109 protein-coding genes (1 of these 109 only partly in view) are annotated in these 112,497 nt (G+C 60.3%); 35 read left to right on the plus strand and 74 right to left on the minus strand.

The genetic code is table 11. The features are described 5' to 3' along the window. From HGHM_RS07870 to HGHM_RS22245, 3 genes are all read left to right on the plus strand, one after another. Window positions 1-369 carry the 3' portion of a hypothetical protein gene (locus HGHM_RS07870; RefSeq protein WP_019140970.1) on the plus strand. The gene continues 135 nt to the left of window position 1, outside the view, so 369 of the gene's 504 nt are visible here — the last part of the coding sequence; the start codon falls outside the window, past its left edge; its stop codon occupies window positions 367-369. A 166-nt stretch (window positions 370-535) separates the two neighbouring features. Next, the gene (locus HGHM_RS07875; protein ID WP_020693833.1) at window positions 536-754 is read left to right on the plus strand and encodes a YegP family protein; all 219 of its coding nucleotides are present in this window, start codon (window positions 536-538) and stop codon (window positions 752-754) included. 199 nt (window positions 755-953) lie between these two features. Further along, window positions 954-1,850, plus strand: coding sequence for an SGNH/GDSL hydrolase family protein (locus tag HGHM_RS22245; protein WP_245549186.1), 897 nt, complete (start codon window positions 954-956; stop codon window positions 1,848-1,850). A 245-nt stretch (window positions 1,851-2,095) separates the two neighbouring features. Here HGHM_RS22245 and HGHM_RS07885 read toward each other — a convergent pair whose 3' ends face one another. Together HGHM_RS07885 and HGHM_RS07890 are read right to left on the minus strand one after the other, a co-directional pair. Then, window positions 2,096-4,201, minus strand: a complete 2,106-nt coding sequence (locus tag HGHM_RS07885; protein WP_407635408.1) for a TonB-dependent receptor family protein — start codon at window positions 4,199-4,201, stop codon at window positions 2,096-2,098. Window positions 4,202-4,278: 77 nt separating this feature from the next. Continuing rightward, entirely contained in the window at window positions 4,279-5,619 is a 1,341-nt protein-coding gene (locus HGHM_RS07890; RefSeq protein WP_019140974.1) for a PQQ-dependent sugar dehydrogenase, read from the minus strand. A 150-nt stretch (window positions 5,620-5,769) separates the two neighbouring features. On the opposite strand from HGHM_RS07890, the gene HGHM_RS07895 reads away from it, so the two are divergent. The 3 genes from HGHM_RS07895 (at window position 5,770) to dnaK (ending at window position 10,295) form a co-directional block, all read left to right on the plus strand. Further along, on the plus strand, window positions 5,770-7,197 hold the full coding sequence (locus HGHM_RS07895; RefSeq protein ID WP_019140975.1) for an NfeD family protein: 1,428 nt from the start codon (window positions 5,770-5,772) through the stop codon (window positions 7,195-7,197). Continuing rightward, window positions 7,194-7,964: a slipin family protein gene (locus HGHM_RS07900; RefSeq protein WP_019140976.1), complete on the plus strand. Its 771-nt coding sequence runs from the start codon at window positions 7,194-7,196 to the stop codon at window positions 7,962-7,964. Before HGHM_RS07895 ends, HGHM_RS07900 begins: the two co-directional genes overlap by 4 nt. A gap of 399 nt (window positions 7,965-8,363) precedes the next feature. Then, window positions 8,364-10,295, plus strand: coding sequence for a molecular chaperone DnaK (gene dnaK, locus HGHM_RS07910; protein ID WP_019140978.1), 1,932 nt, complete (start codon window positions 8,364-8,366; stop codon window positions 10,293-10,295). Window positions 10,296-10,361: 66 nt separating this feature from the next. Here the strand turns inward: dnaK and HGHM_RS07915 are convergent, their stop codons facing one another. The 4 genes from HGHM_RS07915 to HGHM_RS07930 form a co-directional block, all read right to left on the minus strand. After that, window positions 10,362-10,967, minus strand: a complete 606-nt coding sequence (locus tag HGHM_RS07915) for an HdeD family acid-resistance protein (protein ID WP_019140979.1) — start codon at window positions 10,965-10,967, stop codon at window positions 10,362-10,364. A gap of 100 nt (window positions 10,968-11,067) precedes the next feature. Beyond that, the gene (locus HGHM_RS22250; RefSeq protein WP_019140980.1) at window positions 11,068-11,397 is read right to left on the minus strand and encodes a chaperone modulator CbpM; all 330 of its coding nucleotides are present in this window, start codon (window positions 11,395-11,397) and stop codon (window positions 11,068-11,070) included. Further along, window positions 11,394-12,338, minus strand: a complete 945-nt coding sequence (locus HGHM_RS07925; RefSeq protein WP_019140981.1) for a DnaJ C-terminal domain-containing protein — start codon at window positions 12,336-12,338, stop codon at window positions 11,394-11,396. Before HGHM_RS07925 ends, HGHM_RS22250 begins: the two co-directional genes overlap by 4 nt. Before the next feature lie 257 nt (window positions 12,339-12,595). Continuing rightward, on the minus strand, window positions 12,596-13,528 hold the full coding sequence (locus HGHM_RS07930; RefSeq protein ID WP_019140982.1) for a D-alanyl-D-alanine carboxypeptidase family protein: 933 nt from the start codon (window positions 13,526-13,528) through the stop codon (window positions 12,596-12,598). Window positions 13,529-13,805: 277 nt separating this feature from the next. On the opposite strand from HGHM_RS07930, the gene HGHM_RS07935 reads away from it, so the two are divergent. Continuing rightward, window positions 13,806-14,771, plus strand: coding sequence for a ketopantoate reductase family protein (locus HGHM_RS07935; protein ID WP_019140983.1), 966 nt, complete (start codon window positions 13,806-13,808; stop codon window positions 14,769-14,771). 72 nt (window positions 14,772-14,843) lie between these two features. Beyond that, on the plus strand, window positions 14,844-15,269 hold the full coding sequence (locus HGHM_RS07940) for a DoxX family protein (RefSeq protein ID WP_019140984.1): 426 nt from the start codon (window positions 14,844-14,846) through the stop codon (window positions 15,267-15,269). Between the two features lie 12 nt (window positions 15,270-15,281). On the opposite strand, the gene HGHM_RS07945 is transcribed toward HGHM_RS07940, so the two are convergent. The 6 genes from HGHM_RS07945 to HGHM_RS23150 all read right to left on the minus strand — a co-directional run bounded on the left by HGHM_RS07945 (window position 15,282) and on the right by HGHM_RS23150 (window position 22,958). After that, the gene (locus HGHM_RS07945) at window positions 15,282-16,244 is read right to left on the minus strand and encodes an alpha/beta fold hydrolase (RefSeq protein ID WP_019140985.1); all 963 of its coding nucleotides are present in this window, start codon (window positions 16,242-16,244) and stop codon (window positions 15,282-15,284) included. Window positions 16,245-16,405: 161 nt separating this feature from the next. Continuing rightward, the gene (locus HGHM_RS20995) at window positions 16,406-17,413 is read right to left on the minus strand and encodes an ROK family protein (protein ID WP_019140986.1); all 1,008 of its coding nucleotides are present in this window, start codon (window positions 17,411-17,413) and stop codon (window positions 16,406-16,408) included. Window positions 17,414-17,449: 36 nt separating this feature from the next. After that, window positions 17,450-19,252 (minus strand): glycoside hydrolase family 15 protein, encoded by a 1,803-nt coding sequence (locus HGHM_RS07955; RefSeq protein ID WP_322785776.1) that lies wholly within the window; start codon window positions 19,250-19,252, stop codon window positions 17,450-17,452. A 30-nt stretch (window positions 19,253-19,282) separates the two neighbouring features. Then, the gene (gene otsB / locus HGHM_RS21000; RefSeq protein WP_075111697.1) at window positions 19,283-20,080 is read right to left on the minus strand and encodes a trehalose-phosphatase; all 798 of its coding nucleotides are present in this window, start codon (window positions 20,078-20,080) and stop codon (window positions 19,283-19,285) included. Between the two features lie 22 nt (window positions 20,081-20,102). Then, entirely contained in the window at window positions 20,103-22,352 is a 2,250-nt protein-coding gene (locus tag HGHM_RS07965; RefSeq protein ID WP_019140989.1) for an alpha,alpha-trehalose-phosphate synthase (UDP-forming), read from the minus strand. A gap of 387 nt (window positions 22,353-22,739) precedes the next feature. Beyond that, the gene (locus HGHM_RS23150; protein ID WP_148415441.1) at window positions 22,740-22,958 is read right to left on the minus strand and encodes a hypothetical protein; all 219 of its coding nucleotides are present in this window, start codon (window positions 22,956-22,958) and stop codon (window positions 22,740-22,742) included. A gap of 721 nt (window positions 22,959-23,679) precedes the next feature. On the opposite strand from HGHM_RS23150, the gene HGHM_RS21005 reads away from it, so the two are divergent. From HGHM_RS21005 to ppnN, 4 genes are all read left to right on the plus strand, one after another. After that, window positions 23,680-24,177, plus strand: coding sequence for a hypothetical protein (locus HGHM_RS21005; RefSeq protein ID WP_148415443.1), 498 nt, complete (start codon window positions 23,680-23,682; stop codon window positions 24,175-24,177). 542 nt (window positions 24,178-24,719) lie between these two features. After that, window positions 24,720-26,162 carry an APC family permease gene (locus HGHM_RS07990; RefSeq protein ID WP_019140995.1) on the plus strand — a complete coding sequence of 481 codons (1,443 nt, stop codon included), beginning with the start codon at window positions 24,720-24,722 and terminating at the stop codon, window positions 26,160-26,162. Beyond that, on the plus strand, window positions 26,159-26,761 hold the full coding sequence (locus tag HGHM_RS07995) for a class I SAM-dependent methyltransferase (RefSeq protein ID WP_019140996.1): 603 nt from the start codon (window positions 26,159-26,161) through the stop codon (window positions 26,759-26,761). The genes HGHM_RS07990 and HGHM_RS07995 overlap by 4 nt, the downstream gene beginning before the upstream one ends. Window positions 26,762-27,003: 242 nt before the next feature. Next, entirely contained in the window at window positions 27,004-28,380 is a 1,377-nt protein-coding gene (gene ppnN / locus HGHM_RS08000) for a nucleotide 5'-monophosphate nucleosidase PpnN (RefSeq protein WP_019140997.1), read from the plus strand. 51 nt (window positions 28,381-28,431) lie between these two features. Here ppnN and HGHM_RS08005 read toward each other — a convergent pair whose 3' ends face one another. The 3 genes from HGHM_RS08005 to HGHM_RS08015 are packed head-to-tail and all read right to left on the minus strand — an operon-like array spanning window position 28,432 to window position 30,160. Then, window positions 28,432-29,241, minus strand: coding sequence for an anti-sigma factor family protein (locus HGHM_RS08005; RefSeq protein ID WP_019140998.1), 810 nt, complete (start codon window positions 29,239-29,241; stop codon window positions 28,432-28,434). Further along, a complete protein-coding gene (locus HGHM_RS08010) occupies window positions 29,238-29,741 on the minus strand; it encodes an RNA polymerase sigma factor (protein ID WP_019140999.1) in 504 nt (167 codons plus the stop codon). The genes HGHM_RS08005 and HGHM_RS08010 overlap by 4 nt, the downstream gene beginning before the upstream one ends. A gap of 38 nt (window positions 29,742-29,779) precedes the next feature. Next, window positions 29,780-30,160: a COG4315 family predicted lipoprotein gene (locus tag HGHM_RS08015; protein ID WP_407635402.1), complete on the minus strand. Its 381-nt coding sequence runs from the start codon at window positions 30,158-30,160 to the stop codon at window positions 29,780-29,782. A gap of 310 nt (window positions 30,161-30,470) precedes the next feature. On the opposite strand from HGHM_RS08015, the gene HGHM_RS08025 reads away from it, so the two are divergent. Continuing rightward, complete coding sequence (locus HGHM_RS08025; protein WP_034348895.1) at window positions 30,471-32,891, plus strand: heavy metal translocating P-type ATPase; 2,421 nt, start codon at window positions 30,471-30,473, stop codon at window positions 32,889-32,891. Between the two features lie 40 nt (window positions 32,892-32,931). Next, complete coding sequence (cueR, locus tag HGHM_RS08030) at window positions 32,932-33,354, plus strand: Cu(I)-responsive transcriptional regulator (RefSeq protein WP_019141003.1); 423 nt, start codon at window positions 32,932-32,934, stop codon at window positions 33,352-33,354. 29 nt (window positions 33,355-33,383) lie between these two features. Here the strand turns inward: cueR and HGHM_RS08035 are convergent, their stop codons facing one another. Both HGHM_RS08035 and HGHM_RS08040 read right to left on the minus strand, forming a co-directional pair. Continuing rightward, complete coding sequence (locus HGHM_RS08035) at window positions 33,384-33,590, minus strand: heavy-metal-associated domain-containing protein (RefSeq protein ID WP_019141004.1); 207 nt, start codon at window positions 33,588-33,590, stop codon at window positions 33,384-33,386. Window positions 33,591-33,989: 399 nt separating this feature from the next. Then, entirely contained in the window at window positions 33,990-34,187 is a 198-nt protein-coding gene (locus HGHM_RS08040) for a hypothetical protein (protein ID WP_019141005.1), read from the minus strand. A 53-nt stretch (window positions 34,188-34,240) separates the two neighbouring features. Here HGHM_RS08040 and HGHM_RS23155 point away from each other — a divergent pair, with 53 nt between their 5' ends. Continuing rightward, the gene (locus HGHM_RS23155) at window positions 34,241-34,462 is read left to right on the plus strand and encodes a hypothetical protein (RefSeq protein WP_148415445.1); all 222 of its coding nucleotides are present in this window, start codon (window positions 34,241-34,243) and stop codon (window positions 34,460-34,462) included. Between the two features lie 87 nt (window positions 34,463-34,549). Here HGHM_RS23155 and HGHM_RS08050 read toward each other — a convergent pair whose 3' ends face one another. Beyond that, on the minus strand, window positions 34,550-35,275 hold the full coding sequence (locus tag HGHM_RS08050) for a pseudouridine synthase (RefSeq protein ID WP_019141007.1): 726 nt from the start codon (window positions 35,273-35,275) through the stop codon (window positions 34,550-34,552). 184 nt (window positions 35,276-35,459) lie between these two features. Between HGHM_RS08050 and HGHM_RS08055 the strand changes: the two genes are divergently transcribed. Further along, window positions 35,460-36,785 carry an NAD(P)/FAD-dependent oxidoreductase gene (locus HGHM_RS08055; protein ID WP_019141008.1) on the plus strand — a complete coding sequence of 442 codons (1,326 nt, stop codon included), beginning with the start codon at window positions 35,460-35,462 and terminating at the stop codon, window positions 36,783-36,785. Window positions 36,786-36,839: 54 nt separating this feature from the next. Here HGHM_RS08055 and HGHM_RS21010 read toward each other — a convergent pair whose 3' ends face one another. Next, window positions 36,840-37,310 carry a Spy/CpxP family protein refolding chaperone gene (locus HGHM_RS21010; protein WP_075111698.1) on the minus strand — a complete coding sequence of 157 codons (471 nt, stop codon included), beginning with the start codon at window positions 37,308-37,310 and terminating at the stop codon, window positions 36,840-36,842. Window positions 37,311-37,532: 222 nt separating this feature from the next. On the opposite strand from HGHM_RS21010, the gene HGHM_RS08065 reads away from it, so the two are divergent. Together HGHM_RS08065 and HGHM_RS08070 are read left to right on the plus strand one after the other, a co-directional pair. Beyond that, a complete protein-coding gene (locus tag HGHM_RS08065; RefSeq protein ID WP_019141010.1) occupies window positions 37,533-38,258 on the plus strand; it encodes a response regulator in 726 nt (241 codons plus the stop codon). Next, the gene (locus HGHM_RS08070) at window positions 38,255-39,619 is read left to right on the plus strand and encodes an ATP-binding protein (RefSeq protein WP_026075814.1); all 1,365 of its coding nucleotides are present in this window, start codon (window positions 38,255-38,257) and stop codon (window positions 39,617-39,619) included. Before HGHM_RS08065 ends, HGHM_RS08070 begins: the two co-directional genes overlap by 4 nt. Window positions 39,620-39,665: 46 nt before the next feature. On the opposite strand, the gene HGHM_RS22255 is transcribed toward HGHM_RS08070, so the two are convergent. The 8 genes from HGHM_RS22255 to mltG form a co-directional block, all read right to left on the minus strand. Further along, the gene (locus tag HGHM_RS22255) at window positions 39,666-41,306 is read right to left on the minus strand and encodes a CHASE domain-containing protein (RefSeq protein ID WP_019141012.1); all 1,641 of its coding nucleotides are present in this window, start codon (window positions 41,304-41,306) and stop codon (window positions 39,666-39,668) included. A gap of 192 nt (window positions 41,307-41,498) precedes the next feature. Further along, the gene (locus HGHM_RS08080) at window positions 41,499-42,206 is read right to left on the minus strand and encodes an ankyrin repeat domain-containing protein (RefSeq protein WP_019141013.1); all 708 of its coding nucleotides are present in this window, start codon (window positions 42,204-42,206) and stop codon (window positions 41,499-41,501) included. A 4-nt stretch (window positions 42,207-42,210) separates the two neighbouring features. Beyond that, complete coding sequence (locus HGHM_RS08085) at window positions 42,211-42,990, minus strand: TatD family hydrolase (protein ID WP_019141014.1); 780 nt, start codon at window positions 42,988-42,990, stop codon at window positions 42,211-42,213. 32 nt (window positions 42,991-43,022) lie between these two features. Then, window positions 43,023-43,526, minus strand: a complete 504-nt coding sequence (locus HGHM_RS08090) for a GNAT family N-acetyltransferase (protein ID WP_019141015.1) — start codon at window positions 43,524-43,526, stop codon at window positions 43,023-43,025. Window positions 43,527-43,540: 14 nt separating this feature from the next. Continuing rightward, complete coding sequence (locus HGHM_RS08095) at window positions 43,541-43,930, minus strand: PilZ domain-containing protein (RefSeq protein ID WP_026075815.1); 390 nt, start codon at window positions 43,928-43,930, stop codon at window positions 43,541-43,543. A 24-nt stretch (window positions 43,931-43,954) separates the two neighbouring features. After that, a complete protein-coding gene (locus tag HGHM_RS08100) occupies window positions 43,955-44,995 on the minus strand; it encodes a DNA polymerase III subunit delta' (RefSeq protein ID WP_019141017.1) in 1,041 nt (346 codons plus the stop codon). 73 nt (window positions 44,996-45,068) lie between these two features. Further along, window positions 45,069-45,680 (minus strand): dTMP kinase, encoded by a 612-nt coding sequence (gene tmk / locus HGHM_RS08105; protein ID WP_019141018.1) that lies wholly within the window; start codon window positions 45,678-45,680, stop codon window positions 45,069-45,071. Window positions 45,681-45,708: 28 nt separating this feature from the next. Next, on the minus strand, window positions 45,709-46,698 hold the full coding sequence (mltG, locus tag HGHM_RS08110; protein ID WP_019141019.1) for an endolytic transglycosylase MltG: 990 nt from the start codon (window positions 46,696-46,698) through the stop codon (window positions 45,709-45,711). 108 nt (window positions 46,699-46,806) lie between these two features. On the opposite strand from mltG, the gene ygfZ reads away from it, so the two are divergent. The 3 genes from ygfZ to HGHM_RS08125 are packed head-to-tail and all read left to right on the plus strand — an operon-like array spanning window position 46,807 to window position 48,955. Continuing rightward, window positions 46,807-47,856: a CAF17-like 4Fe-4S cluster assembly/insertion protein YgfZ gene (gene ygfZ, locus HGHM_RS08115; RefSeq protein ID WP_019141020.1), complete on the plus strand. Its 1,050-nt coding sequence runs from the start codon at window positions 46,807-46,809 to the stop codon at window positions 47,854-47,856. A gap of 38 nt (window positions 47,857-47,894) precedes the next feature. Beyond that, window positions 47,895-48,188: a DUF4936 family protein gene (locus HGHM_RS08120; RefSeq protein WP_034348898.1), complete on the plus strand. Its 294-nt coding sequence runs from the start codon at window positions 47,895-47,897 to the stop codon at window positions 48,186-48,188. Further along, window positions 48,179-48,955: an NRDE family protein gene (locus HGHM_RS08125; RefSeq protein WP_019141022.1), complete on the plus strand. Its 777-nt coding sequence runs from the start codon at window positions 48,179-48,181 to the stop codon at window positions 48,953-48,955. Before HGHM_RS08120 ends, HGHM_RS08125 begins: the two co-directional genes overlap by 10 nt. On the opposite strand, the gene HGHM_RS08130 is transcribed toward HGHM_RS08125, so the two are convergent. From HGHM_RS08130 to HGHM_RS08175, 10 genes are all read right to left on the minus strand, one after another. Continuing rightward, the gene (locus HGHM_RS08130; RefSeq protein WP_019141023.1) at window positions 48,931-49,356 is read right to left on the minus strand and encodes a GNAT family N-acetyltransferase; all 426 of its coding nucleotides are present in this window, start codon (window positions 49,354-49,356) and stop codon (window positions 48,931-48,933) included. The two genes, HGHM_RS08125 and HGHM_RS08130, sit on opposite strands and share 25 nt — an antisense overlap. Then, complete coding sequence (locus tag HGHM_RS08135; RefSeq protein ID WP_019141024.1) at window positions 49,353-49,790, minus strand: acyl-CoA thioesterase; 438 nt, start codon at window positions 49,788-49,790, stop codon at window positions 49,353-49,355. Before HGHM_RS08135 ends, HGHM_RS08130 begins: the two co-directional genes overlap by 4 nt. A gap of 51 nt (window positions 49,791-49,841) precedes the next feature. Continuing rightward, window positions 49,842-50,738, minus strand: a complete 897-nt coding sequence (locus HGHM_RS08140) for an alpha/beta fold hydrolase (RefSeq protein WP_019141025.1) — start codon at window positions 50,736-50,738, stop codon at window positions 49,842-49,844. Window positions 50,739-50,773: 35 nt separating this feature from the next. Next, the gene (locus HGHM_RS08145; RefSeq protein ID WP_019141026.1) at window positions 50,774-51,679 is read right to left on the minus strand and encodes an SDR family oxidoreductase; all 906 of its coding nucleotides are present in this window, start codon (window positions 51,677-51,679) and stop codon (window positions 50,774-50,776) included. 49 nt (window positions 51,680-51,728) lie between these two features. Next, the gene (locus HGHM_RS08150) at window positions 51,729-52,724 is read right to left on the minus strand and encodes an NADP-dependent oxidoreductase (protein WP_026075817.1); all 996 of its coding nucleotides are present in this window, start codon (window positions 52,722-52,724) and stop codon (window positions 51,729-51,731) included. A gap of 107 nt (window positions 52,725-52,831) precedes the next feature. Next, window positions 52,832-53,275, minus strand: a complete 444-nt coding sequence (locus tag HGHM_RS08155; protein WP_019141028.1) for a PaaI family thioesterase — start codon at window positions 53,273-53,275, stop codon at window positions 52,832-52,834. Continuing rightward, a complete protein-coding gene (locus HGHM_RS08160) occupies window positions 53,275-54,060 on the minus strand; it encodes an SDR family oxidoreductase (RefSeq protein WP_019141029.1) in 786 nt (261 codons plus the stop codon). The genes HGHM_RS08155 and HGHM_RS08160 overlap by 1 nt, the downstream gene beginning before the upstream one ends. Window positions 54,061-54,094: 34 nt before the next feature. Then, the gene (locus HGHM_RS08165) at window positions 54,095-54,397 is read right to left on the minus strand and encodes a Dabb family protein (RefSeq protein WP_019141030.1); all 303 of its coding nucleotides are present in this window, start codon (window positions 54,395-54,397) and stop codon (window positions 54,095-54,097) included. Window positions 54,398-54,414: 17 nt separating this feature from the next. Further along, window positions 54,415-56,229, minus strand: a complete 1,815-nt coding sequence (locus HGHM_RS08170) for an acyl-CoA dehydrogenase (RefSeq protein WP_019141031.1) — start codon at window positions 56,227-56,229, stop codon at window positions 54,415-54,417. 87 nt (window positions 56,230-56,316) lie between these two features. Continuing rightward, on the minus strand, window positions 56,317-57,495 hold the full coding sequence (locus tag HGHM_RS08175) for an acetyl-CoA C-acyltransferase (RefSeq protein ID WP_019141032.1): 1,179 nt from the start codon (window positions 57,493-57,495) through the stop codon (window positions 56,317-56,319). 309 nt (window positions 57,496-57,804) lie between these two features. Between HGHM_RS08175 and HGHM_RS08180 the strand changes: the two genes are divergently transcribed. Both HGHM_RS08180 and purT read left to right on the plus strand, forming a co-directional pair. Further along, window positions 57,805-59,478, plus strand: coding sequence for an MFS transporter (locus HGHM_RS08180; protein WP_026075818.1), 1,674 nt, complete (start codon window positions 57,805-57,807; stop codon window positions 59,476-59,478). Window positions 59,479-59,749: 271 nt separating this feature from the next. Continuing rightward, window positions 59,750-60,958 carry a formate-dependent phosphoribosylglycinamide formyltransferase gene (gene purT / locus HGHM_RS08185; RefSeq protein ID WP_026075819.1) on the plus strand — a complete coding sequence of 403 codons (1,209 nt, stop codon included), beginning with the start codon at window positions 59,750-59,752 and terminating at the stop codon, window positions 60,956-60,958. Between the two features lie 63 nt (window positions 60,959-61,021). On the opposite strand, the gene HGHM_RS08190 is transcribed toward purT, so the two are convergent. Beyond that, window positions 61,022-63,463 carry a penicillin acylase family protein gene (locus HGHM_RS08190; RefSeq protein ID WP_019141035.1) on the minus strand — a complete coding sequence of 814 codons (2,442 nt, stop codon included), beginning with the start codon at window positions 63,461-63,463 and terminating at the stop codon, window positions 61,022-61,024. Window positions 63,464-63,596: 133 nt separating this feature from the next. On the opposite strand from HGHM_RS08190, the gene nadB reads away from it, so the two are divergent. Continuing rightward, window positions 63,597-65,204, plus strand: a complete 1,608-nt coding sequence (gene nadB, locus HGHM_RS08195) for an L-aspartate oxidase (protein WP_019141036.1) — start codon at window positions 63,597-63,599, stop codon at window positions 65,202-65,204. 77 nt (window positions 65,205-65,281) lie between these two features. On the opposite strand, the gene nadC is transcribed toward nadB, so the two are convergent. After that, on the minus strand, window positions 65,282-66,148 hold the full coding sequence (gene nadC, locus HGHM_RS08200) for a carboxylating nicotinate-nucleotide diphosphorylase (protein ID WP_019141037.1): 867 nt from the start codon (window positions 66,146-66,148) through the stop codon (window positions 65,282-65,284). After that, window positions 66,145-67,284: a quinolinate synthase NadA gene (nadA, locus tag HGHM_RS08205; protein ID WP_019141038.1), complete on the minus strand. Its 1,140-nt coding sequence runs from the start codon at window positions 67,282-67,284 to the stop codon at window positions 66,145-66,147. Before nadA ends, nadC begins: the two co-directional genes overlap by 4 nt. Before the next feature lie 264 nt (window positions 67,285-67,548). Between nadA and HGHM_RS08210 the strand changes: the two genes are divergently transcribed. Continuing rightward, entirely contained in the window at window positions 67,549-68,127 is a 579-nt protein-coding gene (locus HGHM_RS08210; protein WP_019141039.1) for a hypothetical protein, read from the plus strand. 53 nt (window positions 68,128-68,180) lie between these two features. Here HGHM_RS08210 and HGHM_RS08215 read toward each other — a convergent pair whose 3' ends face one another. From HGHM_RS08215 to HGHM_RS08230, 4 genes are all read right to left on the minus strand, one after another. Continuing rightward, the gene (locus HGHM_RS08215; RefSeq protein WP_019141040.1) at window positions 68,181-69,779 is read right to left on the minus strand and encodes an ABC-F family ATPase; all 1,599 of its coding nucleotides are present in this window, start codon (window positions 69,777-69,779) and stop codon (window positions 68,181-68,183) included. Between the two features lie 89 nt (window positions 69,780-69,868). Continuing rightward, on the minus strand, window positions 69,869-70,498 hold the full coding sequence (locus HGHM_RS08220; RefSeq protein WP_019141041.1) for a 2-dehydro-3-deoxy-6-phosphogalactonate aldolase: 630 nt from the start codon (window positions 70,496-70,498) through the stop codon (window positions 69,869-69,871). Between the two features lie 7 nt (window positions 70,499-70,505). After that, window positions 70,506-71,411, minus strand: a complete 906-nt coding sequence (locus tag HGHM_RS08225) for a 2-dehydro-3-deoxygalactonokinase (RefSeq protein WP_019141042.1) — start codon at window positions 71,409-71,411, stop codon at window positions 70,506-70,508. An 18-nt stretch (window positions 71,412-71,429) separates the two neighbouring features. Further along, the gene (locus tag HGHM_RS08230) at window positions 71,430-72,206 is read right to left on the minus strand and encodes an SDR family NAD(P)-dependent oxidoreductase (protein WP_019141043.1); all 777 of its coding nucleotides are present in this window, start codon (window positions 72,204-72,206) and stop codon (window positions 71,430-71,432) included. An 86-nt stretch (window positions 72,207-72,292) separates the two neighbouring features. On the opposite strand from HGHM_RS08230, the gene HGHM_RS08235 reads away from it, so the two are divergent. From HGHM_RS08235 to HGHM_RS08245, 3 genes are read left to right on the plus strand one after another with little or no spacing between them, the layout of a single operon-like run. Then, entirely contained in the window at window positions 72,293-74,014 is a 1,722-nt protein-coding gene (locus HGHM_RS08235; protein ID WP_019141044.1) for an IlvD/Edd family dehydratase, read from the plus strand. 11 nt (window positions 74,015-74,025) lie between these two features. Beyond that, entirely contained in the window at window positions 74,026-74,913 is an 888-nt protein-coding gene (locus HGHM_RS08240) for an SMP-30/gluconolactonase/LRE family protein (RefSeq protein WP_081583552.1), read from the plus strand. Continuing rightward, window positions 74,910-75,815, plus strand: a complete 906-nt coding sequence (locus HGHM_RS08245) for an aldose 1-epimerase (protein WP_019141046.1) — start codon at window positions 74,910-74,912, stop codon at window positions 75,813-75,815. Before HGHM_RS08240 ends, HGHM_RS08245 begins: the two co-directional genes overlap by 4 nt. Here HGHM_RS08245 and ldcA read toward each other — a convergent pair. From ldcA to guaB, 7 genes are all read right to left on the minus strand, one after another. Further along, a complete protein-coding gene (gene ldcA, locus HGHM_RS08250) occupies window positions 75,787-76,731 on the minus strand; it encodes a muramoyltetrapeptide carboxypeptidase (RefSeq protein WP_019141047.1) in 945 nt (314 codons plus the stop codon). The genes HGHM_RS08245 and ldcA overlap by 29 nt on opposite strands. A 42-nt stretch (window positions 76,732-76,773) precedes the next feature. Beyond that, on the minus strand, window positions 76,774-77,685 hold the full coding sequence (locus HGHM_RS08255) for an alpha/beta hydrolase (RefSeq protein ID WP_019141048.1): 912 nt from the start codon (window positions 77,683-77,685) through the stop codon (window positions 76,774-76,776). Between the two features lie 25 nt (window positions 77,686-77,710). Next, a complete protein-coding gene (gene tadA, locus HGHM_RS08260; protein WP_019141049.1) occupies window positions 77,711-78,205 on the minus strand; it encodes a tRNA adenosine(34) deaminase TadA in 495 nt (164 codons plus the stop codon). Continuing rightward, the gene (queD, locus tag HGHM_RS08265) at window positions 78,198-78,659 is read right to left on the minus strand and encodes a 6-carboxytetrahydropterin synthase QueD (protein WP_019141050.1); all 462 of its coding nucleotides are present in this window, start codon (window positions 78,657-78,659) and stop codon (window positions 78,198-78,200) included. Before queD ends, tadA begins: the two co-directional genes overlap by 8 nt. A gap of 5 nt (window positions 78,660-78,664) precedes the next feature. Then, on the minus strand, window positions 78,665-79,300 hold the full coding sequence (gene queE, locus HGHM_RS08270; RefSeq protein ID WP_019141051.1) for a 7-carboxy-7-deazaguanine synthase: 636 nt from the start codon (window positions 79,298-79,300) through the stop codon (window positions 78,665-78,667). An 87-nt stretch (window positions 79,301-79,387) separates the two neighbouring features. Then, entirely contained in the window at window positions 79,388-80,968 is a 1,581-nt protein-coding gene (guaA, locus tag HGHM_RS08275) for a glutamine-hydrolyzing GMP synthase (protein WP_019141052.1), read from the minus strand. 170 nt (window positions 80,969-81,138) lie between these two features. Beyond that, on the minus strand, window positions 81,139-82,599 hold the full coding sequence (guaB, locus tag HGHM_RS08280; RefSeq protein WP_019141053.1) for an IMP dehydrogenase: 1,461 nt from the start codon (window positions 82,597-82,599) through the stop codon (window positions 81,139-81,141). A gap of 164 nt (window positions 82,600-82,763) precedes the next feature. On the opposite strand from guaB, the gene HGHM_RS08285 reads away from it, so the two are divergent. After that, window positions 82,764-83,270, plus strand: a complete 507-nt coding sequence (locus HGHM_RS08285; protein WP_019141054.1) for a DUF4124 domain-containing protein — start codon at window positions 82,764-82,766, stop codon at window positions 83,268-83,270. 30 nt (window positions 83,271-83,300) lie between these two features. Here the strand turns inward: HGHM_RS08285 and HGHM_RS08290 are convergent, their stop codons facing one another. Together HGHM_RS08290 and HGHM_RS08295 are read right to left on the minus strand one after the other, a co-directional pair. Next, window positions 83,301-83,609, minus strand: coding sequence for an RnfH family protein (locus HGHM_RS08290; RefSeq protein ID WP_026075822.1), 309 nt, complete (start codon window positions 83,607-83,609; stop codon window positions 83,301-83,303). Next, entirely contained in the window at window positions 83,602-84,033 is a 432-nt protein-coding gene (locus HGHM_RS08295; protein WP_019141056.1) for a type II toxin-antitoxin system RatA family toxin, read from the minus strand. The genes HGHM_RS08290 and HGHM_RS08295 overlap by 8 nt, the downstream gene beginning before the upstream one ends. Before the next feature lie 66 nt (window positions 84,034-84,099). Here HGHM_RS08295 and smpB point away from each other — a divergent pair, with 66 nt between their 5' ends. Beyond that, window positions 84,100-84,549, plus strand: coding sequence for an SsrA-binding protein SmpB (gene smpB, locus HGHM_RS08300; protein WP_019141057.1), 450 nt, complete (start codon window positions 84,100-84,102; stop codon window positions 84,547-84,549). A gap of 75 nt (window positions 84,550-84,624) precedes the next feature. Here the strand turns inward: smpB and HGHM_RS08305 are convergent, their stop codons facing one another. The 3 genes from HGHM_RS08305 to ppsA form a co-directional block, all read right to left on the minus strand. Continuing rightward, window positions 84,625-85,551 (minus strand): SPFH domain-containing protein, encoded by a 927-nt coding sequence (locus HGHM_RS08305; RefSeq protein WP_019141058.1) that lies wholly within the window; start codon window positions 85,549-85,551, stop codon window positions 84,625-84,627. A gap of 14 nt (window positions 85,552-85,565) precedes the next feature. Then, complete coding sequence (locus HGHM_RS08310; RefSeq protein ID WP_019141059.1) at window positions 85,566-86,015, minus strand: NfeD family protein; 450 nt, start codon at window positions 86,013-86,015, stop codon at window positions 85,566-85,568. A gap of 254 nt (window positions 86,016-86,269) precedes the next feature. Further along, entirely contained in the window at window positions 86,270-88,696 is a 2,427-nt protein-coding gene (ppsA, locus tag HGHM_RS08315) for a phosphoenolpyruvate synthase (RefSeq protein WP_075111699.1), read from the minus strand. 175 nt (window positions 88,697-88,871) lie between these two features. On the opposite strand from ppsA, the gene ppsR reads away from it, so the two are divergent. Then, complete coding sequence (ppsR, locus tag HGHM_RS08320) at window positions 88,872-89,717, plus strand: posphoenolpyruvate synthetase regulatory kinase/phosphorylase PpsR (RefSeq protein ID WP_019141061.1); 846 nt, start codon at window positions 88,872-88,874, stop codon at window positions 89,715-89,717. A gap of 148 nt (window positions 89,718-89,865) precedes the next feature. Continuing rightward, complete coding sequence (locus tag HGHM_RS08325; protein ID WP_148415447.1) at window positions 89,866-90,231, plus strand: hypothetical protein; 366 nt, start codon at window positions 89,866-89,868, stop codon at window positions 90,229-90,231. An 18-nt stretch (window positions 90,232-90,249) separates the two neighbouring features. Here the strand turns inward: HGHM_RS08325 and HGHM_RS08330 are convergent, their stop codons facing one another. From HGHM_RS08330 to rpsB, 16 genes are all read right to left on the minus strand, one after another. Further along, entirely contained in the window at window positions 90,250-91,044 is a 795-nt protein-coding gene (locus HGHM_RS08330; protein WP_019141063.1) for a TrmH family RNA methyltransferase, read from the minus strand. 4 nt (window positions 91,045-91,048) lie between these two features. Further along, a complete protein-coding gene (gene rnhB / locus HGHM_RS08335) occupies window positions 91,049-91,645 on the minus strand; it encodes a ribonuclease HII (protein ID WP_051155323.1) in 597 nt (198 codons plus the stop codon). Window positions 91,646-91,689: 44 nt separating this feature from the next. Next, entirely contained in the window at window positions 91,690-92,829 is a 1,140-nt protein-coding gene (lpxB, locus tag HGHM_RS08340) for a lipid-A-disaccharide synthase (RefSeq protein WP_019141065.1), read from the minus strand. A gap of 13 nt (window positions 92,830-92,842) precedes the next feature. Further along, on the minus strand, window positions 92,843-93,634 hold the full coding sequence (lpxA, locus tag HGHM_RS08345) for an acyl-ACP--UDP-N-acetylglucosamine O-acyltransferase (RefSeq protein WP_019141066.1): 792 nt from the start codon (window positions 93,632-93,634) through the stop codon (window positions 92,843-92,845). Then, window positions 93,634-94,104 (minus strand): 3-hydroxyacyl-ACP dehydratase FabZ, encoded by a 471-nt coding sequence (gene fabZ / locus HGHM_RS08350; RefSeq protein ID WP_019141067.1) that lies wholly within the window; start codon window positions 94,102-94,104, stop codon window positions 93,634-93,636. The genes lpxA and fabZ overlap by 1 nt, the downstream gene beginning before the upstream one ends. After that, window positions 94,097-95,152, minus strand: coding sequence for a UDP-3-O-(3-hydroxymyristoyl)glucosamine N-acyltransferase (gene lpxD / locus HGHM_RS08355; protein ID WP_019141068.1), 1,056 nt, complete (start codon window positions 95,150-95,152; stop codon window positions 94,097-94,099). The genes fabZ and lpxD overlap by 8 nt, the downstream gene beginning before the upstream one ends. A 17-nt stretch (window positions 95,153-95,169) precedes the next feature. Then, the gene (locus HGHM_RS08360) at window positions 95,170-95,628 is read right to left on the minus strand and encodes an OmpH family outer membrane protein (protein ID WP_245549256.1); all 459 of its coding nucleotides are present in this window, start codon (window positions 95,626-95,628) and stop codon (window positions 95,170-95,172) included. Between the two features lie 103 nt (window positions 95,629-95,731). Beyond that, the gene (gene bamA, locus HGHM_RS08365; RefSeq protein WP_019141070.1) at window positions 95,732-98,095 is read right to left on the minus strand and encodes an outer membrane protein assembly factor BamA; all 2,364 of its coding nucleotides are present in this window, start codon (window positions 98,093-98,095) and stop codon (window positions 95,732-95,734) included. 61 nt (window positions 98,096-98,156) lie between these two features. Then, a complete protein-coding gene (rseP, locus tag HGHM_RS08370) occupies window positions 98,157-99,524 on the minus strand; it encodes an RIP metalloprotease RseP (protein WP_019141071.1) in 1,368 nt (455 codons plus the stop codon). Window positions 99,525-99,532: 8 nt separating this feature from the next. After that, the gene (ispC, locus tag HGHM_RS08375; protein ID WP_019141072.1) at window positions 99,533-100,702 is read right to left on the minus strand and encodes a 1-deoxy-D-xylulose-5-phosphate reductoisomerase; all 1,170 of its coding nucleotides are present in this window, start codon (window positions 100,700-100,702) and stop codon (window positions 99,533-99,535) included. A 12-nt stretch (window positions 100,703-100,714) separates the two neighbouring features. Further along, entirely contained in the window at window positions 100,715-101,533 is an 819-nt protein-coding gene (locus HGHM_RS08380; protein WP_019141073.1) for a phosphatidate cytidylyltransferase, read from the minus strand. Then, the gene (gene uppS / locus HGHM_RS08385) at window positions 101,527-102,291 is read right to left on the minus strand and encodes a polyprenyl diphosphate synthase (protein ID WP_019141074.1); all 765 of its coding nucleotides are present in this window, start codon (window positions 102,289-102,291) and stop codon (window positions 101,527-101,529) included. The genes HGHM_RS08380 and uppS overlap by 7 nt, the downstream gene beginning before the upstream one ends. A 44-nt stretch (window positions 102,292-102,335) precedes the next feature. Next, entirely contained in the window at window positions 102,336-102,896 is a 561-nt protein-coding gene (frr, locus tag HGHM_RS08390) for a ribosome recycling factor (RefSeq protein WP_019141075.1), read from the minus strand. Window positions 102,897-102,925: 29 nt separating this feature from the next. Next, window positions 102,926-103,642: a UMP kinase gene (gene pyrH, locus HGHM_RS08395; protein WP_026075824.1), complete on the minus strand. Its 717-nt coding sequence runs from the start codon at window positions 103,640-103,642 to the stop codon at window positions 102,926-102,928. Between the two features lie 241 nt (window positions 103,643-103,883). Continuing rightward, window positions 103,884-104,765 carry a translation elongation factor Ts gene (gene tsf / locus HGHM_RS08400; protein WP_019141077.1) on the minus strand — a complete coding sequence of 294 codons (882 nt, stop codon included), beginning with the start codon at window positions 104,763-104,765 and terminating at the stop codon, window positions 103,884-103,886. A 127-nt stretch (window positions 104,766-104,892) separates the two neighbouring features. Continuing rightward, entirely contained in the window at window positions 104,893-105,642 is a 750-nt protein-coding gene (rpsB, locus tag HGHM_RS08405; RefSeq protein WP_019141078.1) for a 30S ribosomal protein S2, read from the minus strand. Window positions 105,643-105,887: 245 nt separating this feature from the next. On the opposite strand from rpsB, the gene map reads away from it, so the two are divergent. Genes map through HGHM_RS08420 form a run of 3 tightly spaced genes read left to right on the plus strand, consistent with a single transcriptional unit; the run spans window position 105,888 to window position 110,065 of the window. After that, window positions 105,888-106,736: a type I methionyl aminopeptidase gene (gene map / locus HGHM_RS08410; protein WP_281004502.1), complete on the plus strand. Its 849-nt coding sequence runs from the start codon at window positions 105,888-105,890 to the stop codon at window positions 106,734-106,736. A 5-nt stretch (window positions 106,737-106,741) separates the two neighbouring features. Then, a complete protein-coding gene (locus tag HGHM_RS08415; RefSeq protein ID WP_019141080.1) occupies window positions 106,742-109,294 on the plus strand; it encodes a [protein-PII] uridylyltransferase in 2,553 nt (850 codons plus the stop codon). Window positions 109,295-109,318: 24 nt separating this feature from the next. Further along, a complete protein-coding gene (locus HGHM_RS08420) occupies window positions 109,319-110,065 on the plus strand; it encodes a pseudouridine synthase (RefSeq protein ID WP_019141081.1) in 747 nt (248 codons plus the stop codon). Between the two features lie 5 nt (window positions 110,066-110,070). On the opposite strand, the gene kefC is transcribed toward HGHM_RS08420, so the two are convergent. Both kefC and kefF read right to left on the minus strand, forming a co-directional pair. After that, window positions 110,071-111,876: a glutathione-regulated potassium-efflux system protein KefC gene (gene kefC, locus HGHM_RS08425; RefSeq protein WP_034348905.1), complete on the minus strand. Its 1,806-nt coding sequence runs from the start codon at window positions 111,874-111,876 to the stop codon at window positions 110,071-110,073. 33 nt (window positions 111,877-111,909) lie between these two features. After that, a complete protein-coding gene (kefF, locus tag HGHM_RS08430; protein ID WP_034348906.1) occupies window positions 111,910-112,461 on the minus strand; it encodes a glutathione-regulated potassium-efflux system oxidoreductase KefF in 552 nt (183 codons plus the stop codon). Between the last annotated feature and the right edge of the window lie 36 nt (window positions 112,462-112,497).

A 112,497-nucleotide genomic window follows, 5' to 3' on the forward strand; every position in this document is an offset into this window, starting at 1 on the left:
GCGGCGCAAGGCGTGATCGAGGCAATCGGCCTGTTGTCCGTGGCAGTGGTGGCCCTGCAGATCGCGCAGACCATAGGCGAGGAAGAAGTCGTTCGCGAGGCGCATGTCAGCGCGCCCACGCGCGTGCGCCGCTTCCTGTCGCGCTTCATGGTCGTGGTAGTGGTGGCAATCGCCATCGAAGGGCTGGTCGCGACCTTCAAGGCCTTGCATGAAAATCCGGCGCAGCTTCCGCACGCTGCAACCATCCTGTTCTCGGTCGGCGTCGTGCTCGCCGGATGGGGCGCGTTCATCTGGTTCAACCGCAGCGCCGAGGAGCTCGAACCGGAAGCGATGCAGCAGGCGAAGAACGAGGACAAGAAGCTCAGGTAAGAGCTTCGATCGCAAAACACTCTCAGGGCCGATCCCCGCTGCCGGCGCGGCTGTCAGCAATTTGCCGCGGATTCCGGATTGCGTTCTTGCATCCTTTTCCGCAGCACACTAGCATGCATGTTCAGGCTTGAAATCCAGGGACATCTGCAGGAAAAGGAAGGAACAAGTGCATTACGAGATTTACAAGGATCTCCAGCAGCAGTGGCGCTGGAGGATTATCGATTCGCGCAGTCGGGTCGCAGCGACGAGCAGTGACGCTTACGAGAAACGGGAAGATGCGCTGCGCAGCCTCATGCAGATTCGACAGCATGCGGCCAGTGCCCAGATCTATGACCATTCGCTCAACAAATGGCTGGGGACGATGGAAACCAGCAACGAGGAATAGCGAAATGATCTTCCATTAAGAATGCCGCCACCTCAGGCGGCATGTTTGTTTTCATATCGGCAATTTGCCTAAAAGTTGATGGACATCCGCAACTCCGGCAGCATCATTTTATTCCCCAAAGGAACTATTTCTTGAAGGCAAGCTCCTAACGGTCTCTTGTACGCAAGTACCCGAAGTCACCGTTTCCGAGGAGCCTGCCTTGTTCATCCTGCATAAATCATCTTTTTACAAGACCACCCACGTCTGCCTTGCTACTGTACTCATGCTCGCCGCCTGCGGCGGAGGTGGCGGAGGCGGCAGCAATTCCACTGCCTCCGATGTCGCTGCCGGCTCCTCCAGCCTGCATTCCGGAGAGGCCGAGCCGGCATCGTCCACGCCGGATACCGCATCGCCCGGCACGGCCGCTCCGCAAGTTCCGACACCCGCACCCTCGACCTCCGACCCGACCCCTCCACCTGCACCTGCCCCGGCCACACCTCCGGCTTCCACTACGCCCGCGCCGGTATCCAGGCTGATCGAGTATTACGGCGATTCGACTGTGTACGGCTATGAGACCGGAAAAGGCGGACAGGTCGCCGAACCCGCGCCTGCAGCCTTTGCCAAGGCCCTGCCCGCTTCCGCCAATTACCAGGTGCGCAATGAGGGCGTGAGCGCCACCACTGCCTGCCAGCTCCTCAATGGCACCGACGGTGTGCATCCGGCATGGAGCAAGCAGATGGCATCTTCAAAAGCGTCCTACGTCATCATCAATCATGCGATCAACGACGAATGGCGCGAAGACCTGGCGACCTACAAATCCTGCATGCGCCAGCTGGCCCAGACCGCGAAGCAGTACGGCAAGCAGGCGATCTTCGAAACGCCGAACCCGACCCAGGATACCGGCGGCTCGCTCGATCCCTACACCCAGGGCATGAAGGATGTGGCAGCACAGGAAAACCTGCCGGTCATCGACCAGCACGCTTACCTGATGAACTACCTGAACGGCAAGGATCCGCACACCATCTGCCCGGACGGCCTGCATCCGACCCAGCAGGTTTACATCATGAAGGGACAGTATGCGGCGAGTGCGTTCGTGAAGCTTTTTCCGGGGAATTGAATGGGGGGATGAAAGGGATCCTGCTTGCGCACGGGTACCTTTCAAGGGTGGCTAAATGATGATCACGCACTGCCCCATCTCAACCGAAGAGGCAAAGAATGTAGGGTGCACCGTGCGCACCGGAATAGCATGGTGCGCATGGCGCACCCTACTTCCTCTAACCGGGCAGCCAGGAATCCTGCCGGTGCGGGATTTCATGCCGAGCATTGCGGACGGGAGCGCGAAGCCTGCACCTTCGTTCCGTACTACCAGCCATAACTTGCAGTCACGCCCACCGTGTAATTCCTCCCGGGCGCCGGCTCGAAGAAGCGCCGGTTGCCTTCGTTGACGATCACCGAGCCGATGTACTGGCGGTCGGCGAGGTTGTCGATGCGCGCGAATTCCCGCAACTGCCAGCGGCCGGCCTGCTGTTCCAAACCGAAGCGCAGATTGGCGGTGAAGTAGGCCGACGCCGCATCGCTGTTGACGTCGTCGACATACACCTTGCCGACATATTTGCCTTCCAGCGCAGTGCTGAATCCGGACGCGGGATGGCGCCAGGACAGTTCGCCATACGCCGTCTGGCGTGGTACGCCGGGAATGCGATTGCCCGAGGGGACTTGCGTGGATGCCGAACAGGGCCCCGAGCAGAAGGGATCCGCGTAGACCGCGCGAAGCAGCGAATAGGACAGCAGCGTGCCGATGCCGTTGTTCCAGTTGCCGTCCACCAGAAGCTCGATGCCATCCCTCCTCGTCTTGCCGGCATTCTGGAACACCGCGCGGCCGCCGGTGTTCGACAACACCACCAGCTCGTCTTCCGTATCGATGTGGAACACCGCAAGGCTGGCGCGCACGCGGCTGGCGATCCTGGCCTTGACGCCGACCTCGACGTTTTCGCTGCGCGCAGGTTTCAGGCCGAAGTTGAATCCGGCTGCTGCCGGTGCGCCGGGACGGTAGGACAATTCATTCAGCGTCGGCGTCTCGAATCCCTTGCCATAGGAAGCATAGAGGTTCACTTCCCTGTTCAACCTGTAGGTTGCGCCGAGCACGGGATTGAGCGCGTGATAGCCGGCCGAGCCGCTGTCGTCGCCATTGCCCGGCGCGATATAGTGGTCATCGGAGCTGATATGCACGCTGCTGTTGCGCACGCCGGCCAGCAGCAGCCAGCGCGCAGCCGGTTCCCACTGCGCCTGCAGATACTGGTCGAAGTTCCAGGCGCGATTGTCTTCATTGCGCCGCAACCGCCCTTTCACGCCGAGCTGCCCGTCGACGAAATTTTCAAAGCCGCGTCGATCCTCATTCAGGTCGTCATAGCTGATGCCGGCGGTCCATTGCAGCGGCCGGCCCGCCCATGTGCCCTGGTAGGTCCAGCGCAGGTCCAGTCCGCCATACTGGCGCGCAAGATCGATCACGCCGCCGGCACTGGTGGGCGCCGTCTGCGCCGCGACCGGTATCGCCTGGTACTGGAGCGTGGAGCGCTCCCCGCCGTACAGCACGGCGGTGACGCTGTTGGCGGCATCCAGGATGCGCTCGTAATTCAGGCCGAACTGGTGCTGACGTACCGACTTGCGGGTATTGAACGCGAGCGCGTTCGGATCGGCGGCGCGCGGATCGGCTTCGAACTGGGCGCGGCTCAGGCCGAGCGGGTCCTGCACGTCGACCATCCGTACCGCATTGGCGACCATGGTGAGGGAAGAATCGGCATCCGGCGTGATGCGCAGCTTCACGTTCGCCCGGTCGCGCCGCACCGCGCTGTGTTCCCGGTAGCCGTCGCTGTCGAAGCGCGCCACATCCTCGACGTGGTTGATATTGCCCTGCTGGCCGGACACCTTGAAGCCGTAATGCCGGGTGCCGTAGCTGCCGAACTGGACGTATGGCGACAGCGCGAGGCCGGGTTTGCCATTTTCGGTGAACACGGATATCACGCCGCCGGAGGAATTGCCGTACAGGGCGGAAAACGGCCCGCGCAGCACTTCGATGCGCTCCGCCGAACTCAGGTCGAAATGCGAGGTCTGGCCTTGCCCGTCCGGCATGGTGGCGGGAATGCCGTCGGCATACAGGCGCACACCGCGCACGCCGAAGGTGGAGCGGGCGCCGAAGCCGCGCGAGGAAACCTGCAGGTCCTGCGCGTAGTTCTGGCGATTCTGTACCACCACGCCCGGCACGCGCACCAGCGGCTCGGACAGGTTGACCATGGGATTGTTCTGCTGGATCGTTTCCGCGCCAATGACGTCAATCGACAGCGGCAGATCGAAGCCGGGCTGGCCGATGCGCGTCGCGGTGACGACGACCGGTTCGAGGGTTCTTGCGTCAGCGCCCTCGTTCGTGTTCGCCGGAGCCGTTTGCGCATGGCAGACGGAGCCTGCGATCATGACCGGCAGCAAAAGCAGCCGCGCCATGCGGCCCGGCGCTACCGGGATTGCAGTGTTCTGCTTCTTCATGCCGCCTCTCATCGCCGGACTGGCGTCACGCGCCAGATCGTATTGCCCACGTCATCGGCCACCAGCAGTGCGCCGGTGCGGTCGACCGCCACACCCACCGGCCTGCCCCGGGCATCGCCTTCGGGGCTCAGGAATCCGGTCAGGATGTCTTCCGCGCCGCCGCTCGGCATGCCGTTGGTGAATGGGACGAAGATCACCTTGTAGCCGCTGCGCGGCTTGCGGTTCCAGGAACCGTGCTGGCCGATGAAGGCGCCACCCTCGTAGCGCTTGGGGAACAGGCTGCCCTGATAGAAGGTCAGGCCGAGCGATGCGGTATGCGCGCCGAGCGCGTAGTCCGGCACGATGGCTTTCTCCACCAGGTCCGGGCGCTGCGGCTTGACCCGGTCATCCACATGCCGGCCGTAGTAGCTGTAGGGCCAGCCGTAGAATCCGCCCTCCTTCACCGAGGTCATGTAATCCGGCACGAGGTCGTTGCCGAGTTCATCGCGCTCGTTGACGGCCACCCAGAGCGCGCCGCTTTGCGGCTGCCAGGACAAACCGTTCGGGTTGCGCAAGCCGGAGGCGAACAGGCGTGTGCTGCCCGTCGCCGGATCGATTTCGAGGATGGCGGCGCGATTGGTCTCGTTTTCAATCCCGTTTTCCGCGGCATTGCTGTTGGAGCCGACCGTCGCGTACAGGCGGCGGCCGTCACGGCTGGCGATCAGGTCCTTGGTCCAGTGGTGATTGATCGGGCCGGCCGGCAGATCGGCTACCTTCACTCCGGGCTGAGTGATCTGCGTTGCGCCCGGCGTATAGGGGAAGCGCACGACGGCATCGGAATTCGCGACATAGAAGTCATTGCCGACCAGCGCCATCCCGAAGGGAGAATTCAAGCCTTGCAAGAAGACGGTGCGCGTCTCGGGGACGCCATCGCCATTGGCATCACGCAGCAGGGTGATGCGATTGGCGCTCGGCACGCCCGCGCCTGCGCGTTTCATCACCTGCTTGGTGATCCATCCCTTGATGCCCTTTCCATCCTCGGGCTTGGGCGGGGCATTCGTTTCCGCCACGAGCACATCGCCGTTGGGAAGCACATGCAGCCAGCGCGGATGCTCCAGGCCGGTTGCAAAGGCCTGCACGGAAAAGCCGGCGGCCGCCTGCGGCTTTCCTCCCTCGGGCCAGCCTTTTGCCGGGGCAATGTTCACCGTCGGAATCATGGATTTGTCGGGTGGCGGCAGGGTTGGCTTGGGCCCGATTCCCGCCTCCACCGGCAGCGTCCGCATTTCACTGCAGCCGACGAGGATGGCGGCGGTCAGGAAAACCGCCTTCATCCATGCACTCCCGCGGCTGGACTCGGTGGTGTTGTTCATCAGGATTCTCCAGTAATGACATAGGCGAGCTTGCGCGTCTTGCGCTAGAACATAAGCAGGCAGTGGGCAACGCGTAGGATGTTCGAATCGGGCACATGTGCAAAAGGGCCTGCCACGCATTGGAATCCGTTATTGTTCAGCCGGGGACTGATGATGGAGTTGACGACGATCAATTCACGATCCTTCCGCCCCACACTGCGCGGAATCATCCGGCTGGCCTGCGGATGGTTTCTGGCTTGGCTGTCCATTGCAGCCTGGGCCGCGCCGGCGCCGGTGCTGGCTCTGACGATCGACGGGGCCATCAGTCCCGCCACCGCCGATTACGCGGTGCGCGGCATCGGCCGCGCCGAACGCGACGGCGCACAGCTGGTCGTGCTCAGCATCGACACGCCGGGCGGCCTCGACACCTCGATGCGTTCCATTATCAAGGCCATCCTGTCGTCGCCGGTCCCGGTTGCCACCTATGTCGCACCGGGTGGCGCGCGTGCCGCCAGTGCCGGCACCTATATCCTGTATGCCAGCCATGTCGCGGCAATGGCTTCCGGTACCAACCTCGGCGCGGCCACCCCGGTGCAGATCGGCGGCCCCTCGTCGCCCGCGGAACCGGGAGGTCCGACCCGCGACAAGAATGAAGGAAAGAACAACGGGGACAAGAAAACGTCGGAGGATGCCACGACTTCGCCCATGACCCGCAAGCAGGTCAATGATGCCGCTGCCTATATCCGCGGACTGGCGCAGCTGCGCGGCAGAAATGCCGAATGGGCGGAAAAGGCGGTGCGCGAAGCGGTCAGCCTGCCGGCGCAGGAAGCCCTGAAGCTGCATGTGATCGACACCATCGCCGACGATCTCCCGGACCTGCTGAAGCAACTCGACGGGCGCAAGCTCAGCGTGCAGGGTCAAGCCCGGCAACTGCATACCGCGGGCGCCGCGATTCTCCATTACGAACCCGACTGGCGCGTGCGCCTGCTGGCGGTGATCACCGATCCCGGCATTGCCCTGCTTTTGCTGGCAATCGGCATTTATGGCCTGGTATTCGAATTCATGGCGCCGGGCATGGTGCTTCCCGGCGTGCTGGGCGGCATCTGCCTGCTGCTCGCCCTGTATGCGCTGCAGCTTCTGCCGGTCAACTATGCCGGCCTCGCGCTGATCGTGCTCGGCATCGCCTTCATGATTTCGGAAACCTTCCTGCCAAGCGGGGTGCTGGGGCTGGGCGGCGTTGCCGCCTTCGTCATCGGTGCCGTGATCCTGATCGATACCGAGCTGCCGGGCTTCGGCGTGCCGCCGGCGATGATCGCCACCATCGCCCTGCTCGGCGTCCTGCTGGTACTGGGAGCTGCCGGCATCGCCATGCGTACGCGCCGGCGCAAGGTCGTGATCGGCGAAGGCGAGATGGTGGGACTGGTCGCGGAAGTAGTGGCCGCCACTTCCGACGGCGGATGGGCCCACGTCCACGGCGAGAACTGGCGGGTGACGAGCAAGACGCCCCTGCAGCCGACGCAAAAGGTGCGGGTGCTGGCGAGACACGGACTGGTGCTGAACGTGGCGCCCATCGAACATCACACAGGAGACCAGGCATGATTTTCCAGATCGGTTCCATCGTCATTGTCCTGCTGATTCTCGCGGTGCTTGGATCGGCGATCCGCATCCTGCGCGAGTACGAGCGCGGCGTCGTGTTCCAGCTCGGCCGGTTCTGGAAGGTGAAAGGACCCGGACTGGTGCTCCTGATCCCCTACATCCAGCAGATGGTGCGGGTGGACTTGCGGACCGTCGTGCTGGATGTGCCGACCCAGGACGTGATCTCGCGCGACAATGTATCCGTGAAGGTGAATGCAGTCGTCTATTTCCGCGTGGTCGATCCGCAGAGGGCCATCATCCAGGTTGCGAATTTCCACGAAGCGACCAGCCAGCTTGCCCAGACTACCCTGCGCGCGGTACTGGGCAAGCATGAGCTCGACGACATGCTGGCCGAGCGCGAGCGCCTGAACCTGGACATCCAGCAGGTGCTCGATGCGCAGACCGATGTCTGGGGCATCAAGGTAACGAACGTGGAAATCAAGCATGTCGACCTGAACGAATCCATGGTGCGTGCCATCGCCCGCCAGGCAGAGGCGGAGCGCGAGCGCCGCGCCAAGGTGATCCATGCAGAGGGCGAACTGCAGGCGTCGGAAAAGCTGATGCAGGCGGCCCATGTACTGGCCCAGCAGCCGGGTGCCATGCAGCTGCGCTACATGCAGACCCTCAGCACCATTGCCGGGGATCGCTCGTCGACCATCGTGTTTCCGCTGCCGATCGAAATGCTGGGCGGCATGGCGGAGTTTCTGAAGAAGGGCGAGCCCAAGGCATGACCGCGCTGCAAGTGCGCGTCAGCCGGGTCAATGCGAGTCGCGAAATTTTTACAAAACTGCGTACAACTTGCTTCATCGCTGCCTGAGACTTTCGCGCCCTCGATTCCGGGAAAAACAAGATCGCGGTCCATTCCCCGGCATGTATTTCCCGTCCGCACGACATCTTTTCCTGATCGAAATGCATTTGCTGGAATGGGAAGACACGGCGAGGCAGGCATGCTTCTTTCTTGAGTTCGTCTCTTTCGAAACCGGATGATGCTCCGCCCCATAAGCCGGAGCGCCTCAGTCTTGAGCCGCTCTTCAACTCCCCTGCTCTGCGGCTACACTGAAATCGGATGAGGATCGCATTCCTCTGCAGCTCCCATTGCCCATCAAGTTTTTTTCGAAGGAGAAACGATTATGGCCAAAACCATAGGCATTGACCTCGGCACCACCAATTCCTGCGTGGCTGTCATGGAAGGCGGCCAGCCGAAAGTCATCGAAAATTCTGAAGGCTCGCGCGTCACGCCATCGATCGTGGCGTACCAGGAAGATGGCGAGATACTGGTGGGCGCGCCTGCCAAGCGCCAGGCCGTCACCAATCCGAAAAACACCTTGTTCGCAGTCAAGCGCCTGATCGGACGCAAGTTCGACGAAGCGGAAGTGCAGAAGGATATCGGCTTGATGCCCTACAAGATCATCCGGGCTGACAACGGCGATGCCTGGATCGAAGTACGCGGCAAGAAACTGGCGCCTCCCCAGGTATCAGCCGAAGTCTTGCGCAAGATGAAGAAAACCGCCGAGGATTATCTCGGCGAAAGCGTCACCGATGCCGTCATCACCGTGCCGGCCTACTTCAACGATTCCCAGCGCCAGGCCACCAAGGATGCAGGCCGCATTGCCGGCCTGAACGTGCAGCGCATCATCAACGAACCGACCGCGGCGGCACTCGCCTTCGGCCTCGACAAGACCCTGACAGGCGATCGCAAGATCGCAGTGTATGACCTCGGTGGCGGCACCTTCGATATTTCGATCATCGAAATCGCTGATGTCGGCGGCGAAAAGCAGTTCGAAGTGCTGTCGACCAATGGCGACACCTTCCTCGGCGGCGAGGACTTCGACCAGCGCGTGATCAACCATGTGATCGACGAGTTCAAGAAGATCAACGGCCTCGACCTCGGCAAGGACCCGATCGCCTTGCAACGGATCAAGGCCGCGGCGGAGCGCGCGAAGATCGAACTGTCGTCCTCCCAGCAGACCGAGATCAATGAGCCGTATATCGCCATGGCCAACGGCGCACCTTTGCACCTGAACATGAAGATCACGCGGGCCAAGCTGGAATCGCTGGTGGAAGACCTGATCGAAAGGACGATTGAGCCTTGCCGCACGGCGGTCAAGGATGCGGGGGTGAAGATCTCCGACATCCAGGATGTGATCCTGGTGGGCGGCATGACCCGCATGCCCAAGGTGCAGGAAAAAGTGCGCGAGTATTTTGGAAAGGAACCGCGCAAGGACGTGAACCCGGACGAAGCAGTGGCAGTCGGTGCAGCCATACAGGGTTCGGTGCTGTCCGGCGAGCGCAAGGATGTGCTGCTGCTCGATGTAACGCCGCTGTCGCTCGGCATCGAGACCATGGGTGGCGTGATGACCAAGATGATCCAGAAGAACACTACGATTCCGACCAAGTTCTCGCAGGTATTTTCCACGGCCGAAGACAACCAGCCCGCCGTGACGGTCAAGGTCTACCAGGGCGAGCGCGAGATGGCCGCCGGGAACAAGCTGCTCGGCGAGTTCAATCTGGAAGGCATCGCGCCGGCGCCGCGCGGCATGCCGCAGATCGATGTCACGTTTGATATCGACGCCAACGGCATCCTGCATGTCAGCGCGAAGGACAAGGCGACCGGCAAGGAAAACAAGATCACCATCAAGGCCAACTCCGGCTTGACCGAGGATGAAATCCGCCGGATGGAACAGGATGCGGCCTCGCACGCGGAAGAAGACAAGCGCCAGAAGGAACTGGCGGAGTCGCGCAACCAGGGCGATGCAATGGTGCATTCCGTGCGCAAGGTGCTGGAAGAACACGGCGACAAGCTGGATGCAGGCGAACGTCAGAATGTCGAGAGCGCGATCCAGAGTCTGGAAGAGGCGCTCAAGGCGAATGACAAGTCAGCCATCGACAGCCGGATATCCGCCCTGTCGACCGCGGCCCAGAAGCTCGGTGAAAAGATGTACGGCAATGCCCAGGCCCAGCAAGCGGCGGATGCCGCAGCCCAGGGCGCCGCGGGCGCAGGCTCGCAACAGCCGCAGGATGATGTGGTGGATGCCGACTTTGAGGAGGTCAAGCACAAGTAACACACATGGCCCATGCCGGGCCGGATACTCCGGTCCGGCATGTCTTCCGCAGTGGAGCCATGCTGCTTACACCGGTCGCGGCTGCGCGGACGAAGACCGCCGGTCCGGCGTGACCCGCCTTTCTACCGGCGGGCGGCGTGCTGCCATTCCCCGGATGCGAAACGCCGCCGCCAGCAGGAGCGCGCCGGTCAGAACCGCGTAGAAGCTGATCAGCCAGATCAGCGCGAGCGCGCCTGCGCCCGGGAACAGGAACGCCAGCACGCCGAATATCACGGATGCCGCTCCGTTCAGCGCCAGCATCCATTCATGGCGGATGGCCTTGCGCAGCCGGATGGCTGCGACGATGTCCAGCATGCCCGAAACCAGCGCATTGGCGCCGATCAGCAGCACCAGCACGATTGCCGTCAGGGCTGGATGCACGGCGGCGATCACGCCGGCACCGAGGGCCGCGAGGCCCAGCATCAGGAGCAGTCCCCAGTCTTCGTGGCGCTTGCGGTTGCGCAGCGCGCCGATCACCGACACCGCTCCGCCCAGCAAGGCATAGGCGGCAAACAGCGCGATCAGCCCGAGCAGCGTCAGGCCGGGCCAGATCAGCGCAAGCACGCCGAACAGGATGGCGATGACGCCGCGCAGCGCGAGTATCCACCAGGAAGCCGAAAGTATCTGATCCATGTTGTCTTCCTCCTTGGACACCCGGATCTCGCAATCCGCATGCCAGCAGCGGTGTCTGCGATTGCTTCATCCCCGGAAACCGGCAGCGACGATCGCGACCTCAGCTGGTGTGCACCCTGCCGCGCACCGCGACCGTCGCCTGCAATTCGGTTTCTAGTTCATGGATGCGCTGCAACAGCATGAGCGCGACCGCGGTGCCATGCCGGTCCAGTTCGAAGTCTTCGCGCAAGCGCCGTGCCGTGCGCGCCACCACCACGTAATTCAGATGAAAGGAAGGCGCGGGAGCCTGGACGTCGACCGGCGTGATCACGCCCCACTCCATCAGCTCGCGCAGTTCATCCAGGGACAATCCGGACATTTCCGCAAGATGTTCGATCGAGCAGGCATCCGTCTCGTTGAGCCAGATCGGATCGGTCACCTCTATCCTCATTGTTTCGCTCCTTGCGCCGGATGCTGGCGCGGATTGAAATGCGAAGCGGCGGCGAGCTGCTCGAACAGTTCCCGCTCGCGCGCACTCAGGACTTTCGGCACGTCGATATGAACGACGGCATACAGGTCGCCCGCGCTGCCATCGGCTGCCGGCAGGCCGCGCCTGGACAGCCGCAGCTGCTTGCCCGCGCCGGTACCCGGCTGGACTTTCAGTTCGACCGGGCCGCCCAGCGTCGGCAGCTCGACCTTCGCGCCCAGGACTGCTTCCCACGGCGCCAGCAGGAGGTCGACATACAAGTCGCGTCCGCTGACCCGGTACAAGGGGTGCGGCGCGAATTCGACGACGACATACAGATCGCCGGGCTTGCCGCCGTTCATTCCGGGGCCGCCCTTTCCGGGCAGCCGCAGCCGCTGCCCGTCCGTCACGCCTTTCGGCAGGTTGATGCGGAAGTTGCGCGGCACGCGATGGGTCAGGCCGTGCTGGTCCTGCTCCGGCAGATCCACCGTGACATCGATGCCGCCGCCGCGGTAGACCTGCTCGAGCGTGACGGTCGCCCTCACTTCATAGTCCTGGCCGGGTATCGGAAAGCTGGCACGTGCGCCGCCATGGCGGCGCGCACCGGCAAAGGCGGAAAGAATATCCGCCAGATCGACATCGTCGTAGAAGGATTCTTCCCCGCCGAAATGCTGTCTCCAGTCAGGCGGCGGCGTGAACTCCTCGCCAGCCTGGCGCCTGCCGAGGCTGTCGTATTCCCTGCGCTTCTCCGGATCCTTCAGCGTGGCATAGGCTTCCGCGACTTCCTTGAATTTCTCTTCCGCCTTGGGATCCTTGGAGACGTCCGGATGATATTGGTGGGCAAGCTTGCGATAGGCTTTCTTGATGTCGGCCTCGCTCGCCGTCCGTTCAACGCCGAGAATCTGGTAGTAATCCTTGAACTTCATGGAAAGTCCTGGAAACGCGGAAGATTGGGAGTGCCAGCGGGCCGCCGCTGTTTTCTCCTTTAGTCCGCGCAAGCTTGTTCGAGTTCATGAAGCCCGGACGGCGAACGCCATCGGGGGCCGCCTGTTCGCAAGGCAGGCCTGAAAGGTGCGGGCTGTCAGGCCCGGAGGGAGACGCTTGAAAGCCTTCCGCTTCGTCGTCTGCAGGGGCGAAGCGGAAGGATGGTTCGGGAGGGATCGGTGTTGCCGGAATCCGGAATTCAGACGGTGCTGCTGTTCCGGGACGACTTGCTGCGTGTCTTGGACTTGATGGCCAGTGCGGAAGCCTTGCGGTGCTTGGCAGGGCGCGATGCATAGCGCGAGGCCCTTCTGGGTTTGGCCGCAGGCGTCCTTGCCGCAAAGAGCGGCTCTCCGGAAACATAGCGGCGCACGTTTTCCGCATCCAGGATGCGTGCCGCACTTTCCTTCGCGTTGAGCAAGACCAGCGTGACGCGCTTGCCGGCAGCTTGCATGCGCATGATCAGGCAGCGGCCTGCTTCACGGGTGAAGCCGGTCTTGGACAGGAGGATGTCCCAGCCGTCACGGCCGACCAGGCGGTTGGTGTTGTGATACTGCACCGGCTGGCCCTTGATGGCGATCTGGTCGCTGGCTTCGGTGGTGATGCTGGCGATTTCCGGGTACTGCGCTGCCGCCGTTGCCATTTTGAGCAGATCGGCTGCAGTCGAACGGTTGTTCGGCGAGAGGCCGGTCGGCTCCTCGATGACGGTGTCCTTCATGCCGAGCACAGTCAGCTTTTCCCGCACGGCGGCGACAAAGGCCGGTTTGCCGCCGGGATAAGTACGCGCCAGAGCAGAAGCCGCGCGATTGTCCGACGACATCAGGGCGAGTTCCAGGATTTCCTTGCGCGGCAGGGTCGTTCCGACCGGCACGCGGGAAGAACTGAATTTGATGGTGTCGACGTCGGATTCCTCGATGCTGATCAGCTCGTTCATGTCCAGCTTCGCATCCAGCACCACCATCGCAGTCATGAGCTTGGTGAGGGAAGCGATCGGCACCACTGCGTGGGCATTTTTTTCAACCAGGATCTGGCCGGATTCCTCGTCGAATACGATCGCATGCTGCGAGCTGAAGGGGAGCGCAAACGCGACGGCACTCTGGCTTAGCAATAAGGCGATGATTGTTTTTTTCAACATACGCAGGCGGAAGATTGGTGGGTTGTTTCGCAAGAGCAATCATAACTTGTTAATGCGACGCAACGTTGCACAATCTCATGCCGGCGTGAAATTTTTTTCGCTTTGTTGTGAAGAAGCCTTGAGGATTTTCTAATTCCAAATCCGGCCTTGTGGTACGCCTGTCTGAGGAAGAAGGCGATGACGCTTCGGCTTTCCCATTACAATCGGGCATCCTCCGGTTCCGCACCGCGGCCGGCCCCCTTCCCGATCAATCAAGACAGACAGGAGTGCATTTCCCGTGAGCGTTTCCCAAGCATCCTCCAGCCGCATCCTCGTAGTCGGTGCCGGTGCCATCGGCAGCTTCTATGGCGCGGCGCTCCAGGCGGCGGGCGCAGAAGTTTCCGTTGTTTGCCGCTCGGAACATGACGCTGTTCGCGAGCACGGATTTTTCATAGAAAGCAAGTCGCTCGGGGACCGGCATTTCCGCCCGGTGCAGACATTGCGCTCGGTGCAGGACTACCAGGGCGGCGCGCCCGATTACCTGGTACTGAGCGTCAAGGTGGTGGAAGGCACCGATCGCGCTGCCTTGATCCGCGATGCCGTCGGCCCGGACACCGTGATCGTGCTGATCGAAAACGGGGTGGAGATCGAAGCGGAAATTGCCGAAGCCTTTCCGCGCAACGAGCTCATCAGTGCCTTGGCATTCGTGCAAGTCAGCCGTACCGGGCCCGGCCGCGTGAAGCACTTCGCCTTCGGCGACCTCGCCTTCGGCAATTTTCCGAGCGGACTGTCGGAGCGCGCGAAGCGGTTGGCAGCCATGCTGGAAGCGGGTGGCATCAAGGCCAACACCACCGAGGACGTGGTGTCCGCGCGCTGGCAGAAATGCCTGTGGAATGCGGCGTTCAACCCGATTTCGGTACTGGGTGCCGTGCTCGACACCGACGACATGCTGGGCCCGCCCGACGGCGAAGCACTGGTGCGGGCCGTCATGCAGGAAATCTGCGCGGTCGCCGCGGCAACCGGCCATCCGCTACCAGCCGCCCTGCCCGAGCAATACATTTCCGCAACCCGCAAGGCACCGGCCTACAAGACCAGCATGGCGCTGGATTTCGAAAACGGCCGCCCGATGGAGACTGAAGTAATTCTTGGAAATGCAGTCAGAGCAGGTCGCCGCGAAGGCGTGCCGATCCCGCGTCTGGAGATGCTGTATTCCCTGATGAAGATGGTCGAGCGCAAGACGGGAAAGACGCCGGCGAAACAATGAGAGCGTGCCGATCCGGGCCCTTTGCGCTAACCTGAAGACGTTGGACGACTTTCATCAATAAAGGAGAACAAGATGAATCGAGGAGACACTGCAGGCGGACACACGGCCGATCTGGGCAAGCTGGTCCTGCGCCTTTTGCTAGGCGGAATTATTCTTTTCCACGGCATTTCCAAGGTGATCAGCGGCCCGGCCATGATCACGGGACTGGTGGCCAAGGCTGGATTGCCGCAGGAATTCGGCTACCTCGTGTATGTGGGAGAAGTGCTCGCGCCCCTGATGCTGATCTTCGGCGTATGGACCCGGCTGGCCGCGCTGATCATCATGGTCAACATGATCGTGGCGGTTTGGCTGGTCCACATGGGACAAATCTTCACGCTCAACGAGACCGGCGGCTGGGCACTCGAGCTGCAGGGAATGTTCTTCGGCACGGCACTGGCCATTCTCCTGCTCGGTGCCGGACGTTACAGCCTGACCGGCAGTTCCGGCAGGCTGAACTGACGGCGGGATGCTTCAGCGCGCGGCCGATTGCATGCCTGCCAATTCTCCCCGGAAGCGCAGGTAATCTTCCGCGCTCTGCTGCGGCCGCTCCACCATCGGCACATGGCCGATGCCCGGCATCACGATCACTTCCGAACGCGGCATCAGCTTGCGCAGGATCTCGGCAGTGCCGACATGAATCACGCGGTCCTTGTCACCCCACACGATCAGGGCGGGCGTTTGCAGTCCGCCGATGCGCCCTTCGATGGGATCGCGGATGAGATCCTGGAAGATGCGCTCTTCCAGACCCGCATTCCGGATCCGCTCCTGGGCCAGGATGTTCATGACGGGACGCGGGATGAACGGCGGATCGTTCATGACCAGGTCGATCAGCTTCGCATAGTCTTCTTCATCCCGGACCAGCAGCGGGTTGCGCCCGCCCTTCGCCAGCGTCTGCCCGACGTCGCTCAGTGGGGCGTTCCAGATGCCACCCGAATCGAGCAGCCAGAGGCTCGCCACTTCCTTTGGATAGAGCGCGGCATAGGCAAGCGCGATATGCCCGCCCATGGAATTCCCGCCCAGATGCGGGCTCCGGATTCCCAGCGCATGGGCCAGCATGCGGATCCGTTCCGCCTGCGCGGTGGGCCGGTAGTCTGCCTGCAGCGGGTGCGAGGATTCGCCGAAGCCGATGTGATCCGGAACGATGACCCGGTAATGCGGGGTCAGGTAGCGCGCCGTGCGCACGAAGTTGTCCTTGTTGCCGCCAAAACCGTGCAGCAGCATCAGTGCTTCGCCCTGCCCGCCTTCCAGATAGACATAGCGCAGCCCGTTTTCCAGCACGATCTCCTTGCGTTCCAGCCCGGCCCGCTGCCGGTCTGACTTGATTGCGTAGTCGGTGAGGCGCTGGAAGGTGGATGCGCAGCCGGACAGGATGAACAAGGCGCACAGGAGGGAAAGCGCTGTCGCCAGGCGCGGGACGCGGAGCAAGCGGTGCATGCAGGGTCTTCCTCGAAAAGTGATTGCGGTTGTAGGCAAGGGGTCACGCGTCGCGCAAGCGCGAAGCCATGCCATTTTTGCATCGAATCAGAAGACGATGTTGAGCCGGCGCGAAAAAACACTTGGCCGCACAGGCCAAGCTGTGGCGCCGTTTGCGAGGATTACCGGGAAAGCTGTGCCGGTGCCGAGGCGGCGAGCGTGCGCCAGGGCTCGGACGCGCTCCAGGATTCTATCCACTCGGGTGGAATGACCAGGCTGAGCGCGCCGACATCGGCCACGAAACTGCCGAGTGCCGCCGGAACGACGGATACGCCTTCCGTCAGCGCCGGCATGCGCTTCTCGAGTTCCTCCATCACTGCCGGTTTGAGCCATTCGCCGTGATGTGTCCAGATGCTGCCGCCGACAGCGAAGACGCGGGTGTCGAGTGTGGCAACAAGATTGTAGAGCGCGCGCCCGAACCAGCGCGCCGCGCTGATCGCCGCTTCTTCTGCCTGGCGGTTGCCTGCGCGCGCCTGCGCGAACAATTCCTCGGCAGACAGGTTCAGCGACTGGCCGATGTTCCGGCCCGAGATCACGGCTTCCAGGTCGCCCCGGTTGCCGCAGCCGCACAATGCCTGCGACTGCTCGCTCATCAGCATATGGCCCGCATGACCGGCATTGCCATGCTTGCCGCGCAGAATACGCCCGTCGACGCACAAGCCGAATCCGATGCCCGTGCTCCAGGTGGCATAGACGCAGTCCGGTTCATTGCGCACGGCCCCGAAGGTGCGCTCGGCCACCAGCGCCGCCACGCAGTCATTCTCGATCACGACCTTGTCGAACCGTTCCCGCAGCACCTGCTCCAGGGGAATGATTTCCCAGTCGTTCTGCAAATCCGGGCGCCGCAGCCTCCCGCCGCAGATGTTCGGCGTCGTCAGGCACACCATGCCATCGACGCGCAGAAAGGGACCGCAGGAACTCACGCCCACCGAGTTCAGCAGGCCAGGCTCCACGCCAGCCTGTTCGCAAGCCCGCTCCAGCAGGGAGAGCACCTGGTCTCCCAGCGCGCGCGCCGGTCCGCTTTTCACGGTGCGCTCGCTTACCTTGGCAAGCGGGCCTTTCGCATCCGCGATGGTCGCGGCGATCTTCGTGCCGCCGATGTCGAGTGCGCCGATATAAATGGTGTCCATTGCCGTCCCCTCTTTTCTTCGTCCGGCGCCAGCCGTTCAGTACGCCTTGTCCCATGTAATGCTCAGCCGGGCCGCGCACTGGATCAGTCCGACCATGCTGTAGGTTTGCGGGAAGTTGCCCCACAATTCGCCGGTGTCGGGGGCGACATCCTCGGCCAGCAGGCCGAGGTGGTTGCATTTGGAAAGCACGTTCTCGAACAGCTCGCGCGCCCTTTCCTTCTCGCCCAGCTGCGCGAGCGCGAGGATCCACCACAGGGTGCACACCAGAAATGCCGTCTCGGGCCGTCCGAAATCGTCCTCTTCGTCATAGCGCAGCAGGAATTGGCCGCGCCGCAGATGCTGCTCGATCGTGCGCACCGTAGCCGCGAAGCGCGGGTCGGAGGGCTCCAGGAACTGGACTTCCGCCATCAGCAGCAGGCTGGCATCGACCCGGTCGCCGTGGAAGGTCGACACGAAGCTGTTCAGATCCCGGTTCCACGCGGCTTCGCAAATCTCCGCGTGCATGCTTTCCGCATGCTGCTTCCAGTACTGCGCCCGTTCAGAAAGGCCAAGCCGCTCGGCGATGCTCCCGAGCCGGTCGCAGGCCGCCCAGCACATGATGCTCGACGACGTATGCACGCGCTGCGATCCGCGCAGTTCCCATATCCCCGCGTCCGGCACCTTGTAGCTGCGCACTGCCTGCTCCCCAAGGCGCTCCAGGTCGGCAAACATGAGCCGACCGGGCGGGCGTTCCAGTCGCGAGTCGAAGAAGGCGTGGGTGCTTGCGAGTATTGCGGACCCGAATACATCGTTCTGCACCTGGCGGTAGGCCAGATTGCCCATCCGGACCGGGCCCATGCCGCGGTATCCGGCCAGCGCAGCGGCGATGCTTTCATCGAGCTGAGTTTCGCGGCGAATGCCGTACACGGGCTGCAGCGGCGCATCGCGGGTATCGGCAATGATGTTGAGGATATATTCCAGGTAATGCTCCATGGTGTCGGTCGCGCCCAGGCTGTTGAGCGCATTCACCACGAAATAGGCATCACGGAGCCAGCAGTAGCGGTAATCCCAGTTGCGGCCGCTGTGCGGCGCTTCCGGGATCGAAGTGGTGACGGCGGCCACGATCGCCCCGGTGTCGTCGAAGGCATTCATCTTCAGGGTGATGGCGGCCCGGATCACGACGGCCTGCCACTCGAACGGGATGGCAAGGTTGCGCACCCAGCTTTGCCAGTAGCCGAGCGTGCTTTCATAGAAGCTGCGCCCGACTTCCCGCGGAGCGCCATCCACCGTTTCGTCCGGCCCCATCAGCAAAGTAATGCTGTCCTGAAGGAAAAACGGACGCTCATGCGTAATGGCCGAGACTGCCGCATCGGTAGTCAGCCGCATGGTCTGCAATGATCCGCCATAGGAGACATGGTGCGTACCGCAGCGAACCTCGGCCGGCATGCTGCCGTAATTGGCCGCGGGCCGCACCCGCAGCGCGATGCGCGGGCGTCCGGCGGTGCGGCGCACGATACGCACCAGCATCGAAGGCGCGAACAGCCTGCCGTGGTGGTAAAAGCGCGGGGCAAAATCGATGACCTCGATCCCGTTGCCCGCCGCATCGCGCATCCGGGTCTGCAGAACCGCCGAGTTGCGTTCGTACTGCTGCTCGATGGCGGCGACCCCGTCGAGCTCGATCCCGATCGACCCGAAAGCATCCTCCTCCGGGCCATCCTGCAGCAGCGAACAGCAGATCGGATCGCTGTCGAATTGGGGATAGCACCACCAGATGATGGAGGCGTTCCTGTCGATCAGCGCGCTGGTGCGCGAATTCCCGATCAGCCCGAGGTCGAGTGTTCTCATGCGGCATCCGATCAGCCAGGTGCGGCTGCCGTGACGGCAGTCCGCTCATCCATTGCTTGCGGGCTGTGGACGAATCCAGTTGCGCGCGCGTCCGGCACGCAGCCGGGCAGTCAGTTCATCCAGCAGCATCCCGATGTCCTGCCAGCGCTCCAGATACAGTTCCGCCGCGCTGCCGGCCGCCTCTTCCACCCGTACCGACAGCACGTCCGGCCGCTGGAGCCGGAACACGTCTTCGTCGGTTACGTCATCGCCGACATAAATCGCGCTGCCCGCGCCGCTGGAGCGCATGAGGTGCTCGAGCGCTTCGCCCTTGTTGCCGGCACCTTCGGGCAGCACGTTGAACACATACTTGCCGGCAATCACGTGCGGCAGCGGGTCCAGCTTTCTCAAGCGCTCTTCGAGCATGGCCTCGGCCTGTGCGGGATCCTTAGCCAGCCGGTAGTGCAGCGACAGGGAGTAGCGCTTGTCTTCAAGCCGGATGCCCTCGTCCTCGTCCAGCACATCCTGGAGTTGTCTGCTCCATTCCGCGCAAATCTGCCGGAAGCGCTGGGCGCGCGCCTCCCAGCCGGGCATGCCTTCGATGCCATGGTTGCCGAGCACGAAATCGGCATCCAGGCCAAGGCGGCTGTGAATATCCTCGACCGACCTGCCTGTGATGATCGCAACCGGCGCAAAATCGGACAAGGCGATCAGGCGCTTCTTGATGTCGCAAGGCAGGCGCGCATGGTCGGGATGCGCGACGATGGGCGCCAGCGTACCGTCGAAGTCGAAGGCACATAACAGACCGGGCTTGATGAGCTCATCAAGACGCCGCAATCCCTCCCGTGACAACAGTAAATTCATATGACCAAAGGGTGAGTGAGAATCAGACCACGCGACGCAGGGATTTCCGGCTGTGTGCGCGGATTTTTGTCATGATACGCTCGCGCTGGCGCAGGCGTGCGGCATCGAGCAACATGCGGCCGGCCCAGCGATAAATGTTGAAATCCTTTACCAGCGCACGCATGCTGCGCATGCGCTCGCGCTGTTCCACATCCGGCATCGTCAGTGCGCGGTAAATTGCTTCCGCGCCTTGCTCGACATGATAAGGATTGACGATCAGCGCTTCATGGAGTTCCCGCGCGGCGCCGGTGAACTGGCTGAGGATCAATACGCCGCGTTCATCCTCGCGCGCCGCAATGAATTCCTTGGCCACCAGGTTCATGCCATCGTGCAGGCTGGTCACCAGGCACACTTCCGCCGCCCGGAAATAGCGATTCACCTCATCCGGCTCATGATGCTCCGCCTTGAGGATGATCGGCAGATAGCTGCCATTGCCGAACCTGCTGTTGATCCGTTGCACCAGATTGCGCACTCGCGATTCGAAGTTCTGGTATTCATCCAGCGATGAGCGTGTCGGCGCCGCGATCTGCACCATGGTGAATTTGCCGATCATCGAAGGATGCTGTTCCAGCATGCGCTCCACCGCCTGGAAGCGTTCAATGATGCCCTTGGTGTAATCGAGCCGGTCGACACCGACGCCGAGCAGATGATCCGGCGGCAGGCCGAGTTCGGCACGAACCGCGACCCGGTCCTCCGCAACGGTCGACACCACGTTCTTGCTGTCCGGCCATGCAATCGAAATCGGATAATGCGCGACCTGGGTCAGCTTGCCGCCATAGGAAATGGTCGACGCCTCATGCTCGATGCGCGCTTCGAGGTAGCGGTCCACGGTTTCCAGGAAATTCTTGCAATGGAACTGAGTGTGGAAGCCGAGGATGGTACTGCCGAGCAAGCCTTCCAGGATTTCTTCACGCCACGGGCAAATGCCGAAGGATTCCGGGTTGGGCCAGGGAATGTGCCAGAACGTGATGATGGTGGCCTTGGGCAAGGCTTCGCGCACCATGCGCGGCAGGAGCGCGAAGTGGTAATCCTGCACCAGTACCACCGGATCATCGGTGCGCGCTTCCTTCACCACCGCATCGGCAAAGCGCTGGTTGATGGCTTCATAGTATTCCCAGTCGGAAGAGCGGAACACCGGACGCACGTGCGCAATATGACAGAGTGGCCACAGGCCTTCGTTGGCAAAGCCGTAGTAATAGCCCTGCTCTTCTTCCTTGGAGAGCCAGACCCGGCGCAGGGTATAGCTGGGATGGGAAGGCGGCACCGATACGCGGTCGTTGGCGTCGACTGATTCCCTGTCGGCATTGCCGCTGCCATGCGCAATCCAGGTGCCGGAGCAGGCACGCATCACCGGTTCCACCGCAGTCACCAGGCCGCTCGCGGGACGGCGCACTTCGACGCCCTTGCTGGTGCGGACATGCAGATAGGGTTCGCGATTCGATACCACCAGGATTTCATCGCCAGCGAACTCTTCGTGCAGCAGGGAACGCAGCTTGTCGGGCGTCCAGTAATGCGTGGAATCGTCACGGGTGCGGCGCTCGACATTGAACTCCCGCAGCAGCGCGCGCAGGTCGCCCTCGATCGGATGCGCCTCCGAGGAGACTGCCGGATGGGCGCGCGGGCCGGCACCGCGCAGGATGTTCTTCACGGATGACACCCAGTCACGCCAGCTGAGGTGGGCCACGAATACCGTGATCAGCGAAATCACCACGGCCATCAGCGCAAACAGCGAATAGATGTATTTCTTGGTGTCGGCGCTGCGGCGCTCGATGAAGCTCATGTCGTGCACCAGGATCAGCTTGCCGAGATGCGCCTCGTCGGAATCGAGCGAGCTTTCCGATACATGAAGCGGTCCATGCGGCAGGCGCACCAGGGACTGGCGCAACTGGTTCGGCGTCTGGGGCCCGCGGCAGCCCAGCTGCTCCGGATAAGTGGCTGTCTTGTACACCAGCCTGCCATTGGAGTCGCAGAATGCGAGGGCGTAAAGCCGTTCATCCTGCATGGCGCGGTCAAACAGCTGATTTATCTTTTTCCCTGCCTTCGCCGGCACATATTCAAGCAAGGGGTCCTGCAGGGCATTCGCCAGCGATTGCGAGCGTGTATCGAGGTCGCGCACGAACCAGCGCAGGGTAAGGTCATCGACCAGCGGTACGACAGCGTAGGCGAACAGGCCAATCACCACTGCCAGAGGCAGGACGAAACGCAGTGACAGACGAAGTAAACGGGATTGCATGGCTTTTCAGAATTCAGAAAGAAAAATGTCTGAGCCGCTCGCTGGCAGCGATCCGGACGCAAGGCGCGCGGAGCCCTGCCGGGCAGCAGGCAGACGGATGCCGCAGAGCGGCGAAGGCTTCATTGCACTCGGGCATTCGGCACCGGAATGGAACGTGCCGGGCAGATAGCGCAGGCGAATCAATGCCTTTGCAAAAGACATGCCACGCCCCGCCCTCCGTATACGGAAAGCGAGCTCCGTGGCGGCTGGCGCTGTTGAAGTCATCTGCGTATGCCAGCGAATACCGGGCTGAACCCATTTCGACCAGATGCCGGTGCGCCGGCCGCACCTAACAGCCTGCCATCGCTCATACCAGTGACGGCTTCATATGGCATGCCGGCTTGCGCCTCACGTACCATAGCGCTCCTGCAACAGGCGGTGAACGAGGTTTTCCGTTTCCTTGACGGTATCCGTACCGCCGGCATGGTCGAAAACGACAGTGTGACGGGAGGCGCTTTTCGGACAGCCATTGCTGACCGAAATGACTGCCATCAGCCTTCCTTCTTCCATTTCTTCTATCCTGGCATCTGCGTGCCAGTCTCCCAATGTATAGCTTGTGGTTTGCATTCAATATCTCCGCGATTCTTGAAAGGGGTTATGGCTGCGCATCGCCTACGCTCCGGTTTCCTGCGCCGGAGCAAAGCGGCCATGCACAGTCTCCCTTCTTTTCTAAGGTTGATACCGCATTCTGTCAGGCAAAACCCCGATCGGAAGGACTATGTTGGTTTGGAAGCGGCCAGTCTTTTCCGATCTTGCCCGTGTTCAACGAACGTCACGCCATTGCCATTGCAAGGCTGCTGTCGGCTTCTTCGGATTTCAATGACGATCCGCAGTGCAAGGCTCTCAAGGCGATTCTATTGAGAAGGCAGCACCAGGTATTGAGGAATTCGGCCTTGACAGGCTGCACCAAAACCGAAGCAAGCGCATCGTAGGGCACGCGCGGCTTTGTTGGTACAACGCAATGTGAGATGGCGCAAATACTAAGACTGCATTTCTGGAAACTGGTTCAGAAATGTAGATTGCGCTGCCGAAACCTGTCGGCGGGGAAATGACATGCAGCAGAACTGATGCATAAAGAGCTCAACATTCGCAACATGCATGCCGTTAGTGGAAATGATGGCGTTCCACGTGTGCCGATAATTGCAGGGGCATTCCTTGCCGCATCATGAATTGCGGCTTGCATCCGAAAAAGCTGGCCTGGCGCCGGCGGAACGGCAGACGACGCCAAGCCCTGCCGTGTTGCCGCTGTTAACGGCTGCCCGAACCGCTCGAGGTCCCGGAACCTGAAGTGCCGGTGCTGCCCGAGCCGGAGCTGCCGCTGCCGCTCATGCCACTCGAACCGGTGGTGCCGCTTGAGCCGGAAGTGCCGCTTGTGCTGGAAGGCGATGTGCTGCTGGACGACGAGCCGGAAGAACCGGGCACCATACCCGGTGGGCATGGATTCGCGCCGGAAGAAGACGAGGTGCTGGCCCCGGTGGAACCTGCCGATGCGGAGCTCGGTACGCAATCCGAAGCGCCTGAAGACCCGGAAGTGCCGGAGCTGCCCGATGTTCCCGAAGAGCCGGATGTACCCATGCTGCCTGATGTACCGCTGCTGCCCATACCTGAGCCGCCAGAGGTGCCCGAGCTGCCGCTGCTGCCCGATGTACCGGAACTGCCGCTGCTGCCGGACATGTCAGAAGTGCCGGTGGGAGAAGACGACCCGCCGCTGCTCATGCCTGAGCTGCCGGAAGTGCCGGAGCTGCCCGACGATCCGCCGCTCGTGCTCGATGCTCCGGAAGGATAGCTGCTGCCAGCGGCGCCCGGGCTGCCGGAACTGCCGGTGGAGCCTGTTCCCGGAGTCACGCTCGAGCCGCTCGAGCCCGTGGATGAACCGGAACTGCCGCTACTGCCCATGCTGCCGCTGCTGCTTTGCGCAGTCGCGATTCCAGCGGCGCTCAGCAGGGAAATGAAAAACACCAATGACGATTTCTTCATATTGCCTCCAAGTACAGGATAACTAGGATGGCTCCGGCAAAATGCCGAAGGTAAGCTTTAGACTCGGCAGCGGATGCGGGTTCGCTGATTTGTTGACATTTACAATTTGTAAAAACTTTACTGAAACTTTCTGCGCGTCCTGCCGATAGAGAATCCGCTCCCATTTGCTCCGTGCCGGCGCCCGGCAAGACCTTCCTCGAAATTACCTTGCTTCCTGGCCCTGCACGAACCGCCCCGGTTTGAGCAGGCGCGAGCCCGCTCCAGATTGGCGAAACTTTTTCCCGTGCCCTCCCTCGCACGCGGATACTCGCGCACTGAAACGGGAGCCAGGCATACCCGCCACAGCCCATCATGAGCCAGTTGCCTTACCTGACGACGAAGAAGACCGGTCCGGCGGAAGCGGGCAAGACCGCCGGGCCCCAACGCATGATCGGACTGCGCGAAACCATCGCACTGATCGTAGGCGTGGTTGTCGGCGCGGGCATCTTCAAGGCACCCTCGGTCGTGGCAGGCATGACTGGCACGCCTGCGTCGATGTTCGGCGCCTGGGCGCTCGGCGGCCTGATGTCGCTGATCGGAGCGCTGTGCTACGCGGAACTGGCGACCGCGTACTCGCATGCCGGCGGGGAATATCACTTCCTTCGACGGGCCTTCGGGCCCTCGGTATCCTTCCTGTATGGCTGGGCGCGCTTTTCTGTCATTGCCACCGGATCGATCGCCCTGCTCGCCTTCGTGTTCGGCGATTACATGAGCCAGCTGCTGCCGCTTCCCGGGCTCGCCCAGCAGCATGCTTCCGCAATGTATGCCGCGCTTTCCATCGTCCTCCTGTCGTGGCTCAACCTGCGCGGCCTGAAGGCCGGCACGTTCGCCCAGACCTGGCTGACCGCGGCCGAAGTGTGCGGGCTCTTGCTGATTGTCGCGGCGGCACTGTTCCTTGGCGACAGTGAGCCGGCAGCATTACCCGCCGCTGCATCTGCGCAGCCGCCGTCGTTTGGCCTGGCAATGGTGTTTGTCCTGCTCACCTATGGCGGCTGGAATGAAGCCGCCTACATCAGTGCGGAAATCAAGAACTTCCGGCGCGACATGGTGAAGGCACTGGTGCTGTCGATCCTGGTCATTACCCTGCTCTACCTGCTCGTGATATGGGCCTGCTGGAGAGGGCTCGGCATGGCAGGCATGGCGGCATCGGACGCCATTGCCGCCGACCTGCTGGCCGCCGCCTTCGGTCCCGTGGGCAGCAGTCTCGTCTCGCTGCTGGTGGCGATCTCCGCTTTGACCTCGATCAATGCGACCATGATCGTCGGTGCGCGTACCAGCTATGCGCTCGGGAGGGACTGGCACGCATTGCGGCGGCTCAGCCTCTGGGACGAAACGCGCGGCACGCCGGCCAATGCCATGCAGGTCCAGTGCCTCGTGGCCCTTCTGCTGGTACTGGCGGGCGCGTGGACCGGCAGCGGATTCCGCGCGATGGTCGAATTCACCGCGCCCGTATTCTGGACCTTCTTCCTGCTGTCCGGCCTGTCACTCTTCGTGCTGCGCTTGCGTGAACCGGGCACCGAACGCCCGTTCAAGGTGCCGCTGTTTCCTCTGCTGCCGGCCCTGTTCTGCGTGACCTGCGGCTACATGCTGTGGGCCAGCCTCTCCTATGTATATAGCCAGTCGCTGGGCAGCCTGAACGCGGCATGGGTCGGCGTCGCGGTGCTGGCACTCGGCCTCATCATCCTCGCATGCATGCGCCTGCGGTCAAGGCATGCCTTTACCCAAACCGAAGCTACCAAAGGAGAACAATCATGAATACCAGGCTTTCCTTCCACACGAAACGCCAGTCATCCATGACCAGTACGCTGGCAATGCTCGCACTGCTGGCATGTGCGTGGATGACGACTGCGCTCGCCCAGTCTTCATCCGATCTGAAGCTGGACGTGCCTTATGTTCCGACTCCACGGCCGATCGTCGATCGAATGCTCGACATGGCAAAGGTCGGCAAGAATGATGTGCTGTACGACCTCGGCTGCGGCGACGGGCGCATCGTCATTACCGCCGCCAAGGAACGCGGCGCCCGCGGCATCGGCATCGACCTGAACCCGCAGCGCATCGAGGAAGCGAAAGCCAATGCCCAGGCGGCAGGCGTCAGCAACAAGGTAAAGTTCATGGTCGGCGATTTGTTCAAGGCGAATTTCGCCGATGCGGATGTGGTGACGCTGTATCTGCTGCCCAGCGTCAACAGAGAGTTGCGCCCGCAACTCTGGAAGCAGCTGAAGGTAGGAGCGCGCGTCGTCTCCCACGACTTTGACATGGGACCGGAATGGCCGCCGGAGAAAGTCGAAAACATAGGCGGCAAAACCCTGTATTACTGGACGATCACGCCGGCCAACAAGGCTGCCGTTTCCTGAAGCTCCTTCCAAACGCTCTTCCCCCTGACAGGCGCCGGCAAGCACATTCCGCAGCACCACGTGCTTGCCGGCGCTGCGGTTTACGCTGATTTCTTTGTGCGCGTTACATGCCGTTCCGGCAGGATCCGGCGACGGAAAAGTGCGGTTCAGAAACGTCCTGAAAAAATATCGCCGCACGTCCTCGTGCAAAGACCGGCCTTAATCGGCTACATTATTCCGTACCTCAATCAAGAAGACGATTTATGGACCAGGACCATTATGTAGTGGATGCGGTAGTTGCCCCCGAAGGGCGGCTCGAAGTTCTTTCCAAATCGGAAGTAAGCAAGTTGCGGGACGCCAGCCAGGGCGGCTTGTATAACGTCTTCCGCAACTGTGCACTGGCGGTACTGAACACCGGCAACAACATCGACGACGGCAAGGAATTGCTGGAACGCTTCAAGTCCTTCGACATCACCATCCTCCAGCGGGAACGCGGCATCAAGCTCGACATCCGGGGCGCACCAGCCCGCGCTTTTGTCGATGACAAGATGATCAAGGGCATTCACGAGCATCTGTTCTCCGTGCTGCGCGACGTCATCTTCATTTACGATGAAATTCACGGCAACCCGAAGTTCGATCTGAACTCATCCGAAGGCCTGACCGATGCGGTCTTCCACATCCTGCGCAATGCGAACGTGCTGAAGCCGATGACCAATCCGAACCTTGTGGTGTGCTGGGGCGGACACTCGATCAGCCGCGAGGAATACGACTACACCAAGCAGGTCGGATATGAGCTCGGCCTGCGCGCGCTGGATATCTGCACCGGCTGCGGCCCGGGCGCGATGAAGGGGCCGATGAAGGGGGCCACGATCGCCCATGCGAAACAGCGCATCGCCAACGGCCGCTATCTCGGTTTTTCCGAGCCCGGCATCATCGCCGCCGAGGCGCCGAATCCGATCGTCAACGACCTGGTGATCCTGCCCGACATCGAGAAGCGGCTGGAAGCCTTTGTGCGTACCGGCCACGGGATCGTGGTATTTCCGGGCGGCGCGGGGACTGCCGAAGAAATCCTGTACATCCTCGGCATCCTGCTGCATCCCGACAATGCGGACCTGCCCTACCCGCTGGTATTCACCGGGCCGGCCAGCGCGGAAGCGTATTTCCGCCAGATCGACCAGTTCATCGGCGCCACCCTGGGACAGGAAGCGCAGCGGCGCTACAAGATCATCATCGACGATCCGGTAGGCGTGGCGCAGGCCATGCAGTCAGGCATCCGGCAGGTGCGTGAATTCCGCAAGGAGCACAGCGATGCCTATTACTTCAACTGGCGCCTGAAGATCGACCACGAATTCCAGGTGCCCTTTTTCCCGACGCATGAAAACATGCGCAACCTGCGGCTGAAGAAAAACCAGGAACGGCATCTGCTCGCAGCAAACCTGCGGCGCGCCTTCTCCGGCGTGGTGGCGGGCAACGTGAAGGACCAGGGCATACGCGCAATCGAACAGTACGGGCGCTTTGAGATCCATGGCGACGCCAGCATCATGGACCCGATGGATGCGCTGCTGGCTTCCTTCGTGGCGCAGCACCGGATGAAATTGCCGGGCAAGAAATACAATCCCTGCTACACCATCGTCAAATAGGCGGGGGCGCCGCCTGGTCCGGCGAAGCGCCGCTGCCGGACCGGCGCGCCCTTACTTCTGCTCCAGCTGGTCGTACACCGCCGTCGCAATCCTGGCCAGCGTTCCACGGTCGGCGCCCGCCGACAGCGCATAACCGAACTTTCCGTCGATCCAGTAGAACACATTGACCGGTCCCTGCTGCGCGAAGCGGAAACCCGTGCTGTCGGCGTTGCCGGTGTTTTCATTGGTGACATAGAGGGTCAGGCGCTGGCCGCTGCTGTCCTGGTACATGAATTGCGCGACCGGGCCGACGGCACCCGGAAGCAGGCGTCCGCCAATCAATTCATAGCCCAGCGGGCCGAGCTTGGGCGCGCGGATCTTCGCGCCGAGGCGCTTCGACAGCCAGGTCACCAGCTGGTCTTCCTGTTCGGCGCCGATCTCGACCGGCCGCCGCAAGTCGCGGCTGTAGACCGCATGCGCGACCGCTGCCTGGTGTGCAAGGCTGGCCACCTGCACGCCTGTTCCCGGTTGTCGTGCCCAGGCGAGGATCGGCGCGTCATTCAATTGTGCATGCGCCATCCAGCCGGCGATGGCACCAAGGAAGGCGATCGCGACACCGGCAGCCAGACGCTGCAGCAGCGGATGCCGCGCTCGCCGGGAAGACGGCGCCATCGCCGCATCGAGCAGGCGGGACGGAATCTGCTCATCCGCAACGGGATTGAACAGTGCACGCAAGGCGGCATTCTGGTCGCGGTAGGCGCGGATGCGTTCGGCCTCTTCCGGCCGCCCCGTCAGATAGCGGTCGATTTCCGAACGACGCCCATCCGCCAGCAAACCGTCGGCATAGGCATGGAGATCGGCTTCGGTGATCGGCGTGTTCACTTGACCACCTTCAATGGCGAAATCAGGGGGCGCCCTTCGGTGATCGCCCGCAGCTTCTCCCGGCCGCGCGCCAGCCGTGACATCACTGTGCCGGGCGGAATGCCGAGCGTCTTCGCTACTTCGTCATAAGTCATTTCTTCGATCGCCACCAGCAAGACCACTTCGCGCTGCTCGCTGGGCAGCAGCCGCAGCGCGGCATCCAGGTCCCGCACTTCGAGGCGGTCCGACTGGCTGGCACGGGTGGAAAGGAGTTCGTCTACCGCCTCTTCGGCGCTTTCCCGGGAGCGCTTGCGCGTATGGTCGATGTACAGGTTGTGCATGATGCCGAACAGCCAGGCGCGCATGTCGCTCCCGCGCCGCCACGAACCCATCTTGCGCCAGGCACGCTCCAGCGTGTCCTGCACCAGATCGTCCGCAGCGGCACGGTCGCCCGCCAGCGCCCGTGCATAGCGGCGCAGGCGCGGAATGCAGGCGAGCAGCTGAGCGCTTTCGTCATCCAAGGCTTTTCTCCCGCTTCATGCCCCTCCCTGAGTCGTTCTCATTCCTTGGCGGCGTGCCAGACATCCCTGAAGTTGTCGCCGCTCTTCTCGCCCGGCTTCTTGTCCGCCTTGTAAGTGTAGAGCGGCTTGCCCTTGTATGCCCACTGCTTGCTGCCGTCATCGCGGGTGATCACGGTGTAGTCGCCGGTGTTCTTGGCATTCGCCCCTGCAGCGAGCGGCGGCCAGTTGCTTGCACACTGGCCGGTGCAGGCGCTCTTGCCGTCCGTATCCTTGTCAAACGTATACAGGGTCATCCCGGACTGGTTCACCAGGGTATCGCCTTTCTTTTCCACGGGGGGATTTTCTGCATGCAGGCTGGCGCAGGCAAGCAGCATGGGCGCAATCACGATGGCCGGCAGGATGGGTTTCATCAGCTTCATTTCAGCCTCCTTCATTAGGTTGTTGTCGGTCGACAATGCATCCGTCGGGCGGGAAGCGGACCGCGAGTCCATTCAAGCACAGCCGGATACACGCGGTATACGGAGCATGAAACGGGTTTATTCCACATCAGGGCAAATAAGCGTCCTGTTTCATTCCTGCGACAAGGTCGGACGGGGTCTTTGCCGGCAGTTCGCCCTTGTTTTCCCCAGGCAAGAATTTCATGGGGAATGTCCATTGATAATTTCCTTGACCTTCCCATATTGGGAAGGTGCACACTGCAGTCAAATGGAAAACCAGAAGGAATCCCGCATGCGCAACACCATTTCCGCGCCCACCCGCGCCGCACCGCTCCGGGAACTTGCCGTCGGCATCGAAGGCATGACCTGCGCATCCTGCGTCACCCGGGTGGAAAAGGCATTGCGCGCCATCCCCGGCGTCAGCAAGGCCAGCGTCAACCTCGGGACTGAATCGGCTACCGTGGTCGCGGACCGGAATGTCGGCCTCGGCAGCATCGAGCAGGCGGTCGAGAAAGCCGGCTACAGCCTCGCCCGTAAGGAATTGGATCTCGCGATCAAAGGCATGAGCTGCGCCTCCTGCGTGGCGCGCGTGGAAAAGGCCTTGCTCAAGGTGGATGGTGTCATTTCGGCCAGCGTCAACCTGGCGACCGAAAGCGCCCGCGTGCAGGTGTCGCCTGGCGTGACGCCTGCAGCCCTGATCCAGGCCGTCGAAGCCGCCGGCTACGACGCGCGCCTGGCGCGCTCCCTGCAATCGGACATGCCGGCGGCAAAATCCGGCCAACGCGAAGCTTTCACCGTTGCCCTGGCGGCGGCCCTGTCCCTGCCGCTCATGCTGCCGATGCTGCTGGAATTCTTCGGCATCCATGCGATGCTCCCAGGCTGGCTGCAATGGCTGCTGGCAACCCCGGTGCAATTCTGGCTGGGCGCCCGCTTCTACCGCTCGGGCTGGAAAGCGCTCAAGGCGCGTACCGGCAACATGGACCTGCTGGTGGCGCTCGGCACCAGCGCCGCCTATGGCTTGAGCGTCTATCAATTGCTCGCCGCCGGCGGTGACGGCATGCCCCATCTCTACTTCGAGGCGTCCGCCGTGGTGATCACGCTGGTCCTGCTCGGCAAATGGCTGGAAGGCCGCGCCAAGCGCCAGACCGCGGCCGCGATCCGTGCCCTGCAGGTATTGCGGCCGGAATCCGCCCGGGTACGGCGTGATGGTGTCGACAGCGACGTGCCGGTGGATTCGGTGCGCGTCGGCGATCTCGTGGTGATTCGTCCCGGGGAACGCATCCCCGTGGATGGCACGGTCATCGAGGGCGACAGTCAGGTCGACGAATCGCTGATCACCGGCGAAAGCCTGCCGGTGGCCAAGCATCCCGGGGACAAGCTGACCGGCGGTGCAATCAATGCGGAAGGACTGCTGATCGCCCGCACCGATGCAGTCGGCGCCGAGACCACACTGTCGCGCATCATCCGGCTGGTGGAAAGCGCCCAGGCCGCGAAAGCGCCAATCCAGCACCTGGTCGACAAGGTCGCTGCGGTATTCGTCCCTGTGGTCCTCCTGATCGCGCTGGTCACGTTCGCCGGCTGGTGGCTGTACGACGGCGACACCGGACAGGCGATCATCACTGCGGTGGCAGTGCTGGTGATTGCCTGCCCCTGCGCGCTCGGCCTGGCAACGCCGACGGCGATCATGGCCGGGACCGGCAGCGGCGCACGCTACGGCATCCTGATCAAGGATGCGGAAGCGCTCGAAGTCGCACATGCCGTCACCACCGTGGTATTCGACAAGACCGGCACGCTTACCGAGGGCAAGCCCGCCGTGATGGATATCCTGCCGCTCACTATCGAACGCGACCGCCTGTTGCAGATCGCCTATGCCATCCAGGCTGGCAGCGAGCATCCGCTTGGCCGTGCCGTAGTCGAGATGGCGAAAGGCGAAGGATTGGCGCCCCTGCCGGCGCGCGAGATCAGAGCGTTGCCAGGTCGCGGGATGGCCGCAATCGTCGACGATCTCGACATCCGGCTCGGGAGTCCGCGCCTGATGCGCGAACTCGGCATCGACCTTGCCCCGCTGGCGGAAAAGGCGCAGGCAGCCGAAACAGCCGGGCATACGGTGTCATGGGTGGCAAGTGTCGGCAATGCAGGCCAGCTGCTCGGCATGATCGTATTCGGGGACAGGATCAAGGACAGTGCGCGCGCAGCCGTCGAGCGCCTGCATGCGCAAGGCATCGCCACCGTGCTGCTGACGGGCGACAATCGCGGCAGCGCCGAGATGGTGGGCCGCGCCCTTGGCATAGACCAGGTGATCGCCGAAGTCCTGCCGGGCATCAAGGCCGGCAAGGTGGCGGAACTCAAGCGTGACGGACAGGTGGTGGCAATGGTCGGCGACGGCATCAATGACGCGCCGGCACTGGCGGCGGCCGATGTGGGAATTGCAATGGCGACCGGCACCGATGTCGCCATGCATACCGCCGGCATCACGCTCATGCGCGGCAATCCGGCTCTGGTGGCGGACGCGATCGAGATTTCGCGCCGCACTTACGGCAAGATCCGCCAAAACCTGTTCTGGGCCTTCATCTATAACCTGGTCGGCATTCCGCTCGCGGCATTCGGCATGCTCAATCCCGTGCTCGCCGGTGCGGCAATGGCATTCAGTTCGGTGAGCGTAGTCAGCAATGCCTTGCTGCTGCGCCGCTGGAAGCCAGCCGGCAATGCCTGAGCCATGCATACACGCGCATGAACACGAAAGGAAGATCGCAATGAATATCGGGGAAGCTGCCAGCGCATCCGGTGTGACCGCCAAGATGATCCGCTATTACGAAAGCATCGGATTGATCAGCCAGACCCGGCGCACCGAAGCGGGTTATCGCACTTATGGCGACAAGGATGTGCACAGGCTGCGTTTCATCAAGCGGGCACGTTCGCTCGGCTTTTCCCTGGACCAGATAAAGGATCTGCTATCCCTGTGGCAGGACCCCGAGCGTGCCAGCGCGGATGTGAAAGCCATCGCGCAATCGCATGTGGCAGACCTCGAGCGGCGCATCGCAGAGCTCACCGAGATGCGCAACACGCTGGACCATCTTGCGCGTGCCTGTGCCGGCGACAATCGCCCGGACTGTCCTATCCTGCACGGACTGGAAGACGAGTCCGATGCTGCCTGCCATCATCATGCGCGAACCTGAGGGGGCCGGTCGACCGGCCCCGGCACACATCAGGATGCGGTACTGCCGGTCACCGGATATCCGGCCTCGATCACGGCCGATTTGATGTCATCCAGATCTGCCGCCGATTCCACCCGGACGCTGTTGGTGGCAAGATCCACCTCCACCTTTGCGGTGGCGTCGATATCCTGCACCGCTCGTTGCACCCGGCTGACGCAGTGATTGCAGGTCATTCCTTCCACTTGCATGACATACATCTGGCAATTCCTTTCAAGTTAATTGCAGGAAAATTTCGTATTTGCGGTGCTGGCTTTGCGAGCAAGGACAATTCGGAAAGTACTCCCGTTTTGCCCGCTACGACAAGGTATTCAATCATTGGGACGCTGCAACGGCTGTCCAGGTTCCTGAACGACACTTCTCCGCAGAACAGTATCTGCCCGCGACTTTTCCGTTCTTTCCGTTCCCTGTGCCGCTTGCACCCGCTTTCCGCTGGCAGGCGCGCAACTAGCCCCGGTTCTGAGCCTTTTCGCTCGACCAGTATTGACGCGGTCGCCGTGGAAAAGCGCGAGCTCCGTCCTTGTTCCCGGGAGAAAAACACATGAGCGTCCCAGCTCCGATACGCACGCTGTTCCTGCCATTGCTGCTGGTTCTTGCCCTTATCCCTGCTCAACGGCTGCGCAATGCCGGGACAATTGTGATCGGACGAGCAGCAAAGTATTGCCGGCAAAACCTATGTCATCACTGGCGCATCCGGCGGTTTCGGCCGCGGCGTGGCGCTCAGGCTCGCGTCGCTGCGCGCCAATGTCATGCTTGCCGCACGCCGCACCGGACTGCTCAAAAGTGGTGGTCGCCATCGTATGGGTGTCGCTGCATCTGCGCGAAGAACTAGCCGTCGGCTGGAAAGCGAATGCGCCAACCACCTCCCATCATTTCTTCCCGGGTCTCACCGAGCGGGCTTCCACCAATGTCTCCGCACAAGTACCAGGTCGAAATCGCCCCGCCGGCACCGCCGACATCGGGGACGCTGTACGAACCGATGCAATCCGGCAGGACAGTCGAAGGTGGTGCCAGAAAGCGCATGGAGCAGGAAGATGCGGACAGGGAGCGGATGGAACGGGAGCAAAGATGAGGCGGTGCACGCCACCGCAACTCAAGTCGCTGGCGATTCTTCTTGCAACGGATTGAACATCAATCTACGCCGGCGCGTTGTGCTTCTTCAGGCATTACTCTCAGGCACAAGCAATGCAAGCTGTTCGTCATCGAGATAGCACCACTCCCCTTCCTCCAGCTCCAGCGCATCCAGGGTCAGGCCGCCGATTGCAGTGCGGCGCAAGGCCGTGCAGTGATTGCCAGCAGCTGCCAGCATGCGCTTTACTTGGTGGTATTTGCCCTGCTCGAGCACAATCTCGATCTCGTGCTCGCCCACCTGCCGGCAAGACAAGGCCGCGAGCGGCGCCGGTTCGTCATGCAGTTTAACGCCGCCCAGGAGCTGCGCCACCAGTTGCCCGGTGACCGGAGCATGGGTAGTTGCCAGGTACAGCTTGGGAATATGGCGCCGCGGCGAGGACTGGGCGTGGATGAATGCCCCGTCATCGGAAAGCAGCAGCAAGCCGGTGGTATCGTGGTCCAGCCTTCCTACCGGCTGCACGTCGCGCCAGGCGAACTGCTCCGGCAGCAGGGTCATCACGCTCGGATGGTGGCTGGGCTTGCGGGAACATTCGAAATCGGCCGGCTTGTTCAGCGCAAGGTAGACATGCTCGCGATAAAGCCAGCTGACGCCAAAGATCGTGAATTCCAGCCCTTCCGTGTCGAAGACCGTCCGGTAATCGCTTACCACATAGCCGTGGACGGCGACTTCGCCGTCCACGATCAGTTCCCGGCACCATTTGCGGGTGCCGAATCCCTGCGACTGCAGGATCTTGTCCAGACTCAGTTTGCTCATGGCGCGCACTGTAGCAGAACAATGCACCGTCCTGCCAGGGCGACGCAGTTCCCGAATGGGCGCGCCACTCGGGCACGGATCGTGCAACACCGGCAGGATGGCACCGTTTCCTCTCGCTTCCCGCCGCATGTCTCTCTTATAATTATTGTCGTTTCGTCCATTTCTACAGCCCAAGGAGATATGTTTGAGCCAAGCAGCTGAAGCGCCGCATCGGATTGCAATTGTGGGAGGAGGAGCCGGCGGACTGGAACTCGCCGCCCGCCTCGGGAAAAAGCTCGGCAAGTCGGGAAAGGCGCACATCACGCTGGTGGATGCAGCCCGCACCCATTTGTGGAAACCGCTGCTGCATCAGGTTGCCGCCGGCACCCTCGACTCCTATTCGGATGAAATGGAATACCTTGCCATCGCGCGGGAAAATCACTTCAACTTTCGCCTTGGTCGCATGGATGGTCTGGACCGCGCGCGAAAGGAAATCTTTCTCGCGCCCACTCTGGATGAAAACGGCGTGGAGCTGTTGCCGCGCCAGTCTGTGCGCTACGACACGCTGGTACTGGCGATCGGCAGCCAGACCAACGATTTCGGCACGCCCGGTGCACGCGAGAACGCCATCATGCTCGATTCGCTGGACGCGGCAGAGCACTTCCATCGACAGCTGGTGAATTCCTGCCTGCGTGCCCAGGCCAAGCGCGGGCCGAACAATGGTCAGCGCTTCACGGTGACGATCATTGGCGGCGGCGCGACCGGCGTGGAATTGTCAGCCGAGCTGCACATGACAGCCAAGATCATCACCAGCTACGGACTGGCGAATTTCGATCCGGAGAAAGACCTGAAGATCGTCGTCGTCGATGCTGCGCCGCGCCTGCTGCAGGCCTTGCCGGAGCGCCTGTCGAACGCCGTCACCCGGGAATTGCAGGCCATCGACATCGAGGTCCATACCAATGAAATGGTGGTCGAGGTCAGCAAGGATGGCGTCAAGATGGGAAGCGGCAAGTTCATTCCCAGCGATCTCGTGGTCTGGGCGGCGGGAATCAAGGCGCCCGATTTCCTGAAGAGCCTGGATGGCCTGGAAACCAACCGCATCAATCAGCTGGTCGTCAAGCGCACGCTGCAAACCACGGCCGATCCTTCCGTCTTCGCGATGGGCGATTGCGCCGCCTGTCCGCAGGGAGACGGCCTGCCGCCGGTGCCGCCACGCGCGCAGGCAGCGCACCAGGAGGCAGCCTTGCTTGCAAGGTCGCTGCTACGCATACTGGAAGGCAAGTCACCACTGAAATTCACTTACCGCGACCGTGGCTCTCTGGTTTCGCTTGGCAACTACACGACCGTGGGCAGCTTGATGGGCGCGATCGCGCGCGGCTCGGTATTCATCGAAGGCAAGATTGCCAAGCTGATGTACTGGTCACTGCACAAGCAGCATCAGGTCGCGGTGACCGGTTTTTTCCATACCATGCTCGCGATCCTTGCGGATGCAATCGATTGGGCACGCAGCCCGCGCATCAAGCTGCATTAATGGCTGGCTGTGCCGCCGCAAGCCTTGCGGCGGCATTTTTTCCACGCTTGTGCTTCAACGGGGAGCGTGACGATGTCCATGGCCATGATCACGGCCTAGACCGGGGCGGAACTGCTCGTTGAAAATTTTTTGCTGTTCCGGCGTCAGGGTCGCATAAAACTGCTTGGTTGCCGCGACCCGCTCGGTCATCCTTGCCTCGCGCTCCTTCATCAAGGCCAGCATCCTGTCCATGCGCTCGGGCACGCTCAGCTTCGCCATCTCTTCGCGGCTCGGTCGCGCCGGCCGCTCTGCCGGCTTCATCTTCTCGGCAAAGGTTTTCCATGCGCCTTCCTGCGTCGCGTTCAGCTTCAGCTTGTCGTGCAGTTCGGCCTGGCGCTTGGCCATACGCTCCTGCATCTGCTGGCTGTCGACGCGACCACGTCCCGATTGCCCGTCCGCGTTCTGATCCGCATAGGCTGCGAAGGAGCCGGCACCGAAGGCGATCGTTGCCACACCAATCATGAGGGATTTGCGAAAATTAGCCATTGTCTTTCCTTTTCCTGAAGTCATTCATTGGTTCAGTGCATATCGCACGGTTCACATCCTGCGACCTGAATGTGTCCCGCACATGTCATGAATGTGCCATCTTGTAGAAATGTGCAAACAAATGTCCTGCCTTTGTATCGCACTGTATCAAGCCTCGCCGCAGGAAACGGTGCGATACAAATTCCTTTCCGGCCCCGCGCTCAACTTGCCATAATTCCGCACATGGAAACTCCCTCACGAATCCTGATCGTCGACGACGACCACGAGATCAGCCACCTGCTGGCCGAGTATCTCGAAAAGAACGGCTATCGCACCTTCACGGCGGGCGACGGCAAGGCGATGTGGAAGATGCTGGAGCACTCGCGCATCGACCTGATCGTGCTCGACCTGAATCTTCCGGGCGAAGACGGTCTTACCCTGTGCCGCAGCCTGCGCGCGCAATCCAGCATACCCGTCATCATGCTGACCGCGCGCGGCGAGCCGCTCGACCGCATCCTCGGCCTGGAAATGGGCGCCGATGATTACCTGCCCAAGCCCTTCGAGCCGCGCGAACTGTTTGCGCGCATCCGCAGCGTTCTGAGGCGTACCCATGCCCTGCCGCCCGGACAGCAGGTGCCGGAATCCAGGCAGCTGCATTTCGCAGGCTGGACCATGGATTTCACCGCGCGGCACCTGATCGGTCCCGACGGCGTCATCGTCGCCCTGTCCGGCGCCGAATACCGGCTGCTGAAGATCTTCCTCGAGCATGCCAATCGCGTCCTGAGCCGCGACCAGTTGCTCAACATGACCCAAGGCCGTGATGCCGATCCATTCGACCGCTCCATCGACCTGCAGATAAGCCGCCTGCGACAAAAGCTGGGCGACGATGCGCGTTCGCCTCAGATCATCAAGACCGTGCGCAATGAAGGCTATGTGCTGGCGAGCCCGGTGACCAGGGACCCGGAATGAGATTGCCCTTTCAGTCGATGGCCAGCCGCGTATTCCTGGCGCTGGTGGCCGGCGTCCTGCTGGCGACCGCGATCTCCCTCGGACTGGCGATGAACGAACGGCAGCGCATGATCGGCGAGTTCCGTGAATACCATGCCATCGAGCGCGTCGCGCAGTTCATCCTCTCGCTGGAGAATGTGCCCGCGGACTTGCGTCCGGCCTACCTGATGGCCGCGTCCGGGGTCGGAATGCGCGCGGAGATGTCCGGATCGGATGAAGCCGTGCCGCAGGCGCGCTCGCGTCTCGCCGAGATGCTGGACCAGCGCCTGCCGGAAGGCTACGAGGTGCAGTCGCTGGTCGCCGATCCGGCCCAGTGTCCTGTCCCGCCCCGGCGGAATATGCGTCCGAGATCGCCGGAGTTCCGGCCGGAATGCGAAGCGCTGTCGGTCGCATTGCGCGACGGCGCCCATCTGCGCCTGTATGTGCTGGCTCAAAGACCGCCACCGATGAGGCTGCCGCCGGACCTGCTTTACTACGGCATCGTATTCCTCGTCATCATCGGCCTGCTTGCCTGGCTGGTGTCGCGCATGACCACGCAACCGCTCAAGAAACTGGCCGACGCCGCGATCCAGCTTGGCAATGACATCGACCGTCCGCCGCTGCCCGAGCGCGGCGTACGCGAGATCCGGCAGGCCGCAGCGGCATTCAATGCTATGCAGATGCGCCTGCGCCACCAGATCCAGCAGCAGACCCAGATCCTGGCCGCCATCACCCACGACCTGCAGACACCACTGACACGGCTGCGCCTGCGCCTGGAAAAGGTGGACGATGGCGAACTGCGCGAAAAGCTGCTCGCCGACATGGGGGCCATGCAGGCGATGGTCAAGGAAGGGCTGGATCTGGCGCGCAGCATGCATTCCGCGGAACAGCCGAAGCGCCTGAACCTCGATTCTCTGGTGGACAGCGTCTGCGCTGATGCTGCCGATGCCGGCCAGGCGGTGAGCCTGAGCGGCAAGGCCGGGGCGTCCCTGATGGCGCGCCCTATCGCCCTGCGGCGCTGCCTGACCAACCTGATCGACAATGCAAGCAAGTATGGCGGACATGCCGAGGTGCATGTCGGGCTGGAAGATTCCTGGGCAGTGATCCGCATCCGGGATCGCGGCCCGGGCATTCCGGAGGCCGAGATGGACAAGGTATTCGAGCCCTTCTACCGTCTGGAAAGCTCGCGCTCGCGCCAGACCGGCGGCACCGGCCTGGGATTGACGATTGCGCGCAATATCGCGGAACAGCATGGCGGAACCATCCGGCTTGCCAATCTGGCGGCAGGCGGGCTTGAGGTCAGGCTGGCCCTGCCCGTGGGGGACGAGAAGCAAGGCCGGTGACGCGCGCCGCGACGGGACAAATGATTGCAAGCTGCTGGGCAACCTTCTAGCTCGCTTGCGCCATCCCGTCCTGGAACAGGACGAAATTGTTGCGCCCGCTTCGCTTTGCATGGTACATGGCGGCGTCCGCCTTTTTTAGCAGCCCCTGCCCGTCGCCGGCCTGATCCGGATAGATCGCGATCCCGATGCTGGAGGAAATCTGGAGCCGGTGACCGGCCACCACGAATTCCTCCTCCAGGGCTTTCAGGATTTTGTCTGCGACCGCCGCCGCGCCTTCGCTGCCCTCCACTTCCGCCAGCAGCACCACGAATTCATCACCACCCAGGCGCGACACGGTATCCGAATCACGCACGCAGGCGCGCAGGCGCTTTGCCACTTCCTGCAGCAGCTGATCACCGATCGCATGGCCGAAATTGTCGTTGACCGGCTTGAACTTATCCAAGTCGACGAACATCAGCGCAACCTGCTGCTTGCGGCGCCGGGCGGCGGATAGAGCCTGCTGCAGGCGTTCCGTCACCAGCTTCCGGTTCGGCAGGCCTGTCAGCGGATCGTACAGCGCAAGCTCCAGCGCCTGCCGCGCCACCCGGATCGCCTGGGCACGGTCGTCGAGGAAGAGCCAGGCAAGCAGGGCGAGCAGGATGCTGATGCCTATGCCGCTCTTAAGTACCAGCAAGGGCTTTTCCCTGTCGATATGATCGAGCATCAGCGGAGTGGGACGCGTCGCGATGGTCCAGTCCCGGCCGGCAATGCGGATGATGTTGTAGGTCGTGAAGCGACTGGCAGGCGACTCGGCCGCAAAGCCAGGCGCGCTCGAGTACATGCGCGCCTCTGGATCGAGCCTTCTGCCATCGTAGATTGTCAGTTCGATGTTCGATTCCTGCGGGCCGGCGACACCGCTCATCAGGTCCTTCATGCGAAACGCCGCATACACCCACCCGGTCAGGCTGCTCCGTCTGTCGTCCACGGTGGCTTGCGGTGCGCCGTTGCGATATACCGGCAGGTAAAGGAGGAATCCGGCCTGCACGTCCTGGTCCAGTTCCTGGATCAGCGTGACCTTGCCGGAAGCGGCTGCATCGCCGGTATCGCGCGCGGCTTCCATCGCCGCACGGCGCACCGGTTCGGAATACATGTCATAACCGAAGGCGCGCAGGTTCGTGCCGGCAAAGGGTTCCAGGTAAACGATCGAGGTGTAAGTCGGTCTATTCCCGCCAGGCTGGATGTCGTACTCCGGAAAGCCCTGGCTGCGCACCGCGGACACGTGGGCCCGCTTGTTCGCCTCCGGCACTACCAGGGCAAAGCCTATTCCCTGGATTCCCGGGTAATTCTCCTCCAGATCCAGGGTACCGATGTACTCGCGAAAAACATCTCTGCTGACGAAGCCGCTGGCGGCATACAGACCGACTGCGCCACGCAATACCTGCTCATAGGTTTTCATCCGGGCCTCGATCCGCTGGCTGGCATCGCGCACCCGCGCAGCGAAATCGGCGCGGAAAATCTGCTCCGCGGTTTCCTGCGCATTGCGCCAGAGCCGCTCGGTAATCAAAAGCGACACGAGCAGCACCAGGAATGGCAGCACAAAGGCTGGGTCAGCCCATCTCTTGTCGTCGTTTTTTTCCAGCATATCCTGGGGTACGGTTGCGCGCTTGCGACGCCGCTTGCGGCCTTCGTTATGCCATCCGCGGCGCATTCATTCGCATGAGGAGATTCCCGTATCTTGTAGCCCAAACATGGCGTGACGTATTGCGGCAATCGATATCCGCTTTGGCGGAACAACAGATCAAGCCGGTGGAAAAATGCGGCATGTCGGGATGGGAAACAGGATCGGAATGAGCGCGCGCCGGGAGGGCACGTTTCCCCATGCGGCAATATTGCCGCAGAGTTACAGCTTGCCTTCCTTCCTGAGGCGGTAGGTCAATCCTTCCGCGATATCCCTGTGCCCGCTTTTCTGTGCGATATCGATCGCGGTCAGCCCCAATTCATTTTTCAGGGTCGCATCCGCCCCGGCGTCGAGCAGCAGCTTGACGGTCTGGATATGGCCCATGTACGCCGCCATCATGATTGGCGTGGTTTTGTTCGGCGATTCTGCATTGATGTATGCGGAATTTTTCAGCAGCAGCTGCACGATGCCGTCACTACCGCTCGCCGCTGCATAATGAAGCGCAGTCCAGCCCGGGCGATTCACCTGCGCGCCCCTGGCGAGCAAAGCCTCGGCGGCCGGCTCGTTGCCGAGATAGCTCGCGATCATGAGCGCCGTATCGCCATTGCGCGCCTGCGCGTTGACATCAATGTCCTGCGTATCGAGCAGCACCGCAAAGACCTTCATCGATTTTTCGCGCAAGGCCACTATCAGGCCGGACTCGCCACGCGAGGGTTCGGCCAGGTTCGGATCCACCCCTTGCGCGAGCAGCGAGCGCAACCCGCGCACATCGTCGAACCTGACTGCATGGAAAAAGTCATCCCGTGCGCTGGCCGATGCCATGGATGGCAGCAGGCCGCCGAGGACCAGGGCGGGAACGCAGGCAAGACAGTGCCGGCGCAGGCGCGAACTGAGCAAGGCGCTGTCCGGCTTTGCTCCCGCGCTCTTCACGGCTTCACCCGCTTATCTTGAACAGCCGGAAGAAATTCTCGGTCGTCTGGCGCGCCACTTCCTCGACCGGAACGCCGTTGAGGTCGGCGAGGAATTGCCCCACATGAGAAACCAGTCCCGGCTCGTTCATCTTGCCGCGATACGGTACCGGCGCAAGGTACGGCGAATCGGTCTCGATCAGCATGCGTTCCAGCGGCACGGCGCGCGCAACCTCCTGCAAGTCTTTCGCATTCTTGAACGTGACGATGCCGGAGAAGGAAATGTAAAAGCCCATCTCCATTGCCGCTTCCGCGACCTGCAGCGATTCGGTAAAGCAATGCATCACGCCGCCCGCGCCGCCTGCATCCGTTCCCGCGCCTTCTTCCCGCATGAGCCGGATCGTGTCTTCCGATGCGGAACGGGTATGGATGATCAGCGGCTTGCCGGTCGCCCTGGAAGCGCGGATATGGGTGCGGAAACGGTTTCTTTGCCATTCCAGATCGCCTTCCAGACGGTAATAATCCAGCCCGGTTTCTCCTATGCCGACGATCTTTGGATGCTCGGAGAGGCGCACCAGTTCATCCACGTCGGGCTCCGGCGTGTCTTCATAATCCGGATGCACGCCGACTGATGCATAGACGTTCGGATATTGCTCCGCCAGTGCGAGCACCTGCGGGAAATCCGGCATGTCGACACAGACGCAGAGCGCATGGGTGACGCGGTTTTCCGCCATCTTGCTGAAAATCTCGGGCAGACGGGCCGCGAGTTCTGGGAAATTGATGTGGCAGTGGGAATCGATAAACATGGGCGGAATTGTACGCCCTTGGCATCCGGTTTTCAGCCTTGCACGACTCTTTTGCCGACGATCACCAGATCCCGGTCGATGCCATCCAGTCTCGCGACGCGCGGCAGGTGGGCCCAGCGCTCAAAGCCGAATTGCTCGAACAGTTTCAGGCTGGGGAGGTTGTGGCCGAAAATGAAGCCAAGCAAAGTGTGAACGGCAATCTTCGGCGCCTGCGCGATAGCTTCGCCCAGAAAATATTTGCCGAGCCCCTTGCCGCGTTCGCTCTCGTGAATATAGATGGAAAGCTCGGCCGTCCCGGAATAGGCCGGGCGTCCATAGAAATTCGAAAAAGAGAGCCAGCCGATGACCGTGCCCTCCCTTTCCGCGACCCATAACGGACGCCTGCCGGGAGCATGGTCGGTGAACCATGCATGGCGGGACTCCACGCTGACGGGTTCGGTATCCGCAGTGACCTGACGCGAGGGGATCGTGCTGTTGTAGATGGCGACGACGGCCGGCAAATCCTCGAACCGGGCCAGGCGGTGTGAGTAAGCCATCGGGGAAAGGGGCTTTACAGCGTGTGGGTGGCTCGCGACGAGCGCAAGGCCGCCCCCAGTAGTTCCTCAATGCGGAGCTTGACCCGTTGGCCGCTTTCGTCAGCGGAAAAATGGACGCCGATGCCCTGCGCCCGGGTACCGTGGGCGCCCGCAGGCGTGACCCAGGCGACCTTGCCGGCGATCGGATACTTGGTCGGATCGTCGATCAGGGTGAGGATCAGATAGATCTCGTCACCAATCTTGTAGGGTTTGTTGGTCGGCACAAAAATGCCGCCATTGGTCAGGTATGGCATGTAGGCGGAATACAGCGCGGCCTTTTCCTTGATCGGCAGCGACAACACGGAAGGACGTGCCACTCCCTGACTTCCTGCAGCACCCGGCCCTCCTACGGTTGTATCAGCCATAACTGTCCTTTAAGCCTTGTATCGTTATGCGGAAAAAATTTTCGAATAATCCAGCAGCATGTCTTCCATGAAAAGCCGCGCGGAAAGAGGATGTTCTGCAATCGCGCGGCGCTCACCGGCTGCCTTCAGGCCATCCAGCAGCTTGTCCATTTCCGCCCGTGCTGCCAGGGCCGCCAGTTCTTTTTGGTACCGGGGATAATACCGGATTCTGCCGGAAAGTTTGAGAGAAAACACATCGTACAGCCAGCGTTGCAGCCATGCGACTGCTTCGGTCGCCGGTATTTTCTGCAACTGCTCCCCGGCTTTCAGCGCCCCGTCCACGGAAGGACGCGCCAGCTGGCGGAGGAATTCCTCCATCACGGTCCTGCCTTCTCCCTGCGCCGCAGTCAGCGCGGCAAGCGGCGCGCCGCCCTGCTCCGCAAGCAAGGCTTCCGCATTCGCGACCTCCTGCGCCTTCAGCCATGCCACGCCTTCCTCGGCACTCGGCATGGACAGCGCGAACTTGCGGCAGCGCGAGACGATCGTCGGGAGGAGCCGGTCGAGGCTGTTGGAGGCCAGCAGGAATACAGTCCCGGGCGGCGGCTCTTCCAGTACCTTGAGCAAGGCATTGGCCGCGGCGGTATTCAGTGCCTCCGCCGGATACAACACAATAATGCGCATCCCCTGACGGTGAGTCGAGACGTTCATGAAATCCGCCAGCGCCCGGATCTGGTCGATCTTGATTTCCTTGGACGGCGCCTTGGAAGACTTCGATGTCTTCTTGCCGTCACCGGAATCACTGCCCTCATCATCCTGCCCCTGGGCCTCGTCCATGATCTCCGGGCGCACCCGGCGGTAATCCGGATGGCTGTACTGTGCGAACCAGCCACAGGATTCGCACTGGCCGCAGGCATGGCCTTCCGGCGTCCGGTTCGGGCACAAGAGCGATTGCGCCAGCCACTCCGCCAACGTGGATTTGCCTATCCCTTCCGGCCCATGAAACAGGATGGCATGCGGCATGCGCCCGTGCAGCCGTTGAAGCCGACCCCACGCCGCCGCCTGCCAAGGATAAAGCGGATTTTCCATTGAATTCAAATATTTAAGCCAGTTTTACAAGGCAAATTCTTTAAAGTAATACTGAAGCTCGCCTCTGCGGTAATCAGATACTTGCGAGCGCTTCTTCAAGTAATTTATGAACTTCCGGAATTGGCCTGGTCGAGTCGATGACGCGGAATCGACCCGGAAATTCGGCCGCCCGGCGCAGATAGCCTTCCCGGGTGGCAGCGAAAAATTCCGCCTCTTCCCGTTCAAACTTGTCCAGAGTGCGAGTAGCGTCGAGCCGGGTCCGGGCCACTTCCAGCGGCACGTCGAACAACAGGGTCAAGTCCGGCTGCAAGTGCGGATGCACCCATTGCTCAAGGACAGACAGTTTGCCGATATCCAGCTTCCTGCCCCCGCCCTGATAGGCGAAAGTCGCATCGGTGAAGCGATCGGAAATCACCCAGTCGCCGCGCTTGAGAGCCGGCTCGATAACCTGGGCGATATGCTCACGCCGCGCCGCGAACATCAGCAGGGCCTCGGTTTCCAGATGCATTTTTTCATGCAGCAGCAATTCACGCAGCTTTTCCCCCAAAGGCGTACCGCCGGGTTCACGCGTCATCACAACAGTATGGCCGCGCGCCGCGAGCAGATCGGCGACATAGCCCAGGTGAGTGGATTTGCCCGCGCCGTCGATGCCTTCGAAGGTAATGAATTTGCCCGCTGCTGCCATGGATCCCGTTCCCTTTCCTGTGCGCGTCTTATCGCTGGTATTTGTCGACCGCCCGGTTATGGTCAGCCAGATTGCTGGAAAATGCGCTCGTGCCATCGCCGCGCGCGACGAAATACAGCGCGTCCGTTTGCGCCGGATTCAGGGCTGCCTCGAGCGAAGCGGCGCTCGGCAAGGCAATCGGCGTCGGCGGCAGGCCCACCCGGGTATAGGTGTTGTACGGCGTGTCGGTTTCCAGGTCGCGCCTGCGGATGTTGCCCTTGAACTTGTCGCCCATCCCGTAGATGACCGTCGGGTCCGTCTGCAACAGCATGCCCTTCTTCAGTCGGTTCACGAACACGCCCGCGATCATGTCGCGTTCCGATTTCTGCCCGGTCTCCTTTTCCACGATCGACGCCATGATCAGGGCTTCGTAGGGTTTCTTGTAGGGCAGCGACGGATCACGGCGTGCCCAGGCTTCATTCAAGCGCTTGAGCAAGGCTGCATGCGCCTGCTTGTAGATCTGCAGCTCGCTCGAATTCTTCGCAAAGAGATAGGTGTCCGGGAAAAACAGGCCTTCGGGCATGCTGAAGTCGGCCGTGATTTTCGCCAGCAGTTCCTTGTCCGACAGGTTCACCGTGTCGTGCTTCAGGGCGGGATGCTGGGCGATGGCTTCACGCATTTGCTTGAAGGTCCAGCCTTCGATGATGGCGAGGGCCTCCTGCGCAAATTCGCCGCGCACCAGCTGATTGATCAGTCCAAGCGGGGTGGTACCGGGCTTGAGCTCATAATTTCCGGCCTTCAGCTTCGCACTCTTGGCAGTTGCCCGGGCCAGCACCTCCAGCAAGGTCGGATTCACCGGTACACCGGCGTCGGCAATCTGCTGCGCACTGCTCTTCACGCTGCTGCCGGGCTTGATTGCAAATTCGATCGGAGAGCGACCGGATGGAATGATCGGCTGCTTCGCCCAATAGAAGAAGCCTGCCGCGAATGCAATTGCCAAAATGACGATGCAAATCAGAAAATTTCTAAATGCCTTCATGCTTGAGCGGATCCGGAGAGGTGTTCGGACGGATTTTCACCACGTCACTATAATCGAGCCGTGATGATAATCGCTAAATGAATGATTCCCGAATTTATGACTGATCATATGAACGGATGGTTGCAATTTTTGACAGGCCAGGGGGCACAGGTCAACAGTGGCGATGTACCGGAAGTCGCGGCATTTGCATGTTCCGCTGCCGGCAAGGCTGCTTCCGCTTTCGTGGCGCCCCTGACGGACCTCGGCCTGATGGCCTTCACTGGTGCGGATGCGGCGAATTTTCTGCACAACCAACTGACCAATGATGTCGAGCACCTCGGCGAGGCCGAAGCACGGCTTGCCGGATACTGCTCGCCGAAAGGACGCCTGCTTGCCACTTTCCTGATGTGGCGCACAGGCGACACCATTTACCTCCAGGTGCCGAGGGAAATCCAGACTCCAGTGCAAAAGCGCCTGCAGATGTTCGTTTTGCGCGCCAAGGTCAAAGTCGCCGATGCGACCGAAGGCAAGGCTGTTCTCGGGCTGGCCGGCGCACAGGCGGCACAGGTTCTTGCCGGCCTGTTCCCTACCGTGCCTGCTGCACCCTATCAAAAGACAGAATCCGAACACGGCACCCTGATCCGGGTCGCAGACGCATCCGGCGAACCGAGATATCAATGGATCGCCGACGCCGACGCTGTTGAAAAGGCATGGCCTGCACTTGTGCAAGCCCTGACGCCGTCAGCCACCGCAGTCTGGCGGCTATCCCAAATCCATGCGGGTGTGCCACAAATCACCAGGCCGACTCAGGAACAGTTCGTCCCGCAGATGGTGAATTTTGAATTGATCGGCGGCGTCAATTTCAAAAAGGGTTGCTATCCGGGCCAGGAGATCGTCGCGCGCAGTCAATACCTCGGCAAGCTGAAGCGCCGCATGGTGCTGGCTTCGGCCGATGCACAGGACGTCGTCGGCGCAGCGATGGAAGTCTTTTCCAGCGCCGACCCGGAGCAGCCCTGCGGCATGATCGTCAATGCGGAACGCAATGCCAGCGGAGGCTTCGACTGCCTGGTCGAGATCAAGACCGCCGCGCTGCAGGAAGGTACCGTCCATGTCGGCTCGGCTGCCGGTCCCGTCTTGGGGTTCCGAGCACTGCCTTATCCGTTGCCGGAAGGCGCATGACGCCCATGTCCTCTCAGGCCTTCGTGCCTGCAGAACCAATGCACACCGATTTGTACATTTACTATCGCGTCCCGGTTGCGCATGCGGCAGTCCTGCAGGTGAAGGTCGCCGAGATGCAACAATCGATTGCGCAGGAATATGGTATCGTCGCGAAACTCAAAAGACGGCCAGAGGCGAAGAACGACCGGCATACGTGGATGGAAGTCTATTACGATGTGCCGGCAGGCTTCGACGCGATTGCATCGAACGCTGCTTTGCAGACTGGCGTGTCCGTTTTGATCGATGGCGAACGCCACACTGAAATATTTTTGGATTGCTCTACATGTGCCTGATCGTTTTCGCCTGGCAGGTCATTCCCGGCATGCCGCTGATTGCAGCCGGAAACCGTGACGAATTCTATGACCGCCCTGCCATGCCGGCCACCTGGTGGACCGATCATCCAAACGTTTATGCAGGAAGGGATTTGCGCTGCGGCGGCACCTGGATGGGCATCACGCGCGACGGACGATTCGCCGCAGTGACCAATATCCGTGCCCCTTCCCAAAAACGTGACAATGCTCCCAGCCGCGGTATGCTCGTGTCCGATTATCTTGCCGGGCACACGAGTGCCGAAGAATACATCGCAAGCATTGCCCCCAAGGCTGGCGAATTCAATGGATTCAATCTCCTGGTTGGCGACGCCGAAAAACTGATCTGGTATTCCAACGCCGCGCCCGACGATGAGCGCAACGGACGAACCCTTGCCCCGGGCATCTACGGTCTGTCGAACGCAACACTCGACACGCCCTGGCCAAAAGTCGTCAAGACCAAGGCGCAATTCGCCAGCCTGCTATGTCAGGGCGCGCCGGACGACGCGTATTTCGAGATGCTGACCGACTGCACCCGCCCATCCGATTGCCGTCTTCCCCGTACCGGAGTCAGCATCGAATGGGAAAGAATTCTGTCGGCGGTCTGCATCGATTCACCCGACTACGGCACCCGCACGTCGACCGTCGTCAAACTCCTTGCCGGCAAGACCGCCACGCTGCATGAACGGCCAGTGCGCGGCATTCAGGACGCCGGGTACGCGGTCGATCAGCGGAATCCGTGCCGCATCTGAATGTGGGGGATGCCGGCTTCCATGAAGTCCTCGCCTTCGCGAACGAAGCCGAAACGCTCGTAAAAAGGCGCGGCATGCACTTGGGCATTCAGCACGACTGAAGCATCTCCCCGCTGCTTCGCCGCCTGCATGAGTGCCCGCAGGATCATGCCGCCGATTCCGAGTCCGCGTGCCGCCGCCCTGACGGCCATGCGGCCGATATGACCGTCAGGCAGCAGCCGCCCCGTGCCAAGCGCATTTCCATTTGAATCGCGCACGAGCGCATGCAGGCATTCTGCATCCCATTCATCCCACTCCAGTTCGACCGGAACCTTCTGCTCCGTGACGAACACCTCGTAGCGGATCGGCTGGGCATCGTTCTTGAGAGCATCCCAGTCGCCGAGCGTAAGATGGTAAGTCACGCTTCAACCGGCGCGAGCCGCTCGAATTTCGTGATGACATCACGCCACCGCTCCGGAAAGGCGACGCCCTTGCGTGCAGCCGTATCGGCATAGACATACACGAGTTCACCCGAAATCAGGTGTTCCTCGCCGCAATGGATTTCGATCACGAAGCGCACTGAAGTCCGGCCGAACCCGGCGCAGCGCACTCCGATATCCAGCATGTCGTCGAAGTGCGCCGGTGCCAGATACTCGATGGTCGCCTTGCGCGCAAACATTTCGCGCCCTTCCTCCGCCTGCTGAATCACGCTTGGCAGTCCGGTCGCGCGCCAGTACTCCGTAAAAGCGACGTCGAAATACGTGAGGTAGTGGCCATTGAAAACGATGCCCTGCATATCCACTTCCGCCCAGCGAACGCGCAGCGGATGGAAGAAACTGAAGTCCTGACGTGCCATGTTAAGTATTGTGGGGGGATGAAAGGGAAATGCCGCCGCGCGGCACTTGAATCACTCGTTCAGGAATCGGCGGATGATCGCATTCACCCGGCCAGGCTGCTCGTGGACCACCCAGTGCGATCCTTCGGCGATGCGCTCCACCTTGAGATCATCGACCAGTTTGTCAAGGCCATCCAGCAAGCCTTTGGGCAGTGCGATATCCTGCTCGCCCCAGATCACCCGTATCGGCACCTTGACCCTGAAATCGGCCGGATTCAGCTGCAGCTTGAGCGGCCCCGAATTGGACTCGGTCGGCGGATGCAGTGGCGACGCCCGGTAATAGTTGACACCGCCGGTAAGCCCGCGCGACCAGCACGCATGGTATCTGGCACGCACGTCTTCGGTGAACCAGGGCGTCGGCGACTTGCCCATGCCGCTCAGCAGGCCCTCCAGTTGGGCGAAATCATCCTTCGCGAGCTTGTCCTCCGAACCTTCCGCGCGCAGCCAGTTCATGTACTGGCTTGCCGCCTGTTGCTCGGGCTCCGAAGCCAGGGCCTGCATGAAGAGATAGGGATGGGGCGCATTGATGATGATCAGCCTGTGCAGCAACTCGGGCAGCGCGATTGCGAAATTCCACGCAATTGCCCCGCCCCAGTCATGGGCCACCATCAGGAATTTCTTGTATTCCAGCTGCGCTGCCAGCAGGCGCAGGTCGTCGACGATATGTTTCGCCTTGTAGGCGGACAAATCAGCCGGCATGTCGGAGAGGTTGAAGCCTCTCAGGTCAGGCGCGACTGCAAAATGGTCAGTGCCGAATTCGGCCAGCTGCGCTTCCCACTCGTACCAGAACTCGGGAAAGCCATGGACGAAGAGGATCAGTGGCTTGCCCCTTTCGCCTGCGCTTGCGTAATGCAAGCAGATGCCGTTTGGAAGCGCGGCGAACTGGTTTTCCTGGATGGCGGCTGGCATGTTTCGGCTCCCATGCGATCAAGTGAATTACTGCTTTATGCGACGTTCAGCTTCTCCCGCAGCAGTTGGCGGATCTGCGGTGCCGACTCGAAGGGATCGCTCGGATTGCGCTGCTGGATAATGTCTTCCATCCGGGTCTGTACATTGCCGAGCGCATTCGGATGGGAATAGATGTAAAACCGGCCTTCCCTGATCGCATCAAAAGTGCGCCCCGATACTTCCGCGGCGGACACCTTCCCGGACGACACCGCTTTTTCGGACACGGCCTGCGCGACAAGCTGGCTCAGCGTCGGGCCGGCGTCGCTCTTCACATCCTCCGGCCGGTTGCGGTGCGACTGGCTGATCCCGGTCGGCACGAAATAAGGGCACAGCACCGAAGCGCCGATCGGAGCCTTGACCAGCTGCAGGTCGTGATACAGGGTTTCCGAGAGCGATACGACGGCATGCTTGGAGACGTTGTAGATGCCCATGTTGGGCGCATTCAGCAAGCCGGCCATCGACGCGGTATTCACGATGTGGCCCTCATAGCCCGGTTCGCGCTTGGCACACTCTAACATCAGCGGTGTGAAGATGCGCACGCCATGGATCACGCCCCACAGGTTCACGCCGAGCACCCATTCCCAGTCGGCTTTCGAATTTTCCCAGATCAGTCCACCGGAACCCACGCCAGCATTGTTGAACACAAGGTGCACCGCGCCGAATGTGTTCATCGCCGCGTCGGCCAATGCATGGACTTCCTCTTCCTTGCGCACATCGCAGGGGACTGCGATAACCTGCGCCCCCTTGGCCTCAAGCTCGGCCCTGGTCTTGTCGAGCGCGTCCTGCTGCACATCGGCCAGCACCAGTTTCATGCCAAGGCCGGCAGCGGTCAGCGCGAATTCGCGGCCGAATCCGCTTGCCCCGCCGGTGATCACGGCGACCCTGTTCTCGAAATTTTTCATGTCATCCTCCAGGAATGGATTTTTTCAGTTGACGGCGCAGATGCAGAAATCAGACAAGCTTCACCAATTGTTTCCCGAAGTTCCTTCCCTTCAGCAAGCCGATGAAGGCGTCAGGCGCCGCCGCCAATCCCTGGGCTATCGATTCCCGGAATTTCAGCTTCCCGCCTGCCACCAGCGCACCGAGTTCCTTCAAGCCCTGCGGCCACAAGTCCTGGTGCTCGGAAACGATGAAGCCGCGCATCGTCAGGCGCATGGTGAGGAAGGCGCGGACATTGTTGATCGGCATGGGTTGCCCGTCATAACCAGCGATCAATCCGCAGAGCGCAATGCGGCCGAATGGATTCATGCGCGCAAGGCATTCATCGAAAATCTTCCCGCCCACGTTTTCGAACACGGCATCGATCCCGTCTGGCGTAGCCGCAGCCAGGTCTGCAGCCAGATTGCCAGCCTTGTAATCCACGCAGGCGTCGAAGCCGAGTTCGTCGACCACATAGGCACATTTCTCCGCTCCTCCGGCGATGCCAACCGCGCGGCAGCCGCGCAGCTTGGCCAGCTGGCCGACCACGCTTCCCACCGCGCCGCTGGCGGCGGAAACGACAATGGTTTCACCTGCCTTCGGCTGCATGATCTGGGTCAGGCCGTACCAGGCTGTCATGCCGGGCATGCCGACCGCGCCGAGATACGCGGACAGCGGGATATGGCTCGTATCCACCTTGCGCAGCATCGAGCCGTCCGACACGCCCATTTCTGACCAGCCGAGCATGCCGAGCACCTTGTCGCCGACGGCAAACTTGGGGTTATTGGACCCGACCACTTCTCCGACGGTGCCGCCGATCATCACCTCGTTCAAGGCTTGCGGCGCAGCATAGCTCTTCACATCCTCCATGCGCATGCGCATGTACGGGTCGAGCGAGAGGAAATGGTTGCGAACCAGGACTTCGCCCGCGCCAATCGTTGGCACCGGCACTTGTTCGAGGCGAAAGTTTTCAGGGGACACCTCTCCCATGGGACGAGAGGCGAGTACGATGCGTTGGTAGGTTGCCATGGGATGCTCGCTGTTCTATTCAATGATTGATCGTCTTCACTGCACAATGCACAAGCCGGCCATGTCGCGCGTCTGTCTCCTCCGCTCCTTATCCGCAGATCGGATGGTCAGCCGTCACCCAGTCCTTCCTGCTCCATCTTCTTACCGGTGTCCAGGCGCTTCAGGTATTTGAATGTGCCCATTGCCTTGGCAACCAGCCGGTCGCCGTTCCAGACTTCGCCTTCGCAGAAGCACATGGTGGTCGAGCGATGGAAAGCCTTGCCCTTTGCCACCACGCGCCCGCCGGGCTGGCCGCCCGGCTGCAGGAAACTGGTCTTCATTTCGACCGTCACGCCGCCGCGCGCATCCGGATCGAGCGAGCGTCCCGCCATCGACATCACCACGTCCAGCAGGGTCATCGTCACGCCGCCGTGCGTCACCTGCCAGCTGTTCATATGCCGGGGCTTGAGGTCCAGCGCAATTTGCGCCTCGCCGTTGCCCATGCCCAGGAATTCCACACCAAGATCGTGCAGGAAGGGAATCTCTACAGGGAATGACTTCGGAGTATCCATCAATGCACCGCCGATACGCCGCCGTCGACCGCCAGAACTTGGCCAGTGATATGCTTCCCGGCGTCCGAGGCGAACAGCATTGCGGCGCCCTTCAAGTCTTCATCGTCGCCGATACGCTGCAGCGGCGCGCGCTTGGACAATTCTTCCGCTCCGAATTTCTCCAGCGTTCCCTTGGTCATCTTCGACGGGAAAAATCCCGGTGCAAGCGCATTGACCGTGATGCCGTAACGCCCCCATTCGCCGGCGAGGGTGCGGGTGAAATTTACGACCGCGCCCTTGGAGGTATTGTAGGCAATGGTTTGCATCGAATTCGGACCGTTGCCGGACAAGCCGGCGATCGAGGCGACATTCACGATGCGGCCGTACTTGCGCGGAATCATCGACTGCTTCGCGACCGCCTGCGCCAGCAGGAAAATGCTGCGCACATTCAGGTTCATCACCTTGTCCCAGGCTTCGAGCGGATAGTCTTCCGCCGGTGCGCCCCAGGTGGCGCCTGCATTGTTGATCAGGATATCGATATGGCCGAGCCGCCTGATGGCCTCTGCCACCAGAGGAGCGATCGCGGCTTCCTGCGATACGTCGGCCGCGATTGCACTCGCTTCGATGCCGCGCTGCTTGAGATGGGCGACCGCTTCATCGAGGTCGGCCTGCTTGCGGGAAGTCAGCACGAGTTTCGCGCCCTGTTCTCCCAGGGCTTCCGCGATCTGCAGGCCCAGGCCGCGCGAGCCGCCGGTCACCAGTGCCGTCTTGCCCTTGAGGTCGAATAATTGCTGGATGGTGCGCATCTTGTCTCCTTGCTTCGGTTGATTTCTGGTGCCGTCAGATTTCGTAATCCATGCACTGTCGGGCTTCGCGCACAGCGCCAAAGAAGGGCTTCAGCGCGACATGCTTCGGATGCTCCTGGTAGGCATCGAGAGCCGCCTTGGATTCGAATTCCGAATACAGCACCACGTCATAAGTTGCTTCCAGGCCGAGCTGGGCGACAGCGGTTTCAAACCGCAAGATACCCGGAACGATATCTGAGCAGGCGTCCAGCATTTCCTTCATCTTTGCGGCGTTGTGCGCCTTGTCGGCACCTTCCGCATGGTCCTTCAGTTTCCACATCACGATGTGTTTCAGCATTGCTATTCTCCGGAAAATCAGAACCACGCATCCTGCATATCGAGCGCGGTGGTATCGATGCTTTCCAACAGGTCGAGCTGCGTATGCACCTTCGGCAGTTCCCATTTAAAGAAGAATGCGCAGGCCTGCAGCTTGCCCTTGTAGAAATCGGCATCGTGTCCCGCCTTGCCGACTGCCCGCAGCGCCTGCTCAAGCCAGATCCAGGCGACAACGGTGTGGCCAAACGCTTCCAGGTAAACCGAGGCATTGGCCAGGGTCTTGTTCATGTCGCCGGCCGCATACAGCTTCTCGGTGACGGCAGCGATCCGCTGAATGGCGGCCCCGAGGGATTTGGCATAGCCCGCGAGTGCGGGCACGTCGATTGCCTTTGCAATCGTCTTCTGGACTTCGCCACCGAGCGCCTTGAAGGCTGCGCCGTTCTGCATCGACACCTTCCGGCCAAGCAGGTCGAGCCCCTGGATGCCGTGCGTGCCCTCATGGATAGGATTGAGCCGGTTGTCACGGTAAAACTGCTCGACATTGTATTCACGGGTATAGCCGTATCCGCCGTGGACCTGGATGGCAAGGCTGTTAGCTTCGAGGCACCATTGGGAAGGCCAGGACTTGGCGATCGGCGTCAGGATATCCAGCAGCAGCGCAGCATGCCTGCGCTCCTGCTCGGATTCGCCAGTCCTCTCCTCGTCGACCAGACGGGCGCAATAAAGGTTCAGCGCAAGGCCACCTTCCACGTAGGATTTTTGTGCCAGCAGCATGCGCTTCACATCCGTGTGCTGGATGATCGGGATCTGCGGGTCGGCCGGATTCTTTGCCATCGGATGCCGGCCCTGCGGCCGCTCGCGCGCGTATTCCAATGCATGCAGGTAGCCGGTGTAACCCAGCGTGACTGCGCCCAGGCCGACGCCGATGCGGGCTTCGTTCATCATGTGGAACATGTAACTCAAGCCCTTGTGCGGCTCGCCGACCAGGTAGCCAATCGCACCGGCCTTGCCCTTGGGCTTGAACTTGCCTTCGCCGAAATTCAGCAGGCAGTTGGTGGTGCCACGGTAACCCATCTTGTGATTCAGGCCCGCCAGCACCACGTCATTGCGCTCGCCGATGGAACCATCCGGGTTGACGAGTTTCTTCGGCACGATGAACAGTGAAATACCTTTCACGCCGGGAATGAGTTTGCCCTCGGCATCGGGAATCTTGGCCAGGACGAGATGCACGATGTTTTCCGACAGCTCGTGCTCGCCAGCGGAAATCCACATCTTGTTTCCGCGCAGGCGGTAGGCTCCGTCTTCCTGTAGTTCGGCACGCGTGGTGATGTCGGACAGCGAAGAGCCGGCCTGCGGTTCCGACAGGCACATGGTGCCGAAGAAACGCCCCGCCATCATCGGCTTGACGAAGGTATCGATCTGCTCCGGCGTACCGTGCTTAAGCAGCGTATTGGCATTGCCAATGGTCAGGAAGGGATAGGCGGACGTGCCGATATTGGCACCCTTGAAATAGCTCAGGCCGGCCTTCTCCACCAGCACCGGCAACTGCATGCCGCCGAGTTCATAATCCTGTCCGGCTGCCATCAGGCCGGCATCGCAGAACGCTTTCAGCGCGGTCTTCACTTCGGGAATGATGTGAACCGTCTCGCCATCGAAGTGAGGTTCCTGCTGGTCATTCTTCTTGTTGTGCGGCGCGAAGAGGTCGGTTGCGATCTGTTCGCAGGTATCGAGCGCAGCGTTGAACGTTTCGCGGGAATGGTCCGCATAGCGCGTGCGCCTGGTGAGCGATTCTGCGTCCAGCCATTCGTAGAGCAGGAAATCGAGGTCGCGGCGGGAAAGGATCTTGGATTGCATGTTGAGTCTCCGGCCCTGGCGCAGGCAGGACTGCCGCGCCAGGGGCGAACAGGAATTGATTGTCGTTGGAACTGCCTGACCGGAGGATCAGACCACTTCGAACAGGCCTGCGGCTCCCTGCCCGCCGCCGATACACATGGTGACGACGACATATTTCACGCCACGGCGTTTGCCTTCGATCAAGGCATGCCCGGTCAGGCGCGCACCTGACACGCCGTAAGGATGGCCGACCGCGATCGCGCCACCGTTGACATTTAACCGGTCCGCGGGGATGCCGAGCTTGTCGCGGCAGTACAGCACTTGCACGGCAAATGCTTCATTCAATTCCCACAGGCCGATGTCTTCGACTTTCAAACCGGCTTTCTTGAGCAGCTTGGGGATCGCGAATACCGGGCCGATTCCCATTTCATCCGGTTCGCAGCCGGCAACCGCGAAGCCGCGGTAAATACCGAGCGGCTGCAGTCCTTTCGCCTCGGCGACCTTGCTGTTCATGACGACGGTCGCTGCCGCGCCGTCGGAGAACTGGCTCGCATTGCCTGCGGCGATCACGCCGCCCGGAATCGCCGGACGAATTTTCGAGACACCTTCATAAGTGGTGTCGGCACGGATGCCTTCGTCAGCGGAAATCGTAACTTCCTTCGTCATCAGCATGCCGGTTTCCTTGTCCGCCACGCCCATGATCGTCGTCATCGGCACGATCTCGTCATTGAACTTGCCGGCCGCCTGCGCCGCTGCGGCGCGGAGCTGGCTTTGCACGCCGTACTCATCCTGGCGTTCGCGGCTGATGTTGTAGCGCTTGGCGACGGTTTCAGCCGTCTGCAGCATCGGCCAGTAGATTTCGGGCTTGTTCTTCTTGAGCCAGACTTCGGCCAGCATGTGCTGGTTGGCTTCCTGCTGCACGCAGGAGATGGCCTCGACGCCGCCCGCCACATAGATATCGCCCTCGCCCGCAATGATGCGCTGGGCCGCGGTAGCGATGGTTTGCAGTCCAGAGGAGCAGAAACGGTTGATCGTCATGCCTGCGGTGGTCACTGGGCAGCCGGCGCGCAATGCAATCTGGCGCGCGATGTTGCTGCCAGTTGCACCTTCCGGCGTGGCGCAGCCCATGATCACGTCTTCCACTTCGCCCGGCTCGATCCTGGCGCGCTCGATGGCTGCCTTGACGACGTGGCCACCCATCGTGGCACCATGGGTCATGTTGAATGCACCTTTCCAGGATTTGGCAAGGCCGGTACGGGCGGTGGATACGATGACGGCGTCAGTCATTTGAGTGCTCCTTGAGTGAGATCGGTATTTGGACCGGCGTGGCCGGAATGTCCTTGTTTTGATGAGTAGTCAGGGAATGACGAGATGCAGAATATCACATTATTAGCACGATCGTTCGCAAAAAATAAGGGAGCATAAGCGGTAAAAAACGACGTTAACCTAGGTCAAGAAAACGGGCATTCGGCCTTCTCTGTAAGGTTCTGTAAGTTTCAAGCAAGCTTGCCGTAAGCTTCGAGTCGCACACTCGTCCCGTGCAACATATGCGCGATCAGACTTTGCACATTCATATTATTAATTGAGGAGACCAGCATGGCGACAGCACAGACAGTACCTGCAACTGCTGCACGCGGCATGACAGCCGAAGAGCGGAAAGTGATTTTCGCATCTTCGCTCGGCACCGTGTTCGAATGGTACGACTTTTATCTCTACGGTTCGCTCGCTTCCATCGTCGCGAAACAATTCTTCGCGGGAACCGATCCGACCACGGCATTCATCTTCGCCCTGCTCGCATTCGCGGCGGGCTTCATCGTCCGTCCCTTCGGCGCTCTGGTATTCGGCCGCCTGGGCGACATGATCGGCCGCAAGTACACCTTCCTGGTGACGATCCTGATCATGGGTCTTTCCACCTTCATCGTCGGCCTGCTGCCAAGCTATGCATCGATCGGCATCGCCGCGCCGATCATCCTGATTTCGCTGCGGATCCTGCAGGGCCTGGCACTCGGCGGAGAATACGGTGGCGCTGCCACTTACGTGGCCGAGCATGCACCGCATGGCAAGCGCGGCTCGTTCACCGCCTGGATCCAGACCACCGCCACGCTGGGCTTGTTCCTGTCCCTGCTGATCATCCTGGGCACCCGGACTGCCGTTGGCGAAACGGCATTTGCCGACTGGGGCTGGCGTATTCCCTTCCTGCTCTCCGTCTTCCTGCTGGCCATCTCGGTCTGGATTCGCCTGTCGATGAATGAATCGCCGGCATTCGCCAAGATGAAAGCGGAAGGCAAGACTTCCAAAGCGCCGCTCAAGGAATCCTTCGCCGAGTGGAAGAACCTGAAGATCGTCATTCTTGCCCTGATCGGCCTGACCGCCGGCCAGGCAGTTGTCTGGTACACGGGTCAGTTCTACTCGCTGTTCTTCCTGACCCAGACGCTGAAGATCGACGGCCCGACGGCCAACCTGCTCATCGCCGGCGCGCTCGCAATCGGCACGCCTTTCTTCATCGTGTTTGGCTCGCTTTCCGACAAGATCGGCCGCAAACCCATCATCATGGCGGGATGCCTGATCGCTGCAGTCACCTACTTCCCGATCTTCAAGGCGATCACGCACTACGGCAATCCGGCCCTGGAATCGGCGATCAACAATGCACCGGTCGTCGTTACTGCCGACCCCAGCAAATGCCAGTTCCTGTTCAACCCGACCGGCACCAAGACCTTCACTTCTTCCTGCGACATCGCCCGTACCGTGTTGGCGAACTCGTCGGTAAGCTACGACACCGTTGCCGCACCGGCCGGTACCCTCGCTTCCATCAAGATCGGTGACAAGGTCATCCCGGGTTACGATGCTACCGGCTTGTCCAAGGAAGAAGCGGCGGCAAAGGATAAGGCATTCAAGAAGGATATCGGCGATGCGATCAAGGCCGCCGGTTACCCTGCGAAAGCTGATCCGGCCCAGATGAACAAGGGCATGCTGCTCGTTCTGCTGACGATCCTGGTGATCTACGTCACCATGGTGTATGGCCCGATCGCCGCCATGCTGGTCGAGATGTTCCCGACCCGCATCCGCTACAGCTCCATGTCGCTGCCCTATCACATCGGCAACGGCTGGTTCGGTGGTCTGCTGCCGACCACCTCGTTCGCGCTGGTAGCTTACAAGGGCGACATCTATTACGGCCTCTGGTATCCGATCATCATTGCCCTGGCCACTTTCGTGATCGGCACGCTGTTCATCAAGGAAACCAAGGACCGCGACATTTACGCAGGCGACTGACCATCGCTTGCAGTGGGCTGCAATAGCCCGTTCTCCGGAAGCCGCTAGCCTGCCTGGCGGCTTTTTTATTGCGAATCCAATTTCCAGTGACGCGGCCAAGCCGTGGCGGTTCCGGAAATTTCTCGGCGCAATCCCGGGTCCCTGTCTCCGGACTGGGCAAAAGCCGCCGGATTTGATATCGTCCCGCTGCGTTTGCAAAGCATATGCAAGTTCACGTCCGGCGCGCAGCCAGCACATTCCGTTCCGCAACCTCTACCCTGCCCACACCATGATGAAAACTCCATTCCGACTAGGCACGCCGCTTTCCCCCTCCTCCGTCAAGGTCATGCTTCTCGGCTCAGGCGAGCTGGGAAAAGAAGTAATCATCGCCCTGCAGCGCCTGGGCGTGGAAGTCATCGCGGTGGATCGCTACCCGAACGCCCCCGGACATCAGGTGGCTCATCGCGCCCATGTGATCAATATGGCCGATGGCGCAGCCCTCGCAGCGCTGATCGAACAGGAAAAGCCGGATCTGGTCGTGCCGGAAATCGAGGCAATCGCAACGCCTACCCTGATGGAACTCGAAAAGGCTGGCAAGGCGACCGTCATCCCGACTGCGCGCGCTGCCTGGCTCACCATGAACCGCGAAGGCATACGACGCCTCGCCGCCGAAGAACTCGGCTTGCCGACTTCGCCCTACCGCTTTGCCGACAGCCTGGAAGAGTTGCAGGCAGCATGCAAGGAGATCGGATTCCCCTGCGTGATCAAGCCGGTGATGTCATCTTCCGGCAAGGGCCAGTCGAAAATCGATGGCCCCGATGAAATGGAGGCAGCGTGGAATTACGCGGCGGCCGGCAGCCGCGTGAACGCCGGCCGGGTCATCGTCGAGGGGTTTGTCGATTTCGACTATGAAATCACCCAGCTGACAGTGCGTGCGCTCGGGAAGGATGGCAAGGTCGAAACCCATTTCTGCGAGCCGATCGGCCATGTCCAGGTAAAAGGCGATTATGTGGAATCCTGGCAGCCGCATGCCATGCGCCCAGCGGCGCTCGCCAAGTCGCGCGAGATCGCCAAGGCGGTGACCGACAACCTCGGCGGCCTGGGCATATTCGGCGTCGAACTGTTTGTCAAGGATGACATGGTCTGGTTCTCGGAAGTCAGTCCGCGCCCGCATGACACCGGCATGGTGACGATGGCAAGCCAGGTTCAGAGCGAATTCGAACTGCATGCGAAAGCCATCCTCGGCCTGCCCGTCAATACCGCCCTGAGGGCACCCGGCGCATCGGCGGTGATCTACGGCCAGCATGAGGCCAAGGGGATCGCATTTGAGGGTGTGGCCGAAGCGCTGCGCGTGCCGGGTGCCGACATCCGCCTGTTCGGCAAACCGGAGTCCTTCGAACGCCGCCGCATGGGCGTGGCGCTGGCAACGGCCGATGATGTGGACACTGCACGTGTCCGGGCAAAGGAGGCCGCCGCCAAGGTGAAGCCGGTCAAGGCCTGAGGCAGTTTCCCTTGAAGGCGTGGCGCTTGTCAGCAAGGCCGGCAAGCGCCGCCGCTCCCGAGCTCAATGTCTTGCCGGGTTGAGCGTCAGAGTGCCCAGCGCCCCCTTCTCGATATCCTCACGCCTGGTTTTCATCGGCAGGTAAGCCACCTCTGCCCAGCGCTGCGCAAAGTTCCGGTACAGCGGCGACAGCACATTGCCAGACTGTCCGGTGGAATGGATGAAGCGCGAGTTTTCCAGGTTAGACAAGTCGTACAATGCGCGCAGGCTGGACGCATGATGATTGGTGAATGGCTCCTTTTCATCCTTCAGGTTGTAGCGGCCGACATTCACCGTGTAGGTATCGCCAGGCGATTCGACACGGATATCGAACATCTTCGCGAGCGGCTCGACCTTGCTGAAAGGACGATGCTCGGAGCGTGCCATGTGCGCCTTGCCCCATTTCCATTTACCCATGTCGGCACCGTAGCGGCGTTCCAGGTCATCCAGCGCGGTCTCCAGCGATGCGGCCAGCAACTCTCCGCAATCCTGAGCCTTCGCCCCCTGCGGCTTGCTGACGTCGGCGCACCACCTGCCCTGCCCGTTCCTGTTCAGCAGAACGTTCACCATGGGCTGATGCACGTTGCGCTGCTCCCAGTAATCCCTCATCAGCGGCTCGCCCAATTCATCCGAAAAAATCTGCCAGGATGCCGCGCGCAGCCAGTCATTGAAAATCAGCGGCTCGGCCCGGTTGGCATCCATTGCGCCATCCCATTTCGCCAATAGGGCAAGCGCGTGTTTCGCACGCTCCGAACGCGGGCTGGTCTTGAGCAGAACCGGCAGGATTTCGCGCGCAGCCAGCGAGACATCGTCTCCCTGGATTTTGGCGAAGCTGCCCATGCTGTGCTTTGCCCATGCATCCAGCAATTGATTGATGCGGTCCGCGCGATAAGGCAGGCTCCATTCGCTGGTCAGGAAGTACGGATAATCCGGCCCGACGATTTTCTGGTTGGCGGTGGCGATGCGCTGGCTGGCGGGATTGTACTGGCGCGGCAAGCGCTCAAAGGGAATGAATCCGGACCAGTCGTAGCGGGCATCCCACCCGGGTGCCGGAGCCAGCCCCTTCAAGTCATTTTCCGGCTTGCGGATGGGCACGCGTCCCGGCGCGATATAGCCGATGTTGCCATCGACATCGGCATACACCATGTTCTGCTGCGGCGATGCGAAATCCTTCGCGCCTTCGAGGAACTCCTGCCAGTTCCGTGCCCGATTCATTTTCATCCCGGCCTGCAGAGTCAGGTCGTCAGGCCGCAGCGCCGTCCACGCAAAGGCGACTGCGTATTTCCGGGCGTCGAGCGAGGCCTTGTCCAGAATGGGCAGCGCGCCGGTGATGATGGGGCCATGGCGGGTTTCCCTGACGACGAGATCGACGTCGGGCTGCCCCTTGACCTTGATGATTTCCTTGTACACGGTGAAACCCGCCCATCCGTCCGGCGTCCGGTACTGCTCCGGATTCTCCGGATTGATCTGCTCGATGTACAAGTCCTGCACATCCGGCGCCGTGTTGGTGAAGCCCCACGCGATCCTGTCATTGCGGCCAAGCACCACGCCCGGAATGCCGGGCAGCGTGGCGCCGATCGCATTCAGGCCGGGCGCCGAGACGTGCGCGAAATACCAAAGCGCCGGCGCGGTCAGGCCGAGATGCGGGTCATTCGCCAGCAGGGGTTTGCCGCTTTCCGATAGTGCTCCGCTCACAACCCAGTTATTCGAGCCCATGCCTTCCACATAGGAAGGCGGAGCAATCGATGCCACCTTGGCAAGCTGCCGGGTGGTGCCCGCCAGTTCGCGGTAGAAGCGGGTGTAATCCCGGGTCTTCAGCGGTGCGTCCCCCGGATACGGCGGCAGGAATTCATTGATCTGCTCCAGCAACAGGCGCTGCGACAGTCGCATCCTCAGCAGTTCCTGCGACCAGTTGGCACCCAGGTCCCAGGCCATCATGGTCTGCCAGCCGATGGAGTCGACCGGCTCCCAGCGCGATGGGGCGGGCGCCCCGGTGAGCAGGAATTCCGGCGGCAGGGGCCCTTTGCGGTTGGCGAGATAGGCATTGATTCCCGCAGCATACGCATCCAGTCCGGACCGCGTTTCGTTCGAGAGATTGGCCAGGATTCTTTCCGCATTGCGCCGGATGCCAAGCGTGCGCAGGAAACGGTCGGTGTCCAGCACCTTCGGGCCGAGGATTTCCGCCATTCGGCCCGACGCGATGCGGCGATTCATCTCCAGTTGCCACAAGCGATCCTGCGCATGGACAAAACCGAGCGCAAAATAGGCATCGACAATCGTCTTTGCGTAGATATGCGGTATACCTTCGGCATCGCGCACAATGTCGACCGGCTCGTTCAGCCCGGACAGGGTTTGCGTGCCACTGATCTGCGGCTGGCTTGCACTGCGGTACCAGAACAGGGCTGCAGCCAGCGCCAGCACGAGAATGGCCAATGCGATGGCAATTTTTTTCAGCAATTGGGTCATGGTGTATCCAGGCTTGCAAACGGTGGTTTATACGGCGGTTCCGCACCCGCAGCCGCAAGGAATAAAAATTTCCAAGTGGTAAGATATCGGGCTCGACATTGTAATGAAAACACAATCCGGTAATAGCTATCTTATGAAATTTGACGTCGCCATCATCGGCAGCGGTCTGGCAGGCCTGTCTGTCGCGCTGCACCTGGCACAAAGCCGCAAGGTTGCCGTGATTTCGAAGCGCAGTCTTCTGGACGGCGCCAGCAACTGGGCGCAGGGAGGCATTGCGGCGGTGCTCGATTCGCGCGACAGTGCCGAACAGCATATCTCCGACACGCTGATTGCGGGCGCAGGCTTGTGCGACGAGGGCGCCACGCGCTACATCGTCGAACACGGACGCGCCGCGATCGACTGGCTGATCCAGCAAGGCGTGCCCTTTACGCGCGATCCCACCGCCGAACTCGGCTACCACCTCACCCGGGAAGGCGGCCACAGCCAGCGCCGTATCATTCACGCGGCGGATGCGACCGGCCATGCCGTGCAGGTCACCCTCGAGCGGCAGGCACGCTCCCATCCGAATATCACCATCCTCGAGAACCACATCGCGATCGACGTCATCAAGTCGGACCGTGTCACTCCGGGCATCGGCAATCCGCGCTGCGTCGGCGTGTACGTACAGGACATCGACAGCGGCAAGGTCATCACCCTCGCGGCCGACCAAACGGTGCTGGCCACCGGCGGCGCGGGCAAGGTGTATCTCTACACCACCAATCCCGACACCGCCACCGGAGACGGCATCGCAATGGCATGGCGCGCCGGCTGCCGCGTGGCCAACATGGAATTCATCCAGTTCCATCCGACCTGCCTCTATCACCCTTATGCGAAGTCCTTCCTGATCAGCGAAGCGGTACGCGGCGAAGGCGGCGTCCTCAAGCTGCCGGCGCAGGCAGGAGCAGCTGCAGGGAAGCGCTTCATGCCGGAACACGACGAGCGCGGCGAACTGGCGCCGCGCGATGTGGTTGCGCGCGCCATCGACTTTGAAATGAAAAAGCGCGGCCTCGACTATGTCGACCTCGACATCAGCCACCAGTCGCCGGAATTCCTGAAAGAGCATTTTCCGACGATTTATGCCCGTTGCATGGAGTTCGGCATTGACATCACCAGGCAGCCGATTCCGGTCGTGCCGGCAGCCCACTATACCTGCGGCGGCGTCGTCACCGACATGCATGGCCGCACTGACCTGCCGGGCCTGTATGCCGTCGGCGAAACCGCCTACACCGGGCTGCACGGCGCCAATCGCCTCGCGAGCAATTCGCTGCTGGAATGCCTCGTGCTGGGACGGGCAGCGGCGCAGGATATCGAGCGACAACCGACACCTAAGCAGATGTCCCTGCCCGCCTGGGATGAGAGCCGGGTGACTGATGCAGATGAGGAAGTGGTCATCGCGCACAACTGGGATGAATTGCGCCGTTCGATGTGGAACTACGTCGGCATCGTCCGCACCACCAAGCGCTTGGAACGCGCACAGCACCGCCTGCGGTTGCTGAAGGAAGAGATCTACGAATACTATTCGCACTTCCGCATCACGCCCGACCTGCTGGAACTGCGCAACCTGGTCGACGTGGCTTCGCTCATCGTGGACAGCGCACTGTCTCGGCGGGAAAGCCGTGGACTGCATTTCAGCCAGGATTATCCGGATACCTTGCCGAAGGCGCTGCCGACGGTACTCACGCCGGCAGGAAAGCAGGCGTAGGAGCTATCCGCCCGAAAACGAAACAGCCCGGATGCATGGCGCCATCCGGGCTGTTTCACATGCAGCGGAGCACTGGCCTAATCGATGATCCGCAAGGAATAATCCGTCGCCCGCACATCCTTGGTCAGGCTGCCGATCGAAATGCGATCCACGCCGGTCTCCGCGATCGCGCGCACCGTTTCCATGTTAATGCCGCCGGACGCTTCCAGCAGCGCGCGGCCGTTGGTCAGCCGCACCGCCTCACTCATCGCCTCGGTTGTGAAATTGTCGAGCAGGATCGATGTTGCGCCGGCGTTGAGCGCCTCCTGCAATTCGACGAGATTCTCCACCTCGATCTGGATCGGAACGCGCGCATTCAGTGCCAGCGCATTGCGCATTGCCTGCGTGATGCCCCCAGCCGCCGCGATATGGTTTTCCTTGATCAGGATGCCGTCATATAGCGCCAGCCGCTGGTTTGCACCGCCACCCACGCGCACCGCATACTTCTGCGCCAGGCGCAGGCCCGGCAGGGTCTTGCGGGTGTCGAGAATCTTCGACCGCGTGCCTGCAATCACATCGACATAACGGCGGGTGGCCGTAGCCACTCCGGACAGCAACTGCAGGAAATTCAGCGAGGCGCGCTCGGCAGTCAACAGCGACCGCGCAGGCCCCTCAATCCCGCAGACCTCGCTGTCGGCCGCCATCATGTCGCCCTCGGCATAACGCCAGGTGATTCGGATGCGAGGATCGACCTGGGTCATCACGCCCTCGAACCAGGGCGCGCCACAGAGGACCGCAGGCTCGCGTACGATCACCCGAGCCCGGAATACGTCATGCTCCGGCACCAGCAGGCCGGTCACATCCCCGGTGCCGACGTCTTCGGCAAGCGCGCTGCGGACATTCGCTTCAAACGAAGCCGCCAGCGCTTCGTCAAACGGTGCAAACGGATTCTTCAAGCTGCTCATGCGGGACCTATCCCAGAGAAAAGGTTTTGTTCTTTCGCCAGATCGCTGCCGGGGCGCACATTCGCCTTGCGTTCTGCCGCGAACGTCAGCATGCGGTCGATGCAGACATAAGCCTTACGGCCGATTGCGGGGTCGACGTGAATTTCGTTGCGTCCGGACTCGAGCACGTCGGCCAGGTTTTGCAGTCCGTTCATTGCCATCCACGGGCAATGCGCACAGCTCTTGCAGGTTGCGCTGTTGCCGGCGGTCGGCGCATCAATAAAGACTTTGCCGGGCGCCGCCATCCGCATCTTGTGCAGGATGCCATTGTCGGTCGCCACGATGAACTCCTTCGTATCGAGCGACTGGACTGCGGCGATCAGCTGTGAAGTCGAGCCGACCACATCCGCCTGCGCCACGACCGATTCCGGCGATTCCGGATGCACAAGCACTTTCGCCAGCGGATGTTCGCGCTTCAAAATTTCCAGCTCAATGCCCTTGAACTCGTCATGCACCAGGCAGGAACCCTGCCACAGCAGCATGTCGGCGCCGGTCTTCTTCTGGATATAGCTGCCGAGGTGCTTGTCCGGCGCCCACAGGATTTTCTTGCCCTGCGTATGCAGGTGCTGCACGATTTCCAGGCCGATCGAGGATGTGACCATCCAGTCGGCGCGCGCCTTGACTGCGGCGCTGGTATTGGCATACACCACCACCGTGCGGTCGGGATGGGCGTCGCAAAAAGCGGCGAACTCGTCGGGCGGGCAACCGAGGTCGAGCGAACAGGTTGCGTCCAGGTCAGGCATCAGCACCCGCTTTTCCGGGCTCAGGATTTTCGCGGTCTCCCCCATGAACCTGACACCCGCCACCACCAGGGTCTTGGCCGGGTGGTCGCGCCCGAAGCGCGCCATTTCCAGAGAATCGGAGACGCAGCCGCCGGTTTCCTCCGCCAGGTCCTGCAAATCGGCATCGACATAATAGTGCGCCACCAGCACGGCCTGCTGCTCTTTCAGGAGACGCTTGATCCGGGCCTTGAGTTCGGCTTTTTCCGCGGGGGATGGCGCAAGCGGCACCCGTGCCCAGGCATTCGCCACGCAACTGGTGCCAGTCTCCATTTGCGGGCGTTCAAACTCGACGGTTTTGATGGAAGTTGATTGCATAAGGCTTCAGAAACGGTAATTCGGACAGGACCCGGGCGGCTGAGAACAAGTAGGCGCCATATCGAAAATTTGGACGGCGCCCGTGTTCTTCAATACGCTGGATGCAACATCGATAAGAAAACGTTATTTACCTGCGTCAAGATTGATAGCATACTAAATTCCGGAGACTCCCACCTATCCCTGTCGCTCAAGCTTTTGGACAGATTGCCTGTTATTCCTCAGGTGGGCCATCGACCTCAAATTTTTTCCAGAACAATAAACACGATGAAAAATTTTATCTACGACAAGACTGACAAAGGCCGCGAGGAGATCGCAACCCGCAAGCATCAATTGGCACCGCGCCTGCGCACCCTGCTGTTACTCGTCGATGGAAAAAGCAGTGTGGCTGCCCTGCTGCCCAAGATCGCCGGCCTTGGACTGGACGAGCAAAGCATCACCGAGTTGCTCGAACAGGGTTTCATCCGGCAAGTGGCGACTCAAGCGGCAACGGCAGAAATGTTCGGTGCCGCCGATGCGCAGCCGGCGTCTTCCGCCCCGGATGCATCTGCTACATTGCCCGACTTGTCCGACAAGGAAAACCAGTTCCTGGCCATTTACCGCTTTTACAACGAGACGATCAAGAGTGCCCTCGGCTTGCGCGGGTACGGGCTGCAACTGAAGGTCGAACGTGCCAGCTCGATCGAAGAGTTTCGCGAGCTGCGCCAGCCCTATCTCGAAGCGCTCATGAAAGCCAAGGGCAAGGAAATCGCCAAGACATACCGCGATCGGCTGGACCCGCTACTGTACATGGGAGAGACCATTCCGAACACAACCATCGGACCGAATACGATCACGGCCGGATAATCACCTGCCAGGCGCAGCAACGTGTTCCCGCGCTGCGCCTTTCAACACCTGCCTTATTCAATGCCCTGGCTGGCCAGATACTCTTCATAGCTTCCGTGGAAGTCGATGACTTCGCCATCCTTCACTTCAAGGATGCGGGTCGCCAATGAGGAAACGAATTCCCGGTCGTGGGACACGAATATCAGCGTGCCCGCATACTTGTCGAGCGCAATATTGAGCGACTCGATGGACTCCATGTCCATGTGATTGGTCGGTTCATCCATCAGCAGCACATTGTGCCGGCCGAGCATCAGCTTGCCGTACATCATGCGTCCCTTCTCCCCGCCTGACAGCACCTTGACCGACTTCTTGACATCGTCGCCGGAGAACAGGAGCCGTCCGAGAATCGAGCGCACTGCCTGGTCGTCATCGCCCTCTTTCGTCCATTGCCCTATCCAGTCGGTCAGGTTCTTGTCGGTCGCAAACTCTTCGGTCGGGTCTTGAGGCATGTAACCCGGGTTCGCGTTCTCGGCCCACTTCACGATACCGGCATCGGCCTGCATCCCGCATACCTCTGCGCCGATGCAGCGCAGAAGCGTGGTCTTACCCGCTCCGTTGGCACCGATGATCGCAATCTTTTCCCCCGCCTCTACCAGCAGGTTGAAGTTGCTGAAAATCGTGCGGTCGTAGGATTTCGCCAGGCCTTCGACTTCCACTGCCTGGCGATGCAGCTTCTTCTCGCCCTCGAAGCGGATGAAAGGATTCTGGCGGCTGGAAGGCTTGACGTCCTCCACCTTGATCTTTTCGATCTGCTTGGCGCGTGAAGTCGCCTGCCGAGCCTTCGACTTGTTCGCGGAGAAGCGGCGGACGAATTCCTGCAATTCGGCGACGCGTTCCTTGGCCTTGGCATTTGCTGCCAGCTGCTGGGCGCGGGCCTGCGAGGCGGCGAGCATGTAATCGTCGTAATTGCCGGGATAAATCTTCAGCGTGCCATAGTCCATGTCCGCCATGTGCGTGCAGACCTGGTTCAGGAAGTGGCGGTCGTGCGAAATGATGATCATGGTCGAATTGCGCTCGTTGAGCACGTTTTCGAGCCAGCGGATGGTATTGATGTCGAGGTTGTTGGTCGGTTCGTCGAGCAACAGGATGTCCGGGTTGGAAAACAGGGCCTGTGCCAGCAGCACGCGCAGCTTCCAGCCGGGCGCGACGTTGCTCATCGGCCCCTGGTGCTGTTCGATCGGCACACCTACGCCGAGCAGCAGCTCGCCGGCACGCGCCTCGGCCGTATAGCCGTCGTATTCGGCGAATTTTGCCTCCAGCTCGGCGGCGCGCATGTAATCGTCGTCGGTGGCTTCCGGATTGGCATAAATGGCATCGCGCTCGGTCATGGCGGCCCACATTTCAGTGTGACCCATCATCACCACGTCCAGCACGCGCATCTCTTCATAGGCAAACTGGTCCTGACGCAGCTTGCCCAGGCGCTCGTTCTGGTCGAGCATGACCGTACCGGAGGACGGCTCGAGGTCGCCCCCGAGGATCTTCATGAAGGTGGATTTGCCGCAACCGTTGGCACCAATCAGGCCATAACGGTTGCCTTCGCCGAATTTGACGGAAATGTTTTCGAACAGCGGCTTGGGGCCGAACTGCATCGTGATGTTGGCGGTGGAAAGCACTGAAAAAACCTTTGCAGAATGGATTCGATCAAACTCTCCATTCTACCATTCCACGTCCACCGCGACGGCAGCGCCCGCAGGGCACACGCTCACCGGGATGCCAGAATTGCATCCCGCGCAAGCATGAAGTTTTTGGCCATCTGCCTCAATGCCTCCGCATCGACCCCCGGCTTGTAGAGCTGGCTGCCGATGCCGAAGCCGGTCGCGCCGGCGGCCACGTAGGAAGACATGCTTTCCGGCTTGATGCCACCCACCGGCAGCAGCGGCACATCCGGCGGCAACACGGAACGCATGGCCTTGACCGCCACAGGCGGGATCATCTCCGCCGGAAACAGTTTCAGAGCCTGCGCGCCTGCGTCGAGCGCACGGAATGCCTCGGTTGGCGTCGCCACGCCGGGCAAGGCGATCAGGCCAAGTTCCACCGCATGTGAGATGACTTCGGGTTCGCAATTCGGCGATACCATCAGCTGGCCGCCGGCCTCCTTCACCAGGTCCACGTCTTTTTTGGTCAGCATGGTGCCGCCGCCGACCAGTGCGTTTTCGGACGCGATGCGCCGCAGCACGCGGATGGTATCCAACGCACCCTCACGGTTCAGCGGCACCTCGAGCAGGCGGAATCCCGCGGAAAACAGGATTTGTCCAACGCTCTCTGCATCCTTGACGGTAAGCCCGCGCAGTATGGCCACCAGCGGACAGGGAGGAAAATCGAATGTGGTCATGGCTTGCCTACCTTTTCATTCCAGACAGCGCGTGCAGGGCTGCGACATAAATGTCATCCGGCTGCCAAGCCCGCGCCGTGACATTCAATAACTCCAGCGCACGGCGGTATCGCGCACCGAGCGCGGGACTGCCGATGATTTCCACCGGCGGTCGCATTTCCCCGCTCGAGCGCCGCAGGATGTCGTGCAGTTCCGTCCCGATCAGGAGCCCCGACAGGTAGGAATAAGCCTGCTCCTGCGGCATCCTGTCGGTGACGACCAGTGCACGACAGGAAAATGCCAGGTGAGTGAATGCGCCATGGCCTGCCGCTTTCAGTCCCGCCTCGAAGGCAGCTGGAACATCCTCGTGCACGTTCATCAGCTTGGCCAGCGTGCCCTGCTTGGAGAGTAGCGCGAACAATTCTCCGGTCATGAAGGTAAGGAATTCTCGGATACGCCCATCTTCCACCCTGACCCACTTGCTGTGCGTGCCCGGCAGCACGAACCAGCCATCGCTTGCGCCGAGTTCGAAGGCGCCGAAGACCTGCGTTTCTTCGCCACGCATCACATCCGGCATGCCGTTCGCATCGAGGTATTCATATCCCGGCACGATACGGCAAGGCATGGGCAGGGTCGATCCTATGTCGGCCGCTGCGCTCGCAAGATCGGACAGCGGATGATCCACGGAGAGATAAGGGATTTCATGCCAGCCGTTGCGGCTGCCAACCATGCCGGACATGAGCACCTGCGGCGGATGCACGTCCAAGTCTTCCAGCAGCTCGCGCAGCGAAGCTTCGAAATCGCCTGCCACGCTGAGAATGCCGAAGCCGTCCTCATGCCGGCGCACCAGCCTGCCTTGCCCGTCCAGTAGATAGGCGCGGCGATTGCTGGTACCCCAGTCGATGCCCAGCAGTGTAGTATCCGGCTCAGCCATGTTCACTCGGAGAACAGATTATGACCAGCCGCCATCCACGATGAATTCCTGCGCGGTGCACATCGCACTGTCATCGGCGGCGAGGAACAGCACCATGCGTGCGATATGCCAAGGCTGCAATCGCCCGGGCAGGCACTGGCTGGCGTCGATCAGTTTTTCGCCATCCTCATTCAGCCAGAGCTTGATCTGGCGTTCCGTCATCACCCAGCCCGGCGTCACGGTGTTGACGCGAATCCGATGAGGCCCGAGGTCGCGAGCCAGCCCACGGGTTAGCCCGCAGACAGCTGCCTTGGCCGTGGTGTACACCGGATAACCGCCTCCGGAGATGTGCCAGCTGATCGAACCAAGATTGATAATCGAGCCGCCGCCGTTTTTTTTCATGCCCCCGATGACTTGCTGGCAGGTGAAGAACATGGGCCGCTGATTGATGGCGATCATGTTGTTCCAGGCCTCGACCGTGACTTCTTCCGGCTTGTGCCGCTGGTCGTTGCCGGCGTTGTTTACCAGGACCTGAAAGTCCCCCATCTGTTCCGCCATGCTGCGCATGACATCCTGCAGTGCCGGGACGTCGCGGATGTCACACTCGCGAAACACCGGCATTTCATGCCCGGCCGCTGCAATTCTTTCGCAGAGAGCAAGGCTGGCATCCACCTCAATGTCGACGAAACCGACCTTTGCCCCCTGCTCCGCAAAGGCCACAACGATGCTCTCGCCGATGCCCGAGCCGCCGCCCGTCACGAAGACGCGCCGCCCTTTTAAGCTCGGATAGCTCGCCAGATCGCCCGGTGCCGACATGATTTCTCCTGAACTTTCGCTGCAAGGCTTACTCAATATTGATGCTGGCCTGAAACCTTCCTCTCCCTTTCTCCATCCATACCATCATGGCGACCCAACGTCCGAAGCGCCGCAGTCAGGCATGGTTCGAAAAGCAGGACCGCGATGGCTTCGTGCATCGAAGCTGGACCGGAAAACCCGGCTATCCCCAGGACTCCTTCGATGGCCGACCGATCATCGGCATCTGTAACACCTGGTCGGAATTAACGCCCTGCAATATCCATTTCCGTGAACTGGCCGAATTCGTCAAGCGCGGTGTACTTGAGGCAGGCGGATTCCCCCTGGAGTTCCCCGTGATGTCGCTAGGGGAAACGCAGCTGCGGCCGACTGCCATGCTGTTTCGCAATCTTGCCAGCATGGACGTCGAGGAATCGATCCGCGGCAACCCGATCGATGGCGTGGTGCTGCTCATGGGATGCGACAAGACGACGCCCGCCCTTCTGATGGGCGCGGCAAGCTGCGGCTTGCCGACCATAGGCATTTCCGGCGGCCCCATGCTCAACGGGAAATTCCACGGCAAAGACCTCGGCTCCGGCACGGGCGTCTGGATGATGTCGGAGATGGTGCGCGCCGGCCAGATGAGCCAGGAAGAATTTTCGGAAGCCGAAGTCTGCATGAATCGCTCCAGCGGTCATTGCAACACCATGGGGACCGCATCGACCATGGCCAGCATGGTGGAAGCCCTCGGCATGTCCCTGCCCGGCAATGCCGCCATTCCCGCATCCGACACTCGTCGCAACCGGCTTGCGCAACTGAGCGGACGGCGGATCGTGCAGATGGTGGAAGGAGACATCGGAATGGCGAAGATCCTGACGCGCGAGGCATTTGAAAACGCCATTCGCGTCAATGCGGCAATCGGCGGATCGACCAATTCGGTTGTCCATTTGCTGGCAATCGCCGGTCGCATGGGTATCGAGCTGACTCTTGATGACTGGGACCGGATCGGCAGCGAGATGCCTTGCCTGGTGAATCTGCAGCCTTCCGGCGAATACCTGATGGAAGACTTTTACTACGCCGGCGGACTGCCAGCGGTGTTGCGCGAAATCCGCCATCTCCTGCACGGCGATACCTTGACGGCAAATGGCAGAACGCTCGCAGAAAACATTGACGATGCACCCTGCTACAACCGCGATGTCATCCGCCCCTTCAACGAGCCTTTCAAGGAAAAGGCGGGTATCGCGGTATTGAAGGGTAATCTTGCGCCGGATGGTGCGGTCATCAAGCCGTCGGCTGCATCGCCTCATCTACTGCAGCATCGCGGTCCGGCCATCGTGTTTGAATCGATCGAAGAACTGCACAGCCGGATCGACGATCCGGCAATGGACGTTGATGAAAACAGCATCATGGTGCTGAAGTATTGCGGTCCGCGCGGCTATCCCGGCATGGCCGAAGTCGGAAACATGCCGCTGCCGCGCAAGGTGCTGCAGAAAGGCTTCACCGACATGGTGCGCATTTCCGATGCCCGCATGAGCGGCACCGCGTATGGCACAGTGGTGCTGCACACGTCGCCGGAAGCGGCAATAGGCGGACCGCTTGCGCTGGTCAGGACCGGGGACATGATCGAACTTGATGTGCCCGCACGTCGCCTCCATCTCGACATTTCAGACGAGGAGTTGCAGCGTCGCAAGGCGGAATGGAAGCCGCCATCGAAACCGGAACGCGGCTATGTCAGGCTGTACGTCGATCATGTCCAGCAGGCGCATCTCGGTGCCGACCTGGATTTCCTGGTCGGCCATAGCGGCGCACCGGTTCCCCGCGAATCACATTGATGGAGAGGCCGATGAAGACTCCGGAGTGTGTCTGGGACACTCATGCCCAACTAGGCGAAGGCCCGCTCTGGTCATCCAAGGCGCAAGCCTTGTACTGGGTCGACATCCTCGGGCGACGCCTGCATCGCTATTCGCCATGGGAGGGGCAGCGCAGCTGGGCCTTCGAGGAAGAAATTTCAGCAGTAGCGGAACGCGCAGGGGGGAATGGGTTGATCGTTACCCTGCGCCGCGGCTTCGCCTTCTTCGACCCCGCTAGCGGGCAACTGGAGCATCTGATCCAGCCGGAGACGGACCTGCCGAACAATCGTTTCAATGACGGCAAATGCGATGCGCGCGGCCGGTTCTGGGCCGGCAGCATGGATTTCGAGGGCAGGCAAACAAGTGGCTCCCTGTACCGTCTTTCGGCCGACCTCGCCTGTGTGCGCATGGATGGCGGCTATGCGGTGACCAACGGCCCCGCATGGTCTGCCGACAATCGGACGATGTATTTCAACGACAGTGCGAACGGCCGTGTCTATGCCTTCGACTTCGACCTTGATGCCGGCGGCTTGTCCAACAAGCGCCTGTTCCTGCAATTCCCGGCGGAGGAAGGCGTCCCGGACGGCATGACCACCGATGCGGAAGGCGGGCTCTGGATCGCGCACTGGGGCGCGGGAAAGCTGACTCGGCATGATGCGGCTGGCAAGGTGCTGCATGCGATCGACCTTCCCTGCAGCCAGGTATCGAGCTGCGCCTTCGGCGGACCGGACATGAAAACCCTGTTCATCACCACTGCACTCACCGGACTGTCGAACGAACAACTGGCGCGCGAGCCGCTGGCTGGCGGATTGTTCGCCGTCGATCTCGATATTGCCGGCGTACCCGCCAATACTTTCCGAAGCGAGCTGACATCCGCATGAACACCGATACCGTTTCTCTGCAGACTGGGTTCCAGCGCCTCATTCTCGTGCCGCGGCTTGGTGGCGGCATCGCCGCCTGGGATTGGAAAATCGGGGATGGATGGTCGCCCATCTTCCGCACCTGGAATGGCGCATCGGAAGATCGTTACACCCTAGCCTGTTTTCCACTGGTGCCATGGTCGAACCGGATCACGCAAGGCGGCTTCGAGCACGAAGGCTTGTTCTATCCGATCCGGAACAACCGGCCCGGCGAGCCCTACCCCATCCACGGGGATGGCTGGCTGCAGCCTTGGGAGGTGCTGGACCAGACCGATAATAGCATTACGCTTGCGCTGGAATCGCATCGCTTCGACGACAATCCCTATCATTACGCCAGCACTGAAACCCTGCGCCTGCATCCGGACGGACTGGCCATCGACCTGACGGTGACCAACCGCGGAAACCGCGCCCTGCCTTACGGCCTCGGGTTGCATCCGTATTTCATGCGCAATGAGCAGACGCGGCTGCAATCCACGGCGAGCGGAGTATGGCTATCCGGCGATGACCCCATCCCCGCGGCTTATACCAGGGACTTTCCTCCGACCTGGGACTACAACAAGCCAGCGCCGCTGGAGGGCCCTCTGATCGACAACTGCTTCGACGGATGGAATGGTGCCTCGGTGATCGACTATCCGGACCGGAACATGACGGTCACCATGTCGATGGCCAATTGCAGTGGTTACAGCCTGCTGTACCGCCCGCCTGGCCTGCCCTTTTTCTGCCTGGAGCCGATCACTCATCCGATCGATGCCCTCCACATGCCGGGACAGCCGGGGCTGGTCGTGCTGAAGCCGGGCGAAAGCTTCACCTTGAAAGCGAGGTTCTTCGTTGAACTCAGGCGGCCGGCGCACGAGGTGCAATGAAGGGATAGCCGCACATGGTGACGCTGGCGTGGCTTCCGTCCGATACCAGCCGGGCCTGGCAGCCGACGGGCAGCGTCACCTTGTCGCGGATGTGCCCGAAAGGAAGGCCGGTCAGCACAGGAATGCCGCAGCGTGACCGGAAATAATCCAGCATAGCAGCGAAGTCATACCCGTTGTCGTACTCGGCCAGCTGGTAATTGGAGAAAGCCCCCAGCACCACCGCCTTCTGGCGCGACAGCACGCCGGTATGGAGCAGTTGCAGCAGCATGCGCTCGACACGGTAAGGATGCTCGTTGACGTCTTCCAGAAACAGGATGCCTCCATCCACCTCGGAAAAATAAGGTGTACCGGCCAAGTGCACCAGCATCGACAGGTTCCCGCCCCACAGCATGCCCTCCAGTTCTACGGCAGGATTCTGGCCGGGTTGGAATTCGATGGTGTGCGAGGGGCTTGTCAGGCATTGCTGAAAATGCCGAAGCGTAAAACCGCTCGGTTCTTCCCGGGAAAAATCGGAACAGACCATCGGGCCCGAAAAACTGATCGCCCCGGTCTGTGCCAGCAAGCCCATGTGGAACGCAGTGAAATCGCTGTGCCCGACAAACAGCTTGCCGCTGTTCGCCAGCATCCGGAAATCCACCGCATGAAGAAGGCGAGACATGCCGTAGCCGCCACGCAAAGCCAGCACGACCTGTGTATCCGGGTCTTGTGCTGCTGCATGGATCTGCGCGACACGAGCGGCATCGGTTGCGCCAAAGCGCTGATGCCGTGCCTCATGCTCGTAATAGCTGCGTACGCGGCAGCCCCAGGATTCCAGCAGCGCGACGGCGCGTTCATGCGCAGCCTGCTCCGGCGCATAGCCGCTCGGCGCAACGATCGCTATCCCGACTCCTGACATCGGCGTGCTGGCGGTGGTCATCCATTCACTCCCATCGATTTCATGTTCCTATGCATCAAGGCATCACGCGCGCCGCGCCCGCGGTCCGGGTTCGCCCTTGCAATGCGTTGCGATCAGTTTCGCCAGGCTGGCTTCGAGCGCCGGCGGAATATCATGCCCCATGCCTTCGACTTCGTGCAACACTGCTCCGGGTATCCAGCGTGCGGTGTCGCGCCCGCATGCGAGCGGAACGAGCGGGTCATCGGCCCCGTGAATGACGAGTGTCGGTACGCTGATCTTGCGCAAGGCCGGGCTGCGATCGCCGGAAGCCATCACCGCCATCATCTGGCGTGCCGTGCCTTGAGGGCAGACATTGCGCCGGACGCTTCTTGTTACCTGCTCACGCAGCACCTCATCCGGGACCGGATACTTGGGGCTGCCAATGGTGCGGTATGCCCTTACGAAATACTCGATCACACTCTGCATGTTGCGCGGGTTCTCGGGCCTAGAGAACAGCGCATCGCGCGCGCTCGGCATCGGACCTGGCAATCCGGGCCGTCCGCTGGTGGACATGATGGAGGTCAGCGTCGAGACCCGCTCCGGATGATCGGCAGCGAGGATCTGCGCAATCATTCCGCCCATCGAAGCGCCGACGATGTGGGCCTTGTCGATGCCAAGGCCATCGAGCAGGCCAATCGTATCCCTCGCCATGTCCTGAAGGGTATAACCGGGGAACAGGGGCAGATGGAACATCGATTTGAAAACGGCCATCGGCAGGTTGGGCTTACCGAGGTGCTCCAGCTTGGTCGACAAACCGCTGTCCCGGTTGTCGAAGCGGATCACATGGAAACCCTGATCCGCCAGTTCCCTGCAAAATGCTTCCGGCCACGAAATCAGTTGGAGGCCGAGGCCGGCGATCAGGACGAGGGCTTTGCCGTTCGAGTCGCCCTGAGTGTCATAGGTCAGCGTAATGCCGTTGGTGTCGATGGTGGGCAAGTCGTATCCTTTGTACCGCCGCGGGTTAACCGCGGTCCGTTGGCACGACCACCGCAGCCTGCCGCACCGCCTGATTGCGCCGCTCCGCAAAAAATTCCTTGAGCAGCGCGCCGCACTCATCCGCCAGCACGCCGCCGATGACGGCTGTATGGTGATTCAGTTTTTGCTGTTCAAACAGGTTCACCACCGAGCCGGAAGCGCCGGTCTTGGGATCGGGCGCACCGAATACCACCCGCGCGAGCCGCGCATGCATCATCGCTCCGGCGCACATCGCGCACGGCTCCAGCGTCACATACAGCTCGCAACCCGGCAAACGGTAATTTCCGAGGACTTCGGCAGCCGCCCGCAGTGCCATGATTTCCGCATGGGCGGTCGGATCGTGCCGGCCGATCGGCTGGTTGAACCCACTTGCAATCACCTGGCCTTCCCTGACCACGAGCGCGCCGACCGGCACTTCGCCCAGCGCCCAGGCCTTGCGTGCCTGTTCGATGGCCTGGAGCATGAATGCCGCGTCATGCATGGCGGTCGTCGGCTTCATCGATCTCGGCCCAGCAATTGGGGGTTTCGTACAAGACCAGCCTGATGAGGCGCATTTCCCGGCCGTAGCGCCGGCGATAGACATCCTTCAGGATATCGAAGGCGACACGCACGAGGTTTTCCACCGTAGGGACCCGGTTCAGCACCACGGTCTTGTGGTCCGGCAGACTTTCGAGAAATTCCCTGACCGCTGCATCCTTTTCATAGACGAGAAATGCATGGTCCCAGACGTCGACCAGATGCGCCTTGGCGAGCGCCTTAACGTCGGAAAAATCCATGATCATGCCATTGTCGGAGCGCCCGTCCTGGTCGAGCACCTGTCCGGCAAGGGTGATATGCAGTGCATAGCGATGGCCATGCAGGTTGCGACACTGGCTCTTGTGGTCGGGAATCCGGTGGCCGGCATCGAATTCGAGCTTGCGTGTAATGGTCAGCATGCGAACTACGGGATTTGCAATAATTTATGGGTCTGCAGGCTCAGCTTCCAGCGCGGGTTCGCCTTGCAAACTTCGATCGCAAGACGAGTATTCTTCTCGAGATCGGGGCCGTCCATGGGCTGCACATAGAAATGATCGAACTCAAGATGCTCATAATCCGCCAAGTTCTGGCCAGCCTGCGGAATGACGACCTTCAGCTCGCTGCCCTTCTCCACGCACAGGCGGGATCCGGCTTTCGGGCTGACGCAGACCCAGTCGACACCTGGCGGCACCGGCAAGGTGCCATTGGTTTCGATCGCGATTTCGAAGCCCCGTGCATGCATGCTCCCGATCAGCGCCCCGTTAAGTTGCAGCAGGGGTTCCCCACCGGTGAACACGACGAATTTACTGTCTGCGAAAGCAGTCGGCCATAGGGCATTGATCGTCTCGGCGAGGCGTTCGCTGTCTGCATACTTTCCGCCAAGCTCGCCATCGGTGCCGACGAAATCGGTATCGCAGAATTTGCACACCGCCGTAGCCCGATCCTGTTCCCGCCCGGACCACAGGTTGCAGCCAGAGAAGCGGCAAAAAACCGCCGGCCGGCCGGCATGCGTGCCCTCGCCTTGCAGGGTATAGAAAATTTCCTTGATGCTATAAGTCACGACAAATCCCGCAAAGCCCCAAACGCGAAAACACCGATGCCACCGTTGACGATATCAATGGTCTGCCTCGCGCAGATGAAAACGCCATCACTCCCACTCGATAGTGGCCGGCGGTTTGCCCGAGATATCGTAGACGACACGGTTAATGCCGCGCACTTCGTTGATGATTCGGTTCGAGACCCGTCCCAGCAATTCATGGGGCAAGTGCGCCCAGTGTGCGGTCATGAAATCCTGAGTCTGCACGGCGCGCAGTGCGACCACATACTCGTAGGTGCGGCCGTCGCCCATCACCCCGACCGAGCGTACCGGCAGGAATACCGCAAACGCCTGGCTGGTCTTGTCATACCAGGAACGCCCTTCCTCATCGGTCGCCGCGCGCAGTTCTTCGATGAAAATTGCATCGGCGCGGCGCAGAAGGTCTGCATATTCCTTCTTCACTTCGCCGAGGATGCGCACACCGAGGCCGGGGCCCGGGAACGGATGGCGATACACCATGGCATGCGGTAGGCCGAGCGCAACGCCGAGTTCGCGCACCTCGTCCTTGAAAAGTTCACGCAGCGGTTCGAGCAGCTTCAGGTTCAGCGTTTCGGGCAAGCCGCCCACGTTGTGGTGGCTCTTGATGGTGTGCGCCGTTTTCTTGCCCTTGCCCGCGCTCTCGATGACGTCCGGGTAAATCGTGCCCTGCGCCAGCCATCTCGCATTCTTCAGCCTGGCAGCTTCGGCCTGGAACACCTCGACGAACTCGCGGCCAATGATCTTGCGCTTCGCTTCCGGATCGTTGACGCCGGCGAGCTTGCCCATGAATTGTTCGGTTGCGTCGACATGGATCACCTTCACACCGAGGTTTTTGCCGAACATGTCCATCACCATCTTGCCTTCGTCGAGGCGCAGCAGGCCATGGTCGACAAACACGCAGGTCAGCTGCTTGCCGATTGCGCGGTGGATCAGTGCCGCCGCCACACTGCTGTCGACGCCGCCGGACAGGCCGAGGATCACTTCCTCGTCGCCAACTTGCTTGCGAATCGCCTCAACCGCTTCGGCAATGTAGTCCGGCATGTTCCAGTCGGACTTGCAGCCGCAGATCTCGTGTACGAAGCGGCTGAGCATCGCCTTGCCCTGTAGCGTATGGGTCACTTCCGGATGGAACTGCACCGCGTACAGTTTGCGTTCCTCGTCGGCCATGCCGGCAATCGGACAATTGTCGGTGGAAGCCATCAGCTTGAAGCCGGGCGGCATTTCGATGATTTTGTCGCCATGGCTCATCCAGACTTTCAGCATGCCGTGCCCTTCCGAGGTCACGAAGTCGGCGATGCCGTTCAACAGTTGCGTATGGCCGCGCGCGCGCACCTCCGCATAACCGAACTCCCGGACCTTGCCGTTTTCGACTTGGCCACCCAACTGGGCCGCCATGGTCTGCATGCCGTAGCAGATGCCCAGCACCGGCACGCCGATTTCGAACACTGCCTGCGGTGCACGCGGCGTGTCTCCCTCGGTCACCGAATTCGGGCCGCCCGACAGGATGATGCCGGCCGCGCCATAGGTCCGGACGAATTCGTCGCTGACATCGTAGGGATACACCTCGGAGAATACGCCTGCCTCGCGCACGCGGCGCGCGATCAGCTGGGTTACCTGGGAGCCGAAATCAAGGATGAGGATCTTGGAATGCATGAACGGGGTTCGTAAAAAATATCAGGGTAATTCGGTGCTTAGGACATGCCTTGCCGCACTGTGCGAAACCTGCGCGAATTCATCAGCCCGCATCGACTGTGTGCCACCCTGATTCCAGGCTGGCACACAGTCGTATCGGGCCTCTGCAAATGCCTGAACTGCAGCAGCGCTTAGTCGGCGCGATAGTTGGGCGCCTCTTTGGTGATCTGCACATCATGCACATGCGACTCGCGCATGCCGGCTGCCGTGATTTCGACGAATTCAGCCTTTTCCCGGAACTCGTCTATCGTGGCACAACCGCAATATCCCATGGATGAGCGCACGCCGCCAACGAGCTGGTAAAGAATTGCCAGGACGCTGCCCTTGTAAGGCACACGGCCCTCGATACCCTCTGGCACGAGCTTGTCGGCATTGTTGGCGGCATCCTGGAAATAACGGTCGGCAGATCCCTGCGCCATGGCGCCTAGGCTGCCCATGCCGCGGTACGACTTGTAGCTGCGCCCCTGGTACAGGATCACTTCGCCCGGCGCTTCTTCCGTGCCGGCAAACATGCTGCCCATCATTACGCTCGATGCGCCGGCCGCCAGCGCCTTCGCAACATCGCCGGAGAAGCGAATGCCTCCGTCGGCGATGCAGGGAATCCCGGTCCCCTTCAGCGCTTCCGCCACGTTCGAAATCGCCGTAATCTGAGGCACACCAACGCCAGCCACGATGCGCGTGGTGCAGATCGACCCCGGGCCGATGCCGACCTTGACCGCGTCCGCGCCATGCTCTACGAGAGCAATCGCCGCCGCTGCCGTCGCAATATTGCCGCCGATGACCTCGACCTGCGGGTAATTCTTCTTGACCCACTTCACCCGGTCCAGCACGCCTTTGGAGTGGCCATGCGCGGTATCGACCACGATCACGTCGACGCCGGCCTTGACCAGCAGGTCGATGCGCTCGTCATTGTCCGGTCCCACGCCAACCGCAGCACCGACGCGCAACTTGCCATGCTCGTCCTTGGCGGCCTCCGGATGCTCCGTCGCCTTCTGGATATCCTTCACGGTGATTAGGCCGCGCAGCTCGAATGCGTCATTGACGACGATGACGCGTTCCAGGCGGTGCTTGTTCATCAGGCGCTTCGCTTCCGCCAGATCCGCGCCTTCCTTGACGTACACCAGCTTTTCGCGCGGCGTCATCTTGTCGCGCACTTCCGCGTCGAGCTCTTCCTCGAAACGCAGGTCCCGATTGGTAATGATCCCAACTACCAGCTTGCCTTCGACGACGGGAAAACCACTGATGCCATGCTGTTCCGAGAGCGCGATCACGTCGCGGATCTTCATGGTGGGAGGAATCGTGATCGGATCGCGCACCACACCGGACTCGAAGCGTTTCACCTTGGCCACTTCACGCGCCTGCTCTTTCGGCGTGAGGTTCTTGTGGATGATGCCGATGCCCCCTTCCTGAGCCATGGCGATGGCAAGACGAGCCTCGGTCACGGTATCCATTGCCGCGGAAAGCAGCGGAATGTTCAGCGTGATGTTGCGTGTCAGGCGGGTTTTGAGGGAGGTGTCTTTGGGAAGGATGCCCGAAAATGCCGGCACAAGGAGCACGTCATCGAACGTGAGTGCTTTCTGAAGTAGACGCATAGTGATTCCTATAGGCGCAAAAGCGAATTATACAGAAATCCGCCAAATACGTCGTTTTGACGCATGTTTTCAGGGCGGGAAAACGCTAAAACCCGGACTATTTGTTGACACCGCTTTCAAAGCATGGCGAAATCGCTTTTGTGTTTATGCCCATAAAGTCGCCTATGAAACAGATCTCGCTGAAACACCTGATTCTTGCAATTGCAATATCAAGCTTCGCGGGCGCCGCCTTTGCCCAATACGTATGGATCGATGAAAGAGGCGTCAAGCAATATTCCGACATCCCACCCCCCTCCTCTGTACCCAAGAGTCGCATCCTGAAGGAGCGTGGGCGACCGGTCGCGCCGGCAGCCAACGATCAGGCGGCGAATGAAAGCGCGACGACGGCGTCGCTCGACAAGAAGGCTCCGATGACAACCGCCGAGAAGAATGCCGAATTCCAGAAGCGAAGGACGGAACAGGCGGAGAAGGAGAAGAAGGCAAATGAAGAAGCGAAAATTGCCGCCGAAAACAGCAAGAATTGCGAGCGTGCCCGCAACTACAAGCGCACACTAGAGTCCGGCGAGCGGATCGCGCAAAACGACCAGAACGGCGAGCGTTCATTCATGACCGATGAGCAGCGCGCACATGAACTCAGGGAAGTCGGCCAGTTGCTCCAGAAATGCAAGTAGTAGTTGTTCAGGCAACAAAAAAGCCCGCCGTCAGCGGGCTTTTTTGTTTTCTTCCTTCTGGGCACGCCTGCGGCGCGTCTCCTTCGGATCGGCGACGAGCGGACGGTAGATCTCCACCCGATCGCCGTCACGCAGCACCGTATCGAGCGGCTTGAGCTTGCCATAAATCCCGACGCGGGCCACGGTCAAATCGATATCCGGGACTTCCGTCAGTATTCCGCTTTGCCGGATCGCATCCTGAATTCTCGTTCCGGGCGCGACCCGCAGCTCGCGCAAGATCTGCCGCTCCGGCCTCGCGTAAGATACCTGGACGCGAACCATATCAGGAGCGTCATCCATACACCGCCTCTGCCCTCTTGCGGAAGGAGTCGACGAAACTGTTGGCGATCATATTGAACACCGGGCCGATGATCTGCTCCAGTATCCTGCTCGAAAACTCGTAGTGCAGGTCGAACTCGATTTTGCATGCATCCTCGCGCAAGGACTTGAATGTCCAGGTGCCGTCCAGATGCTTGAAAGGCCCTTCGACCAGTTTCATCTTCATCAGGGATGGTGGCGCATTGGTGTTTTCGGTCGTGAACTTCTGCTTGACGCCGTGATAGTTGATGCGCAGGGTCGCTACCAGTCTATTGTCCTCGCGCTGCAGGACATCGACGCCATCGCACCAGGGCAGGAATTTCGGGTAGTCCTCGACCCGATCGACGAGCTTGAACATCTGTTCTGCGCTGTAACCCAAGAGCACGGATTTGTGTACGACTGCCATCGAATGGGTACCGTTTGATAAAATGTGAAGCCAAGATTTTAACCGACCCGCCCTTTTTCCGAAGCCATGACCATTGTTGACAATAAAAAAGCCTTCTTCGATTACTTCATCGAGGAACGCTATGAGGCGGGCATGGTGCTGGAGGGATGGGAGGTGAAGTCCATCCGCGCCGGCCGCGTGCAGCTCAAGGAAGCCTACGTCATCGTGCGCCAGGGAGAAGTATTCCTGTTCGGCGCCCACATCAGCCCCTTGCCCACGGCATCGACCCATGTTTCCCCGGACCCGGTCCGTACCCGCAAACTGCTCCTCAAGGAAGAGGAAATCAAGAGGCTGATCGGAAAAGTCGAGCGTGCCGGCTATACCTTGGTGCCTCTCAATCTCCATTACACCCGTGGCCGGGTCAAGTGCGAAGTCGGGCTGGCAAAAGGCAAGAAACAGCATGACAAGCGCGAAAGCGAAAAGCAGCGCGATTGGCAGAGGGAAAAACAAACAATCCTGAAGCAGCACCAGCGCTGATCGCCGCGATTCCGATCGAATTCCCAATAAGGCGATAGGCGAGCTACCACTCGCCTATCGTAGTCCGCCGCGCGCTTATCTCGGCTGCTGCGACTTCACGACCTGCATTGCTCCCGCAATTAGCCCGCTGATATCGCTCATGTTGGCCGGGACAATGATCGAGTTGTTGGTCTTTGCCAGCTGAGCGAAGGCATTTACGTATTGCTCGGCAACTTTCAGGTTGACCGCATCGGAGCCGCCCGGTTCGCGGATGGCGGCTCCCGTCTTGCGCAAGGCTTCGGCGCTTGCCTCTGCAATGGCGAGAATAGCGGCGGCCTGGCCTTGAGCGCGGTTGATCGCAGCCTGCTTTTCCCCTTCCGACTTGGCGATTGCAGCCTCCCGTTCGCCGTTGGCGATATTGATCTGTTCCTGCCTGCGCCCTTCCGATGCGGCAATCAGGGCCCGCTTTTCGCGCTCGGCGGTAATCTGTGCCTGCATCGCGTGCAGGATCTCCTTGGGCGGCGTCAAGTCCTTGATCTCGTAGCGCAATACCTTCACGCCCCAGTTCGCTGCGGATTCATCGATCGCGCTGACGACGGTCTTGTTGATGTGGTCGCGCTCCTCGAAGGTCTTGTCGAGCTCCATCCTGCCGATCACGGATCGCAACGTGGTCTGCGCGAGCTGCGTGATCGCCATAATGTAATTCGATGAGCCGTAGGACGCACGCATCGGATCGGTTACCTGAAAATAGAGGATGCCGTCCACCTGCAGTTGGGTATTGTCCTTGGTAATGCAAACCTGGCTCGGAACATCGAGCGGGATTTCCTTGAGCGAATGCTTGTAGGCGATACGGTCAATAAACGGCAGGACGATATTCAGGCCAGGCCCCAGCGTCGCATGGTATTTCCCGAAACGTTCAACGACCCAGGCATGCTGCTGGGGCACGACATTAATCGTCTTGAACACGAAGACGATTGCCAGAATAAAGATTACCAGGCCAAGATTGCCGAGGCTGAATCCCATTGTTTTCTCCCTTGTCAGTTGCTGTCCGCTCTGTTGTTGCCGACGATCAGGCGGCTCCCTCTTATCTCGCGGATGATGAAGAGCCCCGGATGCGGATCCGTGCCCGATTGCAGTTCGACATCCCACATCGCGCCGCGGTACGGAACTCGGGCAGTGTTTCTGCCCCCGCTGCCATGCCAGGCATCGACGCTGATCTGTTGCCCAATATCGAGGTTCACATTCGGATCCCGCGCCGCATCGACCTTTCCTTCTCTTCCGGCCTTAATACGGCGCAGGCTGGTCGTCGCAAGCATGCCGACAATCGCCGCCACCAGCAATTGAACAATACCTTCAGCCCCCGCAAGAGCCGCAATGCCGCCTACTGCAAGCCCGAGGCCGATCATCAGCAGATAAAAAGTACCGGTGAACAACTCGAGAATTATCGTCACCCCTGCCGTTATGAACCACAGGATCCATTCAGACATTGCTTCTCTCTCCTCACGCGATTGATGCTTCCTCGAAAAGAAAAACCCCCGGGACCGAAAGTGCCGGGGGTTCAAACCAACGGAAACAACTATTTTTGTTGGTTGTTATTCGAAAATAAACTGGCTTTAGTCTAATCCAAAATTTCTCTGCTTCCAATAAATTCGGCACTGTCATTTGTCGCCTTACAACAGCTTGCTCATAGCAAAAAGCGGGCATGAAGCCCGCTTTTTGTCCCGTTGGCCAAAGGACCTGGTCAGGAAAGCGACGCCAGCTTCTGCCAGGTATCGATGACGGTGTCAGGATTGAGCGAGATCGACTCAATCCCTTCCTTCATCAGCCATTCCGCAAAATCCGGATGATCCGAAGGGCCCTGGCCGCAGATGCCAATGTATTTGCCCTGCGCGCGGCAGGCAGCAATGGCACGCGAGAGCAAAGCTTTCACCGCCTCATCCCGCTCGTCGAAATCCGCAGCCAGCAGTTCCATGCCCGAATCGCGATCCAAGCCGAGAGTGAGCTGAGTCAGGTCATTCGAACCAATGGAGAAGCCGTCGAAATACTGCAGGAACTGTTCCGCGAGAATGGCGTTCGACGGTACTTCGCACATCATGATCAGGCGCAAGCCGTTTTCGCCGCGCTTCAATCCATTCTTCGCCAGCAGATTGACGACTTTTTCTGCCTGGCCGAGCGTACGCACGAATGGCACCATGATTTCGACGTTGGTCAGGCCCATGTCATTGCGCACCCGCTTCATCGCTTCGCATTCCATCTGGAAGGCTTCAGCGAAATCCTCTGCAAGGTAGCGCGCCGCGCCGCGGAAGCCGAGCATCGGATTTTCTTCGTCCGGCTCGTAGCGGGAACCGCCGATCAGCTTCTTGTATTCATTCGACTTGAAATCGGACATGCGCACAATTACCGGCTTTGGCCAGAAAGCGGCGGCAATGGTGGCAATGCCTTCGGCCAGCTTGTCGACGTAGAATGCGCGCGGCGATGCATGACCACGCGCGACCGACTCGACCGCCTTCTTCAGGTCGGCATCGATGCCCGGGTATTCCAGGATCGCCTTCGGATGCACGCCGATGTTATTGTTGATGATGAATTCCAGTCGTGCCAGTCCAACGCCGCCATTCGGAATGGCTTGGAAATCAAATGCCAGTTGTGGATTGCCAACGTTCATCATGATCTTGGTCGGAATCGACGGCAATTCGCTGCGCGGCACTTCCGACACTTCGGTTTCCAGCAAGCCGTCATAGATCTTGCCTTCATCGCCTTCAGCGCAGGACACCGTTACCAGCGTGCCATCCTTGAGCATGTCGGTAGCATTGCCGCATCCCACCACGGCAGGCACGCCGAGCTCGCGCGCAATGATGGCAGCATGGCAGGTGCGACCGCCGCGGTTGGTGACGATGGCCGATGCGCGCTTCATCACCGGTTCCCAGTTCGGGTCCGTCATGTCGGCCACCAGCACGTCTCCCGGCTGCACGCGTTCCATTTCCGCCGGATCGCGGATCACTCGTACCGGGCCCGCACCGATCTTCTGACCAATCGCGCGGCCGGCGGCGAGCACGGTACCCGAGCCTTTCAGCTTGAAGCGCTGCTGGGAATCACTGGCAGTCTGCTGCGACTTCACGGTCTCCGGACGCGCCTGCAGGATGTAGAGCTTGCCGTCACGCCCATCCTTGCCCCACTCGATGTCCATCGGGCGTCCATAGTGCTTCTCGATGATGACCGCATACTTCGCGAGCTCGACGATTTCCTTGTCGGTCAGGGAGTAACGATTGCGCAGCTCGATCGGCACATCCACCGTCTTCACCGAGCGCCCGGCCTTGGCCTCGCCGGTGAACTCCATCTTGATCAGCTTGGAACCGATGTTGCGCCGGATGATGGGCAGCTTGCCCTGCTCGAGCATCGGCTTGTGCACATAAAACTCGTCCGGATTGACCGCGCCCTGCACCACCGTCTCGCCAAGGCCGTAGCTGGAAGTGATGAACACCACATCCTTGAAGCCGGATTCGGTATCCAGGGTGAACATGACACCGGCAGCGCCGACGTCAGAACGCACCATACGCTGCACCCCGGCCGAGAGCGCGACTTCGGCATGGGTAAAGCCTTTGTGCACGCGGTAGGAAATCGCGCGGTCGTTATAGAGCGACGCAAACACATGCTTGATCGCTTCCAGGACATTGTCGATGCCGACTACGTTCAGGAAGGTTTCCTGCTGTCCGGCAAATGATGCATCTGGCAAATCCTCAGCGGTCGCCGAAGAGCGCACGGCAAACGACATTTCGGCCGCGGATTCGGTGACGAGCCGTTGGTAGTATTCGCGGATTTCCTGCTCTAGGCGCGGCTGGAAAGGCGTGTCGATGATCCACTTACGGATTTCAGCGCCCGCTTCCGCCAGCGCTCGGACATCGTCGATGTTAAGCGACGCAAGGCGATCAGCAATGCGCTGTCCGAGCGTCGCTCCCTTGTCAGGGCTGTGGGCGAGGAAATCACGGAAAGCCTGAGCTGTGGTGGCAAAGCCGCCCGGCACCCTTACTCCCGCTTCAGCCAGCTGGCTGATCATTTCCCCCAGCGATGCATTCTTACCGCCGACGGAATCGACATCCGTCATTCTGAGTTGCTCGAAGGAGACGACATAAGCCGACTCCCGGGAAACCCCGTTTTGTACTGCGTTGGACATAAAAACCCCTAGTTTGATGATGAGAAATCTTTTGCGGCGCATTCGCGGCCCGGCTCTTTTTGTTATTCTTCTGACGAGGCGGCATGCGCTCATCTGCTTGCCATCATTTTACATGTCGCAATTGGGTTTTGCCCTCCCGATTCCCATTTTTCCTTGACTTGCATACAGATTCTTTATGTCAGATCTTTCAGCCCTTCATCCACCCGCCGACCGCACCGTATTTTTTGTATCCGACGGCACTGGCATCACGGCCGAGACTTTTGGGCATTCCGTATTGACCCAGTTTGAATTGCGGTTCAAACAGGTCCGCCTGCCATTCATCGACACGCTCGACAAGGCATACGATGCCGTGCGCGAAATCAACGAGGCGTGCGAGACGGATGGCAAGCGCCCGATTGTGTTTTCAACTCTGGTAAAGGCGGAGTTGTCCACCGTGGTGCGGCAATCAAATGGCATGCATATGGATCTGATCCAGACCTTCGTCGAGCCGCTGGAACAGGAACTAGGCGTCAAGTCGACCCATACCGTTGGCCGCAGCCATAACATTGCCGATTCCGAAGATTACAAAAACCGGATCGAAGCAATCAATTTTTCCCTGGCCCATGATGACGGCCAGTCCAATCAGAATCTGTCTGCCGCCGATGTGATCCTCGTCGGTGTTTCCCGCTCCGGCAAAACCCCGACCAGTCTGTATCTCGCCATGCAGTACGGCATCAAGGCGGCGAACTATCCCTTGATTCCGGAAGATTTCGAACGAGGCAAACTGCCCGGCGACCTCATGTCATACAAGAAAAAGATTTTCGGCTTGTCGATTGCCCCGGACCGCCTGGCTGAGGTGCGCAACGAGCGCCGGCCGGGCAGCAAGTATGCATCGCTGGAAAACTGCCGATACGAAGTGAACGAAGCGGAAAAGATGATGCAGCGGGAGGGAATTCGCTGGATGTCGTCAACCACCAAATCGATCGAAGAAATCGCTGCCATGATTCTTCAGGAGATCAAGTCAAGCAAGCGCGGGTATTGATCGATTTGCATTAAAGACCAGGCCGCCAGGCATTTGCAGGCGACTTTTTTGTTTTCCACGGCGAGAAAAAGTATTTTCGAAGAAACCTTACACATTCCTTACAGTCTTATTTTTGATGATTAAGACATGTCGAATCGGAGTGTTTCAAGTGGATGCATTATTGCTCGAACTGGTTTTGTGGGGAGGACTGCTGTTCTTCTTCTGGGCGCTCAAGGATGGATTAGGCCGCGTCGAATCGGATATTGAAAGCCTCAAGCGGAGGGGCAAACGGCAAAAAGGTCACTTGGCTTTACGGTCAGGATTCGATCATCCCGAAAGCGTCACGGAAAGAATTGGCAGTTACAAGGGAGCGGCGATATACCGATTTGCCAAGTTTGATGGCCGTTGCTACGAATTTGATCGCGCCTGTCCTGAAGAATATCGGGCCACCGTAAGGGATGATGAACTGTACGTGGAGCCGGGTCTGGTCTATGCACCATTGCGCCCCGGTGCTCTGCCTTCCCCGGCAGCCTGACAAGGCCGCGTCGCCTGTTTATTTGCCGGCTCGCTGGCGGACCTGTTCAAAGAAGCAAACGGCGGCGCTCGCCGCGACGTTCAGAGATTCAATCTTGCCAAGGTGTGGAATCGACAATTGTCGTGTTGACAGTGCCATCAATTCGTCCGCGACACCTTGCCCCTCATGCCCGAACAGCCAGGCCACCGGTTGACGCAAGTCGGCCTCGTAGAGCGGCGTAGATGCGTGTGAGGAAGTTGCCAACACCGGAATCCGGCTGTTTTGCATCAACTCGGCCAGATCGACATTTTCAAAGATATTCAGAAAAAAGTGCGCGCCCATGCCGGCGCGCAGCACCTTCGGCGACCAGGCGAAGGCGGTTCCCTTGCCGCAGAACACGTCGCTGATCCCGGCAGCTGCAGCACTGCGCAGGATGGAGCCAAGGTTACCCGGGTCCTGCAAGTTGTCGAGCAACACGGCTGAGCGAGTGATGGCTGCAGGACTTGGATTGACGGGCGTATCAACCACGAACAGCAAGCCGACTCCGTGTTCCACCTGGCTTATCGGCGCATACAGAGCATCGGGCAAAACGACCTGTCGCGTGTCGCCACGGCTGCATCGTTCCAGCAAGGCAGCCACTTCCGGATGGTCAAGCGAAGATTCGCTTGCCACCGAGATTGGCGGAAGGCCTAACTGCTCAAGGTATGTCTGGCACAGGTGAACCCCATCCAGCAGGCTGCGCCCTGCCTTGCGCCGGGCCTGCGAACTGGTCGCAAGATGCTTCAATTCCTTGTAAAAGGGATTTTCCCGCGAAGTGATCAGCTTGGCTGCCATGTTTTCAAGCGACCTCGCCCTGGGTGGCACGCGGCTCCTGAGCGATGTTGAGCAAGGCCCTCACCGGAGCATAGGATTTGCGGTGGACTGGAGATACTCCGTGCTCCCGCAGGCGCTGCAAATGCAGCGCTGTCGGATAACCCTTGTGCTGGTCGAAAGCGTAATGCGGATAACGCTCGTGCAACACCATCAATGCGGCATCCCTGGCCGTTTTGGCCAGAATCGAGGCCGCGGAAATCGCCGGCACCTTGTCATCCCCCTGGATGATGGCTTCGGAACGTATCTGCAGCACCGGACAGCGATTGCCATCGATGAGGGCCAGGTCCGGCTTGATATGCAGGTCTTCGACGGCTCGTCGCATGGCCAGCATGGTTGCCTGCAGGATGTTGAGAGCATCGATTTCCTCCTCGGTGCAGAGGGCAATCGACCATGCCAGCGCCTTTTCCTTGATCTCGATTGCCAGGGCGTCGCGTCGCGCTTCCGACAATTTTTTGGAGTCGCGCAATCCCGCAATGGGTTTCGATGGATCGAGGATGACAGCCGCGGCGAATACCGGCCCGGCCAGCGGCCCTCTTCCGGCCTCATCCACGCCGCACAGCATTTTGCCGGCATGGGTGAACAGCGGCAGACTCGCCGCCTGCTTTTTCACGGTCGCTCCTGCCTCTGGCGAATCAGTTCCAGCACCGCCTGCGCACTTTCCTTGGCCGTGTCACGCAACAGCGTTCCGTGCATGTCGGCAAAACGTTGCCGCAATCGCTCCCGATGGGAATCATCGCGTAATTGCTGCCACAATGCGTCTGCCAATGCCTCGGGCGTCGCGGCATCCTGCAACAATTCCGGAACGACAAACTCGCGTGCGAGAATATTCGGCAAACCGACCCACGGCTGGTATCCCATATGCCGCAGAATTTCCCACGATGCGCGCATCATTTTGTAGGCAATTACCATCGGCTTCTTGAACAAGGCCACTTCAAGCGTGGCCGTCCCGGAGGCAACCAGCACCGCATCGGCGGCTGCGATGGCCACATGGGAGCGGCCTTCGAGCAACTGTAAAGGAACATCGTTCAAGTCCGCCTCTGCAATCAGCGCATCGAAGTAATGGCGCTGCTTGTTCCCTGCCATGGGCACCACGAAACGCAAGCTCGGATCGCGTTGCGCGAGCAGGCGCGCCGCCCCGATGAAGGCCGCGGTGTTGTACTTCAGTTCCGACATGCGGCTGCCTGGCATGATGGTGACGACAGTGGCATCGGCGGGCAGTCCGAGTGCGCTGCGCGCCGCCTGCACATCGGGTTCCATAGGAATCACTTCCGCCAGAGGGTAGCCGACATAGGTCACCGGGACGCCGGCCTTGCGGTAGATCTCTTCCTCGAACGGAAAGACCACCAGCATGTGCGACACCGCCTTCTGGATCTTCTTGATGCGGCCGCCGCGCCATGCCCAGATCGATGGTCCGATGAAATGCATGGTGGGTATGCCGGCCTGCTTCAGCTGCATTTCCAGGCCAAAGTTGAAATCGGGCGCATCGACGCCGATGAACACCGCAGGCTTTTCCGCGAGCAGCTTGTCGCGCAGCGCGCTCTGGATACCCTTGATTTCACGGTAATGCGCCAGGACTTCGAACAGGCCGCGCACCGACAGCTTTTCCATCGGCCAGTGGCTCTTGAATCCGTATTCCGCCATCTTCGGGCCGCCAATGCCATGAATCTCCGCATCGGGAAGCTCCGGCAGCAGACCGGACAGCAGGCGACTTGCCAGCAGGTCGCCGGAACTTTCGCCAGCGACCATTGCAATCGAAGTCTTAGCGGACGATGCCACGGCTTGCTGTGTCAAGGAATGAACGGATCAGGCGCAGGTGCGGCACCAGCTCGGGGCCGGCAACTGCTTCGTTTCTGGCCAGCGCCGCCTTCGCCTCTTCCAGCGTCAGGCCAGACTTGTAGATCGTCTTGTAGGCATTGCGTATGGCGCCGATCTGTTCACGGGTGAAGCCGCGGCGCTTGAGCCCTTCGAGATTCACGCCGTGCGCAGCGGCAGGATGGCCCGAAGCCAGCACAAAAGGCGGCACATCCTGCGTGAGGCTGGTGTTCATGCCGATGAAGGCATGCGGGCCGATCTTGCAAAACTGGTGGACGGCCGCAAAGCCGCTCAGGATGGCCCAGTCGCCGACATGGACATGCCCTGCCAACGTGGCGTTGTTGGAAAAAATGGTGTGATTGCCGACCCGGCAGTCATGCGCGAGATGGACGTAGGCCAGTATCAGGTTGTCGTTGCCGAGGCTGGTGATGCCTTCATCCTGCGCCGTGCCCAGATTGAATGTGCAAAATTCCCGAATCGTATTGCGATCGCCGATCACCAGTCGCGTCGGCTCGCCTGCGTACTTCTTGTCCTGCGGCGTTCCGCCGATCGAACAGAACTGGAAAAAGTTATTGTCGCATCCGATGGTGGTATGCCCGTCGATCACCACATGCGGACCAATCCTGGTCCGGGCTCCGATACGGACATTGGGGCCGATGATCGAATAGGCACCGACTTCGACCGACTCGTCCAATAAGGCATTGCGGTCGACAATCGCCGTTGGGTGAATACGTGCCATTACTGCTCCACTGGCTGGCTGGCGTCGTTTACGCTGCGCATCGTGCACATCAGTTCGGCTTCAACCGCCAGTTGCCCGTTGACCGTACCCTGGGCCTTGTATTTCCAGATGCCGCGCGTGCTGCGAAGCAGTTCCACATCCATCTTCAGCTGGTCGCCCGGCTCGACTGGACGCTTGAAACGGGCGCCGTCGATGCCGACGAAATACACCACGCTCTGGTCGTCGGGCTTGCGGCCTGCAGTCAGGAAGGACAGCAAGGCGGCCGTCTGGGCAAGCGCCTCGATCATCAAGACACCGGGCATGACCGGCTTGTGCGGGAAATGGCCGTTGAAGAACTCTTCGTTCACTGTAACATTCTTGATTGCGGTAATCGTCTTGCCCGATTCCCAGTTGAGTACGCGGTCGACCAGGAGCAGCGGATAACGGTGCGGCAGGTATTGTTTGATTTGGTTGATGTCGAGACTATTCATTGCTTTTATCGGTAAGCGATTTGACGGTTTTTTCCAGGTCGCGGATTTTCTCACGCATCGTGGTCAGTTGACGGACAAGTGCCGCAGATTTTTCCCAGTCTGCCTTTTTCGCAAACGGATAAAAGCCTGCATACTCGCCAGGTTCAAGAATGGAGCGGGACACCAGTGTGCCTGCAGTGACGTGCACACGGTCGGCAATGGTCAAATGCCCGGCTATCATCGCTGCGCCGCCGACAGTACAGTATTTGCCTATCCTGGCGCTGCCCGCGATTCCGACACAGCCGGCCATTGCGGTATGCGCGCCGATATGGCAGTTGTGGCCGATCTGGATCAGATTGTCGAGCTTGACGCCATCCTCGATGACAGTATCGGCCATGGCGCCTCGGTCGATCGTGGTGTTGGCGCCGATTTCCACGTCGTCCCCGATCACTACCCGGCCGGTCTGGGGAATCTTGATCCATCTTCCCTTTTCATTTGCGAAACCGAAGCCGTCGCCGCCGATTACCACGCCGGATTGAATGATGCCGCGCGCACCGATTTCACAGCCGGAGTGGAACACGACTCGTGCAAAGAAATGGGTCCCGGCACCGACTTTTGCATTCCGGCCGATGAAGCAGCCGGCGTCAATGACAGCGCCATCGGCGATAACCGCGCCGGCTTCGACCGTGACTTGCGGCCCGATGCAGGCAGTGGCAGCGATTTGCGCGCTCGGATCCACGCAGGCGCTCGGATGGATGCCGGGCACGACGGGGATCGCCTTTTCATCTGCGAAGAATTGCGCAGCCTTGGCGAAATACACGTACGGACTGTCCGTAACGATACGAGCGCCGGAATAGGAAGCGCCGATGACCTTGTCATCGGCATCCGACAGGATCAGGGCTGCAGCGGAGGTGCGCGCCGCCTGGTCACGAAACTTGGGATTGGAGAGAAAGGTGATCTGTGACGTGCTTGCTTGGTCCAGAGGTGCGATGCCGGATATTTCCAGCTCCGCATTTCCTATCAGCCGACCTCCCAAGCGTTCGACCAGTTTTCCAAGCCGAGTACTCATCTTGGGCCTTTTGAAACTTATTTGTTGAGCGCCTTAAGCACTTTATCGGTGATGTCGATGCGCGGGCTTGCATACACCGCTTCCTGGAACACGATATCGTACTTTTCGGACTCCGCGATCTGCTTGATCACCTTGTTGGTGCGCTCGAGCACGATCGCGAGTTCTTCGTTGCGGCGCTGATTGAGGTCTTCACGAAATTCGCGCTGCTTGCGCTGGAAGTCCTTGTCCATGTCGGCCAGTTCGCGCTGGCGACGGATCCGCTCCGACTCCGGCAGCACCGCCGCATCCTTGTCCAGCTTGTCTGCCATTGCCTTCAAGCGTGCAGCCATGTCCTGCAAATCCTTGTCACGCTTGGAAAATTCCTGTTCGATCTTCGCAGTCGCGGCTTTCGCCGGTGCAGCCTCGCGGAAGATGCGCTCGGTGCTGACAAAGCCGACCTTGGATTCTTGCGCCTGGGCGGCCAGACACGGAAGCATGCACGCCGCAAACAGCACCAGGCACTTCGAGGAAATGGATATGTTGTTAAAGGGCTTCAAGGTCATTCTCCGCAATTCAAATTACTATTGTGACATCAAACTATCAGAATCCAGTACCCAGCTGGAACTGGAAGCGCTGCGCTCTGTCTCCCGATTCCTTATTCAACGGAGTACCGTAGCTCAGCTTCAGCGGGCCGATGGGTGATATCCAGCTGATGCCGATACCCGCTGCGTATCGCAGCTTGCTAACGTCCAATCGTTCATTGTCTCCGAATACGTTTCCGCCATCAACGAAAGTGAACCATTTCAGGCTGCGGTCGCTACCGGATCCGGGAAAGGGAAACTGGAGTTCCACGTTGCCAATCAGGCGCGAGGTGCCGCCCAAGGGATCGCCGTTCGATGCACGCGGGCCAAGCGACGAGCCCTCGTAGCCCCGCACCGAACCGATGCCGCCGGCATAGAAATTCTTGAAGATCGGATACGGCTTGCCGCCGAATCCCTTGCCGTAGTCGATCTCGCCGTTGAGCGCCAGAATGACGTCGCGGAACAGGGGTTTGAAATACTGGTGCTGATACATCGTCCGGTAATACTTCAGGGTACCGACCGGCGCCACCTCAAGGTTGGCACGCTGATATCGGCCCCTGGTGGGCACGAGCGCACTGTCACGGCTGTCACGCTGCCATGCAATGGTAAATGGAAAACCGGTGGTCGTCGCGTCATAAGTACCGGGTACATTGAACGGGTCTCCGTTACCGAACTGCTGGACGTAACGCCTGAAGGCATCCGGACTGGTATTGAAGCCATCCACCTGGTTATACACCTGGACCTGAGTACGCTCGACACCTACACCGAAGAATACGGTATCCAGTTCGGAAAACGGCACGCCGAACTTGACACTGCCACCCGTGGTCTTGACCAGATAATCACCGGTATTCACTTCAGGCGGGCGCGAAGTCCGGTGAAACAATTCAAAGCTGCGGCTCACGCCATCGTCCGTAAAATACGGATTGGTCTGCGATACCGCAATCGTGCGATTGCGGCTGCTGGTATTGATGTCGAGGCCCAGCGTATTGCCGGTACCGAAGGCGTTCGCCTGCTGGATCGAGCCGGTCAGGGTCACCTTTTCGCTGCTTGAAAAGCCGGCGCCCAGCAAGATGTTGCCGGTCGGCTTTTCTTCCACCGCCATGTTGACGTCGACCTGGTCTGTCGATCCCGGGACTTCAGGCGTCTCGATATTCACTTCCTTGAAATAGCCAAGCCTGTCCACGCGATCGCGCGACAGCTTGATTTTTTCGCCGTCATACCAGGAATCTTCGAATTGCCGGAATTCGCGCCGGATCACTTCGTCGCGCGTTTTGGTATTGCCGGCCACATTGATCTTCCTGACATAGACGCGCTTGCCCGGGTCGATCAGTATTGTGAAGGCGACTTCCTTCTTCTGACGATTGATTTCCGGATTTGCGTTCACGTTGGCAAAGGCATAGCCGAAATTCCCCATCCTTTCGGAGATCTTCTTGATGCTCTCGGTCAGCCTTTCCCCGGAATACACATCGCCCTTCTTCAACTCCACCAGCGACTTCAGTTCCTGCTCGCGACCGAGCATCTCGCCTTCGAGCTTGATGTCGGAGACGGTGTATTTTTCGCCTTCGCTGATGTTGATCGTGATGTAGATGTCCTTCTTGTCTGGCGTAATGGAAACCTGGGTCGACTCGACCTGCATTTCGATGTAGCCACGGTTCAGGTAGAAGGAGCGCAGGGTTTCGATATCGCCGGTCAGCTTTTGCTTGGAATACTGATCTGCCTTGGTGTACCAGGTGAACCATCCCGGCGTGGTCAGGTTCAGCAAATCGCGCAGTTCCTTGTCGCTGAATGCCTTGTTGCCGACGATATTGATCTGCTTGATGCGCGCGACCTCGCCTTCATCCACCGAAAAGTTGATGTTGACCCGGTTGCGTTCAACCGGCGTTACCGTGGTCGTGATCTGGACGCCGTACAGGCCGCGCGAGAGATACTGTCGTTTGAGTTCCTGTTCGGCACGGTCAAGCAGCGACTTGTCGAAAATCCTTGATTCGCCAAGCCCGATATCCTTCAGGGACTTCGTGAGTTGATCCTTGTCGAATTCCTTGACCCCGGTGAATTCCACGCCTGCAATCGCGGGCCGTTCTTCGACCATGACGACCAGCACATCGCCTTCGACCTCGATTCGCACATCCTTGAAGAATCCGGTGGCATACAGGGCCTTGATTGCCGCCGCGCCCTTTTCATCGGAATAGGTATCGCCTACGCGCACCGGCAGATAGCTGAATACGGTACCGGGTTCAGTACGCTGGATACCTTCGACGCGAATGTCCCTTACCGTGAACGGCTCGACTGCCGCAGCCTGTCCGGCGCAGAGAACGAAGGCAGCGACAGCGATGATTCGACGAGGAAAAAAAGGCAGGGAGAAACGCTCGGAATGTAATTTCATCGGGTAGGTTGTTATCTAATGCTTTCCTTGCATCGGCGAAATGACACTCCGGTGTACATCCTCAGGACATCAGCCTGAGGATGTCATTGAAAACGGCAACGATCATCAGGGTCATCAGGATTCCCACGCCAGCACGCTGCGCGATCTCGCCAAATCGCTCAGGAATAGTTCTTCCAGTCAAAACTTCCAGCGAATAATACAGTAAAAGCCCGCCATCTAACACTGGAATGGGAAGCAGATTCATGACGCCGAGGCTGATGCTAATGAAGGCGATGAAGGTCAGGTAGCTGATCAGCCCGACACGGGCAGTTTGTCCCGCATAATCGGCGATGGTAATGGGTCCGGTAATGTTCTTCCAGGAAACTTCGCCGACCAGCATCTTGCCCAGCATCTTGAGTGTCAGCGTGCTGGTATCCCATGTTCTGTTCACCGCCTTGCCAAGAGCCTGCAGCGGAGGATCACTGTTCACGAGCATTTCCGGCGCCAGCGCCACTTCTGCCTTGATCCGGCCGAAGCTCTGGCCATTTTTTTCCTGCCGTTCCGGAGTCACCGTTAGGCTGAATTCCTGGTGATTCCGTATTCCCGTAATTTCCAGTGGCTGTCCCGGGGAAGACCGAATCTTTTCAAGGAATGCCAATCCATCCTTGATGGGCGAACCATCGATAGTCAGGATGAGGTCGCCTTCGCGCAAACCTGCCTGCATCGCAGGACCATCCGCCAGGATCTTTCCCAGTACTGGCTTGGGGCGCCCGAGATCCATGCCCAGCTTCTCGAGAAAATCCGCTTCCAGGTCCGCGGTCGACAGGCTATCAAGGCGCAGAGTGACTGTGTCGAGCAGTTTTCCGCCCGCCACATTCGGGTCAGGCCGCTCCGCGTCCAGACGTGCCGGCGCCTTCTCAATCGCGAGCCGCAGCAGCTTCCAGCGCATGTCCGACCAGATCCGCACCGGCTCGCCATTGACTGCGGTGATCAGCTCGCCGCCGCGCAATCCGGCTTCATATGCGGCCGTATGTTCGGGCACGGCGCGCAAACGCGGTGCCGGCTCGGGGATGCCGTGAATATAAAGTCCCGCGAACACCGCAATCGCAAGAAGGAAGTTCGCAAGCGGTCCTGCTGCAACGATGGCGATGCGCTTCCATACGGATTGGCGCGTGAATTCGCGGGCAAGGTCTTGCGGCGGCAGCTTGCTCACATCCTGCTCGCGCGCATCGAGCATCTTCACATAGCCGCCGAAAGGCAGGGCCGACAGCGCCCACTCGGTCTGGTCCGGCCCGAAACGGCGCGAAAACACGATCTTGCCCATGCCGACTGAGAAGCGCAGAACCTTGACGCCGCACCAGCGTGCTACCCAATAATGCCCCAGTTCATGCACCACGACCAATACGCCGAGTGCCACAATAAATGCAACTATGGTATGCAGTAGCGTCATGATTGAACTCAGAAAAGGTAGGAATGTGCCGCCTCCCTGGCAAGGCGGTCCTGCTCGAGTAATCCGTCTATATCATTGGCAGCGCCGTGCGGAAGCCGGTCCATCACCTGAGCGATGATGCGGTCGATCGCGCGAAAGCCGATCCGGCGTTCCAGGAAGGCCTGGACAGCAACTTCGTTGGCAGCGTTCAGTATAGCGGGCGCGGTACCACCCGCCGACAAGGCATCGTAGGCCAGTTTGAGGCAAGGGAAGCGTTCGAAGTCGGGACGCTGGAATGCGAGCTTTCCGATCTGCGCGAGATCAATGGCGGAGACACCCGATGCAATCCGCTCCGGATAAGCCAGGGCACAAGCAATCGGGGTGCGCATGTCGGGATTCCCGAGTTGCGCGAGTACCGAGCCATCCACGTAGGCCACCATGGAGTGGATCACGCTCTGCGGATGGATCACGACTTCGATCTGGCTAGCGGGAGCGCCGAACAGCCAGTGCGCCTCGATCACTTCCAGGCCCTTGTTCATCATGGTCGCGGAATCGACCGAGATCTTGCGCCCCATTACCCAGTTGGGGTGGGCCACCGCCTCCTCGGGCGTAACCGTATCGAGCGTATCGACCGCACGCGACAGGAAAGGACCGCCAGATGCGGTCAGCAGGATCTTTGCCACGCCATGGGTGTCAGGCGAGCGCTGATAACCGCTTGGAAGGCATTGAAAGATTGCGTTGTGTTCGCTGTCGATCGGCAGCAGGGTCGCACCACTGGCATGCACGGCATCCATGAAAAGCTGGCCGGACATGACCAAGGCTTCCTTATTCGCCAACAATACCTTTTTTCCCGCACGCGCGGCTGCAAGAGTGGGCGCCAGGCCGGCAGCACCGACGATGGCCGCCATAACGGTATTGCAGCCCTCGGCACTCGCAACAGCGCACAACGCGGCCTCGCCGTATTCGACCGAGGTTTTCACACCGCGTAGTTTCAGCAGTGCGCCAAGCTTGTCCGCGGCGGCCGACGAGCCGACGACTGCCACTTCGGGCTGGAACCGTTCGCACTGCGCAGCCAGCTCTTCCACCCGGGTATGCGCAGTCAGCGCATAAACCCGGTAGCGATCCGGGTGGCGTGCGAGGACGTCGAGCGTGGAAACGCCAATGGATCCCGTCGAGCCGAGAACCGTAATGTATTGCATCTGTGCCCTGCCCTATAACCAGGAATCAAACAAGACCGCGAGTGGCAGGACCGGGATCAGAGCATCGATCCTGTCCAGAACTCCGCCATGCCCCGGCAACAGGTTGCTGCTGTCCTTGAAGCTGGCGCGGCGCTTGAGCTGCGATTCAAACAGGTCGCCCACGATGCTGGCCGCAACCAGCAGGATCATGACGATGAAAAACCCGCCCCAGCCCCATGCTCCCCTCACTCGCGTTGCAAAGGTATCGGCCAGCAGCGGCCACATGGTCGAGCCTGCCGCAAGCACCAGGACCGCAATCGCACCGCCTGCCGCACCTTCCCAGGACTTGCCGGGAGAAATGGATGGCGCGAGTTTATGCTTGCCGAACGCCTTGCCGGAAAAATAAGCACCGATATCGGCAGCCCATACGATCGCAAGCACCGAAAGCAGATAGAGTGGCGAGTGCCGGAACAGCACTACGATCGCCAGGAAGCAGCCGAGCACGGCAATCGCGTAGATGCCAGTCAGGAGCCGGTTTCCGAAACTATCAGGCGAGGGCAATCCGACCCGCAGCGAGGGCACAAGGCGGATGAGCCAGATCGCGGCGCACAGGGCGAAAACCAGCTGCATGCGCGCCAGATCACCCTTGAACACCAGGAACAGGAATGCTACCGCCCACAGCACGGCTCCAATCGCAGGATGCTTGTTGCCGAACAGCCGAAAGCTTTCCCAGGCCGCCGCCGCATAGAACACTGCGGCGGCAATAGCGAAGAAGGCGAACGATTTTGCATACAGGACCGACAGCAATACCGCCAGCAGTACCACCGCGGTGATAATGCGCGTTTTCAGCATCCGGAAGCCTTTTTCTGTTCGGTCAATTGTTCGCTGGTGCGCCCGAAGCGGCGCTCGCGCTCACAATAGGATGCGATAGCCCGGTCGAGCGCCTGCCGGTCGAAATCCGGCCAGAACGTATCGGTAAAGTAGAGCTCGGTATAAGCGAGCTGCCACAGCAGGAAGTTCGATATGCGTTCTTCGCCGCCCGTGCGGATGAACAGATCGGGCTCCGGCGCATAGGCCATCGCCAGATGCGGCGCCAACTGTTCCTCGGTAAACGAGCTTGCACCCGGACAGCTTGCCACCATCTTGCCGACCGCCTGCATGATGTCCCAGCGGCCGCCGTAATTCGCACACACCGTGACCGTCAGGCGGGAATTTCCTGCAGTCCTGCGCTCGGCATTGGCGATCAGCCTTTGGAGATGGACATCAAAGCGGCTCAAGTCGCCGATGACCTTGAGACGGATGTCGTTCGCGTGCATCTTCGCCACCTCCCGCTCCAGGGCAGTGACGAACAGGCGCATCAATACCGACACCTCTTCCGGCGGGCGGCGCCAATTTTCCGAACTGAAGGCAAACAGCGTGAGGTATTCCACCCCGCGCTCGATGCAAGCCTCGATTGTGGTGCGTACCGCTTCCACGCCCTTGGCATGGCCTGCCACGCGCGGAAGAAAACGTTTCGTTGCCCAGCGGCCGTTGCCGTCCATGATGATGGCAATGTGGCGGGGCACCGAAGAGACGTTCGGAATCGCTTGCGTCGAGCTTAAATAGGTCATGAAAAGGAAGCAGTCAGAGTAAGGTCAGCGGCGGAACGCACCGTTCAAACGGTCAGCAATTCCTTTTCTTTTTCATGGATAAGCTTGTCGACCTCTGCGACGAACTTGTCGGTCAGCTTTTGCACTTCGTCTTGCGCACGGCGCTCGTCGTCTTCCGAGCACGCCTTGTCCTTCAACATCTTTTTCAGGCTTTCATTGGCATCGCGCCGGATATTGCGGATCGCAACCTTTGCATCCTCGCCCTCGCCCTTGACGAGCTTCACGAATTCCTTGCGGCGCTCCTCCGTCAGGGGCGGCGTCGGCACCCGGATCATGTCGCCCTGCGTGGAAGGATTCAAGCCGAGATCGGACTCCCGGATCGCCTTTTCCACCACCGCTATCATTTTCTTTTCCCATGGCTGCACGCCGATGGTACGTGCGTCGAGCAGCGTTATGTTCGCCACCTGATTGATGTGGGTCGGATTGCCGTAGTAATCCACCTGAATATGGTCCAGAAGCCCGGTATGCGCACGACCGGTACGCACCTTGGCAAGGTCTGCCTTCAGCGTCTCGATCGACTTGTGCATCTTTTGCTCGGCATTCTTTTTGACGTCACTAACTGTCATGCTGTTCTCCTCACTTGCAACGAGTAAGCTTATACGTGAACCAATGTACCTTCGTCTTCACCCTCGATCAGTCGCTTGAGCGCGCCCGGCTTCACGATCGAAAACACCTTGATTGGCAATTTCTGGTCGCGGCAAAGCGCAAAGGCGGTCGCGTCCATCACTTGCAGGTGCTTGGCGATCGCTTCGTCGAAACTGATCGTCGAATAGCGGGTGGCATTCCTGTCCTTGTTCGGGTCGGCGCTGTACACGCCATCCACCTTGGTTGCCTTCAATACGATTTCAGCGCCGATTTCGGAACCGCGCAGGGCCGCAGCCGTATCGGTGGTGAAAAACGGGTTGCCAGTACCGGCGGCGAAGATCACCACCTTGCCCTCTTCCAGATATTGCAGCGCTTTCGGCCGCACATAAGGCTCGACCACCTGCTCGATGCTGATCGCGGACATGACGCGCGCCGTGATGCCAACCTGACGCATCGCGTCGGCCAATGCAAGCGAATTCATCACTGTCGCCAGCATGCCCATGTAGTCGGCAGTCGCGCGGTCCATGCCCTGAGCGCCCGGCGCGACGCCGCGGAAAATATTGCCGCCGCCAATGACGATTGCCAGTTCCACCCCCATCCGGGCAATTTCGGCAACGTCCTTGACCATGCGCTCGATAGTAGCGCGATTGATGCCATACGCATCATCGCCCATCAATGCTTCACCGGAAAGTTTGAGGAGAACGCGTTTATACGCCGCTTGTGTCATGAACTAAAACTCCTTGGTTATCCGGGTCAATGCAAGATATTGATATTGTCTGATTTCTTCACCGATTTAGCCACGCCGAGGCTAAAGATTAGATGAAATACGCGCTTCATGCCGCCAGCCATTATTGCCAAAACACAAAAACTATCTTTATAGAAATTTTCCGGCGGTTTATGCCTTCTCACCTCGGCGTCGCTAGGCGCCGCAGATAGAAAAACGGGCCTTTCGGCCCGCTTTCTCTCGGTTACCCTTTCTTGGCCGCAGCCACTTGGGCTGCCACTTCGGCAGCGAAGTCGTCCTGCCTCTTCTCGATGCCTTCGCCTACCACGAACAGCGTAAAGGATTTCACGCTGGCATTGGCGCTCTTGAGCATCTGACCAACCGTTTGCTTGTCATTCTTGACGAAAGGCTGGTCGAGCAAGGAGACTTCCTTCAGGTATTTCTGAACGCTTCCCTCAACCATCTTGGCAACGATGTCAGCCGGCTTGCCGGATTCCGCGGCCTTCTGAGTAGCGATCGAACGCTCCTTTTCGATCAGGTCAGCCGGCACGTCCTGGGAAGACAATGCGACCGGCTTCATCGCGGCCACATGCATTGCCACATCCTTGCCGACCTGGTCGTCAGCCCCTTCGAACTCGACCATTACGCCGATGCGGGAGCCATGCAGATAGGAAACCAGCTTCGACTTGGTTTCGTAGCGTTTGAAGCGGCGAATCGACATGTTCTCGCCGATCTTGCCAACCAGAGCTGCACGCACTTCTTCCACAGTCTTGCCGTTCAATGGCAACGCAGACAATGCTTCGATATCCGCCGGATTTTTCTCTGCAACAAGCTTCGCAACCTCGTTTGCCAGCGCGATGAAATCATCATTTTTGGTCACGAAGTCGGTTTCGCAGTTGACTTCCACCAGAGCGCCCACGCCGCCAGAGATATATGCCGCAACCACGCCCTCGGCGGTTACGCGGGATGCCGCCTTGGATGCCTTGTTGCCGAGCTTGACGCGCAGAATTTCTTCCGCGCGAGCCATATCGCCGTCTGCCTCGGTCAGTGCCTTCTTGCACTCCATCATCGGCGCATCGGTTTTCGCACGCAATTCGCCGACCATCGCTGCAGTAATTGCCGCCATGTTATTTCTCCTAATTCAAGGTGCGCCGCACAGGGCGCATTCAATCAAATATGTTTCACCGGGATCAAAAAAAAGGGGCGAACCTTTGTTTGCCCCTTTCTGAAGCCCGACACATCAGGCACAGGCATTACGCCTGCTCGTTGACCTCGACGAACTCGTCTGCACCGCCCTTGGCCGCCTCAACCACTTCGTTCACGGCGTTTGCACGGCCTTCCAGGATGGCGTCGGCCACGCCGCGCGCATACAGGGTGATCGCCTTGGAAGAATCGTCATTGCCAGGGATAACGTAGGTCACGCCATCCGGGGAGTGATTGGTATCAACAACGCCGATCACCGGAATGCCCAGCTTGGCAGCCTCGGTAACCGCGCCCTTGTGGTAACCGACGTCGATCACGAAGATCGCGTCAGGAATGCCGCCCATATCCTTGATGCCGCCAATCGATTTCTGCAGCTTTTCGAGTTCGCGGCGGAACATCAGCGCTTCCTTCTTGCTCATCTTGTCGACGGAGCCGTCCTCGATAGCGGCTTCCATGTCCTTCAGACGCTTGATGGAAGTCTTGATGGTCTTGAAGTTGGTAAGCATGCCGCCCAGCCAGCGCTGATCGACGTAAGGCATGCCGGCGCGCTGGGCTTCAGCCGCGAGGATCTCGCGAGCCTGGCGCTTGGTGCCGACGAACAGGATGGTGCCGCGATTAGCCGCCAACTGGCGAATGTACTTCATCGCATCCTGGTACATGGCCAGGGTTTTTTCCAGGTTGACGATGTGAATCTTGTTGCGATGGCCGAAAATATACGGGGCCATCTTGGGGTTCCAGAAGCGGGTTTGGTGACCGAAATGGACACCGGCTTCCAGCATTTCGCGCATGGTAACGGACATGAATTTCTCCAGGGTTAGGTCTGGAATCCGATCAGTCACCCGTATGACGGGCACCCTTTGCGACCGGATTCGCGATTTTCAAGGTTTCACTTGAGACATCACTCAAGCTAACCCGAGATTCTACCCTATTCCCCCGGAATCTTTCAAGGTGAACGCGCTCCTCGCAAGCGGAGCCGCAGAGCGTCGACTATAATTCTTCATTGTCTTTATTGATCGATTTTTCGCGGAATAGCGCTTCGCAGCGCATCCAGACTCATTCTATGGCCTCCATTTCCATCAAGACCGAGGAAGATATCCGGGGAATGCGCGTGGCGTGCAAACTCGCGGCCGAAGTCCTCGATTTCATCGAACCCTACATCAAGCCCGGCGTAACTACCGGCGAACTGGACCGGCTTTGCCATGAATACATGGTCAATGTCCAGGGCACCATTCCGGCGCCCCTGAACTACTGCCCTCCCGGCTACACACCCTTCCCGAAAGCGATCTGCACCTCGGTAAACGATGTCGTCTGCCACGGCATCCCGGGCGACAAGGTGCTCAAGAACGGCGATGCGATCAACATCGACATCACTGTCATCAAGGATGGCTACCATGGCGATACCAGCCGCATGTTCTTTGCTGGCGAGCCTACCATCATGGCCAAGCGGCTGAGCGACATTACCTTTGAATGCATGTGGCTCGGCATTTCCAAGGTCCGGCCCGGCGCGCATCTCGGCGACATCGGCTATGTCATCCAGCAGCATGCGGAAAAGGCAGGCTACAGCGTGGTCCGGGAATTCTGCGGGCACGGCATCGGCAAGGTCTTTCACGAAGAGCCGCAGGTGTTGCACTATGGACGCCCCGGTACGCTGGAAGAGCTGGCTCCGGGAATGATTTTCACCATCGAGCCGATGATCAATGCCGGCCGCCGCGAAATTCGCGAAATGGGCGATGGCTGGACCATCAAGACCAAGGATCGCAGCCTGTCCGCACAATGGGAACATACCATTCTGGTGACGGAAACCGGCTACGAAGTGCTGACGGTTTCCCCCGGCATGCCCCCTCCCCCGGCCTTCATCCAAAAGACCTCGGACCAGCCGATCACTGCCGCCTGATCCACATGGGGTCTCTCGCACTGCCGCTCAAGGAGCAACTGAAAGCCGGGCGTCAGGCTGCGATCAGCGCATTCCAGAGCACGGGCAACCCCGAGCGGCTGCTCGTCAGGCTGCGCCAATGCGTGGACGCCGCGCTGATCGATGCATGGCGGGCATTCGACCTGCCGCGCGACGCCGCCCTGGTAGCAGTAGGCGGCTACGGGCGCGGCGAATTGTTTCCTTATTCGGATGTCGACGTGCTGATCCTTCTCCCGTCGCCGCCCGATGCCGAGCTGCAGGGCAAGCTCGAAGAACTGGTGCAACTGTTTTGGGACATCGGCCTGCAGCTTGGCCACAGCATTCGCACCGTCGATGAATGCCTTAGCGAATCGGCCGCCGACATTACCGTGCAGACGAGCCTGCTGGAGGCGCGCCTGCTTACCGGGAATCGCAAGCTGTTCCACCATTTGCAGGAGTGTTTCGACGCGGCAATGGATGCGCAGGCATTCTTCCAGGCCAAAGTACTGGAAATGCGGCAACGCCATGCAAAATATGAAGACACGCCGTACAGCCTGGAGCCGAATTGCAAGGAAAGCCCCGGCGGCCTGCGCGACCTGCAAGTCATCCTCTGGGTCGCCAAGGCAGCCGGCCTCGGCGACTCCTGGCATAAGCTCGCGGAGCGCGGCCTGATCACCAGAACCGAGGCGAGCCAGCTGAAGCAAAAGGAACGCGCATTCAAGGACATCCGCATCCGCCTGCATCTGCACACGGGACGCCGCGAAGACCGGCTGGTTTTCGACGTGCAAACGCCGATTGCCGAGACTTTCGGCTTCCGCACCACCGAGACGCGGCGTGCCAGCGAATACCTGATGCAGCACTACTACTGGGCAGCCAAGGCCGTGACCCAGCTCAATACGATCCTCCTGCAAAACATCGAGGCGCAGCTTTTTCCGCAGCCAGCCATTCCGCAGCCGATCAACGAGCGTTTCATTGAAGTCAACGGCCTGGTCGACATCGCCCGCGACGACACCTTCGAGGCGACGCCATATGCCATGCTGGAGGTCTTCCTCCTGATCGCGCAGCACCAGGAACTGAAGGGTATGACGGCGCGTACCCTGCGTGCGCTCTGGCATGCGCGATTCAAGATCAATGCCGCCTTCCGCCGCGACCCCGTTAACCGTGCCCTGTTTTTGCAGATTATCCAGGCGCCGCAAGGCATCACCCATGCGTTGCGCGGAATGAATCAGACCAGCATCCTAGGGCGTTACCTGCCGAATTTCCGCCGCATTATCGGCCAGATGCAGCATGACCTGTTCCATGTGTATACCGTGGACCAGCACATCCTGATGGTGGTGCGCAACGTGCGCCGCTTCACCATGACGGAACACGCGCATGAATATCCGTTCTGCAGCCAGCTGATGGCCAATTTTTCGCGGCACTGGCTGCTCTATATCGCAGCCCTGTTCCACGATATCGCCAAGGGCCGCGGCGGCGACCACTCGCAGTTGGGCGCGGTGGACGCACGCAACTTCTGCCGCGACCACAACCTGTCGAAAGAAGACACCGAACTGGTGACTTTCCTGGTCGAGCATCACCTGACCATGTCGCAGGTCGCCCAGAAACAGGACTTGTCCGATCCGGACGTGATCCGCAATTTTGCCAACGTGGTGAAGGACGAACGCCACCTCACCGCCCTCTATCTGCTGACCGTGGCAGACATTCGCGGCACCAGTCCGAAGGTCTGGAATGCGTGGAAAGGCAAGCTGCTGGAAGATCTTTATCGCATTACCCTGCGTGTCCTGGGCGGCGAGGACCCTTCGGTAGACCACGAACTGGAAAACCGCCAGGAAGAAGCGCTCAAGAACCTGCGCCTCTACGGGCTGCCGACCAATGCACACGAAAAGCTCTGGCAACAACTGGACGTGGCCTATTTCCTGCGCCACGATGCGTCCGACATCGCATGGCAGACGCGCGTGCTCCATGACAGGATCAATGTCGAAGGCGCGGTGGTCAAATGCAGGCTGGCGCCGATCGGCGAAGGCGTGCAAGTGACCGTCTACATCAAGGACCAGCCCGATCTGTTCGTCCGCATCTGCAGTTATTTCGCCCGGAAAAACTTCAGCATCCTCGACGCCAAAATCCACACCACCAAGCACGGCTATGCGCTGGATACGTTCCTGGTGATCGAACCTGCCTTCGCCAACAATTACCGCGACATCATCAGCCTCATCGAGCATGAGCTGAAACAATTGCTGGAATCGCAGGAAGCCCTGCCGCCGCCTTCCAAAGGCCGTCTGTCCCGGCTTTCCCGAACCTTTCCCGTCACACCTACGGTGGACTTGCGGCCGGACGAGCGCGGGCAATACTACCTGCTATCGGTTTCCGCGAATGACCGCAACGGCTTGCTGTATTCGATTGCCAATGTGCTGGCCAAGTACAAGGTGAACCTGCATACCGCGAAGATCATGACGCTCGGCGAACGGGTGGAAGACGTCTTCCTGGTCGATGGCCCCGTGCTGAACCATGCGCGCAGCCAGATCCAGCTGGAGACGGAATTGCTGGAAGCCCTGCACATCTAAACCGTTTTCATTGAAGCTCCTCTCATGACCGAACCCGTCCGCCTGTCCAAACGCATGTCCGAACTCGGCCTCTGCTCACGTCGCGAAGCCGATGAGTGGATCGAACGCGGCTGGGTGAAGGTCGATGGCGTGACCATTTCCGAGCTCGGCAGCAAGGTCCTGCCGCACCAGAAGATCAGCGTGGAACGACAGGCGAGCGCCGAGCAGGCGCGCCGCGTCACCATCCTGCTCAACAAACCAGTGGGTTATGTCAGCGGACAAGCCGAAGACGGCTACCAGCCTGCGGTGAGCCTGATCAATCCGGGCACCCGCTGGAAGGAGGACAAAGCGCCGATCCGATTCCAGCGCGAACAGCTGCGCAGCCTCGTACCGGCAGGCCGGCTGGACATCGATTCGGTGGGCCTGCTGGTATTGACGCAGGACGGGCGCATTGCGAAGCAGCTGATCGGCGAGAACAGCTCAATAGAAAAAGAGTACTTGGTGCGCGTGCAGTACACGAAGCCGGGCCGCTTGCCGGATGCGGACCTGCAACGCCTGAATCACGGACTGTCGCTGGATGGCAAAAAGCTGTTGCCGGCCAGGGTGCGCTGGCAAAACGAGGATCAGCTCAATTTCATTCTGCGCGAGGGAAAGAAGCGGCAAATACGCCGCATGTGCGAAGCGGTCGGACTGAAAGTGCTTGGCTTGAAGCGCGTACGCATCGGTCGCGTTACCCTCGGCGACTTGCCGCCTGGCCAATGGCGCTACCTTCACCCTGAGGAAAAATTTTAACGGGGCTAATCCCATCCATTGCGCCGCTCCGACCGCAAAGCCTCGGCATCGCGCGCGATCATCTGCTGCAATTCTTCGCGGGCCTGTGCCGAGAGCGAAATGTACTGTTCCTGGTCCTTGTAGTAGGGATACACTGCATGCAGGCTCTTGATGTTGTATTCCCGGAATCTCATCGCCGCCTGGCGTGCCTGAAAGGCACCGAATCCGACTTCGCGCAGCACATTGCGCCCCAATTGCAAGGCCGCCTCGAAGGTTTCCCGTTCGATCACAGTGACGCCGCGATCCATCAGGTCGTAGTAATGGGTCACGTTGCGGGCGCGCGCCAGGATCTTCAGATCCGGGAATTCCCGGCGCACTGCGTCAACCAGAGCAAGGCTGCCCTCCGCATCGTCGATCGCTACCACCAGCACTTTTGCCCTTGCCACGCCAGCGGAACGCAGCAGATCGATGCGCGTCGCATTTCCATAAAACACCTTGAAGCCGAATTTGCGCAGCAAATCCACCTGGTCTGGGTCATGATCGAGCACGGTGACTCCGATCCGGTTCGCAAACAGAAGGCGCCCGACGATCTGGCCAAAGCGGCCGAAGCCGGCAATGATGACCGGATTGTCCTGGGGCTCCATCCGATCGTCAGGCCGGTTCCGCTCGCTCCGGAAAAGCGGCTGGATAATCCGGTCATGAATCAGCAGCAGCAAGGGCGTGAGCGCCATCGACAAGGCGACCACGACGATCAGGAGCGATGCGGTGTCCGCAGAAAAAATCTGTGCCGTAGCGGCAGCGCCAAAGACGACGAAGGCGAACTCGCCACCCTGCGACAGCAGGAACGCGAACAAGGCTTGCTGGCCGCGCGGAATGCCGAAAAATTTGCTCAGCAAATAAAGCATGCCGATCTTCAGCGTCAGGAACACGGCAAGCAGAGCCGCGATCAGCAGGGGCTGAGTCAGGAGCACGCCGAAATCGATCGACATGCCTACCGCGGTGAAGAAGAGGCCGAGCAGCAATCCCTTGAAGGGTTCAAGGTCGGTTTCCAGCGCATGCCGGTATTCCGTGTCGGCCAGCAGCACACCGGCCAGAAAGGTACCGAGCGCCATCGACAGGCCGACGGATTGCATCAGCAAGCCGATGCCGATCACCAGCAGCAATGCAAAGGCGGTAAAAATTTCGCGCAGGTCGGTCTTGGCGATCAGGCGCAACACGGGACGCATCAGGTAGCGCCCGCCGAATACCAGCGCGCCGATGACCGCAATGGCCTTGATTGCCGTAATCCAGCCTTCTTCGGTACTGGCAGTGGCTGGTAAGGTTCCGAGAAAAGGAATGATGGCGATCATGGGAATGGCGGCGATATCCTGGAACAACAGGATGGAAAAGCCAGCCGTGCCCGCGGTGGTGGACTTGAGGTTGCGCTCCTCGAGGGTCGCCAGTGCGATCGCGGTGGAAGACAGGGAAAGGCCGAGTGCGGCGATCAATCCGATTTTCCAGTCGTAGCCGGCGCCGAGCGCCACGACAAACAGTAATGACGCCACGCAAATCATCTGGGCGCTGCCCCAGCCGAAAATCGAGCGCCGCATCGACCACAGCCGCTTTGGATCCAGCTCAAGCCCGATCACGAAAAGCAGAAGCACCACTCCGAATTCCGAGAAATGCAGAATGTCCTCGACACCGCTGATCAATCTCAATCCCCAGGGACCGATGGCGATTCCGGCCAAAAGGTAACCAAGCACGGCCCCCAACCCCAGGCGCTTCGCAATCGGCACTGCGATCACGGTAGCGGTCAGGTAAATCAGGGCATTCGGCAATAAACTGTTTTCCATGGTGATGATCATGCCAATCTGTGGCAGTCTGAGTTATCCAGCCTGGTCCGCCCAATGCGGAAAGCTTGCGAGGCGCTGCCGGTAGGCCTCGACATGTTCCCTCACCAGGGCATCGTCTGCACGGTATGCTCCGCGGAGGATCAACGGCGGCAGCCAGTGCATTTTGCATATCCGTGCCATTTGTCTGAACGGCGGCAGGAATACTGAAAAATCCGACTCTTCGTTACCGACATCGTAATCCTCGGAACCGCCGGCTGTGGCTGCCAGCCAGAAGTGCTTGCCCTTCAAGGCTTGAGCACCGCCGCCGTAAGCCCATCCCGGTGCGAGCACTACATCCATCCACTCCTTCAGCAGTGCCGGCGTGCCATACCAGAGAGCGGGATGCTGGAACACGATCATATCCGCCTGTTCCAGCAAGGCTTGTTCGCGCAGCACATCGATGTAGAAATCCGGATAGGTTTCGTACAGGTCGTGGACCTGTACATTGTCAAGGGATTGGGCAGCCTCGGCCATGCGCCGGTTGACCCGCGAGAGATGAGCTATTGGATGGGCGTAAAGAATGAGGATGTGCGGAGCGGGTTTCATGAAGACAGCCGGTTCTTGTTGTCCATACAGACGCTT

The organism is Noviherbaspirillum massiliense JC206, assembly GCF_000312045.1.
GTDB classification, from domain to species: domain Bacteria; phylum Pseudomonadota; class Gammaproteobacteria; order Burkholderiales; family Burkholderiaceae_D; genus Noviherbaspirillum; species Noviherbaspirillum massiliense.

What these genes read in the sequence shown, in the direction of transcription:
- HGHM_RS07990 (WP_019140995.1), top strand. Translation starts at nt 24,720, where the DNA reads ATGAGCCAGTTGCCTTACCTGACGACGAAGAAGACCGGTCCGGCGGAA.
- HGHM_RS07995 (WP_019140996.1), top strand. Translation starts at nt 26,159, where the DNA reads ATGAATACCAGGCTTTCCTTCCACACGAAACGCCAGTCATCCATGACC.
- frr (WP_019141075.1), bottom strand. Translation starts at nt 102,896, where the DNA reads ATGACAGTTAGTGACGTCAAAAAGAATGCCGAGCAAAAGATGCACAAG.
- HGHM_RS08140 (WP_019141025.1), bottom strand. Translation starts at nt 50,738, where the DNA reads ATGCCAGCCGCCATCCAGGAAAACCAGTTCGCCGCGCTTCCAAACGGC.
- kefC (WP_034348905.1), bottom strand. Translation starts at nt 111,876, where the DNA reads ATGGAAAACAGTTTATTGCCGAATGCCCTGATTTACCTGACCGCTACC.
- HGHM_RS08360 (WP_245549256.1), bottom strand. Translation starts at nt 95,628, where the DNA reads ATGCTTCCGTGTCTGGCCGCCCAGGCGCAAGAATCCAAGGTCGGCTTT.
- HGHM_RS23155 (WP_148415445.1), top strand. Translation starts at nt 34,241, where the DNA reads ATGCGCCAACCACCTCCCATCATTTCTTCCCGGGTCTCACCGAGCGGG.
- HGHM_RS07885 (WP_407635408.1), bottom strand. Translation starts at nt 4,201, where the DNA reads ATGATCGCAGGCTCCGTCTGCCATGCGCAAACGGCTCCGGCGAACACG.
- HGHM_RS08025 (WP_034348895.1), top strand. Translation starts at nt 30,471, where the DNA reads ATGCGCAACACCATTTCCGCGCCCACCCGCGCCGCACCGCTCCGGGAA.
- HGHM_RS08305 (WP_019141058.1), bottom strand. Translation starts at nt 85,551, where the DNA reads ATGGGATTCAGCCTCGGCAATCTTGGCCTGGTAATCTTTATTCTGGCA.
- HGHM_RS08245 (WP_019141046.1), top strand. Translation starts at nt 74,910, where the DNA reads ATGAACACCGATACCGTTTCTCTGCAGACTGGGTTCCAGCGCCTCATT.
- HGHM_RS08145 (WP_019141026.1), bottom strand. Translation starts at nt 51,679, where the DNA reads ATGAAAAATTTCGAGAACAGGGTCGCCGTGATCACCGGCGGGGCAAGC.
- HGHM_RS08015 (WP_407635402.1), bottom strand. Translation starts at nt 30,160, where the DNA reads ATGAAGCTGATGAAACCCATCCTGCCGGCCATCGTGATTGCGCCCATG.
- tsf (WP_019141077.1), bottom strand. Translation starts at nt 104,765, where the DNA reads ATGGCGGCAATTACTGCAGCGATGGTCGGCGAATTGCGTGCGAAAACC.
- ppsA (WP_075111699.1), bottom strand. Translation starts at nt 88,696, where the DNA reads ATGTCCAACGCAGTACAAAACGGGGTTTCCCGGGAGTCGGCTTATGTC.
- HGHM_RS08190 (WP_019141035.1), bottom strand. Translation starts at nt 63,463, where the DNA reads ATGACCCAATTGCTGAAAAAAATTGCCATCGCATTGGCCATTCTCGTG.
- HGHM_RS08150 (WP_026075817.1), bottom strand. Translation starts at nt 52,724, where the DNA reads ATGGCAACCTACCAACGCATCGTACTCGCCTCTCGTCCCATGGGAGAG.
- tadA (WP_019141049.1), bottom strand. Translation starts at nt 78,205, where the DNA reads ATGCATGACGCGGCATTCATGCTCCAGGCCATCGAACAGGCACGCAAG.
- HGHM_RS08125 (WP_019141022.1), top strand. Translation starts at nt 48,179, where the DNA reads ATGTGCCTGATCGTTTTCGCCTGGCAGGTCATTCCCGGCATGCCGCTG.
- HGHM_RS22250 (WP_019140980.1), bottom strand. Translation starts at nt 11,397, where the DNA reads ATGAGGATAGAGGTGACCGATCCGATCTGGCTCAACGAGACGGATGCC.
- lpxD (WP_019141068.1), bottom strand. Translation starts at nt 95,152, where the DNA reads ATGAGTACTCGGCTTGGAAAACTGGTCGAACGCTTGGGAGGTCGGCTG.
- ldcA (WP_019141047.1), bottom strand. Translation starts at nt 76,731, where the DNA reads ATGACCACCGCCAGCACGCCGATGTCAGGAGTCGGGATAGCGATCGTT.
- smpB (WP_019141057.1), top strand. Translation starts at nt 84,100, where the DNA reads ATGACCATTGTTGACAATAAAAAAGCCTTCTTCGATTACTTCATCGAG.
- HGHM_RS07965 (WP_019140989.1), bottom strand. Translation starts at nt 22,352, where the DNA reads ATGCAATCCCGTTTACTTCGTCTGTCACTGCGTTTCGTCCTGCCTCTG.
- HGHM_RS08285 (WP_019141054.1), top strand. Translation starts at nt 82,764, where the DNA reads ATGAAACAGATCTCGCTGAAACACCTGATTCTTGCAATTGCAATATCA.
- HGHM_RS08120 (WP_034348898.1), top strand. Translation starts at nt 47,895, where the DNA reads ATGCACACCGATTTGTACATTTACTATCGCGTCCCGGTTGCGCATGCG.
- HGHM_RS08330 (WP_019141063.1), bottom strand. Translation starts at nt 91,044, where the DNA reads ATGGCAGCCAAGCTGATCACTTCGCGGGAAAATCCCTTTTACAAGGAA.
- HGHM_RS08165 (WP_019141030.1), bottom strand. Translation starts at nt 54,397, where the DNA reads ATGCTGAAACACATCGTGATGTGGAAACTGAAGGACCATGCGGAAGGT.
- nadA (WP_019141038.1), bottom strand. Translation starts at nt 67,284, where the DNA reads ATGCAATCAACTTCCATCAAAACCGTCGAGTTTGAACGCCCGCAAATG.
- ppnN (WP_019140997.1), top strand. Translation starts at nt 27,004, where the DNA reads ATGGACCAGGACCATTATGTAGTGGATGCGGTAGTTGCCCCCGAAGGG.
- uppS (WP_019141074.1), bottom strand. Translation starts at nt 102,291, where the DNA reads ATGACCTATTTAAGCTCGACGCAAGCGATTCCGAACGTCTCTTCGGTG.
- HGHM_RS08420 (WP_019141081.1), top strand. Translation starts at nt 109,319, where the DNA reads ATGACCGAACCCGTCCGCCTGTCCAAACGCATGTCCGAACTCGGCCTC.
- guaB (WP_019141053.1), bottom strand. Translation starts at nt 82,599, where the DNA reads ATGCGTCTACTTCAGAAAGCACTCACGTTCGATGACGTGCTCCTTGTG.
- HGHM_RS08290 (WP_026075822.1), bottom strand. Translation starts at nt 83,609, where the DNA reads ATGGATGACGCTCCTGATATGGTTCGCGTCCAGGTATCTTACGCGAGG.
- HGHM_RS07925 (WP_019140981.1), bottom strand. Translation starts at nt 12,338, where the DNA reads ATGAAGTTCAAGGATTACTACCAGATTCTCGGCGTTGAACGGACGGCG.
- cueR (WP_019141003.1), top strand. Translation starts at nt 32,932, where the DNA reads ATGAATATCGGGGAAGCTGCCAGCGCATCCGGTGTGACCGCCAAGATG.
- HGHM_RS08135 (WP_019141024.1), bottom strand. Translation starts at nt 49,790, where the DNA reads ATGGCACGTCAGGACTTCAGTTTCTTCCATCCGCTGCGCGTTCGCTGG.
- HGHM_RS07945 (WP_019140985.1), bottom strand. Translation starts at nt 16,244, where the DNA reads ATGCACCGCTTGCTCCGCGTCCCGCGCCTGGCGACAGCGCTTTCCCTC.
- HGHM_RS08095 (WP_026075815.1), bottom strand. Translation starts at nt 43,930, where the DNA reads ATGGCTGATACAACCGTAGGAGGGCCGGGTGCTGCAGGAAGTCAGGGA.
- HGHM_RS08050 (WP_019141007.1), bottom strand. Translation starts at nt 35,275, where the DNA reads ATGAGCAAACTGAGTCTGGACAAGATCCTGCAGTCGCAGGGATTCGGC.
- rpsB (WP_019141078.1), bottom strand. Translation starts at nt 105,642, where the DNA reads ATGTCCGTTACCATGCGCGAAATGCTGGAAGCCGGTGTCCATTTCGGT.
- HGHM_RS08295 (WP_019141056.1), bottom strand. Translation starts at nt 84,033, where the DNA reads ATGGCAGTCGTACACAAATCCGTGCTCTTGGGTTACAGCGCAGAACAG.
- HGHM_RS08065 (WP_019141010.1), top strand. Translation starts at nt 37,533, where the DNA reads ATGGAAACTCCCTCACGAATCCTGATCGTCGACGACGACCACGAGATC.
- HGHM_RS08230 (WP_019141043.1), bottom strand. Translation starts at nt 72,206, where the DNA reads ATGTCGGCACCGGGCGATCTGGCGAGCTATCCGAGCTTAAAAGGGCGG.
- HGHM_RS08160 (WP_019141029.1), bottom strand. Translation starts at nt 54,060, where the DNA reads ATGCGCACCATCCAGCAATTATTCGACCTCAAGGGCAAGACGGCACTG.
- rnhB (WP_051155323.1), bottom strand. Translation starts at nt 91,645, where the DNA reads ATGCTGTGCGGCGTGGATGAGGCCGGAAGAGGGCCGCTGGCCGGGCCG.
- HGHM_RS07915 (WP_019140979.1), bottom strand. Translation starts at nt 10,967, where the DNA reads ATGGATCAGATACTTTCGGCTTCCTGGTGGATACTCGCGCTGCGCGGC.
- purT (WP_026075819.1), top strand. Translation starts at nt 59,750, where the DNA reads ATGAAAACTCCATTCCGACTAGGCACGCCGCTTTCCCCCTCCTCCGTC.
- HGHM_RS08100 (WP_019141017.1), bottom strand. Translation starts at nt 44,995, where the DNA reads ATGGAAAATCCGCTTTATCCTTGGCAGGCGGCGGCGTGGGGTCGGCTT.
- fabZ (WP_019141067.1), bottom strand. Translation starts at nt 94,104, where the DNA reads ATGAATAGTCTCGACATCAACCAAATCAAACAATACCTGCCGCACCGT.
- HGHM_RS08180 (WP_026075818.1), top strand. Translation starts at nt 57,805, where the DNA reads ATGGCGACAGCACAGACAGTACCTGCAACTGCTGCACGCGGCATGACA.
- HGHM_RS08090 (WP_019141015.1), bottom strand. Translation starts at nt 43,526, where the DNA reads ATGGCTTACTCACACCGCCTGGCCCGGTTCGAGGATTTGCCGGCCGTC.
- bamA (WP_019141070.1), bottom strand. Translation starts at nt 98,095, where the DNA reads ATGAAATTACATTCCGAGCGTTTCTCCCTGCCTTTTTTTCCTCGTCGA.
- dnaK (WP_019140978.1), top strand. Translation starts at nt 8,364, where the DNA reads ATGGCCAAAACCATAGGCATTGACCTCGGCACCACCAATTCCTGCGTG.
- HGHM_RS08225 (WP_019141042.1), bottom strand. Translation starts at nt 71,411, where the DNA reads ATGGCTGAGCCGGATACTACACTGCTGGGCATCGACTGGGGTACCAGC.
- HGHM_RS07895 (WP_019140975.1), top strand. Translation starts at nt 5,770, where the DNA reads ATGATGGAGTTGACGACGATCAATTCACGATCCTTCCGCCCCACACTG.
- HGHM_RS08175 (WP_019141032.1), bottom strand. Translation starts at nt 57,495, where the DNA reads ATGACTGACGCCGTCATCGTATCCACCGCCCGTACCGGCCTTGCCAAA.
- ispC (WP_019141072.1), bottom strand. Translation starts at nt 100,702, where the DNA reads ATGCAATACATTACGGTTCTCGGCTCGACGGGATCCATTGGCGTTTCC.
- HGHM_RS20995 (WP_019140986.1), bottom strand. Translation starts at nt 17,413, where the DNA reads ATGGACACCATTTATATCGGCGCACTCGACATCGGCGGCACGAAGATC.
- guaA (WP_019141052.1), bottom strand. Translation starts at nt 80,968, where the DNA reads ATGCATTCCAAGATCCTCATCCTTGATTTCGGCTCCCAGGTAACCCAG.
- pyrH (WP_026075824.1), bottom strand. Translation starts at nt 103,642, where the DNA reads ATGACACAAGCGGCGTATAAACGCGTTCTCCTCAAACTTTCCGGTGAA.
- HGHM_RS08240 (WP_081583552.1), top strand. Translation starts at nt 74,026, where the DNA reads ATGAAGACTCCGGAGTGTGTCTGGGACACTCATGCCCAACTAGGCGAA.
- tmk (WP_019141018.1), bottom strand. Translation starts at nt 45,680, where the DNA reads ATGGCAGCAGCGGGCAAATTCATTACCTTCGAAGGCATCGACGGCGCG.
- HGHM_RS07940 (WP_019140984.1), top strand. Translation starts at nt 14,844, where the DNA reads ATGAATCGAGGAGACACTGCAGGCGGACACACGGCCGATCTGGGCAAG.
- HGHM_RS08235 (WP_019141044.1), top strand. Translation starts at nt 72,293, where the DNA reads ATGGCGACCCAACGTCCGAAGCGCCGCAGTCAGGCATGGTTCGAAAAG.
- HGHM_RS08070 (WP_026075814.1), top strand. Translation starts at nt 38,255, where the DNA reads ATGAGATTGCCCTTTCAGTCGATGGCCAGCCGCGTATTCCTGGCGCTG.
- HGHM_RS08310 (WP_019141059.1), bottom strand. Translation starts at nt 86,015, where the DNA reads ATGTCTGAATGGATCCTGTGGTTCATAACGGCAGGGGTGACGATAATT.
- ygfZ (WP_019141020.1), top strand. Translation starts at nt 46,807, where the DNA reads ATGAACGGATGGTTGCAATTTTTGACAGGCCAGGGGGCACAGGTCAAC.
- HGHM_RS08040 (WP_019141005.1), bottom strand. Translation starts at nt 34,187, where the DNA reads ATGGCGACCACCACTTTTGAGCAGTCCGGTGCGGCGTGCGGCAAGCAT.
- HGHM_RS07900 (WP_019140976.1), top strand. Translation starts at nt 7,194, where the DNA reads ATGATTTTCCAGATCGGTTCCATCGTCATTGTCCTGCTGATTCTCGCG.
- HGHM_RS08170 (WP_019141031.1), bottom strand. Translation starts at nt 56,229, where the DNA reads ATGCAATCCAAGATCCTTTCCCGCCGCGACCTCGATTTCCTGCTCTAC.
- HGHM_RS08210 (WP_019141039.1), top strand. Translation starts at nt 67,549, where the DNA reads ATGAAAAATTTTATCTACGACAAGACTGACAAAGGCCGCGAGGAGATC.
- otsB (WP_075111697.1), bottom strand. Translation starts at nt 20,080, where the DNA reads ATGAATTTACTGTTGTCACGGGAGGGATTGCGGCGTCTTGATGAGCTC.
- HGHM_RS07930 (WP_019140982.1), bottom strand. Translation starts at nt 13,528, where the DNA reads ATGTTGAAAAAAACAATCATCGCCTTATTGCTAAGCCAGAGTGCCGTC.
- HGHM_RS08380 (WP_019141073.1), bottom strand. Translation starts at nt 101,533, where the DNA reads ATGCTGAAAACGCGCATTATCACCGCGGTGGTACTGCTGGCGGTATTG.
- queD (WP_019141050.1), bottom strand. Translation starts at nt 78,659, where the DNA reads ATGCTGACCATTACACGCAAGCTCGAATTCGATGCCGGCCACCGGATT.
- HGHM_RS08220 (WP_019141041.1), bottom strand. Translation starts at nt 70,498, where the DNA reads ATGACCACATTCGATTTTCCTCCCTGTCCGCTGGTGGCCATACTGCGC.
- HGHM_RS08035 (WP_019141004.1), bottom strand. Translation starts at nt 33,590, where the DNA reads ATGTATGTCATGCAAGTGGAAGGAATGACCTGCAATCACTGCGTCAGC.
- ppsR (WP_019141061.1), top strand. Translation starts at nt 88,872, where the DNA reads ATGTCAGATCTTTCAGCCCTTCATCCACCCGCCGACCGCACCGTATTT.
- nadB (WP_019141036.1), top strand. Translation starts at nt 63,597, where the DNA reads ATGAAATTTGACGTCGCCATCATCGGCAGCGGTCTGGCAGGCCTGTCT.
- mltG (WP_019141019.1), bottom strand. Translation starts at nt 46,698, where the DNA reads ATGAAGGCATTTAGAAATTTTCTGATTTGCATCGTCATTTTGGCAATT.
- kefF (WP_034348906.1), bottom strand. Translation starts at nt 112,461, where the DNA reads ATGAAACCCGCTCCGCACATCCTCATTCTTTACGCCCATCCAATAGCT.
- lpxA (WP_019141066.1), bottom strand. Translation starts at nt 93,634, where the DNA reads ATGGCACGTATTCACCCAACGGCGATTGTCGACCGCAATGCCTTATTG.
- lpxB (WP_019141065.1), bottom strand. Translation starts at nt 92,829, where the DNA reads ATGGTCGCTGGCGAAAGTTCCGGCGACCTGCTGGCAAGTCGCCTGCTG.
- HGHM_RS07890 (WP_019140974.1), bottom strand. Translation starts at nt 5,619, where the DNA reads ATGAACAACACCACCGAGTCCAGCCGCGGGAGTGCATGGATGAAGGCG.
- HGHM_RS23150 (WP_148415441.1), bottom strand. Translation starts at nt 22,958, where the DNA reads ATGCAAACCACAAGCTATACATTGGGAGACTGGCACGCAGATGCCAGG.
- HGHM_RS22255 (WP_019141012.1), bottom strand. Translation starts at nt 41,306, where the DNA reads ATGCGCCGCGGATGGCATAACGAAGGCCGCAAGCGGCGTCGCAAGCGC.
- HGHM_RS08155 (WP_019141028.1), bottom strand. Translation starts at nt 53,275, where the DNA reads ATGGATACTCCGAAGTCATTCCCTGTAGAGATTCCCTTCCTGCACGAT.
- HGHM_RS21010 (WP_075111698.1), bottom strand. Translation starts at nt 37,310, where the DNA reads ATGGCTAATTTTCGCAAATCCCTCATGATTGGTGTGGCAACGATCGCC.
- nadC (WP_019141037.1), bottom strand. Translation starts at nt 66,148, where the DNA reads ATGAGCAGCTTGAAGAATCCGTTTGCACCGTTTGACGAAGCGCTGGCG.
- rseP (WP_019141071.1), bottom strand. Translation starts at nt 99,524, where the DNA reads ATGACGCTACTGCATACCATAGTTGCATTTATTGTGGCACTCGGCGTA.
- HGHM_RS08085 (WP_019141014.1), bottom strand. Translation starts at nt 42,990, where the DNA reads ATGTTTATCGATTCCCACTGCCACATCAATTTCCCAGAACTCGCGGCC.
- HGHM_RS08415 (WP_019141080.1), top strand. Translation starts at nt 106,742, where the DNA reads ATGGGGTCTCTCGCACTGCCGCTCAAGGAGCAACTGAAAGCCGGGCGT.